Origin of the sequence: Corynebacterium ureicelerivorans, from assembly GCF_000747315.1 — a bacterium.
In the GTDB taxonomy this organism is placed as follows: domain Bacteria; phylum Actinomycetota; class Actinomycetes; order Mycobacteriales; family Mycobacteriaceae; genus Corynebacterium; species Corynebacterium mucifaciens.
In genome coordinates, this window is the sequence record NZ_CP009215.1 from 1752343 (window position 1) to 1865076 (window position 112734).

Here is a 112734-nt window from a genome sequence, read left to right on the forward strand (position 1 = left end):
TGCGCCCGCCCGGCACGTACACCAGGTAGCGGCCCGCCAGCGAGATCTGCGTGGTCAGTCGGGCGCCCTTGTGCCCCACCGGGTCCTTCGTCACCTGCACCAGCACCTGGTCGCCGGACTTCAGCGCCTGCTCGATGCGGCGCGAGCGACCACCCAGCCCAGCGGCCTTCCAGTCCACCTCACCGGCGTACAGCACGCCGTTGCGCCCCTGCCCGATGTCGATGAACGCCGCTTCCATGCTGGACAGCACGTTCTGCACGCGCCCCAGGTAGATGTTGCCGATCATCGAGGACTGGCTCTCCGCAGTGACGAAGTGCTCCACCAGCAGGCTATCTTCGAGCACGCCCACCTGGGTGATCTTTCCGTGGCCATCGTGGCGGTCGCGTTCCCGGACCACCATGTGGCGCTCCACCGACTCCCGGCGCGCCAAAAACTCTGCCTGGCTCACAATACGCGAGCGCTTGCGCTGCTCCTCGCGCTTCTCGCTGCGGCGCCGACGCTGCGCCTCCAGGCGCGAGGACCCCTTGATCGCCTTCGGCTCCTCAATGAGCTCGGGCTCCTGCGTCTCGACGTCCTCCGGCGAAGCCACGTCGTCAGACTGCGGCTCGGCCCGGGCCTCGTCCTGGGGCTCTTCTTGCGTGGGCGCTGCGGCCCGTGTCGCCCGACGGCGCTTGCGCTCGGGCGCCTTGAACAGCGGCGCACGGTTCGCGGCGTCCTCCGGGACCGGGGTCACCTCCGGCTCGACATCGGTGAGCGGGTCGCCCTCGGCGCTGTCGCGAAGGTCGGCCTCCACCTTTTCCTCGATCTGGTGGATCTCGTTTTCCACGTCCTTGCGCACGCGCTCGCGGATCTTCTTGTCCGCGCCGTCGTCGGCGGCCGCAGCGTCGTCGGTGTCCGCGCCATCGGCGGTGGGGTTCGCCAGCGCGTCGAGAAGCTGCTCGCTCTCGGCGCGGGTCAGCGTGGATTGGGCGACTTTGACCACCCCGAGTTCGGACAGCGCCACCACGAGCTCCTTCGACGGAACGCCGAGGGCCTTGGCCAGCGCGAACACGCGCGTTTTGGGGCCCAGCTGGGACCGGTCAAACGCGGCGTACGGGTTGTCTGCGTGCTTCTCTGTCTTCTTCGCCGCGCGCTTACGCGCCGGTTGTGTCGGCTCCTCGTGACCAGCCACTGTGGCATTCTCCAATTTTGCTCAGCCGCATCGCGCTGGGGCGGGCCGGGCGCCGGCAACATCGTGCCGAAGCGGCCGCACGGCGGGCCCCACGGTGCGGTACATGTAAACGTTTCTCAGCGCCGGGTTGCCGGCGCTTGCGCTACCATTGTGGCACAGCCACAGTCACCGCGCGGTCAGGGTTTATTTCTCGGCCAGTCGCAGAAGGTCCGCCACCGCCGCGATCGGCGCGTTGTGGTGCTGCTCCGTCAGCGCGGTGCCCACCGCGATCTGCAGCACGCGCGCGGAGTTCAACTGCTCGACGCCGCCGCGCCGCAGCATCTCCCCGATCATCTGTTTGAGCTCCTGGAGTGCCCGCTTCACGGTCGCCCCGACCTCGTTCGGTTCGCGTTGCGCCTCGACAAACGCGGTGATGATCGTGCCGGCGCGCTCGGGCTGGCCGCACGCCACGACATCCACGGCGCACTCGGCCAGGCACACCGGGTCGGTGAGATCCGTCTCCCCCGACGTTGCACGGGCGAACGCGGCACGACGCTGCTGCACCAAGTGGTCGAAGCAGGTGGCCACCAGCTTGTCACGGGTGGAGTAGTAGTAGCCGATTGATCCCACCGGCACTGTCGCCGCCGCGGCCACCTGGCGGTGCGTCACACCCTTCATGCCTTCCGTCAGCAGCAGGCGGATTGCCGCATCCAGGATTGCGGAGCGCTTCTCCACCGCCCGCGCCTGCTCCCCGCGAGATGCCACCGCCGCCTCCCTTTCTGCCTGCCGGCCTACATGCAACTTCATTAATACATCATGCCCGCGCGGGGACCGAGCAACCCCAACGTCAGACGAGAAAACACCGCAGCCCTCAGGCTGCGGTGTTTGTGTGGCGGACCTAGCGGTTGGGGAACCAGATGCCGATTTCGCGCTCTGCGGACTCCGGGGAGTCAGAGCCGTGCACGACGTTTTCCGCAACGGAGAGTGCGAAGTCGCCGCGGATGGTGCCCGGGGTGGCCTTGGACACCGGGTCGGTGCCGCCGGCCAGCTGGCGCCACGCCTCGATGGCGCGCTCGCCTTCGACGATGCCGGCAACCAGCGGCGCGGAGGTGATGAAGTCCACCAGTTCGCCGAAGAACGGCTTGTCCTTGTGCTCCGCGTAGTGCTGCTCAGCGGTCTCGCGGTCAGCGGTGCGCAGGTCCAGCTCCACGAGCTTGAGGCCCTTGCGCTCAATGCGGGCGATGATGTCGCCGACGTGGCCGTTTGCAACGCCATCGGGCTTGATCAGGATCAGAGTGCGTTCAGTCATAGCCCGAAATAGTACCTAAGCCTCACGCACGATGCGCGCCGCATCCTCGGGCGTGGCGACGCGGAACCACAGCTGCACCTGTTGCACGGCGAGCTGGACATTGCCCTCCGCTTTCATCCGCTGCACCGTCTCGCGTTGTTCGGAGTTGAGCTCGGGGATCTCCTCCTCCCGCGCCTTGTACTGCTCGTAGAACCCGAGGGCCAAAAACAGGCCCGCCGCCACAATCGCCGCCGTCCCCGCCCACCCGGGCAGGGATGTGTACACGGCCGCCACCGCGATCAGCGAGAACACGGCTGCCAGGGCAAAGCTCACGATGCGCATGAGCAATACCGTAGCCTTGTTGGCCATGGTGCACAGCAGCCCGCTGCCGGCGATCGCACTGCCCGGCACAACCATCGACCGCATGGTCGCCTCCCGGTCGACGTCGCCTGCTATGACGGAGGTCGACACCGGACGCACCGTCACCTACGCCGAACTCAACGCACTCGCCGACGCCGCAGCCGGCCGCCTGCGTACCCGCGGCGTCGCCAGCGGCAGTGTGGTGGAGGTGCGGCTGGCCAACTCCATCGATTTCGCGGTCGCGCTGCTCGCCGTCGCCCGCACGGGCGCCGCCGCGGCGCTCATCGGGCCTTCGCTTCTCGACGCCGAAGCGTCGCGCCTTTCCGCCCTCGCCAGCACCACCCACCGCGTCGAACCCGCCGACCTCGTACCGGGTTCCGCACAGGCGTGGACCGCCTCCGACCCGGACTTGGTGGCGGTGATCCCGTTTTCCTCAGGCACGACCGGCATGCCCAAGGGCGTGGAGCTCACCCACCGATCAATCACCGCGAACGCGGCGCAGTTCAACGCCGCACTGGCCGCCAGTAGCATCGGCGAGGGCACCCGGGTGGCCGCTCCCCTGCCGTTTTCCCACATCTACGGGCTGAACACCCTGCTGCTTTCCTCGCTGGCCGCCGGGCGCCACGTCTTCACCGCCGCCCGCTTTAACCTCGCCGAGTTCGCCCGCGCGCACCGCGACTACGCCATTGAGCTGAGCTACATCGCCCCGCCCATTGCGCTCGCGCTGGCCAACTCGCCCGATGTGGACCCGGCAGACTTCGCCTCCACCGCCCACATGGTCTGCGGGGCTGCGCCGCTGAGCGAATCCTTGGCGCGGCGCGTTGAAGACCGCCTGGGCGTAATCATGCTGCAGGGGTACGGCACCACGGAATCGTCGCCGGTCACGCACGTGGGCATCGCCGGGCGCACCAACCCGGGCACCATTGGCGCCGCCCTGCCCAACACCCAGTTCCGCGTCGTAAACTTGGACACCGGCAGGGAGATGCCGGACGGGCAACCCGGCGAGCTGCAGGTGCGCGGCCCCCAGGTCATGCGCGGCTACCTACGGGACCCGGGCGCCACCCGTACCGCGATTACCGACGGCTGGCTGCGCACCGGCGACATCGCCCGGGTCAACCCGGATGAGACTGTCACCGTCGTTGACCGGGCGAAAGACGTGTTCAAGTACCGGGGGTTCCAGATCGCACCCGCCGAGCTGGAGGCGCTGCTGCTCACACACCCGCAGATCAGCGACGTGGCTGTGGCCGAGCGCGCCGGGGTGCCGAAGGCGTTCGTCGTGAAGCAGGGGCGCCTAGAGGAGGCCGACGTGATTGCGTGGGTGGCAGCGCGCGTGACCGCCTATAAAAAAGTGCGCGCGGTGGCGTTCGTGGACGCCATCCCGCGCAACGCGGCAGGAAAGATCCTGCGCAAAGACCTCTAAGCGCCCAGGTGCTGGGTGATGAGGTAGCCGCCGCGCATGCGCTGCACGATCTCAGATCGCATGCGGATGACGAAGTACCAGACAACGCCGAAGATGATGCCGACGGCCGTGACCGACCAGTGGATGAAAAAGCCGAAGATCAGCGGGATCTGCAGTGCGAGGTCGATCCACAGCGCGGCGGGCTTCTTCTGGAAAAACGCCATCACCACGTGCGCCAGGCCGATGACCGTGACGTAGACCCAGTTGAAGGTGGTCCAGTGCGCACCGTCGTCGACTTTCAGGATCACGGTGAGGATGAGCAGGACCGTGATCGCCTCCATGATCAGCGTGCCTGCGAGCACCCCGGTCAAGCCCGACATCGGGTCCTTGACGGGCTGCTGGCCGGGCCCGAGCGGGCCCATCTCCTGGGTACGGCGTTTCATTGCGGATCCTTTCCAAACATAGCGCGCGCCTCTCCTGCGGTGACCACGGAGCCGGTGATCAACACACCCGAGCCGGACTGCACGCCCACCTCGGCGAGCGCCTCCTCCGCCAGCTCCACGGCGAGCTGGTACGCGGACGGGAGGTGCTCTTCCACGTGCACCCGCTCGTCGCCGAAGACCTCGCGCGCGGTCTCTGCGAGTTCGTAGGCGTCCGTCGCGCGCGGGGAGCTGTTTTGGGTGATCACCACCTCGGTGAGTGCCGGCTCAAGCGCCTCCATGATCCCGCGCGCGTCCTTGTCGCCCAACACACCCAAGACGCCGATGAGGCGGGTGAAGTCGAAGTCGCGCTCCAGCGCAGCGGCCAAAGCCTGCGCCCCGTGGGGGTTGTGGGTGGCGTCGATGAACGTGGTGGGCGTTGCCCGCACGCGCTCCAGCCGCCCCGGCGACGTGGCTGCGGCGAACCCTTCGCGCACGGTGTCGGCGTCGAGCGTGCGCTCCGACGACGCGCCCAGGAACGCTTCCACCGCCGCGAGCGCGACGGCGGCGTTGTGCGCCTGGTGCGGCCCGGACAAAGGGATAAAGATGTCCGCATACCCGCCGGACAGGCCCTTGATGGTGAGCGTCTGGCCACCCACGGCCACCTCGGAGGCGGCGACGCCGAACTCCTGGCCAAAGCGGGCCACCGGTGTGCCGATTTCCACGGCACGCTCCAGGATCACCCGCATGGCGTCAGGGTCCTGCTGGCCGATCACGGCCACGGCGTCGGCGCTGCGGATAATACCCGCCTTCTCACCGGCGATCTCCGCGATGGTGTCGCCCAAGTAGTCGGTGTGGTCTAGCCCCACGGGCATGATCACGTCCACATCGGCGTCGACCACGTTGGTCGCGTCCCAGCGCCCGCCCATGCCGACCTCCACGACAGCGACATCCACCGGTGCGTCCGCGAACGCCGCGAACGCGAGGCCCACCATGACCTCGAAATAGCTCATGGGCACCCCGGTGCGCTCGTCCACCATCTGGATGTACGGCTCGATTTCGCGGTAGATGCGCACGAAATCCGCCGGGTGGATCGGCTCGCCGTCAATGCCGATGCGCTCGGTAATGGATTGCAGGTGCGGGCTCGTCGTGCGGCCCACGCGGTTGCCGAAGGAGCGCAGGAGCGACTCCACCATCCGCACCGTGGACGTCTTGCCGTTGGTGCCGGCAACGTGGATCACCTTGTAGGACTTCTGCGGCTCGCCCAGAAAGTCCATGAGCAGCTCGATGCGCTCCAGGCTCGGGTCGATGGCCGTCTCCGGCCAGCGGGCGTTGAGCTCGGCCTCCACCTGGGCGAGCGCGGCAAGATCCTCGTCGCTCACGCCGCGCGGCGCGAGCTCGTCGGCCTCTCGGCCCTCCCCCGGCGCGCCGAGGTTGAGGGTGAGGCCGGCGTCGGTCTGCTGGATGTCGTACTGTTCGGCGAGCTCCGGGAGCTCGAAATTCTCGTCTGCCATTTACGCCTCCGGGAGCTGGTCCAGGCGGGCGGTGACGCGCTCGAATTCCTCTTGCGCGACCTGCTGGCGGACCTTGATCTTGTCCACCACGGCCTCGGGCGCGTTGGCCAGGAACTGCTCGTTGGACAGCTTGGCGCCGGTGGTGTCCAGCTCCTTCTGCGCCGCCGCGAGCTCCTTTTCCAGGCGCTTGCGCTCTGCGGCGACATCCACCGTTCCGGAGGTGTCCAGCGCGACGTCGAGGTTCGCCTTGCTCAGGCGCATCTCAATGCTTGCCGACGCACTAAAGTCCTCCCCCGGCCGCTCAACCCTGGCAATCTGGCGGACCAGATCCTCCAGTTCGGCCAGGTCGGCGGAGGCGAAGTCCACGCGCGCGGGGACCTTCTGCGAGGGCTTGACCCCCTGGTCCGCGCGGAAGCGGCGCAGCTCGGTGATGAGCTTGATGGCGTCTTCCACGCGGGCGCGGGCCTGCTCGTCGGTCGCGGCGCCGCCGTTGGTGTCCTCCGCGGTCGGCCACGGCGCGAGGGTGACGGTCTCTGCACCGGTGAGCGCCTTCCACAGCACCTCGGTGATAAACGGCATGGTGGGGTGCAACAGGCGCAGCACCACGTCCAGGACGCGGCCAAGGACAACCTTGGTGTTCTCTCCCTCTTCGCTCTCACCGTCTCGCGGGATCTGCGTCTTGGCGATCTCGAGGTACCAGTCACACAGCTCGTCCCACGCGAAGTGGTAGAGCAGCTCGTTGGCCTTGGCAAACTGGTAGTCGTCCAGGTAGGCGTCCACTGTGGCGCGGACCTCTTCGGCGCGGTCCAGGATCCACCGGTCCGCGTCGGTCAGCGCGGCGCGGTCCGGCAGCGCGTCCACCCGCGCGCCGTTCATGAGCGCGAACTTGGTGGCGTTGAACAGCTTGGTGGCGAAGTTGCGGGCGGCCGTGGCGTTGTCCTCGCCGATGGGTAGGTCAACGCCCGGGTTCGCACCGCGGGCGAGTGCGAAACGCAGCGCGTCCGCGCCGTAGCGCTCGACCCAGTCCATCGGGTCGATGCCGTTGCCCAGCGACTTCGACATCTTGCGGCCCTTTTCGTCGCGCACCAGGCCGTGCAAGTAGAGGTTGTGGAACGGAATCTGGGGCCGCCCCTCCTGCCCTGCCCCCAGGATTTCCGGGGTGGTCTGTCCTGCGAAAGTGCCGAACATCATCATGCGCGCAACCCAGAAGAACAAGATGTCGTAGGCGGTGACGAGCACGGTGGTCGGGTAGAACTTCTCCAGCTCCGGGGTTGTTTCCGGCCAGCCCAGGGTGGAAAAGGGCCACAGTGCCGACGAGAACCAGGTGTCCAGCACGTCCGGGTCCTGCTCGTAGCCGGCCGGCGGCTCTTCGTCCGGGCCGACGCAGACCACGTCGCGCTCGCCGTTGCTGTCCTCCGGCCCGTACCAAATCGGGATGCGGTGGCCCCACCACAGCTGGCGCGAAATCGTCCAGTCGTGCATGTTGTCCACCCAGTCGAAGTACCGCTTCTCCATCGCCTGCGGGTGGATGACCGTGTCGCCTTCGCGCACGGCGTCGCCAGCCATCCGCGCCAGCTCGTCCACCTTGACAAACCACTGCAGGGACAGCCGCGGCTCTATCGGCTCGCCGGAGCGCTCCGAGTGGCCCACGGAGTGCACGTAGGGGCGCACCTCCTTGACAATGCGCCCTTGCGCCGCGAGCGCCTCGCGCACGGCGACGCGGGCGTCCTCGCGGGTCATGCCGTCAAACTCGGTGCCGGTGTCGGCGATGCAGCCCTTCTCGTCCATCACGATCGGCATGTCCAGGTCGTGGCGCAGGCCCATCTCGTAGTCGTTGGGGTCGTGCGCCGGGGTGATCTTCACCGCGCCGGTACCCAGCTCCATGTCCACGTAGTCGTCGGCAATGACCTTGACCTGCATGCCGTCGCGCAGCGGGTGCTCGAAGACCTCGCCGATCAGGTGCGCGTAGCGCTCGTCGTCCGGGTGGACGGCGATAGCGACGTCGCCAAGCATGGTTTCCACGCGCGTGGTGGCCACGACCAAGTGCGGCTCGTCGTCGTTCAGCGAGCCGTAGCGGATGGAGACGAATTCGCCCTCGACGTCCTTGTACACCACCTCGATGTCGGACACGGCCGTCTCCAGCACCGGCGACCAGTTCACCAGGCGGTAATCGCGGTACACCATGCCGCGGTCGTAGAGCTGCTTGAAGATGGTCTGCACCGCGCGCGACAGGCCCTCGTCGAGGGTGAAGCGCTCGCGGGACCAGTCCACGGAATCGCCGATCGCGCGCATCTGCGTGGTGATCGTCCCGCCGTACTGCTCCTTCCACTCCCAGACGCGGTCGATGAACTCGTCGCGCCCGTAGTCGTAGCGGTCTTTGCCCTCCTCCGCCTTGAGCTTGGCCTCCACCTTGGTTTGGGTGGCAATGCCCGCGTGGTCCATGCCCGGCAGCCACAGCACCTCGTAGCCCTGCATTCGCTTGCGGCGCACCAGGGAATCCATCAGCGTGTGGTCGAGCGCGTGACCCATGTGCAGCTGGCCGGTCACGTTCGGCGGCGGCAGCATGATCGAGTACGCGGGTTTGTCCGAGGCCGGATCCGCCGTGAAGTAACCGGCGTCCACCCAGCCTTCGTACAGGTCGCGTTCGTGGGCGCTGGGCTCCCACGACTTGGGCAGTTCGTTCGCGCGGTTCAGATCAGTCTCAGTCACGCGGACTATCTTAGCCAGCGGCCTAAAACAGCTTGTCGGCGATCGCTGCTTCCGCGCGCAGGGCCTCGACGTTGGCGGTGATGCGCGCCCTTTGGTCGTCGTCAAGCTCAAGCCCCTCGACGACGCGCCACTGCCCGTCGCCGGTAGCGGGGAAACCGAAGACCAAGCCCTCGTCCACGCCATACTCGCCTGACGACGGCAACGCTACCGTCGCCCACCGCCCGGACGTGCCCTGCACCCAATCACGCATGTGGTCGACGGCCGCCGACGCGGCAGACGCCGCGGAGGACTTGCCGCGCACGTCGATGATTTCTGCGCCGCGTTTTGCCACCCGCGGTATGAACTCGCCGGTGTACCACTCGCGGTCCACCTCCACCGGGGCGCCGTCCGTCGTGGCGTAGGTGATATCCGGAAACTGGGTGTCAGAGTGGTTGCCCCACACCACGAGGCGCTCGATGCTTGCTGGCGCCACCCCGAGGTGGCCCGCCAACATGGACTGCGCGCGGTTGTGGTCCAGGCGCATCAGCGCGTTGAAGCGGTCCTTCGGCACGTCCGGCGCAGCCTTGGAGGCGATGTAGGCGTTGGTGTTGGCCGGGTTGCCAACCACGAGCACGCGGACGCCATCGGCCGCCCCGGCGTTGATGGCTTCGCCCTGGGCGATGAAAATGCGGCCGTTCGCGGCGAGCATGTCGGCGCGGGACTCGCCCTTGCCGCGGGGCTTTGCGCCGACGAGGAAGGCGGCCTCCGCGCCGTCGAACGCCTTTTTCGCGTCGTCGGTCACGTCGATGCTGCGCACCAACGGCAACGCGGAATCCGCCAGCTCCATGGCGGTGCCCTCAGCTGCGCGCATGGCATCCGGAATCTCCAGCAGCGTCAGCTCCACCGGCTCGTCGCCGAACACGTCGCCTGCGGCGATACGCCACAGCAGGGAGTACGCGATGTTGCCGGCCGCGCCGGTTACAACGATCTTGGCCATAGGTCATCTCCTGTGCATTACGGTGCTGTCCCCCGCCAACCTACCCCCGCCCGGGGCAGAAATGCTGCCGTTTGCACCGAGAACAAGCACTTAGTGCACGATTAAGGGGGAATTCGAGTGAAAGGGACAGGACGTGGCCGACGCTGTTTCCAACGCACCATCCCCCGACTCGGTTGTCCGCGCGGCGGTGACCGCCTTCGCCCGCGACGGCTACGCCAGCGTTACCGTTGAGACGCTGGCCAAACAGACCGGGATGACCAAGCGCATGATCCACTACCACTTCGGCGACAAACGCGGCCTCTACGTGGCAGCGCTACGCCACGCCCTGGGCCAGCTCGCACCGCCGGAGAATGTGCTGAACCGCTCCTTCGCGGTACCGGTCGAGGGCATGCGCAGGTTTGTAGACGCGCTCTACCACACCTGCCTGGACAACCCCGACGCCGTGCGCCTCGTGCTGCGCGAGAACCTGGATCCCGCCGTCGAGGCGGATGACGCTGCGTTACTCACCGACGCACGCGAGGTAGCCCTGCACGCCGAGCGGTTGCTGCTGGCGGGCCAGGACGCGGGCGCGTTCCGCCCCGGCATCACCGCCGTGGACCTCCTCGCGCTGATCTTGTCGCTGTGCTTCTTCCGCGTAGGCAACGGCGTCACGGCGCAGCACCTGTCCCGGGTGGATCTGGAAAGCCGCCGCAACGTCGACGGGATGCGGCGCATGGTCATCGACACCGTGTTGGCGTTTTTGACTTCCAACATCTCCTACTCCGGCTACGAGTCCTACTTAGAACCCGCCCCCTCGCCCGCAGAGGCCGCCGAGCCGGACGAGCTCTTCGACATTTACGGCGAGGACGGCCGGATCGTGTGACGCCGAAGGAGCGTCGCTAAGCGGAGCGCTTCTCCTCCGCTTCGAGGAACGTCGGCTCGCCCTCGCCGCGCGCGACCGCGTCGTCGACGATGACCTCCGCGACGTTCTCACGGTCCGGCAAGTCGTACATGATGGGCACGAGCAGCTCCTCCATGATCGCGCGCAGACCGCGGGCGCCCGTCTTGCGCTCGGCGGCCTTGTCCGCGATCACGCCGAGCGCGCCATCCGTGACGGTCAGTTCCGCGCCATCCATGGCGAACAGGCGCTGGTACTGCTTCACCAGCGAGTTTTTGGGCTCCGTGAGCACGCGCTTCATCGAATCGCGGTCAAGGTCGTTCACGTGCGCAATGATGGGCAGGCGACCGATGAACTCGGGGATGAGGCCGAACTTGACCAGGTCACCCGGCTGCACCTGCGCTAGCAGGTCCGCCTCCTGGCGCTGCTCCTTCGAGTCGATCTCCGCGCCGAAGCCGATACCTTTCTTGCCCACGCGCTCCGCGACAACCTTGTCCAGGCCCGCGAACGCGCCCGCGACGATGAACAGGATGTTCGTGGTGTCCACCTGGATGAACTCCTGGTTCGGGTGCTTGCGCCCGCCCTGCGGCGGCACCGACGCGGTGGTGCCCTCCAGGATCTTCAATAGCGCCTGCTGCACGCCCTCGCCGGAGACGTCGCGGGTGATCGAGGGGTTCTCGGACTTGCGCGAGATCTTGTCCACCTCGTCGACGTAGATGATGCCGTGCTGCGCGCGGTTGACGTCGAAGTCCGCCGCCTGCAGCAGCTTCAGCAAAATGTTTTCCACGTCTTCGCCCACGTAGCCCGCCTCGGTGAGGCTCGTCGCGTCCGCGATGGCGAACGGGACGTTGAGCATCCGCGCAAGCGTCTGCGCGAGGTAGGTTTTGCCGGAGCCGGTGGGGCCGAGCAGCAAGATGTTGGACTTGGCGATCTCCACGTCCTCGTCCCGCTTGCGGCTGGCCACGTTCGACGACTCCGCCTTGATGCGCTTGTAGTGGTTGTACACCGCGACCGCGAGGGTCTTCTTCGCGGTGTCTTGGCCGATGACGTATTCGTCCAAAAACGCCGTGATCTCGCTCGGGCGCGGCAGGCGATCCGGATCGGACGTCTCTCCCGCCGCTTGTGCTCCCGCGAGCTCTTCCTCGATGATCTCGTTGCAAAGCTCGATGCACTCGTCGCAGATGTAGACGCCGCCGCCGGCGATGAGCTTGCGCACCTGTTGTTGGCTCTTCCCGCAGAAAGAACACTTGAGCAGGTTCGCGCTGTCGTGCGTGGTTGCCATATGCGCCTATCTACTCCCGTCTTAGATAAATCCCAACCGAGTGTAATGGTTGCGTCAAACCGTGCTGCGCACCACTTCGATGACGACAACAACGACATCGACGCGCGGGCCAGGGAGCCAGGGGCGGCGGCTGGGTGTCGGTCGACCCGGCCGGCACGGGTGGCGCCGGCGGAGCGTCGTGAAGCGCAACGCGCCCGGGACGAACCCGGGCGCGTTTCCTCTACCTGCTAGCCGTTGAGCTTGCGGTAGTCGAAGACCTGGTCGATGATCCCGTACTCCACTGCGTCGGCGGCGGTGAGGATCTTGTCACGGTCGGTGTCGATGCGGACCTGCTCGGCGGTGCGGCCGGTGTGGCGCGCCAGCGTCTCCTCCATGAGACGGCGCATGCGCTCGATCTCCGCCGCCTGGATCTCCAAATCCGACACCTGGCCCTGCGTACCCTGCGTAGCCGGCTGGTGGATCAGCACGCGGGAGTTCGGCAACGCCGCACGCTTGCCCGGGGCGCCAGCGGCCAGGATCACCGCGGCGGCGGAAGCAGCCTGGCCCAGGCAGACAGTCTGCACGTCGGGACGGACGTACTGCATGGTGTCGTAGATGGCCATCAACGCCGTGAACGAGCCACCCGGGGAGTTGATGTACATGGTGATGTCGCGGTCCGGGTCCTGTGACTCCAGCACCAGCAGCTGCGCCATGATGTCGTTTGCCGACGTGTCATCCACCTGAGTGCCCAGGAAGACGATGCGCTCCTCGAAGAGCTTGCCGTACGGGTCGATCTGCTTCGTGCCAAAGCTGGTCTCCTCCAGGAACTGCGGCAGCACGTAGCGGGAGTTGGGCATTTGGAAAGTCATGGTCTGTGTCTCCTTAATCCTCGTGTGCCTTAGTTCTCGCCGATCGAGTACTCGCCAGCCTGGGCGGCGTTCTCGATGACGTGGTCCACGATGCCGTACTCCTTCGCCTCCATGGCGGTAAACCAGCGGTCGCGGTCGGAGTCCTTGGTGATCTGCTCGAAAGACTGGCCGGTGTGCTCAGCGATGAGCTCGGCCATCTCGCGCTTTGTCGACGCGAACTGCTCCGCCTGGATAGCGATGTCGGCAGCGGTGCCGCCGACGCCTGCAGACGGCTGGTGCATCATGATGCGCGCGTGCGGCAGGGCGTACCGCTTGCCCTTCGTACCGCCCGAGAGGAGGAACTGGCCCATGGATGCGGCCAGGCCCATGCCGTAGGTGGCGATGTCGCACGGGGAGTACTTCATCGTGTCGTAAATAGCCATGCCGGCCGTCACCGAGCCACCGGGCGAGTTGATGTAGAGGTTAATGTCGCGCGTCGGGTCCTCCGCCGACAGCAGCAGGATCTGGGCGCAGAGTTTGTTGGCGATCTCGTCGTCCACCTGCTGGCCCAGGAAAATAATGCGCTCCCGCAGGAGGCGCTCGTAAACGGAGTCTCCCAGGTTCATGCCTTGGGTCGGGGAAGTCATAACAGACGCTCCTTTGCTAGTTCATCCGGTAACGCCACCACCCTACTCGGGTGGTTGTTGAAGTCCGAGCCTGTTCGCTACCGGCGTACGGTGCGGCATTTGCGGTGCCGGAGCGGCCGGCCGAGCGGATTTGTTCACGCGCGGGCTGTGCGGACTTCCTGTGAACCATCGGTCGTCGGGATCGGAGTTCGAGGATGAGTTATCCGCCGGAGGTACGGCAGCGTGCCGTTGAGCTTTCGGGGCAGGGGCTTGCTGCTTCGCAGGTTCGTGCGCAGTTGATTCGGGAGGAATGTAGGTCTGTTCCTTCTACCGCTTCAATTTCGGGATGGGCACGCAACGCCCGTCATGGCAGCGGGGTCGATAAAGGTTGGCGTTCTGCCGAGTTGATTGCTGAGGTCGTCCGGGCGAATGTGACAACGTCGGCATCCACCCGCGAGATTGGATGGCGTTTTCGGGTCGCTGCGAGTTCCGTGGCGGCGTGGACGCACAAGTTCGCTCCGGATGCGGGTTCGCGGCGTGGGATGACACCGCAGAAGATAGAACAGGCGACACTGGCGCGTGTGAAAGAACACCACGAAGCCCAAAAACGCAAGCGCAAGAAGGCCGAAACACAACGTCAATCACAACGCGCCCCGCGCGGTGAGAGTGCACATTCACGCAACCATGAGCAGCCAACAGCTCCGTTTGATGAGGCAGCGTTGCCGGATGACGTTGAGACCCTCAAAGACCTGTTGCGTCAAGAGCGGTTTATGCGTCTGGCGGATAAAGCGCTGTTTGAGGCGGTGATGGAATCTGAGGGAAAAGCGCAAACCCGGAGACGCTCGATAGCGTGGTCGTCGCTACGGCTGTCAGACGACTCCGGGACGTCGGATACCAAGTAACGCGTTGCTGCGCCTACTACGGATTGAAATACAACACCTACAAGTCGGCATGCAGGCGGTTAAAACACCCTCTAGTCGACCGAAAAGGCCAGGCCAAGGCAATGGTTACCGCCGCCTGTGAGGGCAACCGCATGGTCTACGGCTACCGCCGCGTGAGTGAAGTGTGCAAAGCGAACGGTCTGTCGCTGGGGGAAAAATCGATTCGTACGATCATGCGCGAAGAACACCTGCAGCCGAAGATGAAACGCACGAAGCGCTACAGCTCGTACAAGGGCGAAACTGCGCATCGCCCAGCAAATCGATGTCTGGTTGGAGACATCGACACTGTCACCAAAAATGGCACCCACGTTTCGCAAAGATATCGTTCGCAGGCGGATCGTCGCAGGCAGGCGGGCAGGAAGGATCTGGTACACGATTTCTATGCCGATGCGCCAAACCAAAGACTCGGCACCGACATCACCGAGTTTCAATGCGCTGACGGCAAAGTCTTTTTTAGCCCGCTGATCGACTTCCACGACAACATGCCCATCGCGTATACCTGCGCAACGCGACCAGCGGCGTTGCTGACCAACACGATGCTTGAAGCTGGGCTCGAGCAAATACAACCAGGCCAACGCCCCGAACTGCACACCGACCGTGGCTGGCACTACCGCCACATCGATTGGGTTGACCGACTGACTGATATCAGTCACGACAAGCAACAATGCACACATTGCACAGACGAGAACCCGTGCGATAACGCCTGGTTGATGGTGCCGTCCCTATCCCGGCTCGGCAACAGCGGCGACAACGCCCGAGTAGAAGGGTTCTTCGGCACCATCAAGCGCGAACTTCACGCCAGTGGAATTCGCCCCGAAAAGCACACAACCGAGGAGTTTATGAAGTATCTTGACGATTATCTGGACTGGTTCGTCTTTGACAGACTCACCACCGGACCAGACGGGCAATACACAACCCTGGCTAAACAACGAAACATAGCCAAAACCACCTAGCCAACAACACAACGGCCACCAGTGTGGTTCACAGGAAGTCCGCAGACCCCGCGGATGAACACATTCCCGACCATCGCGCCACGAGCTGGGGGAAATGAACACATTGCCCGTCTCTGGGCACTTGTGTTCACCCGCGGGGTGCGGAAGAGTGAACGAATTTCCTTCGGCCCCGGAATACGCAAAAGCGACCGGGGCATCAACGCCGCGGCCGCTCATTCGCGGACGAAAAGTTACTTCTCGTCGGCCTCGGTGGTCTCGGTGGCCTCCACGTCAGCTGCCTCGGTGTCGGCGGCGTTCTCCTCGACCTCGCCGAAGTACTCGTTCGGGTCGACCGTGTTGCCGGCCTCGTCGGCAACCTGCGTGCGGGAGATGGCGATAGCCAGGGCCTTGCCACGGCGCACGTCGGAGAAGAGGTTGGCAATCTGGCCGGACTGCTGCAGCTGGGCCACGAACTGGTTCGGGTCCATGCCGTAGGACTGCGCGGTGAACAGAATGTGGTCGGTCAGCTCCTGCTGGGAAACCTCCGGCTGCTCCTGGTCAGCGACCGCGTCGAGGAACAGCTGCGTGCGCACGGACTCCTCCGCCTGCTCGCGAGACTGCGCGTCGAACTCTTCGCGGGTGGTGCCCTGCGCCTCGAGCAGCTGGGCGAGCGCGTTCTCGTCGTGCGCCATCTGGCCGAGCAGCTGGTGGAGCTGGTTGTGCACCTGCTCGTCCACCACGGACTCTGGCAGTGCGAACTCGGTCTGCGTCAGGGCAGCCTTGAGCACCTCGTCGCGGATGTCGGCGGCCTGCTGCGCCTTGGCGTTCTCTTCCACCTGCTCGCGGGTGGAGTTGCGCAGCTCCTCGACGGTGTCGAACTCGGATGCCAGCTGGGCGAAGTCGTCGTCGAGCTCCGGCAGCTTGCGCTCCTTGGTCTGCTGCACGGTGACCTTCACGGTGGCTTCTTCGCCCTTGTGGTCGCCGTACTGGATCTCGGAGGTGAACTCTGCCTCCTCGCCGGTCTTCAGGCCCTTGATGGCCTTGTCCAGGCCGTCCATCAGGTCGTCGGCGCCCACGCGGTAGGTCAAGCCCTCGGTGGATGCGTCCTCGAGCTTCTCGCCGTTGATGGTGGCCTCGAGGTCGATGATGGCGAAGTCGTCTTTCTTCAGCTTGCGCTTGGTGTCCTTCAGCTCGCCGAAGCGCTCACGGAGGGTGTCCAGCTCAGCATCCACTGCGGCGTCGTCGACCTTGAGCTCCGGCACCGTGACGGAGATCTGGGAGAAGTCCGGCACCTCGATCTCGGGGCGCACGTCGATCTCCGCGGTGAACTCGACAACGTCGTTGTCTTCGATCTTGGTGACGTCGATGTCCGGCTGCCCCAGCGGGTTGAGGTCGTTTTCCGCCAGCGCCTGCTCGTAGCGGGTCGGCAGCATGTCGTTGACAACCTGCTCCAGGATCGGGCCGCGGCCGAAGCGAGCGTCGATAAGCTGGCGCGGAGCCTTGCCACGACGGAAGCCCGGGATGTTGACCTGCTGGGCGATGGCCTTGTAGGCCTGGTCGATTTCCTTGCCCAGCTCGTCGAACGGCACGGTGACGTTGAGCTTCACGCGGGTGTCGCTGAGCTTGTCGACGGAAGTCTTCACGGATTTCTCCTGTACTAGATCGAAACAACGATTGTCGGATGTTCATGTGTGGCGGGCCCGCACTCGACGGGCCCGCCTTTGTCGGGGCGACAGGATTTGAACCTGCGACCCCCTGCTCCCAAAGCAGGTGCGCTACCAAACTGCGCCACGCCCCGTAGCGGCAAAACCGCACGGTACGAACCACATCCGCTGCACGGCTGGGGTTCAGGAATGTCATTGTAGCGGGGCCGAAAACACCGCCCGCATTAAGGGCACAAAAACACCGGCCCCGCAAGCGGAACCGGTGATTGAAGTGGAGGGAATGACGGGAATCGAACCCGCGTCTTCAGCTTGGAAGGCTGAGGTATTAGCCACTATACGACATTCCCGTACGCCAAAACGCACTGTTCGGAAATGTTAGCGCAGCCGGTACCGTTGAACCAAACACGTGACCAGATGCGCAAAGGAGCCCCGGTGTTCGGCCTACTATTCCTCCTCTTCCTCTTCGCCCCCCTGTTGTTCCTGCCCATGATGGGTGGCCAGCGCCAGGTGCAGCCCTCGCGCCGCCAGGTGGCGCAGCAACAGCAGCTGTCGTTCGACGACGCGTACGCCGACGCCAAGCGTTGGACCGATCGGCTCGGATCGCAGGTGCTCAACCTTTCCGGCAACGACGCCGCCTCGAAGCAGGCGATGGCGGATGCGTCCGAGCGTTTCAACGCGGCGTCCGCCGGGCTGAGCGAGGCGCGCTCCGTCAAGCAGGCCACGTTGGCGCGCGAGTCCGCGTTGGAGGGCTTGCACTACGTCAACGCCGCCCGGGAGATCATGGGCTTGCCGGCCGGCCCTCAGCTGCCGGAGCTGGAGGGCCAGCGCCAGGCGGGCCGCGTGACGGAGCAGCGCACCGTCACCCAGCAGGACGGCACCCAGGTCACGGCATCCCCGTACGCGACGGAGCAGACGCCGCACTACTACCCCGGCGGCGCCGTGGCGGGCCGCCCGGTGCCGGCTGGCTGGTACTCCACCGCCTGGTGGGCGCCGGCAATGATGACCGGCGTGTGGGCCGCAAGCTCGATGATGTTCTATTCCACCATGTTCGCGGGCATGTCCGGTGTCGCGTCGGCGCAGGCGTTCGAGGCCGGCGGCCTCGGTGACGGTGCGGGCGACATGGGCGATGGCTTCGACGGCGCGGGCGATATGGGCGACGCAGGCGATATGGGCGGCGACTTTGGGGACTTCGGCGGCGGATTCGACGACGGGGGCGGGTTTGACTTCGGCGGATTCGACTTTTAGCCGTGCGTTAGACTGCACTGCGATTGCGAACCAGATACACCACCCAATACATGACAAGGAGTGGCCGTGCGCATTGCTGTGCTACTGAAAGAAGTGCCGGACACCTACAGTGACCGCGAGATGAACCTGGAGACGGGTTTGACGGACCGTTCCGGCGACGTCGTGGCCGACGAGGTCAGCGAGCGCGCTGTCGAGGCCGCCCTGCGCATCGCCGAGGCAGCGGGCGACTCCGCGCAGGTCGAGGTGGAAATCTTGAGCGTCGGCCCGGAATCCTCCGCGGACTCGGTGCGCCGCGGCATTGCCATGGGCGCGAGCGAGGCGTATGTCGTCTCCGACGACGCGCTCGTCGGCGCGGACGTGACGCTGACGGCGCAGGTGCTGGCGAAGCTCGTCGAGAAGCAGGGCTACGACCTCGTTGTCGCCGGCGGCATGTCCTCCGACGGCGCCGCCGGGGTCGTCGCGCCGTTCGTGGCAGAGCTCCTGGGGTGGCCTGTGCTGACGAATCTCACTGAGCTGTCTATCGACGGCGATTCCGTGCGCGCCACCCAGGCCTCCGAGACGGCCACGGCGGAGCTGTCCGCGCAGCTGCCAGCCGTGGTGTCCGTGGCCGACGGATTCGCGGACCCCCGCTACCCCAACTTCAAAGGCCTGATGGCCGCGAAGAAGAAGGAACTCAACACCGTTTCCCTCGCCGAGCTTGGCGTGGACCCGGAGGATTTCACGCACCCGCGCGCCATCATGGTGGACATCGAACGCCGTCCGGAGCGCGAGCGGGGCGAGATCATCGACGGCAACTCCACCGCCGCTACCCGCTTGGTGGACTTCCTGGAATCGAAGAACCTCATTTAAGGAGCACCCATGACTGAAGTACTTGTAGTCCCGGACCGCTCCCCCGACGGTTCGGTGGAGCCCAGCGTGGAAGAGCTGATTGGCGCGGCCTCCGCAATCGGCACCCCCGTGGTGCTCGCACCGGAGCGCGCGCACGCCGACGAGCTCGGGCGCCTCGGCGCGAAGACGGTGCTGGTCTCCGACGCCCCGCTCGTGGACGCCATCGACGCAGCTTTCGACGAGCTCTACCCCGCCGCGGTGCTGTTCGCGCACACCGTCCGTGGCCGGGAGGCCGCAGGGCGCTTCGCGGCGCGCAAGGGCAAGGCGGTGCTTACCGACGCCGTGTCCGTCCGCCGCGACGACCAGGGCATTGTCACCGACCACCAAAACTACGGCGGCGTGTACTCCGCCGTCGCTGCCGCCACCCACTCCGCGCCGGTGATCACCCTGCGCCCAGGTGCTGTGGAGACGCGCGCCGAGGCCGCGTCGCCCGAGGTGCGGGAGCTCGAGGTGGAGCCGTCAGGGCGCCGAGAGGCAGACGTGATCTCTGTGACCCCCGTGGAGCGCACGTCCAACCGCCCAGAGCTGCTGACCGCGGACAAGGTTGTCGCGGGCGGTGTCTCCCTGGGCGACGAGGACACGTTCGAAGAGCTCGTCGGCGGCCTCGCTGATACGCTCGGCGCCGCCGTGGGTGCAACCCGCTCCGCCGTCGACGAGGGCCAGGTTCCGTACGAGGCCCAGATCGGCCAAACCGGCGTCATGGTGAGCCCGAAGCTCTACGTCGGCGTGGGCATCTCCGGCGCCGTGCAGCACCTGGTGGGCATGCAGACCGCGGACACGATCGTGGCGATCAACAGCGACGAAGACGCGCCCATCTTCGACATCGCCGACTTCGGCATCGTCGGCGACCTGTTCGACCTGGTGCCGGACATCATCTCCGAGATTGAGGCGCGCAAGTAATGCAGGTTCAACTCCGCCGAGGCCTCCCCCGCGTCGCAGGCGGGCAGCCGTGGCCGCCCGCAGGCACCGTGGAGATCGAGGACGCGCCAGCGGCTGCTGCGGCGCCTACAGCGCCCCCAGCGACCGAGACCGTTGAAACGCCCCTGCGCCGGGGCCTGCCCCGCGTCCCCGGCGGTGAGCCGTGGCCGCCGGCGGGCACCGTGCATGTCGCGGCGCCCGTTGCCGCGCCCGCCGACACCCCGGAAACGGCCGCGCCGGCCGAAAACGATGTGGACACGGTCGAGGTTCCGCTGCGCCAAGGTCTGCCCCGCGTGCCGGGTGGTGAGCCGTGGCCGCCGACCGGAACCGTGCGCGTAGTGGCGCCGCCCGCCGCAGAGCGCGCACCCGAGGCTGCACCCGAAGCGGCCGGCAGCGAACCCGCCCCCGCACCGAAGCCGTCGCCGGTACCTGCGCCTGCGCAGGTGGCTGCGGAGGAGGAACCGGAGGGCGTCGGCAAGCGGTGGTTCCCGTGGACGCTGGGCACGCTGCTGCTGCTCGCCGCTGCGGTCATCGGGTCGCGTTGGTACGTGGGCACGGCTTCCGGCGCGGAGTTCATCGCCCGCTACGACGGGATCCAGCCGCTGCCGGACGACGCCCCCGTCGGCCTCCCGGCGTGGCTGAACTGGGCCCACTTCTTCAACATGTTCCTCATGGCGCTGATCGTGAAAACGGGCTTGGACGTGCGGCGCGAAAAGCGGCCCGCCGCGTACTGGCAGCCGAAACAAGGCGGCAAGAAGATCTCGGTGACGCTGTGGCTGCACCAGGTGCTCGACATTGCGTGGGTCGCGCTGGGGCTTGTGTTCTACGTGCTGCTGTTCGCCACCGGGCAGTGGATGCGCATCGTGCCCACGAGCTGGGACGTCTTCCCCAACGCGGTATCGGCGGGCCTGCAGTTCCTCGCGCTGGACTGGCCGGAGGAGCACGGCTGGGTGTTCTACAACGCCCTGCAGGAACTCGCGTACTTCGCCACCGTGTTCATCGCGGCACCGCTATCAATCGCGTCCGGGTTCCGCATGAGCGGGATGTGGCCGTCATCGTGGAAGGCCGTTCCGGTGTCGTGGGCGCGCGCGGTGCACTTCCCCACCATGATTTACTTCGTGGCGTTCGTGGCCATCCACGTGTTCCTCGTCCTCACCACCGGTGCGCGCGGCAACCTTAACGCAATGTTCGCCGCGCGTGACGATGCCTCCGGATGGCTCGGCCTCATCCTCTTCCTTCTCGCCGTCGCGGTGACTGCCGCCGGCTGGTGGGCGGCCCGACCCTCTGTGGTCACGCCGGTGGCGCAGGCCACGGGCAAGGTGACGCGCCGCTAGGCCGGCACACCTTTTCGGGGTAGCCAGCCTAGCCTAACTTAGGTAAGACTTGCCTGAATCCCGCGCGGCGGTTTAGCGTGAGTCCATGTTCCTCGCCGCATTCCTGGTCGGCCTGCGCGAAGGTCTCGAGGCCTCGTTGATCGTCGGCATCCTGCTCGCCGGCCTGGACCGGCGCGATGCCGCCGGCGCCCGCCGCAGCCTATGGTGGGGTGTCGGGCTCGCGGTGGTCATCTGCGTTGTCCTCGGCGCCCTGTTCACCTTCGGCCGCTACGGCTTAAGCTTCCGCGCCCAGGAGGCTATCGGCGGCACACTGTCGCTGGTTGCGGTGGCCATGATCACCGGCATGGTGCTGTCCATGTCCAACAAAGACGGCATGGTGCGCAAAGTCCTCGGCGCCAAGACGGGCGACGCCGTCGCAGCCGGCGCGAGGGCGATGTTCTGGCTCGCGTTCATCACCGTCGCGCGCGAGGGTCTCGAGCTGACGCTGCTCATGTGGGGGTGGGTGGTGCAGCCGGCGGCGGTCATCGGGGCGTTCCTCGGTATCGGCGTGGCGCTGGTGATGGGCTACGCCATCTACAAGGGTGCGCTGCAGATGAACATGCGCACGTTCATGCAAGTGTCCTCGGCGTTGCTCATCGTCGTGGCCGCGGGCATCCTCGCCTACGCCATCCACGACCTTCAAGAGGCGCAGTTCTTGCCGGGGCCGTTCTCCGGCGCGCCGATCGCCCCGACACACCCGCGCACCGGGGAGGTGCTCGTGGGGTTTGCGACGTACCCGTTCTGGATGGCGTCGTTCCCCTTCGGTTGGGCATTCGATTTCGAGCACGCCATCGACCCCACGGGGCCGATCGCCACCTTGGTCAACGCGCTCACCGGGTTCGAGCCGAAGATGAGTTGGCTGCAGGTCATCGGCTGGGCCATCTACATCGCCGTCATTGTCCCAATTTTTGTCAACCACGTTCGTCGAGATCGGGGGGTGGGGCGGCCGGAGGTCGTCGATACGCACCCTGCTCTCGTAGGAAAGGAAGTCTAATGTCACACCGCCGAACCCTCGCCGCCGTGGCCGCGCTGCCGCTGGCACTGGCGCTCACGTCGTGCGTGGAAAACGCCGCCAACGCCGACAGCATCGAGGTCACCTCCGACGCCGACACCTGCGCCGTGAGCACCGACAGCACCGAATCCGGCGCGCGCACGTTCAAGATCAACAACACCGGCAACCAGGTGACGGAGTTTTACCTGCTCGCCAACGACGGCCTGCGCGTCATCGCCGAGCGCGAGAACATCGCCCCCGGCGAAACGGCCGACCTGACGGTCTCGCTCATGCCGGGCGACTACTTCACCGCCTGCAAGCCGGGCCTGCGCGGGCCGAACGTCGGCCAAAGCGCGTTCACGGTTACCGGCGAGGCCGTGGCCGTCGGCGAGTCGGACCAGCAGCGTTTCGACGACGCCGTCGCCTCCTACGTCAACTTTGCTAAGAACGAAGTGGCCGAGTTCGTCCCCCTCGCCGAGGAGTTCGCCGCCGCCTACGCCTCCGGTGACGACGAGAAGGCGCGCGAGCTCTACCCCACCTCGCGCGTGCACTACGAGCGCATCGAGCCGATCGCGGAGGCGCTGGGCATCCTCGACCCGAAGATTGACTACCGCGAGGTGGACTACATCGCAGAAGCCGACGAGCTGAAGGCCGAAGACCCCGCCTTCGACCAGTGGCGCGGCTTCCACCGCATGGAAAAGGATCTGTGGGTGCCAGAAAAGGACGCCAAGAATGCCGACGGCGCCGACGCCTGGCAGGACTGGGAGCCCTCCACCCCGGCCCAGCGCACACAGGTCGCGGAGCTGTTCGTGGCCGACGTCAACCAGCTGCTTGACACGGTCAACGACCCGAACTTCGCCGAGGACCAACAGCTGACCATCGACTCGGTGTCCAACGGCGCGATCTCGCTTCTGGAGGAGGTGGCCACCACCAAGGTCACCGGCGAGGAAGACTGGTGGAGCCACACCGACCTCTACGACTTCGCGGCGAACATCCAGGGCTCGCGCATCGCGTTCGACTTGGTCTCCCCTATCGCCGCGGACCGCGGGGAAACCGGCGCCGCGCTGGTCCAGGACATTAACGACCGCTACGACGACGTCGAGGAGCTGCTCAAGGAGTACGGCTCGCTGGAGACCGGGTTCGTCTCCTACGACACCGTCGACGCGGCCGCGCAGGCGCAGCTGACCCGGGCGCTCGACGCGCTGCGCGAGCCGCTGTCCCAGCTCACCGGCACCGTACTGGGGCTGGGCTAATGGTCAACCGGCGACAGCTTCTTACCCTCGGCGGCCTGGGCACCCTGGGCGCGGCCAGCGCGGCCGCCCTCGCTGGGTGCGCGAACGAGGACGGGGCGAAGAAAAATGATGGAGCGGGTGGGGCCGGGGGTTCGTCGATAAGCGAAGAGCTCATTGTGGACTTTGCTGGCGAGCACCAAGCCGGAATTATCACGCCCATGCAGAATAACCTGCACTTCGCGGCGTTCGACATTTCAGAGAAGGCGGATCGGGAGGACGTGATCGACCTGCTCGAGCGCTGGACCGCGGCGGCGCGCCGGCTCACGCTCGGCGGCGACGTCTCGGCCAAGGGCGCGTTCGGCACCGGCGACAGCTTCCCGCCGGACGACTCGGGCGAGGCGGTCGACCACGGCCCCTCCGGGCTCACGCTCACCTTTGGCTTCGGCCGCTCCTTCTTCCGCGAGCAGCTGGGCACCGCCGGCAAACTCCCCGCCGAGTTCACCGAGATGCCCACGATGACGAACGACTTTTTGCGCCCCGAGTTCTCCGAGGGCGACATCTGCATCCAGGCGTGCGCGAACGACCCGCAGGTGACAAGCCACGCGATTCGCAACCTCACCCGCCTCGCCGTGCCCACCGCGACGCTGCGCTGGACCCAGCTCGGCTTCGGGCGCGCGGGCGCAACCGGCACGGAACAGCCGACGCCGCGCAACCTGTTCGGCCAAAAGGACGGCACCGCCAACATCCGCGCGGACGAGGACGCGGAGTTGGCGGAGCACGTGTGGATTCCCGCCGACAGCTCGCAGCCGTGGGCCGCGGGCGGGACGTACATGACGGTGCGCCGCATCGCCATGAACATCGAGGTGTGGGACACACTGCAGCTGCGCGAGCAGGAGCGCGTGACCGGCCGCGATAAGCCGGCCGGCGCTCCGCTGTCCGGCGGCGACGAGTTCACCGAGCCCGATTTCGAGGCGGTCAACGAGCGCGGCAACCCGAAGATCGACCGCGCGTCCCACCTGTTCAACGTGCACCCGGCGCAAAACGACGGCATCCGCATGCTGCGCCGCCCCTTCAACTACGTCGACGGTACGAACGAGCAGGGCCGCATGAACGCGGGTCTGTTCTTCATCGCGTTCACGCAGACGCCGGAGCGTTTCGCGCGCGTGCACAAGTCGATGTCACGGGACGAAATGTTCACCGAGTACCTGAAAACCACCAACACCGGCACCTACCTCATCGTGCCGGGCGTGGGGGACGAGGGCTACATCGGCGAAGGCATGTTTGCTTAACGACCACTACAGCGGGCGGCCCATGTCGGTGCGCGAAATCTCCACGGCCTTGCGGATCACCTCCGCCAGCGCGCCTTCCACGCGTGCCCGCGAATCGTCGGCCTCGAGGAGGTCCTTGCGCACCTCGAACATCACGGCCAGCACGGAGGTGTTCTTGTCATAATCCACCGGTACGTACGCCCCTGCAAACGGGGTGTTGCGTTCCACGGAAAAGCCGGCGCGGTAAATGCGCGGTCCGCTTCGTCGGCAAGCACGGCGGGCGTGTGCACGGAGTGGGTGCCGATGCAGACGTCCGGCAGCAGCTTGCCCGGGTGGATGCGGTACTCCTCCGGCTGGTTGTTGTAGGAGTGCACGTCCACGATCACCGCGCAGCCGCAGTCCTGGATACGCCCGCGCACGAGCTTGGACACAGCGTCGGCGTACGGGAAGTAGTACTGCGCCTTCAGGTCCGCGACGTCCATGTCCAACGGACGCAGCGGGTTGCCGTCGCCGAGTTTGAGAAAGATCGCGCCACGGCCGGTGACGTCCATGGAGTCGCGCTCGTTGGAAAACCGCCCAGGGTCCGCCACGAGGCGCGAGAGGTTATTCACAATCATCCACGGCGCGCACCCGGATTGCTCAGCGGCGGCCACGGCGAGCGTGTCGGTGTAGTCGTCGGTGACGCGGTCGAGCTCCTGCGCGATCTGCTCGTCGGTGGCGATGAAATCGGCCGCCACCTCCGCCGGGATCTCACGCGAGGCGTGCGGCACGTGGACGATGACGGGGCAGTCGTTACTCCCCTCGTGGACGGTGAAGTTCATAGTCCCGCAGGATATAGCGCTCGGGAGCATCCTGCTTGACGACGCCACCTTCGGCCTCAAACGCCTCGAGCCAGCCCTCCATCGGGAACTGCCCCCACTTAGCGTGGAACCGGTTGGCGTTGGCGACGATGTCTTCGATGTGCTCCCACGGCGGCGACGACACCGGGTGCCACTGGTGAAAGGCGTGGGCGCCGCCGACCCACACCAGCGGGATGTGGTGGCGTTCCAGCTCGCGAGCGAAGTCGGTGTCCTCCCCGCCGTAGCCCTCGTAGGCGGAGTCGAAGCCGCCGAACTCGCGCTCGATGCGTCCCCAGGTCCCGGCGGTGAGCGCAAACGACAGCGACCAGAACAGGGCGTAGTTCTCGGCGTCCACGAGCTTGCCCGGGGCCGGGTTTGGCCGCGCCGGGTGCGGGTCGGGGTCAGTGACGCGCATTTCGCCTTCCGACAGGTACGTCACCGGCCCGGCGACGACCGCGTCGGGGTGCTGCTTGAGCGCCGAGACGTAGCGCGGCACCAACGCGTCGGAGGCGAGGCAGTCCGCGTCCAAGAACACCAGCACTTCCGCGCCGCGCTCGATGGCGGTGCGGGCCCCGAGGTTGCGCGCGGCTGCCAGGTTGGCTGGCCCCGCCACCACGTGGCTCTTCGGCACGGCCTTGGTCAGCACGTCGGCGTCCGCGAGCGCCACGGTGACGTGATCCACCCCCATCGGCATGAGGTTGACCTGGTGGGTGAGATGGTCCCTGCGGTTCGCGTCGGCGAGGGTGACCACGCAGATCGCGGGCTGGCCTGGGTGTTCCGCCACGCCCGCGATGACCTCGGCGGCCCGGCGCGCCGCGCCCTCGGTCTGCCACCGGGCCCAGTCTGTGTCGCGGCGGCGCAGCAGCTCGGGCCACTCTTCTGGTGCGGGGAAGGCGTTTCGCACCGTCGCGAGGCCGTCGAGCACCTTCGCCCCGAGCTTTTGCTCAGCGAACGGTCGTGGCTGCGGCAGGATCACCGCGGGGGTGTTCGTGGCTGCCAGGTCCGCCACCGAGTTCTGCCCACCCGCCGTCACCGCGATGCCGGCGGACTGCAAGAGCTCCGTCGGGTCGTCGACGTGGTTGTCGCCGCCGAGGAAGGTGAACCGGTACTCGGGGCATGCGGCCTCAACCGCCGCCCAATCTTCCGGCGCCCAGGTCGAGCCGCCCAGCCCGGCCATCACCACAACGTGGTGCGGGTCGCGCCGCACTCCCTCGCGCGGTGTCAGCCGCGAGATCCCGCCCACCGCGTGCAGCCGGTCGGCGTGCGCGCGCAGGTGCTCGGGCACCGGCACCCAGTCCGGCCAGGCGGCGACGATCGCGTCGGCCTGCGCGTATGCGAGCTGGTGCGGGGCGTCCCCGCGCGCGCCAGGCATGGCGTGCACCACCACCGGGATACCCATCAACCGCACGAAGACGGCAACCTCGTCGGACACGTCCACGTAGAACGCCTCCGGCTGGTTGTCCGCTACCCACTTGGCAATCTGCGCGAACCGAGACGCGATCTGCGGCGACCCGTAGGGCGCGTAGTGCAGCGTGCCGCCGGCGGTCATGGCGCGGCCGCTGCGCAGTTCCCGGGGGGCGTCGCTGGCGTCGTCGACAAGCGGCACGTCCCCGCCGGCAGTGGAGAGAATCTCGCACTCGTAGCCCATCGCGCGCAGCTCGCGCTGGATCGCGCGGCAGCGGTGCATGTGGCCCGAGCCGTGGTGGTGGGCGTAAATCCCGATCATTGTCCTACCTTCGAAAACGCCGCCACCTGGCGGAAGATGTCGGTATAGCGCCTGGCCGTCTGGGTCAGCGAGTGGTTGTGCACCACCCACTGCCGCACAGCTCGCCGGTCCAGCTCAAGCGCGCTTTGTATCTGCGCCGCCAGCCCCGCCACGTCGTCGGCGGGGGCCAGGCATGCCGGCGAGTCCCGCAACAGCTCGCCCATGCCCCCGCGACGGAAACCGGCGACTGGGGTGCCGCACGCCATCGCCTCGAAGGCGACGAGCCCGAACGGCTCCTCCCAGCGCGGCGTGACCACCGCCACCGCGCACCCGGCAACGAGGCCGCGCAGCTCAGCGTGGGACAGCTCGCCGATCCACTCCACCCCGTCGCCGAGGCGCGGCTCGATCTCCTCGCGGAAGTACCGGTGATCGCCGTTGCGCCCAGCCAGCACGAGCGGGATGCCGGCGGCCCGGCAGGCGTCGATGGCCAAGTGCGCGCCCTTTTCCGGCACGAGCCGGCCGAACCACACAGCCGTCTCGCCGCCCGGGCCCGGCTGCCACAGGTTCACGTTCACGCCGTTGGGGATGATCACCGGCTCGGACGGCAGACGCCAATCCCGCGCCGTGGTGCGGCTGACGGCGGCGAAGCGCCCGGCGCGCAGCCCGGCGGCGGTGATCGCGTCCTGGATCTCCTCCACCATCGGCGTGTGCAGCGTAGTCAGCATCGGCAGCGGCTCCGGCGAGGCCTGCGAGGGGAAGATGTACGGGTTCAGGCTGTTGTTATGCACCACGTCGTAGCCCCGGGCGACCAGAAGCTGGCGCAGCTGCAGAAACGCCGCGTTTTCGCGCTCGCGCCCGCCTTCCGGGTAGGTGGTGTCGGTGGCGTCCTCCGCGTGCGCACCCCAGTCGACGCCGGGCAGCTCGAAGTCCTTGACGTTGCCGTCGGAGCCCTCGGCGGCGAAAAAGTCCACGTCGTGGCCCAGCTCCCGAAGCGCCGACACCATGGTGTGGCAAAACGCCTCGAGCCCGCCGGCGTACGGCTCGCGCACTGGGTAGCGCGCAGGGCCGATAAGCGCAATGCGCAGTTTCTGCGTGCGCCGGGCCCTTGCGGCCGGTTGCGCTGCCACCGTCACTCGCTTACCACCTTCTTGTACGTCTCCTCGTGTGCCCGTCGCACCTGGGCACGTTGTTGTTCTCTGTCACCGGTGTAGGGCACCGGCCCGCGGGCGAGTAGCCGCGCCGCCGCCTGGCCGGCCGCGCGTCCGTCGCCCGCCGGGTAGACCTCGACGGCCGCAGGCGTGTCCGCCTGGCCCGCGTAGCAGCCGGTATCGGGCGCGACGACAGGCACGCCGAGGTCGCGGCACATCTCCAGCCACCCTGAATGCGTTCCCCGAGTGTACGGCAGAATGCACACCCCGGCGTGCCCCACGGCGGCGAAGAGCTCGTCGTCGCTCATCGGCTCGTGCACCACCACGTTCGCGTTGCTTATCGACGCCAGCTCCGCCCCCTCATGCACATACACGTCCAACGGCACCTCCGCGGCGATGTCGGCGTAGAACTGCGCGTCCGCGACCACGTTTGAGCGCAGCGACTTGAGAAACACCGCTGCCCGGCCACTCGAGTGCACCTGCGCGGGAGTGTCGGTGATGCGCGGGTGCGGAATCACCTGCACGTTGCTCGCGCCGTAGTCGCGGGCCAGGATCTCGGCGGCCTGGTCGGTGAGGGTGATGGTGGCGGACGCTGCGTCGACAAGCAGCTGCAGCCGCTCGTGGTGGGGTGCCTGGTCTTCTAGATGGGGGTTGTCCAGGTCGTGCACCGTGAGCACCAGCGGGACCGGCAGGGCGGCGCACAACTCGGCGATTTGCGCAGGCGTGCGGTGCTCGAAGCCGAAGTGGATGTGCACGGCGTCCACGTCTCGCGGCTGGTTCCAATACTCGGCTTCAAGCGCCGGGTGCGGCCACCAGTGGCCGTCGATGTCCGGGTCCGGGAGAAACTCCACGCCCACCGGCTGGATCGCCTGCGTATACGGGTGTTCAGCGGGGATGGAGAGAACGCGCATTCCCCTAATATAAACCTTCTCGAATACTGTGAAGACATGTCTTTGCTCGTTGTAGTCGGCAACTGCCAGGCGGAGTCCACCCGCAAGCTGCTCATGTCCACCGGCCACTTCACCGGCGAGCGCATCGCGCCAGTCCACGAACTTGAAGCGGGCGACATGGGGTGGTTTTTAGACCTCGTGCGCCGCGCCGACGTGCTGGTGACCCAGCCCATCCGCGACGGCTACCGCGGGCTCCCCGTAGGCACGCGCGAGCTGCGCGAGTTGTTGGCGCCATCGGCGCGCCACGTGGTGGTGCCGGTGCTGCGCTTCGACGGGCTCATGCCGTACCAGGCGATCATCCGCGACCCCGCGGATCCCTCGCTGAACCCCCCGGTGGTGCCGTACCACGACCTGCGCACGCTCGTGTCAGCCGCCGGCTACGGTGCGGCCCCGCAGCCGGACCCCAGCGCGTTGCGGCGCGCGGCCGCCATGTCGGTGGAGCAGATCCGGGTGCGCGAGCAGGCGCACGGCGCGGTGCGCGTGTCCGACTACCTGGAGACGAACCCGGTGTGGCACACCGTCAACCACCCCGACAACGCCACGCTCGCGTTCATGGCGTCGCGCGTGCTGGAGGCGCTGGGGCTCGACGGCGAGCCCGTCCCGCCTGATTACGAGATGCTCGGCGGCCTGGACGCCCCCGTGGAGGCCGCGGCGGCCGAGGCGCTCGGGGTTGCCGTAGACGGCCGCGGCGCGTGGCGCGACCGCGCGGGCGGGGTCATCGACGCCGAGGAGATCCGCCAGGCCCAGCTGGAGTTCTACCGGCAGCGCCCCGCACTGGTGGAGCACGGACTGCAACGCCACGCTGAGCGCATTGAGAATCTAGGGTTGCTCGCATGAACCATCTCATCGTCGGGCCCGACGGCCACGGGGTGACGGAATACGCGCTGGGGCTAGCCCGCGCCACTGGTGCCGCGAGCGTGATCCGGGAGGAGACGTTCGGGTCCGCTCCCCTGCCGGAGGGGCCCATCCACGTCACCTTCACCGACCACCTCTTCGGCGATACCGCCGAGACCCTCCTTGCGCGCCTGGGCGACCGGCCGTTTTCCGTGAGCCTGCACGACATCCCCCAGCCGGAGGAGGGCGAGGGCCGCTACGCCCGCCGCGCTGAGATCTACCGCACGCTCGCCAGCGCCGCCGACGTGGCCGTAGTGAACTCCGAGCACGAGGCACGGTTCTTTCCGGCCGACGCGCCAGCACCCGCCGTGATCCGGCTGCCCATTCCGGCGATCCACTCCCCCTTCGCCCCCGAGGACGGCACCGTCGGGGTGCTCGGCTTCCTCTACCCCGGCAAGGGCCACGAGGACCTCGTCGCCGCACTGCCGGAGGCGACGCTGCGTTTCCTCGGTGCGGTCTCTGCAGGCCACGAGGAGTGGGCTGACCGCCTCGTCGCTTCCGCGCGCAACGTCGAGCTCACCGGCTGGCTCACGGACGACGAGCTCGCCCGCGAGATCGGCCGCATCGCCGTGCCGGTGTGCCCGCACCGCCACTTCTCCGCCTCCGGGTCGCTGATGACCTGGCTTGGCGCGGGCCGGAAGGTACTGGTGACGGATTCCGACTACGCCCGCGAGATCGACGCCTGGCTCCCCGGCCGCGTGACGTTGGTGGAAGAAGGTGGGTGGCGCGACGCCGTCGAGAAGCATGTGCCCGAGCAGCTTGCCCCGCCGCGCTACGGCTGGGCTGAGGTGGCCGATTTATGGGAGGAAGCATGGTATTCCGCTGGCCTGAAGTAAGCGTGGTCATCCCGCACTACAACGACGAGGTGTCGCTGGCCCGCGTTGTGGACGCGGTGCGCGCGCAGGACTATGCGGGCGCGGTGGAGATCATCGTCGCCGACGATGGCTCCGAGACGCCGCCCGCGGTCGACGGCGTGCGCGTGGTGCGCCAGGAGGACCTGGGCTTTCGCGCCGCCGCCGCCCGCAACCTGGGCGCGGACGCGGCGCGCGGCGAGGTGCTCGCGTTCCTTGACGCCGACACCGTCCCCGAGCGAGGCTACCTATCCGCAGTGGTGCCGCACGTGGTGGGCGACCACCGGGCCGTTGTTGTTGGCTCGCGTCGCACCGGCGCGCAGGACCAGGAGCCGCAGTGGCTGACCGACGCCTGGGCTGCCACCGCAAACCTCCGCGACGCCGACCACACCTCCTGGCGCTACATCATCTCCGCGGTGCTGACGTGCTCCCGCGAGTTCTTCAGCGAGATCGGCGGCTTCGACGGCACGCTCGTCGGCTACGGCGGTGAAGACTGGGAGTTCGGCTTCCGCGCCTGGAACGCGGGGGCGACGTTCGTGCACGAGCCAGCGGCGATTGCGCACCACGAGGACGAGGATTTCGGCTCGCGCTACGACGACCCGGCGGCCGCAACCGCCGTGAAGAACGCGGAAACCCTCGCGCTGGCCCGGCGCGTCACACACCCGCTGGCGCGCCCGGAGGGGATCATCTTCGACACCTTCGACATGCAGGTGGAAGTGCCGGAGCTCGAGGGCGAGGGCGTGCGCGACTTCGTCATCGCGGAATGGCTCAAGGCCGGCGCGTACGTGCGGGTCACCGACGTGCCCGAGCTGTTCGGGGCCGACCCGCGGGTGGGCACAGAGGAAAAGCCCGCGCGGGTAAACATCGCCGTCGGGGCGGGCTGGGCGCCGCAGGACCTCGACGCCCTGCTAGCCGTGGAATACGTGCTCTGCCCCGACGGCACCGTCGTGCGCACCGCGCGCGCCGCGGCACTAGGGATGGAGCCCGCGACGGCGAGCCCGGAGGACATCGGCTTGACGCCGGTGCAGGGCCCGCTGCAGCTGGAGCGCTACTTCGCGGGCTGGTAGCGCTCGCTGACGCTCCCGCTACCAGGGAAGGCTCCGAGTAGCTACAGCTCCGGCGCAACCCCAGTGCGCTCGTACTCCGCCAGGATGTCGATGCGGCGCTGGTGGCGTTCCTCGTCGCTCCACGGCTGGGACACGAAGGCGTCGACAATCGCCAGCGCCTCCTCCTCGGTGTGCATCCGTCCGCCGATGCCGATGAGCTGGGCGTTGTTGTGCTCGCGTGCGAGCTTCGCGGTCTCGACGGACCACGCCAGGGCGCAGCGCGCGCCCTTGACCTTGTTTGCGGCGATCTGCTCGCCGTTGCCGGAGCCGCCGAGCACGATGCCCAGCGAGCCCGGGTCCGCCACCACGGCCTCGGCGGCGGCGATGCAGAACGCGGGGTAATCGTCCGCCGCGTCGTATTCGTGGGCGCCGCAGTCAGTCACCTCGTGGCCCTGGGCCTCGAGGTGGGCCTTGATCTGGTTCTTGCGCTCGAATCCGGCGTGGTCTGCTCCAAGGTAAATACGCATGCCGTTTAGCGTACCTGCCTAAACTTGGGGCATCTCCGTGCGAGTGCGCTTGAGTTCGAAGAAGTACGGGAACTCCGCCAGCCCAACCGCGTGGTCGAACAGCTCGCCTGCCTCCTCACCCTTGGGCACGCGGGTGATCACGGGGCCGAAGAACGCGTTGTCGCCGAGCTTCACCACCGGGGTGCCCACCTCGTCGCCCACGGCTTCCATGGCGGTGGCGTGGTAGCCGCGCAGCAGGTCGTCCTCGTCGCTCGTGTTCGCGACGTCGGCGAAGTGCTCCGGCAGACCGACCTCTGCCAGCCCTTTCTTAATCACCTCGTCGTAGGCGCCGTAGCCCTGCTTCATGCTCTCCCCGCCCGGGTGCACGAGCGTGCCCATCGCGGTGTACAGCTCATCCACCTTCTCCGGCTGCTCCTGCTTCACCTTTGCAAACACGCGCGCCGGGCCCCAGTTCGCTTCCATCATTGCCGCGTAGTCCTCGGGGATGTCGCGGCCGTCGTTGAGCACGGCGAGCGACATGGGCACCCATTCGATCTCGATGTCGCGGACCTTTTCCACTTCCTTCATCCAGCGGGAGGTCTGCCACGCGAAGGGGCAGGATACGTCGAACCAGAACGTCACTTTCTCAGTCATGGGGCCCACGATAGCGCGATACCGCCTATGTAAGCCCTATGTAAGCTACGACACATGAAGACCAATCTGACACGCAAGGACGCGCAGGAGCGCGCGCAACTGATCTCCAACATCCACTACGACATCGCCGTGGACATCACCGGCGCCGACGAGTTCACTACCGTGAGCACCGTGACCTTCGAGTCCAAGGCGGGCACCACCCACTTCGACCTGGTCGCGGCCGGATTCGAGGCCACGCTCGACGGCGAGGCCACGGGGCGCGAGCTTTCGCTTCACGACGGCGCGCACACCCTGGTGGTCACCTCCCACGACGCGTACAACCGCACCGGCGAGGGCCTGCACAAGTTCACCGACCCGGTGGACGGCAAGGACTACCTGTACACCCAGTTCGAGCCGGCGATGGCGATGAAGGTGTTCGCCGGCTTCGACCAGCCGGATTTGAAGGCCACCTACAGGGTCAGCGTGACAGCGCCGGAGCGCTACACCGTGATTCTCAACGAGGCCGTCACCCGCGAGGACAACGGCGACGGCACCTCCACCTGGACCACCGTGATCGACTACCCGCTGTCCACCTACCTCATCTGCATCTGCGCGGGCGAGTTCGAGCGCGTGTCGGATGTTTACCGTTGCACTGACGAAGGAGGTGCAACGCGCGTCATCGAGCTCGGCCTCTACGCCCGCGCTAGCCTGATCCCCCACATGGACGCGGAGCGTATCTTCCGCCAAACCAAGGAGGGCTTCGACTTCTACCACGCCAACTTCGGGCGGACGTACCCGTTCGGCGACAAGTACGACCAGGTGTTCTGCCCGGAATACAACATGGGCGCGATGGAACACGTCGGCTGCGTGACCTACCGCGACGAGTACATCTTCACCTCCGAGCCGACCCCCTACCGCCTGGAGCGCCGCAACGACACCATCCTGCACGAGATGGCGCACATGTGGTTCGGCGACCTGGTCACCATGCAGTGGTGGGACGACCTGTGGCTCAACGAGTCCTTCGCCACGTGGTCCGCGGCCACCGCACAGACCGCCATCGGCGAGTACGCCGACGCGTGGACCACGTTCGCGTCTGTGGAAAAGGCGTGGGCGTACCAGCAGGACCAGCTGCCGTCCACGCACCCGATCGCCGCGGATGCGCCGGACATCGAGACTGCGGAGCAGAACTTCGACGGCATCACCTACGCCAAGGGCGCGTCCGTGCTGAAGCAGCTGCAGGCGTACGTGGGCTATGAAGAGTTCTTCGCGGGCGTGCGCAAACACTTTGACAACCACGCGTACGCCAACGCCACCTTCGCGGACCTGCTCGGCGCGCTCGAGGATGCCTCCGGCCGCGACCTCTCCGACTGGGCTGAGCAGTGGCTGCGCACCACCGGCGTCTCCGTCCTCCGCCCGGAAATCGGCGAGACCTTCGCGGTGCTCCAGGAGGAGCCGCGCCCCCACCGCGTGCGCGTGGGGCTGTACACGCTCGAGGGTGACGCGGTCCGGAGGATCAAGCAGGTTGAGACGGACATCGACGGCGAGCGCACCGAGATCCCCGAACTCGCCGGCATCGAGCACGACCTGGCCATTGTCAACGACGATGACCTCACCTACGCCAAGATGCGCCTGACTCCGGAGCACCAGCGGTTCGCGCTCGAGCATATCGGCGAGATCGAGGATTCCCTGGCCCGCACCGTCATTTGGTCGTCGCTGTGGGAGTCTGTGCGCGACGGCGAGCTCCCCGCCCGCGAGTTTGTCCGTTTGGTGGCACGCGAAGCGAGCCGCGAGACGCACCCCTCCGTGCAGGAGCGTCTGCTAGCCCAGGCCACCCAGGCCGTGCGCCAGTACGTGGACCCCGCCTGGGAGGGCGAGGGCATGGACCTGCTCAACACCGCCTTCCGCGGCGCCGAGCCGGCCGCGGTCTTCGACCGTGCGTTGGCGCGCCTGACCCCCACCGAGGAGACCATCTCGTACTTCAAGGAGCTGCTGGAGCGCTCCGACAACCAGGAGGTGCGCTGGCTGGCGCTGACCAGCCTCATCGCCGCCGGCGCCCTGCCGCTGTCCGCTGCGGACGAGGAGCAGGACAACACGTCGGAGGGCACCATTTCCAGGCTGAGGGCGAAAGCTGTCGTCGATAAGCGGTGGGCGTGGGACACACTCGTCGAAGACGACCTGACCAACCTCGAAGCCCGCTACCTCATGGACGGCCTCACCTTCACCTACGACGGGCTGGAGGGGCTCACCGACGAGTACTTCCGCCAAGCCCCCGCGCTGTGGGAGCGGCTGACCAACGAGATGGCGCAGCGCACCCTCGAGGGCATGTACCCGCGCTGGGACGTCACCACGGCGGCTGTGGACAAGGCCAACGAGCTGTTGCTGAGCGACGACGCACCGTCCGGCCTCAAGCGCGTCATCGCTGAGGGCCAGGACCGCATCGCCCGCGCGGTGCGCAACCGCGAGGTCGACGCTACAAGCGCGTAAGCGCCTGCTCGAGGTCGGCGATCAAGTCGGCCTCGTCCTCGATGCCCACGGATAGGCGCACGAGCTCGCCCGGGACCTCGAGCGCGGACCCGGCAACGGACACATGCGTCATGGTGGCGGGGTGCTCCACCAGGCTCTCCACGCCGCCGAGCGATTCGGCGAGGCAGAACAGCTTGGTGGCCTTGCAAAACGCCTTGGCCTGCTCGGTGGTCTGGAACAGCAGTGAGACCATGCCGCCGAAGCGCGTCATCTGCTTCTTCGCCACCTCGTGGCCGGGGTAGGACGCAAGGCCCGGGTAGTACACGCGCGCGACCTGCGGCTGGGCTTCCAGGAACGTCGCCACGGCTTCGGCGTTGTCGCAGTGCTTCTCCATGCGCACCGCGAGCGTTTTCAGGCCGCGGCCGGTGAGGTAGGTGTCAAACGGCGAGGGGTTCGCGCCCACCCAGCCGAAGAAGAAGCGCAGCTGCTCGTGGAAGCCGGGCACACGCGAGTCGTCCCCGCAGACGATGCCGCCCACCACGTCGGAGTGCCCGCCGATGTACTTCGTGGTGGAGTGCACCACCACGTCCGCGCCCAGGTCGAAGGGCTTCTGCAAGTACGGCGAGGCGAAGGTGTTATCCACCACGAGGGCCGCGTGCTGTTTCACGGCCGCGATCGCCTCGATGTCCGCGATGCCCAGCATCGGGTTCGTGGGCGTTTCCACCCAAATCACCTTGGTGTTGTCCTGCACCGCAGCGGCGACGGCCTCCGGGTCGGTCATGTCCACCACCGTGTTGTCCACGCCCCACTGGGTGAACACCTGCTGGATCAGGCGGTAGGTACCGCCGTAGGCGTCGTTGGAGACCACGATGTGGTCGCCGGGTTTGAGCAGGACGCGCAGGACGACGTCGATAGCCGCCATGCCCGAGGAGTACGCGACGGCGTACTCGGCGCCCTCAAGCGCGGCGACCGCGTTTTCCAACGCGGTGACGGTGGGGTTGCCCACGCGGGTGTACTCGTAGCCGCCGCGCAGCTGCGCGAGCCCGTCCTGGGCGAACGTGGTGGAGGCGTAGATAGGCGTGTTGATCGGCCCGTACAGGCTGTCGGGTTCGTATCCGGCGTGGATGGCGTCGGTTGCAAATCCAGTCATGCCCACCGACAGTAGACCAAGCGGTTCATTACGGAGCCATTTTTATGCACTAGACTCGTGCCACGATGAACGCACAATCCGAGACGGCCGAAAAGGTCGACGAAGCAGTCACCGGCGTCACCAGCTGGTGGAACGACCCCGAAACGCAAGACATCCTGATCCAGCGCCCCTTGAAGATCCTGCTGATCATCGTTGTGGCGCTCGTGCTGAACTGGCTCGCCCGCAGCATCATTCACCGGGCAACACGCCGCGGCATCGAGCGCACCCCGCTGCTCGCATCCGAGGCGGAGGACACGCCGCAGTACCGCGCGCAGGAAGCCCGACGCCAACAGCGCATGCGGACCCTGGGCAACGTCGGCCGCTCCGTCGCCGTCATTGTGATCTGGACGTGGGCCGCGCTGGCGGTGCTGGACCAGCTCGGCGTGAACGTGGCGCCGCTGATCGCCTCCGCCGGCGTGGTGGGTGTGGCCATCGGTTTCGGCGCGCAATCGCTGGTGAAGGACTTCTTCTCCGGCATGTTCATTCTCATTGAGAACCAGTTCGGTGTCGGCGACACCATCCAGGTCGGCGACATCGTGGGCGAGGTGGAGATGATGACGCTGCGCATCACCACCATCCGCGACATGGACGGCGCGCTGTGGCACGTGCGCAACGGCGACATCGACCAGGTGGGCAACCACTCCGCACGCTTCTCCACAGCGCGCCTGCAAATTCCGGTCTCGCTCATGGCCGACCCGGACAAGGTCTCTCGCGTCATCGAGGACACAGCCATCGCCGCCTGCCGCGACCCGGAGATCCGCGACGTCGTCATGGGCACCCCCGCCATGCTCGGGCCCAGCGAATTCAACCCCACGTACGTCTCGTTCCGCCTGACGGTGCAGACTATGCCGGGCCAGCAGTGGGCGGTGGCACGCCACCTCAACCACCGCGTCCTCGCCGCCCTGCACCAGGAAGACGTGGTGCTCACGGCGATGGATTCCGTACTCGTAGAAATGAAGGAGAACCGTGGAGATCAGTCCTAAGCAGGAGCACACGCTCTACGAAGCCGTCGGCGGCGAGGAGTTTTTCCACCGGCTCGTTGAGGGCTTCTACAACCAAGTCAAAGAAGACGACATCATCGGCCCGATGTACCCGGATGACGACTGGGAGGGCGCCCAAAACCGGCTGCGCTGGTTCCTCGCCCAGTACTGGGGCGGGCCCCGCACCTACCAGGAGCAGCGCGGCAACCCGATGCTGCGCCGACGCCACTTCCCCTTCGCCATCGGCGAGGCAGAGGCCGAGCGGTGGCTGCAGCTCATGGGCAACTCCATGGAGCAGTTTTCTGACGACGAGCTCCCGCAGCCCTACCGCGCGGAAATGTGGAACCACATGCAGCGCGTGGCCTACATGATGATCAACCAGGGGCCCCGCGCGTACTAGAACAACAGGTTCGGGCGCGCGCTGCGGTACACCGAGCCGAACGGCGCGTCGAGCCGCACCCAGCTACCGGCGGTGGCCACCCGCAAGTGGCGGGGAATCTCGGCGGGGGCTTCAAAGCCTGGGATCAAGCCAAGCGCGGTGCAGGCGAAGATCATGCGCATCGGTATCTCCACCGGGTGCGCGCTCTCCGCATCGGCGGTGAGCACGACCCCGTCCAGCAGCGAGCGCGGCGGGCCCGCAGGCCCCGAGAACTGGCGGGCCAGATTACGCCCCTCGTCCGCCAAACGGCGTGCCACCCCGACGGGCACCTCTTCGCGGGCGACGAACCCGCCCGTAGGCGGCAGCGCACCGAGCCACGCCGCGTCGCGGGCAGGGCCTACCTGGTCAGTTCCTTCGCGCAGCGCGTCGAGGAGCGCTTTCGCGCTGACGGCGGCGCCGGGGTGGGTGGTGGAGCCGAAGGTGCGTCGAGAAGCGATGGCATCAAAGGGGGTGGTGACAAACACGTCGAGCTGGCCCTCGCCCACCTCCTGGACGCGCGCGACCGCCTGCGCATCGAGTGCCAGCGCGCGTGTGAGCAGTGCGATGAGCCCGCGCGCGCCCTGATCGATGTGAACCGCGACCACTTACGCCCCAGCGGTCTGGGAGAGGATGCCGATCTCTTTTTGCGTGATCTCGCGCGGCGACGTAGTCGTGGTGTCCACCGTGACCTGCACGCAATCGATCACGCAGCAGACCTTGCCCTGCGCGTCCTTGATCTCCTGGCGGGTGGTGAACGACGTGTTGCCAACGTGGGCCACGTGCGTCTCCACCGTCACCTCGGTTGTGCTGGGCAGAATCGGGCGGACGTAGTCCACCTCGAGGCGGCGCACGAACACCACAAATTCGTGGCCCTGCGAGAAGAAGAACTCCTGCGCGAACGCCAGGCGCGCCTCCTGCGCCAGCTCGATGTAGGCGGAGTTGGTCACGTGCCCGTAGCGGTCGAAATCGCCCCAGCGCACCGGGATGGTGTGGATGTGGACGTTGCTCTCAGCCATGATGGGCTCCTATCGAGTGAGCTTGCGGTGGGTGACGCGGGACGGCTTCGCGGCTTCTTCGCCGAGGCGCTCGACCTTGTTGGCCTCGTAATCGCCGAAGTTGCCCTCGAACCAGAACCACTTGCCCTCTTCCACGTTGCCTTCCCAGGCAAGGATGTGGGTGCAGGTGCGGTCCAGGAACCAGCGGTCGTGCGAAATCACCACAGCGCAGCCCGGGAAGTTCTGCAGCGCGTTTTCCAGCGAGCCCAGCGTTTCCACGTCGAGGTCGTTGGTGGGCTCGTCCAGCAGGATCAGGTTGCCGCCCTGTTTCAGCGTCAGTGCCAGGTTGAGGCGGTTGCGCTCACCGCCGGAGAGCACCTTGGACGGCTTCTGCTGGTCCGGGCCCTTGAAGCCAAACGCGGACAGGTAGGCGCGCGAGGGCATCTCGTTCTGTCCCACGTGGATGTAGTCCAGACCGTCGGAGACAACCTCCCACACCGTCTGCTCCGGGTCGATGTTCTCGCGGTTCTGGTCCACATACGAGATTTTGACGGTCTCGCCGACCTCCACGGAGCCGTCGTCCGGCTCCTCCAGGCCCACGATGGTCTTGAACAGCGTGGACTTGCCTACGCCGTTGGGGCCGATCACGCCGACGATGCCGTTGCGCGGCAGGGTGAAGGACAGGTCGTCGATGAGCACGCGGCCGTCGAAGCCCTTGTCCAGCTCGTTGACCTCCACGACCTTGTTGCCCAGGCGCGGCGGCGTCGGGATCTGGATCTCCTCGAAGTCGAGCTTGCGGTACTGCTCGGCCTCCGCCGCCATCTCCTCGTAGCGCTCAAGGCGGGCCTTGTTCTTCGCCTGGCGGGCCTTCGGGGAGGAGCGGACCCAGTCCAGCTCCTTCTTCAGGCGCTTCTGCAGCTTCTGGTCCTTCCTGCCGGCGACCTCGAGGCGCTCCGCCTTCTTCTCCAAGTAGGTGGAGTAGTTGCCCTCGTACGGGTAGAGCTTGCCGCGGTCCACCTCGCAGATCCACTCGGCGACGTTGTCCAGGAAGTACCGGTCGTGGGTGACCGCCAGCACGGCACCCGGGTAGGACTGCAGGTGCTTCTCCAACCACAGCACGCTCTCGGCGTCCAGGTGGTTGGTCGGCTCGTCGAGCAACAGCAGATCCGGCTCAGAGAGCAGGAGCTTGGCCAGCGCGACTCGGCGGCGCTCACCACCGGAGAGGTTGGTCACCGGCGCGTCCGACGGCGGGCAACGCAGCGCCTCCATCGCCTGCTCGATCTTTGAGTCAATCTCCCACGCATCAGCCGCGTCAAGCTGCTCCTGGAGCTTGCCCATCTCCTCCATCAGCTCGTCGGAGTAGTTGGTCGCCATCTCCTCGGCGATCTCCTCAAACCGCTGCTTCTTCTCAAACAGCTCGCCGAGACCCTCCTCGACGTTGCCGCGCACGGTCTTCTCCTCGTTCAGCGGCGGCTCCTGCAGCAGGATGCCCACTGTTGCGCCGGGCTGGAGGAACGCCTCGCCGTTGTTGGGCTGGTCGATGCCGGCCATGATCTTGAGCAGCGACGACTTACCGGCGCCGTTCGGGCCCACGACGCCGATCTTCGCGCCGGGGTAAAACGCCATGGTGACGTTGTCCAGGATGACCTTGTCGCCGATGGCCCTGCGGACGTTTTTCATCGTGTAGATGAACTCAGCCACTACGAATCCCCTTTTGGTGAGTACGGAGGTAAATGCCGCACTCAGCGTACATCACGCGAGCTGCGTCCCACCCACGCCGAGCACGTGCTCGGCGGTGGCGGGGCGCGGGCGTTAGAACGGGGGATTACCGGTCCGCGCGCCGGCGGCGGCGAGGCTCTCCTCCCCAGCAGCGTCCGCGGTCCCCGCAGCGTTGGCAGTGTCGTCAGTGTCGTCGAAGTGGAGGTCCTCGGCGCTCACCCGACGCTCCTGCACTGCTGGGTCCTCCGGCAGGCCGCTCCAGCCGCCCTGGGTCCCGACATCCTCCCTGCCGACATTCTGGTTGGCGTCGTCGCCGTTGAGCTTCCGGTCGATCGCAGCGGCGTCCATGGCCGTGGGCGGCTCGTGGCCGTCGAGCGTGTTGCCGGATGCTGTCGCGCGCACCGAGTTGACCTGGTAGCGCGCGAGGTCGAAGCCGATGTAGCGCGCCTTCATTTTCACGCGCGAACGCATGTTCGTGGTCCCGTCCGCCGCCTTTTCCTCCCAGTACTCGTGCACGAGCTTGCCCACGACGATGACGGGGAAGCCCTTGCGCAACGACGCGCCAGCGTTGACCGCCAGCTGGCCCCAGCACTCAACGTCCACGTAGAACTGGTTGAAGTCTTCCCACCCGTCCTTGCCGTTGTCGTCCGTGACTTTCTTTGCGTCCGAGGTGGCCACGCGGAAGCGCAGCACTGTGCTGCCCGAGTCGAAGCGCCGGAAATATGGCTTGGCGGTGAGGTTGCCGATGACGGTGTAATCGAGGTTGGCCATGTGAGTCGGCCCCTTTCTGTGTGTGCGGATGGTGTGCGGTGAAGGGGCGAAGCGAGTCGTCGATAAGCAATTGCCCCCTGCACCAGCAGACTTCCACGAAACAAACGCAGAGAAAAGGGGTTAGGCGAAATGTGGATAACTTAACCTGTGAATTTCACACTTCGCAGCTAGCGGCCATTATATTTAGCGAGCATCTCGTTGTACTGGCGCCATTCTTCGTCCCCAGTTTCGTCCGCACGGCGGTCCGACGCGACCGTTTCCGCCCTGTCCTCGCGCCACCAGCGCCTGAACAGCTCCCCAAACACAATCAGCAGCGGGAACGAACCGGACGCCCAGGCGATGCCGCCGCCGGCCTTCTGCACAGCAAGCAGATCCGGGTTCCACGGCAACTCGAGGGAGCGGTAGAACTCCTCCCCCATCACCGAGCCCAGCTGCATGAGGTAGACACCCATGAACAGGTGGAACGGCATGGACACCCACAGCCACAGCAGGCGCACCTTCGCACTCGGGCGACCGTCAATCTCATCGGCCCCGATGAGCTCCCAGAAGTAGAAGTACCCGGAGAGCAAGAACACCGCGTTCATGATCACGTGGCCGGCGTGCTCCGAGATCATGAGCTCGTAGAAGGGCTCGATGACGTACATGGCGTAGAAGAACACCAGAAACTGGATGGTGGACACCGGCGAGTACGTCACCACCCGCACGAACTTCGAGCGCTGGAAGCTTTCCGCCCACAAGCGCGGATTGAATTCGCCCGCCGGATATGCAGCACGCACCAACGTCAGTGGCGCTCCCAGCACCAGAAACACTGGCACACCCATGGACAGGATCATGTGCACCGTCATGTGCGCGGAATAGGACGCGGGCATATGCATGCCGAGCCCGGAGCTCAGCGTGATCACGGTTATTGCGCAGCCCAGCAACCACCACACGGTCCTGCCCACGGGCCAGCCCTCCACCCGGCGCGCCAGGTGCAGGTAATAGACGGCCAACAGCACCGCGATCACGCTGAACAGTAGCTCTGGGCGCCACTCGGTGATCCAGTTTGTCCAGGTGAGCGGCTCTTCCAGGTTGTAGCCCATCTGGATCTGCATGCGCGTGAGGTTCGGGTCCTGCGGCGGCGGAGGCGGCGTCCGCCCGAGCGTGACGGCGAGGCCAGAGATAGCGGCCATGACGACCACCTCGCCCGCAGCAAGGCGGGTGAACGCGCGCGGCCGGGAACCCAGCTGCGGGATGGTGCGCTCGCGGTGGACGTAGCCAATGAGGCCGAGCACGATAATGCCCGCGGTTTTGATAATCAGGACCCAGCCGTAGGCGTACTGCGTCAGATCCTCCAGACGCACGCGCACCAGCGCGTTGACCACGCCGGAGACGGCCATGGCCAGGATGGCGAACAGTGCGATGCGGGAATAGCGGCTGGCAGCGCCGGCGAGGCCCGGTCCGCGCCGATACGCGTGCGCCACCAGCGCCATGAGCCCGCCGACCCACAGCAGCATGGCCACCAGGTGCCAGATCAGGGAGTTCGTGCCGAAGTCGTGCGCGCCGCCGGTAGCTGAGTGGCCGGTCAGCGCAATGGGCATGACAACCAGGATCGAGCCAACGAATAGCGCGACCTGGGACCACCAGCTTGTGGCGGTGTATCCGCCCACCGCAACGACGGCCGCAAACGCGGCGACGATGAGCCACACCCGCGCGTCCGCCACTTGGTCCAGGGCCGTTGACCAGGCGGCGGCCTCGAACAGCACCGTCTTCAGCGGCTGGCCGGAGACGTCTGAAAGCACCAGCGGGATCATCACCAGGCCGATCAACGCCACACCCGCGCTCGCGTGGGCGCCGGTGCGTGACGCGATGTGCCCGTCCACAGTCAGACGCGCACCGTTGAGGTCCTCGCCCTGCTGGCTCGGCGGGACAAGGAAGGCCGCCAGCATGAACGAGCCAGTCGCCAGCGCCATGAGCAACCACGCCACACCCCGCAGCGCCGGCAACCCGAACGTCGTTGCCACACCCGGGTCCGGGATGCCAAGCTCCGCCAGCGACCCTCCGGAAAACCCCTGCCCCACCGCACCCGCGATGACGGCTGCAACGGCCAGCACGGCCAGGTACAGCGGCCAAGCGGGAGCGACAGTGCGGGTGCGCGCAGGTGCAGTCATGCCGCTTACCCTACTTTCGCCACGGGCAGAGTCATAACTACAATGTGCAGGCATTGCCTCCATAGCTCAGTGGATTAGAGCATCCGGTTTCTACCCGGCTGGTCGCGGGTTCGAATCCTGCTGGGGGCGCCACTGCCGCAAGCCGCGGGTCGCCGTTCGGCGCTAGAGTCGTTGGGGCACCTACCTCGAATGCGAAGGAGGCCAGACATGGCTGAAGCAAAGAACTCCCCGGTCGACGAAGACAGCATTAACAACCTGTCCGACCCCGACGCCGATTCCTCCGTTCAGGAGACCGGCGAGGACAACGACTTTGAAAGGGACGGCAAGAACTAATGGCCGACATCAACGCTTCCGGCAGCACCGAGTCCGAGCTGGACAAGCTTATCGACGCCGGCACTGCCCGCATCGGCAACGCCCCGACCAACTTCAGCTCGGTGGACGACTTTGAAAACGCCGAGGACGAGACGGCCGAGACCGGCTCCGGCCACAAGGACGAGCACCCGAACACCGAAGAGCGCACCGACCAGGTCGAGCGCACCGTCCGCGACGGTGACGTTTCCGGCGAGTAGCCACGGTTGAGACAGCTGGCTTCAGCCGGCTCCCGGCCCTCCGATGCTTTACGGAGGGCCGTTTCTGTTGCCCCGACGTTGCAAAAGTTGACATCGTCGATCGCTAATGCAGCGGTGACCTGGCGGTTTAAAGCTGGACGACGGTCACGGTTGTCAAAAGTTGCAGCGCGCCCACGTGCCAAATCCCGCTTACACCCCGATGTGGAACCGTTGTTCCACCATGTGGTACGGTTTCGCCACTACATGAGACAGCAATTCCGCTACATGGAATGGAAGGATGGGCGATGTCAACAAGCGTCGAGCACCCCACACCCACACAGGCGGCACCCGCCGCGATCAGGGAGACCACCCCGGAGGAACGCCGACGCGTCCGCCTAGCCTCCACCATCGGCACCACGATCGAGTTCTACGACTTCTACGTTTACGCCACCGCCGCCGTGGCCGTCTTCCCGTTCCTCTTCTTCCCCAAATCCGAGTCCAGCACCGTCGCGCTGCTGTCCTCATTCGCTACGTTCGGCCTCGCATTCATCGCTCGGCCGCTCGGATCAGTAGTCTTCGGCCACTTCGGCGACAAGGTGGGGCGCAAAGCGACCCTGGTCGGCGCGCTGCTGACCATGGGCATCGCCACATTCATCATCGGCCTACTCCCTACGTACGCAACCGCCGGCATCTGGGCCCCGGCGCTGCTGGCGCTCATGCGCTTCTGCCAGGGACTGGGTCTAGGCGGCGAGTGGTCCGGCGCGGCGCTCCTTTCCACCGAGACTGCCGCGAAGGGCCGGCGCGCCTGGGCCGGAATGTGGCCGCAGCTCGGCGCACCGTTCGGTTTCTTGCTGGCTAACGGCCTGTTCCTCATCCTGGTCACCACCCTCGGCCACACCACCGGCGACTTCGAGGGCGCGTTCATGCGTTGGGGTTGGCGCATCCCCTTCTTGCTGTCCGCCGTCATGGTCATCATCGGCCTGTGGGTGCGCCTGCAGGTGGAAGAGACGCCGGTGTTCCAGCACGTGGAGCAGAACGATCAGAAAGCGGCGTCCCCGCTGGCCGAGGTGTTTAAGACGGCCTGGAAGCCCCTGATCCAGGGTACGTTCATCATGGTCGGCTGCTACACGCTGTTTTACCTGGTCACCACCTGGTTCCTCTCCTACGGCATCGGCTCCGCGGAAGAGGGCGTCGGCCTGGGAATCGCCTACCCCACCTTCCTGAAGCTGCAGCTCGTCTGCATTTTCGGCTTCATGCTCGGCATCCCGGTCTCTGCGCACCTGGCGGACACCTACGGCCGCCGCCCGACGCTGGGCCTGACCTCCGCCGCGATCATCGTCTACGGCCTGTGCTTCAAGTGGCTGCTCAACCCCGAGACGTACACCATGATTTCGCTCGGGATCTTTCTGTTTATCGGCATGATCCTGATGGGCTTCATCTTCGGCCCAATGTCCGCCATCCTGCCCGAGCTGTTCCCCTCCCGCGTGCGCTACACCGGCTCCGGCATCGCGTACAACGTCGCCTCTATCCTGGGCGCCGCCATTGCGCCGTTTATTGCGACGGCCCTGAGTACGAAATACGGGCCGCAAGCGGTGGGCTTCTACCTGGTTGTCGTCACTGCCATCTCCCTGGCGGCCATCATCTCCGCGCCGGAGACGAAGGACCAGGAGATGCACGAGATCTAAGGGGCGGCGCGCGCACGATTTCACATTAGCTAAAAGCAATACATCTCCTACCTGCGGGTTTATAGCTGAACGCCCGTCCGAAATGTCAAGTCGTGCGCGCCCCCTTGCTTTCCACACCGGAAAGTGTCACACTTGTCTACATGGCAAGCAACTCGATCTCCCAGGAAGAGGCCCGCGCCGCCCTCGAGCAGATCGACGGGATAGAGCAAGACGCGCGCAAACCACCCACACCGACGTGGGTCTACGCCGTCTTCGGCACCAGCCTCGGCGTCACGGTCGGCGGCACGATCATCGGATGGACCTACTGGTGGGTGCTGTTCGTGCTCATCTTCATCGCCAGCATCGCTTACGCTGTCTGGGACAACAACCGCAACGTGCGGCCGAGCATGAAGCAGCCGATCCAGGAAGACCCCAAAACGAACTGGGCCGCCGCTCTCGCCCCCGCACTCGTCATGCCGCTCATCTGGTTCGTCCCAGAAGGAAGCGTGGTCGGCGGGGTGATCGCCGGCGTGGTCACGGCGATCCTGTTTACGGCCGTCATGGTCTACGAAAGCAAGCGCCGATGAGCGGCATCGACCCCGTCATTCACCCCCTGGCCAGGTTGAAAATCTGTGCGGCGTTGTATCACGCTGGCGCCGTCGAGAAGCAAACGTCCCGGCATGAGATGCGTTTCGGAGCCCTGAAGGACAAGGTGGACCTGTCGGATTCCGCGCTGTCGAAGCAGCTGGCCACGCTCGAGGAGCACGGTTACGTCACGCGCTTCCGGGAGTACGGCTCGACGCGAGCGAGGGACACCGTGTGGGTCACGCTCACCGCGGCCGGCGCGCGGGCCTTTGAAAACCACACGGCAGCGCTGCGCGAGATCGCCGGCGGGTAGATTCGAGCCCATGAGTTTTCCCGCACCCGCACCCGGCGCGTTCGCGCTGATCACCGGCGCGAGCCAAGGCATCGGCGAAGCGATCGCGCGCGAACTTGCCGCCGAGGGGCACAACCTCATCCTCGTCGCCAGGCGCCAAGAAGTACTGCAGAAGCTTGGCGACGAGCTCTCGCTCACCCACGGCATCGATGTCGAAATCTTCGCTGGGGATCTGTCCACGCAGCGCGATGTAGATGCCCTGACCCGGCACATCAACAACCGTACGATCAGTATTTGCGTGAACTCGGCAGGCATCGCCAGCTTCGGGCCGTTTATGGCCCAGGACTGGGAGTACGAGACAAACCAGTTCAACCTGAACGCCACGGCCGTATTCCGCATCACCAAGGCCGTGCTAGACCAGATGGCCCCGCGCGGTGAAGGCGCGCTGTGCAACGTCGGCTCGGCAGCGGGCAACCTGCCCATCCCGAACAACGCCACCTACGTGTTCACCAAAGCCGGCGTCAACCAGTTCACCGAGGCGCTGCACTACGAGCTGAAAGACTCTGGGGTGCACGTGACGCTGCTCGCCCCCGGCCCGGTGCGCGAGGCGCACATCCCGGAAGAAGACCAGTCCATCGTGGACAGGGTCGTGCCGGATTTCCTGTGGACCACCTACGAGTCCTGCGCCGCCGACACAATCAGCGCCATGCGGGAAAACCGCCGCCGCATCGTGCCCGGCCCCCTGGCGAAGACCATGGACGTGGTGTCCAACTACGCCCCGCGCGGGTGGCTGCCGCCGATCATGGGCAAGTTCTACGCACAGATGGGAGAGGAATAGATGGATATTGCCGCGAAGGACAACCGCATCGTCTGGGTCGACTTGGAAATGACGGGGCTCGACCCCGCCCGCCACGTCATCGTGGAGGTAGCGGCTCTTGTCACCGACGCTGAGCTGAACATCATCGATGAGGGCGTGGACCTGGTCGTGCACGCCACCGACGCGGAGCTCGCGGAGATGGACGATGTTGTCACCAGCATGCACTCCGAAAACGGTTTGCTGGACGAGATCAAGGCGTCGCCGGTCAGTCTCGCGGAGGCGGAGGATGCGGTGCTCGCGCTCGTCGAGAAGCACTGCGACCCAGCACACCCCGCACCGCTGGCGGGGAATTCGATTGCCACAGACCGCACGTTCATCCGGGCGCAGATGCCGCGTCTCGACGCTGCGTTGCACTACCGCATGATCGACGTCTCCACGGTCAAGGAATTGTCCCGCCGCTGGTTCCCCAGGGCCTACTACAACCAGCCGCAGAAGGGCATGGCGCACCGGGCACTCGCGGACATCGTGGAGTCCATCCGGGAGCTGGACTACTACCGCCGCGCCGTCTTCGTGCCCGCCCCCGGGCCGAATTCTCAGACCGCTGCCGACGCCGCCGCAGGCGCAACCGACGCTTACCAGCCGTTTTTGTGAAACCACGGCGAGGGGCTAAGGTAGATCCCGCTGCAAAGCAGCGATGGTGGCTGTAGTTCAGCTGGTAGAGCACCAGGTTGTGATCCTGGGTGTCGCGGGTTCGAGTCCCGTCAGCCACCCCAAAGGTACCCCGTAACCTGCACGAACAGGTTGCGGGGTAATTTTTATCCGCAACACTTCCCCGGGTTAAGGGCCAAAAAGTGTGTCTGGTCCGGCGTGCCGCGGGGCAGAATGGGCAGGATGTGTCAAGGGCCTTCTATTTTCATGGCAGTAAAGCTGACGATAGCCTAGCTTCATGGAACCCCGGCGAATTTTCCTCCGGCCAGAATTTGGCCACCCAAGTTCCTTGTGGGCTTCTAAAGAACTAGCAGTCAACGGTTCCGAAGGAAGGGCCTACTATCTTCCCGAGGATTTAGGTATAAAACCTGCCTTGGGAAACGAGATCCTTGAGTGGACGAGAGAATTTAGTTTAAATTTCATCGATAAACTCGACAGCTTTCGCGAGCGACCCCAGTGGAAAGAGGGATTCGATCGGTTTCGGTGGTATGACAAGGGCTGGGACATCACCTGTAAGTTGAGGGAGGAGTTCCCAGCGGTGCAGATCGTTCCTCAGTTTTCTCAATTCGTGTTCTCCATCAATGAAAGACGAGAAAATCTCGGGAAAAGTCCCATCTGTTTTCCGGGAGAAAATCTTACAGGTCACGTATCCATAAGGGACATTGGGAAAAATAGCTAACCCCCTCCCTCATGCGTCGCCCGTTCACTGGCGCCATAGATCTAGTTGCGACGAACCGAAGAGCGAACCAGCCATACCCCGCTTGCTTGTATCTCAGCCTCATAAAGCACGCCACGCGGAGTTAGCGGTATCGGGGCGTCTTATGGTGATGGAGGCGCCGCAAGTTTTACACCGCCACCGGGTGCGGTTGGCAGAGGTCGTTCCGTTGCGTTTCATCTCACCGCCGCACACCTGACAGCATGGCCGGTTCTTCGGCATTGATCAAGCCAACATCGGCTCTTACCACACGCTGCTGTCACGCCCCGGTTTTTAGCCGCCATGGGGCGGATATCAGCCCCAGGAGCATTTACTTTCCGGATTAACCCTGATCATCCCAAACAAATCGACGAATCCGGACACACATTTTGTTGCTTAACCCTTCGAGGTACGCACGGGCACGGAATAGCCGTTACTGTGCACGTGTTGTGGAGCGCATGTCCTCACTCTTTGATTCCCTCGAAATGGGTCGCTTGACCCTGCCAAACCGCATCGTCATGGCTCCACTCACGCGCTCGCGCGCGGGCCGCGACGGCATTCCCACCTCGTTGCACGAGACGTACTACACACAGCGCGCCTCGTTCGGCCTCATTGTCACCGAAGGCGTCTTCCCTACGGTTACCCGCCGGGCCTTCCCCGGTCAGACGGGCATCGACGCCCCGGAGCAGATGGCCGGGTGGCGGGGCGTCGCCGACGCCGTCCACGAGGCCGGCGGGCGCATCTTCATGCAGATGATGAACGCCGGGCGCCTGTCCCACACCAGCCTGCAGGAGGGGACGCAGCCGGTCGCGCCGTCCGCGGTGGCTTCGGGCACGGCGGTGCGCGACTTCGAATCACGGAAAGACTGCCCAGTGCCGCGCGCCCTGGACACCGATGAGCTGCCAGACATTATCGAGGAGTTCCGCCGCGCCGCCCGAAACGCCATCGACGCCGGGATGGATGGCGTGGAAATCCACGGCGCGAACGGCTACCTGCTGCACCAGTTCCTCTCGCCGAACTCGAACCTGCGAGAGGACGCCTACGGCGGATCCCCGGAGAACCGGTTCCGGCTCGTCGAAGAGATCCTGCGCGCAGTGTCGGATGAAATCGGGGCGGACCGGGTGGCTATCCGCTTGTCGCCGCAGAACAACATTCAAGGCATCGAGGAGGTAGATGACTCCGACGTGCTGGCCACCTACGGCGGGCTGCTGGACGCCACGGCGGACCTCGGCCTCGCCTACGTCTCGTTCATGCACGCAGAGCCCGCGGGGGACGTGATGACCGATCTGATCGGCCGCGCCCGCGCGAACGGCCGCACCCGCGTCTTCCTCAACTCCGGGTTCGGTCAGCTGACCGACCATGACGTGGCCGAGCGCCTGGTGCAGTACGGGGACGCCGCCGTGGTGGGCCGGCTGGCCATTTCCAACCCGGACTTAGTGCGCCGCTGGAAGGAAGGGCTGCCAGTGGCCGCACCGGACGAGTCAACCTTCTACGCCGGCGGGGAGAAGGGCTACACCGACTACCCGTTTTATACGCGCTAGCCCAAACCGCCCCTACGGGTAGAGCGGCTCGCCCGAGCCGCCGGAGCGCTGCTCCCAATCGAGGTTCCAGTACCCCAGGCCGTCGTAAGGCGTGAGTGTTGCCCCAGCCGTATTCTTCACGACCACCGGGTCGCCTCGCTTGACGTAGTCCTGGAACCACTTGGCGTTGTCGTAGGACGCGTTGATGCAGCCGTGGGACTGGTTGTAGCTGCCCAGCGCGCCACTCGCCCACGGTGCGGAGTGGACGTAGATGCCGGAGTAGGACAGCTGCGTGGCGTAGTCCACGGGCGTGACGTAGCCGCCGGCGTCCAGCGCCAAGCCGTACGTGCGCGAATCCATGGTCAGCTTCTCGTGCTCGTCGCCGACAACGTACGTGCCGTTGGGGGTGTCGTATGTGCCGTCAGTGCCCAGGGAGACGGGAAACTCTTTGACCAGTTCGTCGTTGGCGTAGACACGCAGCATTTTGTCGTCGTTGTCCACCACGGCTTCCACCTTGTCGCCGATAGTGAAGTGGGTCTCGGAGTCCTGCGCCCCATAGAGCCCCTCGCCCATCTCGTGGCCATAGATGTTGGCCTTCACGCTGACCTCGGTGCCCGGCTCCCAGTATTCCTTGGGCCGCCAGCGCACCTCGTACGGGTCGAGCCAGAAGAAGGCGCCGTCGGTGCCGTTGGAGGTCTCTACGTCGATGAGGTCCTCGACAGCCTTGGTGTCCTGAATGGCGGTATCGAAGCGGATAGTCACGGCCTGCGCCACGCCGACCGTTGCGCCGTCGAGCGGCCCGAGGTAGGCGTGCACCGTCGCGTCCGGCGAGAGCGTGGTGAACGAGGAGACCAATTTCTGCCCGTCCGTGTCGCGCGCCTCCACCGTGTACGTGCGGCCGTAGCCAAGCGGCTCCGTGGTAGTCCACTCGGATTTGTCGTCGTTGAACTCGGCCTCGACCTCTTTGCCGCTTTCGTTGGTCATGCTCACCGAGTCCAGCCCGGCGGCTGCTGTGACCTTGATGGGCTCCCCGGGCTCCACGCCTGTTTCGCCATTCTCCACGTTGATCTCCGGCGGCTGCGGCGAGCTCTGCTGCGTCGTTTCCGGTGCATCAACGACTGATTGGGCCCGGCCAGAATCGCCGATCGTGCACGAGGACAGCGACGCCGCCGCCACTACCAACGCGAGACCGCGCACCACTCGACGGTGACCCACTGCCTACCCCTCACATGACGTTGTTTCCGGATTCTCAATAGCCTATCCCCTTAGCCCAGAAATCCCATTATCCCCACATGCGCGTTTCCTGCGCCGTGCTTATCGACGTTTTCTGCCCGTAACCAGGCGATTTCACGCATAGCAGTCTCGGTGATAGAGTTTCTCTCCGTTGCCGAGAGCAACGGAAACAACAAAATACGCGCCATTAGCTCAATTGGCAGAGCAACTGACTCTTAATCAGTGGGTTCGGGGTTCGATTCCCTGATGGCGCACCACACACGGCAAGGCCAGCGGAAAATTCCACCCGCTGGCCTTGTTTGTTGTGACGTAAACCGCGGCAACGCCACCCCACACATGCGTATCCTGATCCCCATGAAGACAGCACTGCTCATTGTGGACGTACAAAACGACTTCTGCCCCGGCGGTGCGCTGGCCACCGCCCGTGGCGACGAGGTCGCCACCCGGATTGCCGAACTGATTGCAGACCCGGACGGCCAAGACCGCGAATACCAGTGCGTCGTGGCAACCCAAGACTGGCACATCGATCCAGGGGCCCACTTCTCGGAGGCCCCGGACTTCGTGGATTCCTGGCCCAAGCACTGCGTAGCCGACAGTGAAGGCGCGCAGATCCGCCGCCCGGTGCCGACCGACCAGATCGACCAGTTCTTTAAGAAGGGCCACTACACAGCCGCGTACTCGGGCTTCGAAGGCGTCAACGACGCCGATCAGGGGCTGGCCGACTGGTTGCGCGAGCAGGAGATCACACACCTCGAGGTGTGCGGCATTGCTACCGACCACTGCGTGCGAGCCACCGTCCTTGACGCGCTCAAGGAGGGCTTCGAGGTGCGCGTACTGCAGGACATGTGCTCGCCTGTCGACGACGCACGCGGCGCCGACGCCCTCCGAGAAATGCAGAACGCCGGCGCGGCGCTGGCTTAGACCGAAGACAACAAAACCGCCCATCCACGGGAACGGATGGGCGGAAACTCGCTTGGTGCGCCGAACTTAACGGTTGGCCAGCAGCTTCTGCAGCTCCTTGAGCTCGCTCTTGCGCTTGCGACCGTTGTACGCCTTGATGCCGATCAGTGCGGCAATGCCGGCGACGATACCGCCGAGCACCTTCTGCACGGTCGAGTCCTGCAGCCAGCCAGCCGCCTCGTTCTTCGCGTTGCCGGCCAGCGTCTTCGGGCTGGTGCGGTCCGCGAGCTCGTCGAGGGTGTTGGCGAGCTGCCCGCGGGTGCGCTCAAGGTCGCGCTCGATGTCGTGAATGTCTCGTGCCACTTTGGAAAACTCCTACGTCTACGTTGACTTTTTCAGACTCACGTCTTTTCGTCTCCACAGTAGTGTAAAACGGGAAACCATGAGTGAGCCGATCAGACTGGAAAAGGGCGACACCGCCCCCGCCTTCACCCTCAAAAATGACCGCGGGGAAGAAGTGTCGCTTGCCGATTTCGCAGGCCAGCGAGTCATCGTTTACTTCTACCCCAAGGCAAATACCCCGGGTTGCACCACGGAGGCATGCGACTTCACCGACAGCATGGAGCAGTTCCGAGACGCGTCCGTAACCGTCTTGGGCGTGAGCCCCGACCCCGTGGACAAGCTGGCCAAATTCCGGGCCGACCACAGCTTGGGCATCGAGCTGCTTTCCGACGAGCCAAAGGCCACCCTCACCGAGTACGGCGCCTTCGGCGAGAAGAAGAACTACGGCAAGGTGGTCCAGGGCGTCATCCGCTCAACGTTCTTGGTCTCGGTCAACGACGCAGGCGTTGGAACCATCGGGCAGGCCCAGTACAACGTGAAGGCCACCGGTCACGTGGGCCGCATTCTGCGCGACTGGGATATTTAAACCCCTCGAAATTAATGGTGCGCCCGGAGAGACTTGAACTCTCACGCCATAAGGCACTGGAACCTAAATCCAGCGCGTCTGCCAATTCCGCCACGGGCGCGTCGTCGATGGATGTTACACGTCGCGCCGCCGCGACTGCTAACCGCGGCGCCGGTGACACACCGCATCAAACTTTCGTTTGGTCTTTCCAGGTCGGCGGGTAGACTGACGCCTTGTGAGCGACGAATCGAAGGATGTTGAGGGTACCCAACCGGTGCGCCAACGAGAGCGCGTTCGCGTGCGGTGGTGGCACATCGTCTTGCTCATCACCGCAGCAGTGACCTGCCTCCTGCTTGCGCGCTGGCAGTGGGAGCGCTACCAGTCTGGCTCCGGCACCTTCCAAAACCTCGGTTACGCACTGCAGTGGCCGTGCTTCGCCGCATTTTTCGTTTACGCCTACCGCGCAGGCATACGGATGGAAAACGACAAGATCGACGCCGAGAATGCGGGCTTAACCATGGACGACCTATACGAGGCCGACGTGGCGAAGTACGGCGTCGACAACGGCCCGACCGAGATCGACGAGAACTTTCTGCCCTCCCGCCCGGACATGGACGTGGAGGAATACAACGCACTCGTCGCCCCTCGCCGCGAGAGGCGCAATGGATATGAAGGAGAACGAGCATGACACAGCCCGCACGGATCCACCCGGAACGTCAACGTCGCGTCAAGCAGGCGCTGCAGCTGTTCTCCATCACCGCGTGGGTGACCGGTGTACTCCTGCTCCTGCTGGTCGCCCGCATGATCATGCAGTACGGCCTGGGCATGAACGTGGATTATCTTTCATGGGTTGCCCGAGTGCACGGTTTCGCATTCGTGGCGTTCCTGATGGCCTCGCTCAACCTGGGGTCGAAGGCACGCTGGTCCGGCGGCACGTGGATCGCCACGGCGCTCTCCGGCGTCGTGCCGTTCATGTCGTTCGTCATTGAAGACAGGCGGCGCAAGGAAGTCAAAGAAGCGTTCCAGCTCTCCTAACTGCACAAAGAATGAAGGCCCGGCAGGATTGTCCTGCCGGGCCTTCGCTCGTTGCCTACTCTTCGCCGGTCTTGGTCAGCACCATCACGCCAACTTTCTCCGCCTGACCGTTTTGCGGGCTCAGCGTCAGGGTGTCGCCGTTGCGCTCCGCCTCGTACTTGAGGTCCTGGTGGGTCAGCGGGTCCTCGAGCTTGAACTCTTTATCGTCGCGCAGGCAGTTCGCCTCGTTGGTCTCGCCGTCGGTCTCGGTCATCTGCCATTCACAGTCGCCGCCGTCGATCGAGATGGTGGCGCTGCCGCCGCCGGAGCCCTCCTGGGTAGCGGTGATGTCGCCGCTCCACTCGCCGTCAAAATCGCCCGATTGGCCGCAGCCGGCAAGCAGGGCGCCGGAAGCCAGAACAGTTCCTACAAGTGCAATCGTTTTCTTCATTCCTCCACTGTAACCAATTACCTCACGCCAACGCTGCGATGTGCGGGGCCAAGGCGCGAAGCGCTTTGCCACGGTGGGAACGCGCGTTCTTTTCCTCGGCTGTCAGTTCCGCGGAGGAGCGGCCGTCCGCATCGGCGGGCTGAAACAGCGGGTCGTAGCCGAAGCCGTTCTTACCGCGCGGCTCGCGCAGCAACTCACCCTCCCACCGGCCTTCGGCCGTGTGTTCCTCCCCCGCCGGTGTGGCCAGTGCGCAGCAGGAGACGAATGCTGCGGCACGCTCGTTGATGTCCGCCATCTGCGCGAGCAGCAGGTCGTTGTTTGCTTGGTCGTCGCCGTGAGTGCCGGACCAGCGCGCGGAGAGGATGCCGGGCATGCCGTTCAGCGCCTCCACTGTCAGACCGGAATCATCTGCCACGCACGCCAGCCCGGTGGCCTTTGCCCCGGCGCGGGCCTTCAGCAGCGCATTTTCCGCGAACGAGAGGCCGTCCTCGACGGGGTCCGGGTATGCCGGCGCCTCGTTGAGCGAGACCAGCTCCACACCGTCGATGTTCAGCTCGCGGAGCACCTGCTCCAGCTCGCGGACCTTGCCCTGGTTCCGAGACGCAACGAGGACCTTTACCATCCCAGCGCCGCCTTCTGCGCCGCAATGAGCTCCTCGCAGCCCTGAGCGGCCACGTCGAGCATCTCGCCGAGCTGCTCGCGGCCGAACAGGCCGTGCTCGCCGGTGCCCTGGATCTCCACGAAGTTGCCGCCCTCCTGCATGACCACGTTGAGGTCCACCTCGGCGCGGGAATCCTCCTCGTAGGGCAGGTCCAGGCACACGCGGCCGTCGATAATGCCTGCGGAAACAGCGGCCACTGGCTTGAGCAGCGGTTCACCCGGGACCACCCCGCGCTCTTTAAGCACCGCGACAGCGTCGGCGAGCGCGACGTATGCGCCGGTGATGGAGGCGGTACGCGTGCCGCCGTCTGCCTGCAGTACGTCGCAGTCCAGCTGGATGGTGTTCTCGCCGAGCTGGCTCAGATCCACCGCGGCCCGCAGCGAGCGCCCGACTAGGCGGGAGATCTCGTGCGTGCGGCCCTTCACCTCGCCCTTCATGGACTCGCGCGGCATGCGCTCGTGGGTGGCGGAAGGCAGCATGGCGTACTCGGCGGTGAGCCAGCCCTCGCCGGAGTCCTTCTTAAAACGGGGCACGCCTTCTTCCACCGAGGCTGTGCACATGACGCGTGTGCTGCCGAACTCCACGAGCACGCTGCCCGCCGGGTTTGAGGTGAAGCCGCGGGTGATGCGCACCGGGCGCAGTTCGTCGAAAGCGCGGCCGTCGAGGCGCGAAAATTCAGTCATGCGCCCAAGGGTAACGCAGCCGGCTAGACGTCGAACGTGGCACCGGCGACGCCGAGGACGATCTCGCCGTCGAACTCGGCGCGGGCCGCCGCGAGCACCTCCTGCGGGTTCGCCCAGGGCTGGATGTGCACGAGCACCAGGGTCTTCACACCAGCTTGCTGGGCGATGCGCCCGGCTTCCCGGCCCGAGAGGTGCATGCTCTCGGTCTTGCCCTCAGAGGTGGCACCCCAGGCGGCCTCGCAGAGGAAGAGGTCGGCGGCCCGCGCTGCGTCGATAAGCGTCGGCGTCCACCCGGAGTCGCCGGAGAACGTGATCACCTTGCCGGCAGCGTCCTCGATGCGCAGCGCGTGCGACTCCTGTGCTGGGTGGACGACGTCGAACGGGGTGATGGTTAGGCCGCTGACGTGTTCCGGTTGCCCGGCGCGCCAGGCGGTGAAGTCGAAGGTGTCGGAAATATCGTCCAACTCCCCCGGCCCGTCGGCGCTCATGCGGCCGAAGTGCTCCGGCGCGTATGACGGCCCGATGAGACGGTGCCGCTCGGTGGCCGGCGCCGTCGGATGGTAGCGGCGCCACACCAGCAGCGAGGGAAAGTCGGAGCAGTGGTCGGCGTGGAGGTGGCTGAACACGACGTGCGCCGCAGCAGGGTCGAACCGCTCCTGCATCGCGGCCAGGGCCCCCGGGCCGAAGTCCATCACCACGTCGGTTTCGCCCGGCACCGAGATAACGTAGGAGGAAGCTGGGTTGCCGGGCGCGCCCAGGCTCCCGGAACACCCGAGGATGGTCAACTGCATGGATTCACTCTGCCACGAACGGCCGCGAAATTCCTACTAAAAACGCGAACGTCTCATCCACGGCCCACGGCACGCACCGGCGGGGCCAGGAAGCGGCGTGCCAGCGCGTCGAAGGTGTCGGGGTCGCCGGTGGATTCGAAGATGTGGGTGGGGGCGGAATCCTCGCTGTGCAGCATTTCGCGTTCGGTGAGGACACGCAGGACGTCCTTCGACGTCTCCTCCGCCGAGGAGACGAGCGTGACCTCATCCCCCACCGCAATTTGGATCACGCCGGAGAGCAGCGGGTAGTGGGTGCAGCCCAGCACGAGGGTGTCTACGCCCGCTTCGCGCAGCGGCGCCACGTAGCCGCGGGCCACCTCGAGGACGTCTGTGCCGGACGTCTTGCCCTGCTCCACAAAGGGCACGAACTGCGGGCAGGCGGCGGCGGTGATCTCCAGCCCCGGGTGCACCGAGAACAGGTCCTGGTAGGCGCCGGAATTGATGGTGCCCTGGGTGCCGATGACGCCGATCTTGTGGTTGCGCGTCGTGGCGATGGCGCGGCGCACCGCGGGCTGGATGACCTCGATCACGGGAATGTCGTAGCGTTCCCTGGCGTCGTGCAAAAACGCGGCGCTCGCCGTGTTGCACGCGATGACCAGCATTTTGCAGCCGCGTTCCACCAGCTCGTCGGCAATGCGCTGCGAGTGTGCGCGCACATTCGCAATGGGCTGCGGGCCGTACGGCCCGTTGGCGGTGTCGCCAATGTAGATCAGGGACTCGCCCGGCAACTGGTCCATCACCGCGCGGGCGACGGTGAGACCGCCCACCCCAGAGTCGAAGAGCCCGATAGGTGCGTTGTTGCCGGCGAAAGATTCCACGCCGGACATCCTATCCCCGCCTACGCGCCTGCTTTTCAAGCGCTTTCGCCTGCTTCTTTGCCGCCAGTGCGGGCGGGTCGTCGGAGGTGATCCCCATGCCGGCAACGAACCCGCCGACTGCGCCGAACAGGTGCGCCTGCCAGCTCACTCCCTCGGTGCCCGGCAGCACCCCGTAGATCAGACCGGAGTAGAAAAAGCCCAGGACGAGGCCGGTGAGGATTTGGCTGAGCGAGCGGTTGAAAAAGCCGCGGACGATAAGGTACGTCAGCCAGCCGTACACCAGGCCGGACGCGCCAATGTGGTTGGTGCCAACGCCGCCGAGCAGCCAGGTGCCAAGGCCGCCGATGAGCACCACCAAGCCGGTGACCTCCCAAAACACCCGCTTGCCGGAGTAGCCCACCAGGTACGCGAACAGCGCCCCGGGCAGCGAGTTGGAGACGATGTGCTCCAGGTTCGCGTGCAGCAGCGGGGCGGTGACAATGTAAGGCAGCCCGTAGGGGTCCAGCGGGTGAATGCCAAACCCTTGCAGCCACGGGAAAAGGATCTGGAGGATAAACACCCCCCAGATCACCGCGAGGAAGCCCGCCGCGAAACGCAGGCCCGTCTTCCGCCGCGCTTTTCTTGTCGACGGCCTCCGGTTGCGAGGCAGATTCTGCCCCGGTGCCGCGTACGGGTTATACGGGAGCTGTCCTGCTTGGCCGACTTGGCCCGCCTGGCCGTAGCCCCACCCCTGCGGGGCGCTGTTCTGGTTACTCATCGAGGTTGGAGTGTAGCCGGTCACCCAGGCCCCGGGCAGTGTTTACCGTCGGCTTACCGCTGGCTTACCGCTCGACGAGGTCGCGCCACGCAGTGACCCCGAATGCGCTATCGGCGCCGACAACGGCACTCACAATCGCCGCCTGCACCGCCCCCGCGGCGGCTTCGCCGAGCACCGCGAGCACCTCGACGTCGCGCACCGGTGCTTCCTCGACGGCGGTGGATACCGCGAACAGCGTGTCCCCGTCCAGGGGCGAATGGGCTGGGCGTACCGCGCGGGCGATGCCGTCGTGGCCCGTCATGGCGATGCGTTTGAGCTGCGCTTTGGTCAGCGGCGCGTCGGTGGCGATTACCCCGATGGTGGTGTTGAGCTTCGGTGCCGGCCGCTCGAGCCGGCGAAACCGCTCCAGGTCCACGGCGGGCTGGGAGGGATCGCCGTAAAGCAGTCCCGTCGCCGGGTCAATGACGGAGCCCACCGGGTTGGCAACGACGCACGCCGCGACCGTGTACCCCGCCGCCGTGGCGGACGCGTGGCCCACGCCCCCGCGCAGCACCCCGGCGGTGGCGCCGCAGCCCGCGCCGACGGAGCCGGACGTCAGGTCAGATCGCTCGGTATCGAGCGCCGTCGCGACCGCGGCGGCGCCGTCGGCCGCACCCGGCCGGTGCGACGCCTCGCCGACGACCAGATCGAAAATCACGGCTGCCGGGACAATCGGAACACGCGGTCCGGGCGCGCCCTCCCCGAATACGGGGAAGCCCCGGCCGCGCCGCTCCAGCTCGGCCATGGCGCCGTCGGCCGCGGCGAGCCCGAACGCGGAACCGCCGCACAGCATGATGGCGTGGACGCGCTCGACGGTGTTGTGCGGCTCCAGAAGGTCGGTCTCGCGCGTGCCTGGTCCGCCGCCGCGCACGTCCACCGCGGCCACCATCCCGGCCGGGTCCGCCGCCACGAGGGCGGTGACCCCCGTGTCGCCGAGGGAGGTGTGCGCGGTGAGGACCGAAGGGGCGTTGAGAAGCATTAGCCCATCAGGGCTTCCAGCAGGGAGTCCTGGCAGAACGCGAGCCAGTCGATCAAACGCTGGCGGTCTTCGCGCGCGGCCTCGCTGCCGGAATCGTCCGCGGAGGCGTAGAGGCGCATGTCGTTCAGCGCGGCGATGAATTGGTGGGCCTCAGCCTCTTCAATCGTCACCTCGACGCCGCCGGTGGGACCAAGCGCGGCATTCACCACCTGCAGGTTGGTCAGCTTCGCGCGGATGATGTCGTTTTCGTGCAGGCTGCGCAGCAGCCCGTTGTCGCCGTCGAACTCCTCGTCGCCCTCGCGTTCGAAGTCCGGGAGCAGACGGGCCAGCCGCGGATCCGCCGGCGCCTCGGTGTGGCCGGTGGCAACGCCGAGCATCTCCGCGAAGTCGTCCTTCGGCGCGGACTGGGCGCGCGCAATGAGCGCCTCCGAGACGGTGGCGGTGAGGTCGCCGATCACCTCGCGCTCCAGCGGGTCGAAGACGGTGGAGTACTTCGGTGTGGTGCGCATCAGGCCCTTTTTCCTACGCCACGGCTGCATAGTCGCCCCTACCCTGCCTGCTGCATTGTCGCCCACAGGCCGGCGGTGTGCAGCTTCTTGACGTCGGTTTCCACCTTGTCCTTCTCCCCGGAGGAGACCACGGCTTTGCCCTCGGTGTGCACCTGCATCATCAGCTCGGTGGCGCGCTTCTTGTCGTACCCCAGCACGGTTTGGAAGACGTAGGTGACGTAGCTCATGAGGTTCACCGGGTCGTCCCAGACGATGCACAGCCACGGCAGGTTCTCGCTCGGGGCCACATCGACATCCACGGATTCATCTAATTCCGGGGTTGCGAGCGGCGAGCCCATACGCGCGGCACGATGCGCCGCAGGGAAATCGGCTGAGGAAAACATGTGAACCACCCTACCGTCTCGGACCGGCAAGGTAGTCTGGCTCACCATGAACGAGACTCCCACCCACTCCACCGGCACGCGGGGCTCAACCGCTTTCTTTACAGACATGTACGAGCTGACCATGCTCGATGCCGCGTTGAAGGACGGCACCGCGCAGCGGGAATGCATTTTCGAGGTGTTCGGCCGCCGGTTGCCCAACGAGCGGCGGTACGGCGTCGTCGCGGGCACTGAGCGGGTGCTCGACGCCATCACGAAGTTCCGCTTCACCCAGGACCAGCTGGACTCTGCAGACTTTCTCTCGCCGCAAGCGCGGGAGTACCTGGCCAACTACAAGTTCTCCGGCCAGATCGACGGCTACCGCGAGGGAGACCTGTACTTCCCCTACTCCCCCATCATGACGGTGCGTGGCACGTTCGCGGAGTGCGTGATCTTGGAGACGGTCATTTTGTCCATCCTCAACTCGGATTCCGCCGTGGCTTCGGCGGCCTCGCGCATGGTCTCCGCGGCTGATGGGCGGCCGATCATCGAGATGGGCTCGCGCCGCACCAACGAGCAAAACGCTGTGTCCGCGGCCCGCGCCACCTACATCGCCGGCTTCAACGCCACCTCCAACATGGAGGCCTCGCTGCGCTACGGCATCCCCGCCTCCGGCACCTCGGCCCACTCGTGGACCCTGCTGCACGTTGACGAGGACGGCCGCCCGGACGAGAAGGCGGCGTTCCAGGGGCAGATCGATTCGCTCGGCGTGGACACCACGCTGCTGGTGGACACCTTCGACATCACCAAGGGCGTGGAGAACGCCCTCGCGGTCGCGGGGACCGAGCTGGGCGGGGTGCGCATCGACTCGGGCGATCTCGGCATCGTGTCGCGCCGCGTGCGCAAACAGCTGGATGAGGCGGGCGCCTTCAACACCCGCATCATCGTCTCTTCTGACCTGGACGAATTTGCCATCGCCGGCTTGCGTGGCGACCCGGTGGACGGCTTCGGCGTGGGCACCTCCGTGGTAACCGGTTCGAGCGCCCCGACCGCCGGCCTGGTGTACAAACTCGTTGAGGTTGAGGGCCACCCGGTAGCCAAGCGGTCCTCCGGCAAAATCACCCACGGTGGCGGAAAAACCGCGCTCCGCGCCTACCGCTCCTCCGGTGTGGCCGTGGCCGAGGTGGTCCTTCCGCTCGGCACCGAGGTGGCGCACAAGCCCAACCTGGAGTACCGGGAGATGACCGTGCCGCTCATCCGCGACGGCGAAATCGTGGACGGCCAGCCCAGCATCGACGAGATCCGCGAGCTGCATGCCGCAGCCCGCAAGACGCTGCCGTGGGAAGGCCTCGCCCTCTCCCGGGGCGAGGTTGCCATCCCCACCAAGTTCATCGGCTTCCCGGAACCGACCGAGTAGGCCGTGGCACAAGAAGAACCGCTGAACCAGTCCACCACCGACTTGCTGGCGGCAGCCGTCGAATCCCTCGGCGGGGCGCGCCGGCCAGGCCAGGTCAAGATGGCCGAGGCCGTAACCAACGCGTTGGAATCCGAACGTCACCTTGCGGTGCAGGCCGGCACGGGCACCGGCAAGTCGCTGGCGTACCTCGTCCCCGCCATCCGCCACGCCCAGACGCACGACACCACCGTGGTGGTCTCCACCGCAACGATCGCGCTGCAGCGTCAGCTCGTCGATAGGGATCTGCCCCGCCTCGCCGACGCGCTAGAGCCGCTGCTGCCCGAACGCCCCACATTCGTCATTCAAAAAGGCCGCAACAACTACGTCTGCCTGCATAAGCTCTCGCTTGACGACGCACCTTCGGACTCCCTCATCGAGGAAGAGGACCTGTCCTGGCTGGGCAAACACGTCAAGCGCGTGGCCGAGTGGGCGCAGGATACCGAGACCGGCGACCGCGACGACTTGGTCCCCGGCGTGCCGGACATGGCGTGGCGGCAAGTGTCCGTGACCTCTAACGAATGCCTGGGGGCCTCCCGCTGCCCGCACGGCGAGGAGTGTTTCGCGGAAATCGCCCGCGAGCGCACCAAGGATGTCGACGTGGTGGTGACCAACCACGCGCTGCTGGCGATCGACGCGCTGGCCGATGTCGCGGTGCTGCCTGAACACGACGCGGTGATCATCGACGAGGCCCACGAGCTCGACGGCCGCATCACCTCCGTGGCCACCGCCGAGATTTCGGCTCGCGCGCTGACGATGGCCGCACGCCGCGCCAGCAAGCTGGGCGCGTCCCGCGACACCCTCGAGGACGTGATCGACGACTTCACCGCCGCCATCGACGTGGAGGCACCCGGCCGCTGGGAGACCATCTCCGACCCGGCCCGCGGCGCCTTTGCGGCGCTGCGGGACGCCCTGTGGAAGACCCGCACCGGCATTTCGGATGCCCCACCGGGTGAATCCGAGAACGACCCGGAGCGGTTCGCCGAACGCGCCAACCTGAAAAACCACCTGGAGGACCTGCACGACGCTGTCGTGCGCATCCTCGAGGTCTTCGACGAGCCTGACCCCGCCAAGCACCTGGACGTGGTGTGGCTGACCCGCTCAGAACGCTACGGCGATTCCGTGTCGGTGGCGCCGCTGTCCGTCGCGGGGTTGCTGCACGAGAAGTTGTTCGGCGAGCACACCGTTGTGCTCACATCCGCCACGCTGACAGTCGGCGGCAATTTCAACGCGATGGCCGCCTCGTGGGGCCTACCTAAGGGCACCTGGGACGCGCTGGACGCGGGCACGCCGTTCGACCCGGCCAAGTCCGGCATCCTCTACACCGCCACGCATCTACCCACCCCGGGCCGGGACGGCCTGACGGCGGCAACCCTCGACGAAATTGCCGAGCTGATCACCGCCGCGGGCGGGCGCACCCTGGGCCTGTTCTCCTCCCGCCGCGCGGCTGAGCAGGCTGCGGAGGCGATGCGCGCGCGCCTACCCTTCGACATCCTGCTCCAAGGCGAGGATTCGACAGGTGCGCTCGTGGACGCGTTTGCCAAGAACGAAAACTCCTGCCTCTTCGGCACCCTCACCCTGTGGCAGGGCGTGGACGTGCCGGGCAGCGCGTGCTCGCTGGTCATCATCGACCGCATCCCGTTCCCCCGCCCCGACGACCCCCTCCTACAAGCGCGCTCCAACGCCGCGGACGCTGCGGGCCGCTCCGGCTTCATGGAAGTCTCCGCCACCCACGCGTCGCTGCTCATGGCGCAGGGCGCCGGCCGTCTGCTTCGCTCTGTCACCGACCGTGGTGTGGTTGCCGTCTTGGATAACAGGCTGGCCACGAAGCGCTACGGCTCATTTATCAGGCGCAGCCTCCCCGCGTTCTGGGACACCACGGACCCGAACGTTGTGCGCGGCGCGCTGCGAAGGCTCGTGGCTAAGCAATAGCGACAACGGTGGTCGACCCAGGCGCGACCTCCGTAAACCCGGCGTCTCGCACCGGTACCGACCCCTGGTGGGAGCACAGCCGCCTAAACTCCGCGGCGTCAACCTCTCGCACGTTCAGCGGAAAACCCGCCTCCGCCCACCGCCACACCCACGCGGTATCGCGCGCGGCCGCGAGCAACATCGACGCGTGGCCGACCTGGGCCGCAGCCTTGCCTGCCGACATCCCCAGCGAGGCGTCCACGGCGATGAGCGGCGCGGTGTCGTCGAGGGGCAGCTCTTCACCCGGCTCCAGCTCGGTGCCCTTGATTTGGAGCTTGGCAATCTCGTGCGGCACGTCCGTCACCGCAGACGGCACAAAAGCCCGCACCGAACCCACCGTGACGCCCGGAAGCGCCTGCACGTCGTCCCACGGCTTGTTACGCGCACGGCGCGCCACCTTGCGGATGCGGTGCGAATACCAGGCATCCAGCCCAGTACGCCAAAAGCCCTCCTCACCAGCGCGCGGGTCCAGGCACACCGACACCGCAGCCCGGGCGGCATCGTTGAGCACCGCGTTGCGCGTCGGCGGGTCCTGCTTGGGAAGGTTGATCACCAACTGCATCGCCTGGACGGTCTGCGGATCGTCCGGATCCTCCGAGCGGGCCTTGTAGTCCCCGGAGACACGTTGCTGGAGCAGCTGGTGGGCCGCGGTGAAATTCGGATCAATCACCCCGGCCAGGGTACTCCCCCGCCCACGACCCCGGACACGGCAAAACCCCCGCCGAAGCGGGGGTTCGTTCAGGAGGCCGGTACGAGAGTGCTAGCCCGTGGTGCGGGCGTTGCCCTCGCTGGCGGCGAACTCGTGGGTGCCGCTCTTGCCGGATTCGCTGTGGCCTACGTGCGCCTCGCGGCGCAGGGTCTCCACCATGTGCGGGTAGTGCAGCTCGAACGCGGGGCGCTCGGAGCGGATACGCGGCAGGGCGGTGAAGTTGTGGCGCGGCGGCGGGCAGGAGGTTGCCCACTCCAGGGAGTTGCCGTAGCCCCACGGATCGTCGACGGTGACGATCTCGCCGTAGCGCCAGGACTTGAACACGTTCCAGATGAACGGCAGGAAGCCGATACCCAGGATAAACGCGCCGATGGTGGACACCTGGTTCAGCAGCGTGAAGCCGTCGGTGTCCAGGTAGTCAGCGTAACGGCGCGGCATGCCCATGTTGCCCAGCCAGTGCTGGACCAGGAAGGTCATGTTGAAGCCGACGACGGTGAACCAGAAGTGGATCTTGCCCAGCTTCTCGTCCAGCATGCGGCCGGTCATCTTCGGGAACCAGAAGTACACGCCGGCAGTGGAAGCGAACACCACGGTGCCGAAGAGGGTGTAGTGGAAGTGCGCAACAACGAAGTAGGAGTCGTGCAGGTGGAAGTCCAGCGGCGGGGAGGCCAGCATGATGCCGGTCAGGCCGCCGAACAGGAAGGTGAACAGGAAGCCTGTTGCCCACAGCATCGGCGTCTCAAAGGTGAGGTGGCCGTTCCACATGGTGCCCAGCCAGTTAAAGAACTTCACACCGGTCGGAACCGCGATGAGGAAGGTCATGAAGGAGAAGAACGGCAGCAGAATGGCGCCGGTGGCGAACATGTGGTGCGCCCACACAGCCATGGACAGGCCACCGATGGCCAGGGTCGCAAAGACCAGGCCGATGTAGCCGAACATGGGCTTGCGGGAAAAGACCGGAACGATCTCAGAGATCACACCGAAGAACGGAAGCGCCAGCACGTACACCTCGGGGTGGCCGAAGAACCAGAAGAGGTGCTGCCACAGGATGGTGCCGCCGTTAGCGGTGTCGTAGATGTGGCCGCCCAGTAGACGGTCATACAGCACGCCCATTGCCGCAGCGGTCAGCAGCGGGAAGATCATCAGCGCGAGGATCGAGGTGACCAGGATCGTCCACACGAACGGCGACAGACGGAACATGGTCATGCCCGGCGCGCGCATGGTCAGCACGGTGGTGAGCATGTTCACGGCGGATGCGATGGTGCCCACACCGGTTGCGCCGACGCCGACGACCCAGAGGTTCGCGGAGACGGACGGGGTGTGGACGGCGTCTGCGAGCGGCATGTACATGGTCCAGCCGAAGTCTGCCGCGCCGCCCGGGGTGATGAAGCCCAAGAGCATGCACACGACACCAACGGTGGTAACCCAGAAGCCGAACGCGTTCAGCCGCGGGAACGCCACGTCCGGCGCGCCGATCTGCAGCGGCAGCACGTAGTTGGCAAAGCCCCAGACGATCGGGGTACCGAACGCGAGGAGCATCACGGTGCCGTGCATGGTGAACAGCTGGTTGAACTGCTCGTTGGACAGGAACTGCAGGCCCGGGCTGAACAGCTCAGCGCGGATGAGCAGCGCCATCAGACCGGCCACAAAGAACCAGACGAAGGACATGATGATGTACATGATGCCCAGTTCTTTGTGGTCGGTCGTGGTGAGCTGCTTGTAAAACTTCGAACCCTTACGGGCGTTGCCCGTGGGTTCGGGGCGTGTCGGCGGGACGTAATTGTCCAGCCGCGGTGCCACAGCGGTCATTTGATCCTCCTGACTACAGCAGCCGCCCCTCCCCGAAACCAGGCCGGATCGGGCACAACTGCCACGAGTGATACCGGATCAGCATAACGTTCCGCACATTGTTTTTCCAGCCTCCCACAACGGTGCCCCCGTGCGGGGTAAACGCACCGGGAGGTGAAACGCACGGGGCGCGTGACAACGCATGTGGCTATCCCCCGCAGCAAACGCGGAAGCCCCGGCTCGCTGGGGGCGAACCGGGGCGTGTGTCTCCGAAGGGACGTCGAGAAGCAGCTGCCTAGAAGTCCCAATCGTCGTCTTGGGTGTCCTCGGCACGGCCGATGACGTAGGACGAACCGGAGCCGGAAAAGAAGTCGTGGTTCTCGTCCGCGTTCGGCGACAGGGAGGCGAGGATGGCCGGCGAGACCTTGGTCTCATCCGCCGGGAAGAGCCCCTCGTAGCCGAGGTTGTTCAGTGCCTTGTTGGCGTTGTAGCGCAGGAAGCGCTTGACGTCCTCGGTCCACCCGAGCGAGTCGTAGATGTCTTCGGTGTACTGGTTTTCGTTCTCGTACAGGTCGTAGAGCAGCTCGAACGCGTAGTCCTTCAGCTCCTCCTTGCGCTCCTCGCTCTCCCCGCGCAGCGCAACTTGGTACTTGTAGCCGATGTAGTAGCCGTGCACCGCCTCGTCGCGGATGATCAGGCGGATGATGTCGGCAGTGTTGGTCAGCTTGGAGTGCACGGACCAGTTCAGCGGCAGGTAAAAGCCGGAGTAGAAGAGGAAGGACTCGAGCATCACGGAGGCGATCTTGCGCTTCAGCGGGTCATCGCCCCGGTAGTAGCTCATAATGATCTTCGCTTTGCGCTGCAGGTACTCGTTTTCCTCGGACCAGCGGAACGCGTCGTTGATCGCGGGCGTATCCGCCAGCGTCATGAAGATGTTGGAGTACGACTTCGCGTGCACGGACTCCATGAACGCGATGTTGGTCAGCACTGCCTCCTCGTGCAGCGAGGTTGCGTCCGGCAGCAGTGAGACCGCGCCAACGGTGCCCTGGATGGTGTCTAACAGCGTCAGGCCGGTGAACACGCGCATGGTGGCCTGTTTTTCCTCGTCGGTGAGGGTGTTCCAGCTCGGGATGTCGTTGGACACCGGGATCTTTTCCGGCAGCCAGAAGTTGCCGGTCAGGCGGTCCCACACCTCGAGGTCCTTGTCGTCCGGGACGCTATTCCAGTTGATAGCCTTCACCGGTGTGTCGTGCGATTCCAAGAAACGCGCGTAATCCTCAGTCATGGCGACCATCCTACTTCCGTGTCAATCTCGCGTCGGAGCATGCCTTAGACTACTGCGGTACGAGCCAGAACGTCGTCCATACAAGGAGGTGGCGCCCATGGCCGAACGCGGCCGTCGGTCCTCTCAACCCCTGCTTTCGTCGATCTTGGACACCCTCGGCGAGGAAATTGTCTCGGGCAAGCAACCCGAGGGCCACACGTTCACGCTGCACGACTTGTCGGAGCGGTTCGACATCTCCCGCACCGTGGCCCGCGAGGCGATGCGCGCGCTGGAGCAGCTCGGCCTCGTGTCGTCGTCGCGCCGCGTGGGCCTGAAGGTCCTGCCGCAAAGCGAGTGGAACGTCTTCGACCACGCGGTCATTTCTTGGCGGCTGCGCAGCGACGAGCAGCGCCCGGCGCAGCTCGCGTCACTGCGTGAGCTCCGGGATTCCGTCGAACCCGGCGCGGCCCGCCTTGCGGCCACAAACGCGACACGGGAGCAGGCGCGCCGCTTGCGCGAGCTGGCGGAGCAGATCGTGGAGCTCGCCGGCCAAGACGCGGGAAACTCCGAGGCTTTCCAGGAGGCGGACCTGGAATTCCACGCGCTGATGCTGGAGGCATCCCGCAACGAGATGTTCATCGCGCTCACACAGCCCATCATGGGCATCATGAGCGGCCGCGCGCTCTACGGCATCATGCCGGACGACCCGCACGTGGACACCATGCAGATCCACGTGGAACTCGCCGCGGCGATCTCCCGCGGCGACGCTGACGCGGCGGAGGATGCCTCCCGGCGACTCCTCCGGGGCGTCAACGACTTCATGGAAATGTAGCGCTACACGCTACAGCATGCAGGAGACGCAGCCGTCGATCTCGGTGCCCTCCAGCGCCATCTGGCGCAGGCGGATGTAGTACAAGGTCTTGATCCCCTTGCGCCACGCGTAGATCTGCGCGCGGTTGATGTCGCGCGTGGTCACGGTGTCCTTGAAGAACAAGGTCAGCGACAGCCCCTGGTCAACGTACTTCGTGGCCACTGCGTAGGTGTCGATGATCTTTTCAAAGCCGATCTCGTACGCGTCCTTGAAGTACTCGATGTTCTCGTTGTCCATGTGCGGCGCCGGGTAATACACGCGGCCGATCTTGCCTTCCTTGCGGATCTCAATCTTGGAGGCGATCGGGTGGATCGAGGACGTGGAGTTGTTGATGTAGGAGATCGAGCCGGTCGGCGGAACCGCCTGCAGGTAGCGGTTGTAGATGCCGTCGCGGGCGATGTCCGCCTTCAGCTGCGCCCACTCCTGCGCCGTCGGCACCGAGATATCCGACTTTGCAAACAGCTCCTTGACCTTCTCGGTTGTGGGCTGGAAGTCTGCCGGGTCGTAGCGGTCGAAGAACTCGCCGGTGGCGTACTCGGACTGAGCAAAGTCCGCGAACGCGGTGCCCTTTTCCACGGCGATTGTGTGGGAGGCGCGGAGGCACTGGTACATCACGGCGGCGAAGTAGGCGTTGGTGAAGTCCAGGCCTTCCTCGGAGCCGTACTCGATGTGCTCGCGCCCCAGGTAGCCGTGCAGGTTCATCTGCCCCAGGCCGATCGCGTGCGAGGCGTCGTTGCCGTCGCGCACCGGCGGCACAGAATCAATGGACGTCTTGTCCGCGACGGCGGTGAGCGCGCGGATGGCGGATTCTACCGTGCGGGCGAAGTTGTCGGAGTCCATGGCCATCGCGATGTTCAGCGAACCCAGGTTGCAGGAGATGTCGTGGCCGGTCTCCGCGTAGGTCAGGTCGTCGTTCAACACCGACGGGGAGTTGACCTGCAGGATCTCCGAGCACAGGTTGGACATGTTGATGCGTCCGGTCTTCACCGGGTTCGCTCGGTTCGCGGTGTCCTCGAACATGATGTACGGGTAGCCGGACTCGAACTGGATCTCGGCGATGGTCTGGAAGAACGAGCGCGCGTTGATCTTGGACTTGCGGATGCGCGGGTCCTCCACCATTTCCTCGTACTTCTCGGTCACGGAGATGTCCGCGAACGGTACGCCGTAGACGCGCTCGACATCGTACGGGGAGAACAGGTACATGTCGTCGTTGCGCTTGGCCAGCTCGAAGGTGATATCCGGGATGACAACGCCGAGCGAAAGGGTCTTAATGCGCACCTTTTCATCCGCATTCTCGCGCTTCGTGTCCAAGAAACGCATGATGTCCGGGTGGTGGGCGTTGAGGTACACCGCGCCCGCGCCCTGCCGCGCGCCGAGCTGGTTGGCGTAGGAGAAGGAGTCCTCCAGAAGCTTCATCACCGGGATGACGCCGGACGACTGGTTCTCAATGTGCTTAATCGGCGCGCCGGACTCGCGGATGTTGCTCAGCAGCAGCGCCACGCCGCCGCCGCGCTTAGACAGCTGCAGCGAGGAGTTAATGGCGCGGCCGATCGATTCCATGTTGTCCTCGATGCGCAGGAGGAAGCAGGACACCAGCTCGCCGCGCTGGGCCTTGCCCGCGTTGAGGAAGGTCGGCGTCGCCGGCTGGAACCGGCCGGTCATAATCTCGTCGACCAGCGCGGTGGCCAGCTCCTCGTTGCCGTCGGCGAGGAACAGCGCCGTCATGGACACGCGGTCCTCGAACCGCTCGAGGTAGCGCCGGCCGTCGAAGGTCTTCAGCGTGTACGAGGTGTAGTACTTGTACGCGCCCAGGAAGGACTTGAAGCGGAACTTGTAGGAGTACGCGCGCTTAAACGTGTCCTTAATAAAGGACCAGTCGTACTTCTCAATCGTTTCCGGCTCGTAGTACTTGTTGGTGAGCAGGTAATCGATCTTTTCTTCCAGGTCGTGGAAGTAGACCGTGTTCTGGTTGACGTGCTGGAGGAAGAACTGGTTCGCCGCCTCGCGGTCTTTGTCGAACTGGATCTGCCCGTTCTCGTCGTAGAGGTTCAGCAGCGCGTTCAGCGCGTGGTAGTCCAGCTGGCCGTGCTCGTTGACTGGCTCCGGGACATTCTTACCCAGGGTCTGGCTCGTCACTTCTCGTCCTTCACGTTTGTTCGTTTGTATTTGCCGGCGTACTTCTCGCGCAGCCGCGCCAGCCGCTCGGATTCATCCGGGGCGTTTTGCTTATCGACGGCCTCCGGTCCCCCACGCAGCCCCAACCTCCCAGCGTTCTGGGCCAGTTGGCTACGCACATGCGCGACGTCCTCGGCCGAGCCCATGAGCTCGAACCGGTACAAATACGGGACCTTACACTTGTCGGCGATAACCCTCCCGGCAAGGCAGAAATCCGCCCCGAAGTTCGAGTTGCCGCCGGCGATGACACCTCGGATCAGGGCTCGGTTGCCTTCGTGGTTGAGAAACCGGACCACTTGCCCCGGCACGGGCCGTGAGTTGCCACCGCTCACGCTCGCCCCGCCGCCGTACGTGGGGCAAATGAGCACGTACGGCTCGTCGACAACAAATTGCGGGTCCGTCCTGCGCAACGGGATGCGTTTGGACGGGAGGCCGAGCTTCTCCACAAACCGCTTGGTGTTTTCCGTTGCGGAAGAGAAGTAGACCACCAGCATGGCCGACGCCTTTCTTCGTGTGCGGTTACCGTTTGCCTGTCACAACCCCGCCCCACACGTAAATCCAGCTACTAGGTTCCAGCTATTCGCCGTTTTTGGCGGGTTAGCTGGGTCGTACTAGCTGGATCTGTGGTGGTTCGGAGCGGGGGGACACGGCCTACGCGGCCGCGGCAAGGCCCTTGATGCGGTCCGGGCGGAAGCCGGACCAGTGTTCGCCGTTCGCCTCCACAACCGGAGCCTGCACGTAGCCGAGCGCCATCACGTAGTCGCGGGCCTCGTCGTCGAGGGAGATGTCCACCGTGGTGAATTCCAGGCCAGCCTTGGTCAGGGCCTTCTCAGTCGCCTTGCACTGCATGCAGGCCGGCTTGCTGTAAACGGTGATCGACATGATTTCCTGGCTCTTTCTCTCCGACGATTTCGCATGTCCCGGGATCCCGGGGCGACACCAAGAAACACTATACCTTGGGGCAAACTTCGGCAACCGCTACTATATATAGTAGTTACACCGGTGGTATTCCCAGGATAGCGCCGGGAAATCACCTACATGTAGTTACTCTGTTGACGAGGCGGGGTTTGGGGCGAAGCTGACGTCGTAAAGCAAAAAGCCCCGCCACCATAAGGTGACGGGGCAGGATGCGCGCTTAGCCCTGGCGAGCCTTGAAGCGGGGATCCTTCTTGTTGATCACGTAAACCTTGCCGTTGCGGCGCACAACCTGGGCGCCCGGCTTGTTCTTCAGCGACCGAAGCGACTTGCGGACCTTCATCGGGCGCTCCTTTCTGCTCGGATTACCTGCAAATAGCGACGCACGGCGGGGTGCCGTGTCGCAACACGGGGGTAAATGTTACACACCAGACGCCGTGAATCAAAACCCCCTACCATGAGCGCCATGCAATCTGACATCATCGCGGCCCTCGGCGTGGCCCCCAGCATCGACCCGGAGGCGGAACGCAACCGCCGCGTGCAGTTCCTGGTGGACTACCTGGCCGCAACCGGCGCGAAAGGGTACGTGCTGGGCATTTCGGGCGGGCAGGACTCCACTCTCGCGGGTCGGCTGGCCCAACTCGCGGTGGAGCAGCGCCGCGCGGGGGGCGAGGACGCCACCTTCGTGGCCGTGCGCCTGCCCCACGGCGTGCAGTCGGACGAAGACGATGCGCAGCTCGCGCTGCAGTTCATCCAGCCCGACGAGACGGTCACCGTGGACATTGCGCCCGCCACCGCGGCCATGTCCAACGCGGTCGCGGATGCGTTGGGGGGAGGCGGCCTGGGCGACTTTAACAAGGGCAACGTCAAGGCGCGCATGCGCATGATCGCGCAGTACGCGATCGCCGGCGAGCGGGGCCTTCTCGTGATCGGCACGGACCACGCCGCGGAGAACATCACCGGGTTCTTCACCAAACACGGCGACGGCGCCGCGGATCTTGTACCCCTCGCCGGGCTGAACAAGCGCCAGGGCGCCGCGGTGCTGGAGCACCTGGGTGCGGAGCCACGCCTCTGGGAGAAGGTGCCGACCGCGGACCTCGAGGAGGACCGGCCCGCCCTCCCCGACGAGGAGGCGCTCGGCGTGACTTACGCCCACATCGACGACTACCTTGAGGGCAAACAGATCCCGCGCGAGGCCGCAGAGCGCCTCGAGCACCTGTGGCGGCTGGGACAGCACAAGCGTCACCTGCCCCCTGGCCCGGGCGACACCTGGTGGCGCTAGCCCACCACGCGCAGGGTCTCCTCCGCCGCCCGCACTAGCGCCTGGCCATACGACGGCCCGTGCGTCCACGCGTGCACCGCCAGCGGGTGCAGCTGGTGCACGGCGATGCGGCGCTGCCAATCGGCGCCCAACTCTCCCCCGGCGTCGAGGTACCCGTCCACGATCGCGCTGAAGTGCGGCGCGCCGAAGAGCTCCAGCATGGCGATGTCGGTCAGCGGGTGGCCGCCATGCGCCGCAGGGTCGATGAACCGCGGCCCCTCCGGCCCGAACAGGAGGTTGCCAGCCCACAGGTCGCCGTGGAGGCGCGCCACGGGGGCGTCCTCGTCCTCCACGAGCAACGCGTCGCACGCTTGCTTTACGATGTCCAAGTCTCCCCCGCCCAGGTTGCCTGCCTCGGCCGCCTTGTGCGCGAACGGGAGCACCCGCTGCTCCACGTAGAAGGTGGCCCAGCGTTCGGTGGGCTCGCACGTCTGCCGTCGCGTGCCGATGAAGTTCGGCCCGTCCCACCCGTCTGCGGGCGCGCCGAACGCGGCCGCGCCCATGGCGTGGATGGCAGCCAGCTCCCGGCCGGCCTCGCGCGCGGCATCCACCGTCGGCCGGACGGAATCCACGCGCTCGATGGTCACCGTGTTGGCGGTCTCATCCAGCTCCAGCACCTCGACCACCGCCGTGGAGCCCTCGCGCAGCCAGCGCAAGTAGGCCGCCTCCGCGGCGGCAGCTCCCGGCGCGCTTCCGTGCTTCACAAATACATCAGACATCGATGCCCTCCATTCGCAGTAGAACACGCTTGGCTTCTACCCCGCCACGGTAACCGCCAAGCTGGCCGTCGCTGCGCAGCACCCGGTGGCACGGGATGAACAGCGGCAGCGGGTTCGTGGCGCACGCGCTGCCCACCGCGCGGACCGCCCGCGGGTTGCCCACCGCGCGGGCTAGTTCCGCGTAGGTGGTGGTCTCGCCGTACGGCACTGTCATCAGCTCGCGCAGCACCGCCTCGCGGAAGGCGGTCACTCCCCGTAGGTCCAGCGGCACTGTGAACTCCCGGCGGGTGCCGGCGAAGTATTCAGCCAGTTCCTGGGTGGCGAGGGGTGCGGCCGGAGGTGCGTCGATAGGCAGGGGCTCCCCCTCGAAGCACACCCTGGACACGCCGCGCGCCGTGGCGGCCAGACGCAGCGCGCCGATCGGTGAATCCATGTACCCAGAGTACGAAAAACCGCCCGGCTGAAACAGCAGGGCGGTTCATGGTGGAGCTAACGGGATTCGAACCCGTGACCCCCACACTGCCAGTGTGGTGCGCTACCAGCTGCGCCATAGCCCCGTTGCGGCGGCTGGGCCACCACAGCGAATATGGAGTTGTGGAGTGGAGCTAACGGGATTCGAACCCGTGACCCCCACACTGCCAGTGTGGTGCGCTACCAGCTGCGCCATAGCCCCTTGGATAACTCACGTAAATATACAGCCGGGCGAGCGGGCCTCCAAATCCCCAGCGGGAAAGCGAAACCGCCCCACCCCAGGGCCGGAGTGAGGCGGCGAAAAGCCAGGCGATTAGAGCTCGGACAGGGTTTGCGGCCAGTCGTTGCGGTCGCCCTGGATGTCCTCGATGTCCTTGCCGTCCACCAGCACGCGCGGCGTCCACGCCTCGCCGGTCTTATCTTCCTGGTACGCACGGTTTGCGTCGCCCATGCGCTTGGCGGTGTCGATGTACTTGCCGTCGCGGATGTCCCGGACGGCGTCGTCGGACGCGCCGTAATCGCGCGCCAGGTCTGCGAAGCCGTCGTTGTCGTACTTGTTGTACGCGGACTGCTGGTTCGTGAACAGGTAGTCGCGCAGCGTGAACGCCTGGTTCACGTCGCCGTGGGCGAACAGCGCGAGCTCAGCGGCGAGCGCCTCGGTGGAGTGGCCGATCTGGCCGTTGTCCAGCGCGGTCATCGGGCGCAGGTCCACGTTGATCTCGCCGGCCTTGAGCTTGTCCAGCATCGCCTCGTCAGATACGGCGTGCAGGTCGGCGCAGTGGGAGCAGGAGAAGTCCTCGAACAGCTCGGCGGTCTTGGCGTCCTTGTTGCTGCCGGTGAGGTGGATGATGTCCTCGTCCTCGTTCCAGGCGACATTAATGCCGGTGGCGTCGATCATCTCTTCCTGCATCGCGGCGTTGCGGTTTTCGCGGCCGTTGTACACGATTAGGCCGATGACCAAAAGGGCGATAGCCAACACGGCGAGCACGGCCCAGATGAACGCGGCGTTGCCCTTCTTGTTCGGGTTCTCCACTTTGCGTGTGGTCACAGTCTTCTCCTGTTGTGCGGGCCCGGAGGCGTTGCGGCTACTGCTTACCCGGCCAAGTTTAGGGGTAGATGGCGAACTTCTTAAACGGGCGCCACATCATAAACGCGGTGATGGCGATGTAGGCCACGTCGCGCGCCACGGTGACGAGCAGGTTGGTCTCCCCCTCCCCCGCGGCGGAGGGGTCGAAGCAGCCGCAGTCGATGACCAGGCCGCGCTGCCACGCAGAGAGCATCCCGATGATGAACAGCGTCAGCACGATGATGGAAACCTTGCCGGACCAGCGCAGGAAAATACCCAGCAGGAGCATCAACCCGCCGGCCAGCTCCAGCGGGCCGATGATGTGCGCCAGCAGGTAGGACCAGTCGGGTGTGAAGATCTCGTAGCCCTCGATGGTCTTGGACACGTCGAGCGGGACGCCGATCTTGGAAATGCCCGCGTCAATCCACACGTACGCCATGTAGAACCGGGCAAGTGCGGACAAAATGTCCAGCACCAGGGTCTTTGTGTCGCGCGATGGCGCCGGGGTCGTCGTAGTACTCACCCTTGGAACACTAGCCCACTACTGCCCCAGCACGTCCGCGACGAGCGCTGTGGCCTCCTTTTGCACCTGCTTCACGTGGTCCTCGCCCTTGAAGGATTCGGCGTAGATCTTGTATTTGTCCTCGGTTCCGGACGGCCGCGCCGCAAACCACGCGTTCTCGGTGACCACCTTCAGTCCGCCAATTGCCGCGCCGTTGCCGGGAGCCTCCGTCAGCTTTGCGACGATCGCTTCGCCCGCCAGCGTATCCGCCGTGACCTGCTCCGCGGACAGAGATTTCAGCTTGGCCTTCTCTTCACGCCCGGCAGGCGCGTCGATGCGCGCGTAGGCCGGCGCGCCGAATCGCTGCTCCAGCTCTGCGTAGCGCGCCGACGGCGACGTGCCGGTCACCGCGGTGATCTCCGCGGCCAACAGATCCATGATCAGCCCGTCCTTGTCGGTGGACCACACGGTGCCGTCCTTGCGCAGGAAGGACGCGCCGGCGGATTCTTCGCCGCCGAACCCGATAGCGCCGTCGATAAGCCCCGGCACGAACCATTTGAACCCCACGGGCACCTCCACCAGCTCGCGGCCGAGAGAGGCGACGACGCGGTCGACCATGGACGAGGACACCAGGGTCTTTCCCACGGCGGTGCCCCCGTCCCAGCCCTCGCGGTGGCTGAACAGGTACTCGATGGCCACGGCTAGGTAGTGGTTCGGGTTCATCAGCCCTGCGTCCGGGGTGACAATGCCGTGGCGGTCCGCGTCCGCGTCGTTGCCGGTAGCCAGGTCGAAGCGCCCGCGGCTGTGCACCAGCGAGGCCATGGAATCCGGGCTGGAGCAATCCATGCGGATCTTGCCGTCGGTGTCGAGGGTCATAAACCGCCAGGTGGCGTCGACGTCCGGGTTCACCACCTCCAGGTTCAACCCGTAGCGCTCGCCGATCGCGCCCCAGTAGTCCACGCTCGCGCCGCCCATGGGGTCCGCGCCGATGTGCAGGCCCGACGCTTTGATCGCGTCCAAGTCGACCACGCTGCCCAGGTCGGACACGTAGTGGTCCAGGAAGTCGAAGCGCCCCGCCCGTTCGTCCAGCACGCCGGTAACCGACGCGCGCTCCACGCCCTTCAGCCCGGCCTTGATGTACTCGTTCGCGCGGGCGGCGATCCAATCCGTCGCCTCCGCCGGGGCAGGGCCGCCGGTGGGTGGGTTGTACTTGAATCCCCCGTCACGCGGCGGGTTGTGGGAGGGGGTGACCACGATGCCGTCGGCCTTATCCCCTTTGTGTGTCAAGATCGCGTGGGAGACGGCCGGGGTGGGCGTGTAGCGCCCGGAGGCGTCGACACGCACCGGCACCCCGTTGCCGATGAGCACCTCCAGTGCGGAGACCATCGCCGGCTCCGACAACGCGTGCGTGTCGCGGCCGATGTACACCGGCCCGTCGATGCCCTGGCCGCGGCGGTAATCCACGATCGCTTGGGTGGTGGCGAGGATGTGCGCCTCGTTAAAGGCGTTGTCCAGCGAAGAGCCGCGGTGGCCCGATGTGCCGAAGACAACCTGCTGGTCTGGGTCGTCCGGGTCGATGTCGCGGGTGTAGTAGGCGGTGACTACCTCGGCGATGTCGATAAGGTCCTCGCTGCGGGCAGGCTGCCCGGCACGCTCGTGTGCCATGGTCGTGCTCCTCGTTGGGGTTGTGATTGCGGTGAAGCTGGTACGCACACCATCATCGCCCGTGAATGTATTTCTCGCCACCTTAATAGTATTCGTCTAACCGTATGTTTTACTGCTGGCTATGCTCGACACCTTGAACGACGTCCTCAGTGCCGTCTCCTCCTTCGTCTGGGGTCCGTTCGTGCTCATCCCCCTCTTGTTGGGCACCGGCCTGTTCTTGACCATCCGGCTGCGGGGCATCCAGTTCCGCACACTCGGGCGCGCCACCCGCCACGCGTTCGTGGACAAGTCTGAGGACGGCGCCGGCGACATTTCCAACTACCAGGCACTTACCACCGCCCTTGCGGCTACCGTCGGCACCGGCAACATCGTCGGCGTGGCCACCGCCATCTCCATCGGCGGGCCCGGCGCGCTGTTTTGGATCTGGGTCACCGGCATCGTGGGCATGGCATCCAAGTACAGCGAGGCATACCTGGGCGTGCGGTTCCGCACGACGGATACGAAGGGCAAGCAACAGGGTGGCCCGCACGAGTACCTCAAACGCGGCGTCGGCGGTCGCCTGGGCAAGCTCCTCGCCGCCGCGTTCACCCTCTTCACCATCTTCGCATCTTTCGGCATCGGCAACCTCGCTCAGGGCAACTCCATCGCCGCTGGCATGAACGACGCCTTCGGCGTCAGCCCCAACGTCGCCGGCGTGATCATCTTCTTTGCTGTCGGCGCTGCGGTGCTCGGTGGCATCGAGGGCATCGGCAAAATCACCGCGGCGTTCGTGCCGCTGATGATCGTCATCTACGTCGGCGGCGGCATCACCGCCCTGGTGCTCATGGCGGACCGGGTGCCCGAGGCGATTGCCACCATCTTCACCGACGCGTTCACCGGCACCGCCGCCACCGGCGGGTTCGTCGGCTCCGGCATCATGCTGGCCATCCAGTTCGGTGTGGCCCGCGGCATTTTCTCCAACGAATCCGGCATGGGCTCCGCTGCCATCGCCGCCGCGGCCGCGAAGACGCAGCACCCGGCGCGCCAGGCGCTGGTGTCCATGACCCAGACGTTCATCGACACCATCCTCGTTGTCACCATCACCGGCCTGGTCATCGTCACCGCCGGCACCTGGGACATGGGCCGCGAGGAAGCCGCCATCATGACGGCCACCGCCTTTGAGACGGCACTTCCCGGCGAGTGGGGCAGCCTGATCGTCTCCGTCGCCCTGATCTTCTTCGCGTTTTCCACCATCCTGGGCTGGTCCTACTACGGCGAGCGCGCGATCGTGGCGCTGTTCGGTGACTGGGCGTCCATCCCCTACCGCATGTTCTTCACCGCACTGTCGTTTGTGGGCGCAGTGGCGTCGCTGGAGCTGGCGTGGACGTTCTCCGACCTGTCCAACGGGCTGATGGCCATCCCGAACCTGATCGGCCTGCTGCTGCTATCTGGCCTGGTGGTGCGTGAGACCCGCGAGTACCTCGCCTGGGACCCGTACCTGAAGAAGACGCCGGAAGAGGTCGCGGAGTTCGTGGAACGCCAGCAGATGGACTGGCGTTAGACTCCCCCACGTGGACACATTCCGAACTGCGCTTTCTATCGGCCTCGGGGCGGGCCTTGGGGCCGTGCTCAGGCACCTTGTTGTGTACCTTGGCGCCGCACCCGGCACCACCGCGGCACTCGCGCTGACCTTCGCCGTGAACATCGCCGGCTGCTTCGCCATGGGCGCGTGGAAACCGGGCCCGGTGTGGGGCACCGGGTTTTTGGGTGGTTTTACCACCTTCTCCGCCGTCTCTCTCGCGGCGTACCAGTCGCATGCGCTCACCGCGCTGGTCATTATGGTGCTCAGCTTTGCGACGTCTATAGTTTCATACCTTCTCGGCCACACCCTCCGGGAGCGACGCCATGGCTAAATGGCTCGGATTGGCACTCACCTTGGCCGTCGTGTTCGCAGGCGGCGTGCTCGGCGGCATGGCCCGCTTCGGCCTGACCCGGCTGATCGAAAACGCCCGCGCCGCCACCTTCGCCGCCAACACCGTGGCCTGCACCATCGCCGGATTCGCCGCCACCGCCCCAATCGCGTGGCAGATCGGGCTTGGCGCCGGGCTCGCAGGGGCGCTTTCCACCTGGTCCACGCTGGCGCGCGAGCTCGGCGACCTGATCACCGCCCGGCAGTACCGGCCGGCCCTGCGCTACGCGCTGCGCACCGCTGTCATCGGCATCATCGCAGCCTGGTTCGGCATGCGCTGGGGCCTTCGCGCCTTCGCCGGTTAGGGCGATAAGGTGGACAAATGTGCAGTTCGATGACCTCCAAACCGGCCTTACAGTAGCCCTCGGCGCAGGGTGCGGAGCTGTCGCACGCTTCCTCGTGCTCATCTGGGTCAACCCCACCACGCCCGAAGCGCTCGCGCTAACCGTGACCTCCGCGGTCAACCTCGTCGCCTGCTTCGCCATGGGCCTGTTCCAACCCGGCCCGTTCTGGGGCGTGGGCTTCCTCGGCGGGTTCTCCACCCTCTCCGCGGTCTCCCTGACCGCGGTGTCGGATTCTCCGCTGTGGGCCGGTTTCATCATCGCGCTCAGCCTCACCACCGCCACCCTGGCCTGGATGGCGGGCGACGCCACCCGGGGGCGCCACCATGCCTGACGTGCTGCCGCTTGCCGTGGGGGTTTTCGCCGTGTTCGTCGGCGGCATGCTGGGCGGGTTTGTCCGCTGGCTGCTTATGCGCCAGATCCCCAGCCCACTGGTATCCACGTTCGCGGCGAACGTCTCGGCGGCCGCAGTCATCGGGTTCGCGGTCGCGGCGCCCGGCACGTGGCGCACCGCCATCGGCGTCGGCTTCGCAGGTGCCCTGTCCACCCTGTCCATGCTGGCCCGCCAGCTCGGGGAGATGGCCAAGGCCGGCGAGTTCGTCCTAGCCGCGAAGTACGGCGTGGGCACCGCCCTGGCCGCCATCGCGGCCTCCGCCATCGGCGTATACGGGTTCGGGCTCGGGTAGGCCCCCTACTCCGCGATAGCGTCCAGCGGCGGGGTCTTCGCGGCCCGGCCGGCCGGCCACACCGCGGCAAGCAGGCCAACCAGGAACGACCCTGCGAGGACGGTGAGGATGAGCGGCCACGGAACCGCAATCGTCGTCAGACCTTTCGCTTCAAGCACCGTGAGAAATGCCCACCCCAGACCCAGCCCCAGCACCACACCTAAGAGCGCACCGTACACCGTCATTTGCACAGATTCGAGCGTGATCATCGTGCGAATCTGCGGGCGCTGGGTGCCAACCGCGCGCAGCATGCCGATCTCTTGCCGCCGCTCAATCACCGACAGGGTCAGCGTGTTCACGATGCCAAGGACGGCGATGACCACTGCCAAAGAGAGCAGCGCGTAGAGGATAAACAGCATTTGATCGATCAGGGCGGAGACCTCCCCGGTCATGTCTTCGGTGGAGCGGACCTGGACGACGATATCGTGGCGGACCGCATCTTCCAGGTTCGCCCGCAGTTGCGCTTGGTCGACCGTGCCGTCGTTGTTCACCCCGATCATGAGGACACGGCCCGAGCCCCGAGCACCCGTGGCCGCGGCCGCCTCGTCCGACACGACGAACGACTGCAGGATGTTGGACCCCTGGAACAGCCCGCCGAGGGTTGCCTCAACCGCCTCACCCGTGGGCCCTGCCACAGCCAACGTGTCGCCGACCTCCCATCCCCGTTCGCGCGCGATTGCCGCCGGGGCGATCACGGTGAAGCCGTCCAAGCTGGAGCTCCCCTCCACGACATCCAGGGCGATGAGGTCCGCCGGGTCGCCGCGCAGCACGTCGGTCACGCCCACCGGCCCGAGACGGTAGCCGAATTCGCCATCCACCGTGACAGGCACCTGCGTGTAGCTGACAGTCTCGCCAGCGCCGTCGATGTCTCTGAGACGCTCTGGTAGGTCCGCCGGTAGCGAAAACGCCGCGTTTTGTGGCCCGGAGAGCACGAAATCCGCGCTCACTTCTGTGGTGGCCACATTGTCCACGGAACGTTTCATCGAGGCCCCGAGCATGCCGATCACGGTGACCAGCGCGATACCGAGCATGAGCGCGAACGCTGTCGTTGCCGTGCGCCTGGGATTGCGCCGCGTGTTGGTGGATGCGAGCTTGCCCACTGCACCGGACGGCGCACCGATGGCCCGGCCGAGGGGCGGCACCACGGGCAGGCTCAGCGCCGGCCCTGCCAAGAACAGACCCGTGATCGCGGCCAGAGCCGCCACACCGACCAGCGCCGCCCGCCGGCCCGTTGAGCCGTAAGACCAGGACATCGCGTACCCGGCAGCCGCGACGCCAACGGCTACGAGGATGAGCCCGGCAATCGTGCGCCACCGCAGTGGTTGCGGCGTGGCGGCTTCGCTCGAGCGCATAGCCTCTACCGGCTTGACCTGCCCCGCGCGCAGTGCAGGCGCAAGCGCGGAGAGCACCGTCACCAGCGTCCCCACCGCCAGCGGCACGACCACCGCGCGCGTTGTGAGCAGCGTCCCCGAATCTGGCAGCGACATCCCGTACGCACCCATGGCTGCCCGGATCAGCGCCACCAGCCCCACGCCCCCGGCCACGCCAAGCGCCGAGCCGACAACCCCAACGAGGGCTGATTCCAGCGCCACCGACCGGGTAATCTGCCCCCGCGACGCGCCCAACGCCCGCAGCAGCGCAAACTCGCGGGTGCGCTGAGCCACGATCATGGAGAACGTGTTGGCGATCAGGAACGTCCCCACCAGCAGACCGACCAGGCCAAACGCGATCAGAAAGTAGCTGACAAAGCTCAGGGCATCACGAATCTGCTTCGATAGCTCCTCGGCAACCTCGGTACCCGAACGCACATCCAAGTCGGGGAACTGGGCTTTCAGCCTATCGACGACCTCCGGTCCCCCATCCACCGTGAGCGCCGGCACCGACTCGCCGTCCGTGAACGCCTCGCGGTACGCGTTCTCGCCGACGCGCAGCACCAGCGACGTCTCCTGCGCCAGCGGGTCGTCGTACAGCCCCGTCAGCGTGAACTCGTGGCGCCCATCCTCGCCCACCACAATGAGCGGTTCACCGATGTCGAGGCCGTAGTATCTCGCACCATTGTCGTTAAGCGCGACGTCGCGAAGGGACGTCGGAGCCGAGCCGCTGACAAGCAAGGGCGCATCGCCTACCGCATCATCGCCACCGTAGTACGGCAGAAGGCGCGAGGTGCCGAGCTGCGTTTGAATCGCAACCTCATCCTGCCTTGCGACGACCACAGGTTCATCCGCGAACACGTTGACCCGCGATACCCCCTCGTCCGCCCTGATCGCCTCGAACGTAGACAATGCAATACCGCTATCGCCCTCACCGGGGCGCACCACAGCATCCACGTCGTCAAGCGCTGTACCCACCGCTGAGTCGAACGTCGACGACAACATGCTGGTAAACATCAGCGCACCCGACAGGAACGCCGTTCCGAGCACCACGGCCACGAGGGTCAGCGCGAGCCGCAGCTTGTGGGCAGCGACATTGCGTAGGGACACTTTGCCCAGCGTGCTTACCATCACCCCTCCATGCCCGCCATGACGCGCAGGATGGAGTCCATATCAGGGTCCCGCATCTCATCGACAATGTTGCCGTCGCGCAGGAAAATCACCCGGTCCGCATACGAAGCCGCTCGGGCGTCATGGGTAACAATCACGACCGTCTGCCCGTCTTGGTCAACCGCCGTGCGGAGAATCTCCAAGACTTCGCGCGAGGCATTCGAGTCCAGATTGCCCGTCGGCTCATCACCGAAGATCAACTCCGGCCGCGACACGAGAGCGCGGGCACACGCCACACGCTGCTGCTGCCCACCCGAGAGCTCCGCGGGGCGATGGCTGAGTCGCTCCGTGAGCCCAAGGCGCCGGGTTACCTCCTCAAACCATTCAGGATCGACCTTCCCTCCCGCGATGTTGGTGGGCAGCGAAATATTCTCAGCCGCAGTAAGCGTGGGCACGAGGTTGAACGACTGGAAAATAAACCCCAGTCGATCTCGGCGAAGCGACGTCAGCTCCTTGTCGCTCAACTGCGAAAGATCGGTCTCGCCGATGTAGGCGGAGCCCCCAGACGCCCCGTCCAAACCCGCCATCACGTGCATCAACGTCGACTTCCCCGAACCAGACGGTCCCATGATTGCAGTGAACTCATGACGAGCAAATTCGACGTCCACGCCGTCCAGCGCGCGCACCTCTGTATCGCCTCTACCGTACGTCTTCACCAGACCAACCGCCCGGGCTGCTGCTTCGACCATCCGTACACACCCTCCAAGAAGCGCGCTTTATATCCCCACCGGACTATACGCAACGGTCCAGATATTCCGACCCCTGGTGTAGAAGTTGACGATAAGACGCGTCCGGCGCGGTATCCGCCTAGGCCAGTATCGCGCGGTGTCAACCCTTACACCCCCCGCACACGCGAAAGCACCCGCCACCACACCAACCCCGAAACGGGGCCATCACGGTGTGGTGGCGGGTGCCACAACATATCAAGTTTTTAAGCGTCGGCGGTAACCTACTCTCCCACTCCCTCCCGGGAGCAGTACCATCAGCGCGGGCGGGCTTAGCTTCCGGGTTCGGAAAGGGACCGGGCGTTTCCCCGCCGCCATCAACCACCGACACACCCACAGGGGCATGCACGACACTGACACGCAGCGAACATATGCACTTCACACTGTCAGCCAACCCACCACCACAAGCGGTGGGTGGTGTGCTGTGTCAGCGACTGCACAGTGGACGCGAGAACATTTCATCGTGTTTTACGCGGTGTTACCTACCAACACGTCGTGTGTTGGTGTTTATCGGCTCATTAGTACCAGTCACCTCCACGCATTACTACGCTTCCAGATCCGGCCTATCAACCCAGTCGTCTCCTGGGAACCTCAAACGAAACCTCATCTCAAAACAGGCTTCCCGCTTAGATGCTTTCAGCGGTTATCCCTCCCGTACGTAGCCAACCAGCCATGCCCCTGGCGGAACAACTGGCACACTAGAGGTACGTCCGTCCCGGTCCTCTCGTACTAGGGACAGCCTTCTTCAAGTTTCAACGCGCGCGGCGGATAGAGACCGAACTGTCTCACGACGTTCTGAACCCAGCTCGCGTGCCGCTTTAATGGGCGAACAGCCCAACCCTTGGGACCTACTCCAGCCCCAGGATGCGACGAGCCGACATCGAGGTGCCAAACCATCCCGTCGATATGGACTCTTGGGGAAGATCAGCCTGTTATCCCCGGGGTACCTTTTATCCGTTGAGCGACACCACATCCACAAGTAGGTGCCGGATCACTAGTCCCGACTTTCGTCCCTGCTCGACACGTACGTCTCGCAGTCAAGCTCCCTTGTGCACTTACACTCTACCCACCTGATTGCCAACCAGGCTGAGGGAACCTTTGGGCGCCTCCGTTACATTTTGGGAGGCAACCGCCCCAGTTAAACTACCCACCAGGCACTGTCCCCAACCCAGATCATGGGCCAAGGTTAGATATCCACTACGGTCAGAGTGGTATTTCAACAACGACTCCACACACACTAGCGTGCAYGCTTCWAAGTCTCCCACCTATCCTACACAAACCGCACCGAATGCCAATACCAAGCTATAGTGAAGGTCCCGGGGTCTTTTCGTCCTGCCGCGCGAAACGAGCATCTTTACTCGTACTGCAATTTCACCGGGCCTGTGGTTGAGACAGCAGGGGAGTCGTTACGCCATTCGTGCAGGTCGGAACTTACCCGACAAGGAATTTCGCTACCTTAGGATGGTTATAGTTACCACCGCCGTTTACTGGGGCTTAAATTCTCCGCTTCGGACCAAAAAGCCCTAACAGGTCCTCTTAACCTTCCAGCACCGGGCAGGCGTCAGTCCGTATACATCAACTTAACCGTCTTCGCACGGACCTGTGTTTTTGATAAACAGTCGCTCCCCTCTCTTCTCTGCGACCCACACCAGCTACCACACGAAACATGCTTGACCAGCATGGGTCCCCCTTCTCCCGAAGTTACGGGGGCATTTTGCCGAGTTCCTTAACCACAGTTCACCCGCTCGCCTTAGTATTTTCTACCTGACCACCTGTGTCGGTTATGGGTACGGGCCGTACACACACATCGCTAGAGGCTTTTCTCGGCAGTACAGGATCACCAACATCACCCACMMAAGGGCTACGCATCACGCCTCACACAMAWGACAACCGGATTTGACCAATGTTGTCGTGCCACACGCTTGCACCGCAATCCAATAAGCGGCTCGGCTACCTCACTGCGTCACCCCATCACTGACCTACAACGGATCAGGCCCCACGCATCACCACCAACCAACCACTCAAAGAGTGATCAACGTCAGCAGATCAGGGTGGTTAGTATCACCGCTTCGATACTGGGCGCGCATATACGGGTACGGGAATATCAACCCGTTAACCATCGACTACGCCTGTCGGCCTCGCCTTAGGACCCGACTCACCCTGGGAAGACGAACTTGACCCAGGAACCCTTAGTCATCCGGCGGGCAAGATTCTCACTTGCCATTCGTTACTCATGCCTGCATTCTCACTCGCATGCAGTCCACCGCTCCTTACAGTACGGCTTCACCCCACACACGACGCTCCCCTACCCAAGCCAAAAAGGCTTGCCGCGGCTTCGGCGGTGTGCTTGAGCCCCACTACATTGTCGGCGCGAAACCACTCGACCAGTGAGCTATTACGCACTCTTTCAAGGATGGCTGCTTCTAAGCCAACCTCCTGGCTGTCTTCGCGATCCCACATCCTTTTCCACTTAGCACACCCTTAGGGGCCTTAACCGGCGATCTGGGCTGTTTCCCTCTCGACTATGAAGCTTATCCCCCACAGTCTCACTGCAATGCACCACTTCACCGGCATTCGGAGTTTGGCTGACGTCGCTAAGATGATAGTCCCGCTCAACCAACCAGTAGCTCTACCTCCGGCAAGCTCACATCACGCTGCACCTAAATGCATTTCGGGGAGAACCAGCTATCACGGAGTTTGATTGGCCTTTCACCCCTACCCACAGCTCATCCCCTCAGTTTTCAACCTAAGTGGGTTCGCGCCTCCACAACCTCTTACAGCTGCTTCACACTGGCCATGGGTAGATCACCCCGCTTCGGGTCCAGGACATGCCACTAAAAACACCCTATTCGGATTCGCTTTCGCTACGACTACCCCACAAACGGGTTAACCTCGCGACATGCCGCTGACTCGCAGGCTCATTCTTCAAAAGGCACGCCATCACACACWWAACGGTGCTCTGACGGATTGTAAGCGCATGGTTTCAGGAACTCTTTCACTCCCCTCCCGGGGTACTTTTCACCATTCCCTCACGGTACTTAAATCCACTATCGGTCACACTGAGTATTTAGGCTTACCGGGTGGTCCCGGCAGATTCACAGCAGATTCCACGAGCCCGCTGCTACTCGGGGACATGCACCACACAACCACACATGCCTTCACGTACGGGACTCATCACCCTCTCCGGCGCACCATCCCAGATGCTTCCACTGACACGCGCGAATCATGCCTGCAGGTGGCAGCCTGCACACGCACACACCCCACAACACCGCACACGCAACCCCTGCCAGGTCTYACACGCACACGGTTTAGCCTCATCCGCTATCGCTCGCCACTACACACGGAATCACAAATTGTTTTCTTCTCCTACGGGTACTGAGATGTTTCACTTCCCCGCGTCAACCCCCACACAGACTATGAATTCACCTGCGGGTAACACCACACAACCGGTGCTGGGTTTCCCCATTCGGACATCCTCGGATCAACGCTTTGTTGGCAACTCCCCGAGGCATAACGCAGCCTCACACGTCCTTCATCGGCTCAGCATGCCAAGGCATCCACCATACGCCCGTAACAAAACACACGGACACACAAACAATCAAGGTAAATAACACCAAAACACAAAAAAGAAAGATACTCGCGTCCACTATACAGTTCTCACACAACACAACCCCCACACAAACCAGCAAACAACCGCCGCCRGCYCACRMMARGGGCCCAACAAGGACACACAAACCTGTGCTGCCCCAGACACCCAACAGTGCACCAATGCTTACAAACCTTCTGTCACGCAACAGGTGCGCATCACCCACCCACAGCACCACACAGCAMACAACCCACCARTAAGCAGTACGCCACCTGACCATCCAGATCAAGCAACCAACCACCACTAGGTGTGCGTCCACCCGGCACAACATATTTCATGGCAGTCGCACACTCGGCGACATCAACCACACAAAAAAGCCCACAACTGTGAGCCASAAAAAAACTCCTTAGAAAGGAGGTGATCCAGCCGCACCTTCCGGTACGGCTACCTTGTTACGACTTCGTCCCAATCGCCGATCCCACCTTCGACAGCTCCCATGACAGGCCACTGGCTTCGGGTGTTACCAACTTTCATGACGTGACGGGCGGTGTGTACAAGGCCCGGGAACGTATTCACCGCAGCGTTGCTGATCTGCGATTACTAGCGACTCCGACTTCATGGGGTCGAGTTGCAGACCCCAATCCGAACTACGACCGGCTTTACAGCGATTCGCTCACCCTCACAGGCTCGCATGCGCGTTGTACCGACCATTGTAGCATGTGTGAAGCCCTGGACATAAGGGGCATGATGATTTGACGTCATCCCCACCTTCCTCCGAGTTAACCCCGGCAGTCTCTCACGAGTCCCCACCATAACGTGCTGGCAACATAAGACAAGGGTTGCGCTCGTTGCGGGACTTAACCCAACATCTCACGACACGAGCTGACGACAACCATGCACCACCTGTACACCAACCACAAAGGGAAACCGTATCTCTACGACGATCTGGTGTATGTCAAGCCCAGGTAAGGTTCTTCGCGTTGCATCGAATTAATCCACATGCTCCGCCGCTTGTGCGGGCCCCCGTCAATTCCTTTGAGTTTTAGCCTTGCGGCCGTACTCCCCAGGCGGGGCGCTTAATGCGTTAGCTACGGCACGAACCCCGTGGAAGGGACTCACACCTAGCGCCCACCGTTTACGGCATGGACTACCAGGGTATCTAATCCTGTTCGCTACCCATGCTTTCGCTCCTCAGCGTCAGTTACTGCCCAGAGACCTGCCTTCGCCATCGGTGTTCCTCCTGATATCTGCGCATTCCACCGCTACACCAGGAATTCCAGTCTCCCCTACAGCACTCAAGTTATGCCCGTATCGCCTGCAGTCCCGCAGTTAAGCTGCGGGCTTACACAAACGACGCGACAAACCACCTACGAGCTCTTTACGCCCAGTAATTCCGGACAACGCTCGCACCCTACGTATTACCGCGGCTGCTGGCACGTAGTTAGCCGGTGCTTCTTCTCCAGGTACCGTCACAAAAACGCTTCGTCCCTAGCGAAAGGAGTTTACAACCCGAAGGCCGTCATCCCCCACGCGGCGTCGCTGCATCAGGCTTGCGCCCATTGTGCAATATTCCCCACTGCTGCCTCCCGTAGGAGTCTGGGCCGTATCTCAGTCCCAATGTGGCCGTACACCCTCTCAGGCCGGCTACCCGTCGACGCCTTGGTAGGCCATTACCCCACCAACAAGCTGATAGGCCGCGAGCTCATCCCACACCGAAAAAACTTTCCACCACAACATCCAAGAAGTGGTCCTATCCAGTATTAGACCCAGTTTCCCAGGCTTATCCCGAAGTGCAGGGCAGATCACCCACGTGTTACTCACCCGTTCGCCACTCGAGTACCCAAGCAAGCTTGGGCCTTTCCGTTCGACTTGCATGTGTTAAGCACGCCGCCAGCGTTCATCCTGAGCCAGGATCAAACTCTCCACAAAAGTTTCAGCAAGAAACAAGGCCGTGAAAAGCCCGAAACCCAACCAAAAACAAACCACCCAACACCACCACACCAAAAAGGCAGTGATGCTGAACTGGCACAAAAATTCCAAAAATTACAAGGTTCAAAAAACAACCGACCCCAACCCGACGGGGCAAAACAGGGCCGATCACAAATACGCGAGTAAAAAGCATGTCAACCACACCCCAACACGCACTGAACCAAAAAAGATGACGCGATTAGTTATTGGAATTCAACCACGCCACCACCGGCACACACCCAACAAGCAGGCATCCACCACACAGTGCACAAAGGGCGGGTGACACACACCCACGCAACAAAAGTACATTGGTACACTATCGAGTTCTCAAACAACACCAGCACACCCAACACCAACCCACACAACATGAGCCAGCATCCAAGTGACTGAAGGAATCCACCAGCGATTGTTTTCCTGCCCGCCACCCAAACCGGAGCACCTTCTCGGCCTCTCCAGCGGGGCGTTGTCGGTCTCGCTGACTTGGTATAAGCTACACACACCCCAGCAACAACACAAATCCCCAGCTAGAAACGCATTTTAGATGCGTTCTACATGCGCCCCAAGCGCGTTGAGTTGCTCCACAAACGCCGGGTAGCCGCGGTCGATGTGGTGTACCCCGTGCACCGTGGTCTCACCTTCCGCCACCAAGCCGGCAAGCACCAGGCCAGCGCCGGCGCGGATGTCGGATGACCAGACATCGGTGGAAGAGAGCGTGTCCACGCCGCGCAGCATCACGTGGTGGCCGTCAACCGTCGCGTCCGCGCCGAGGCGAAGCATCTCGTCCACAAAGCGGAACCGCGCCTCGAAGACGTTCTCGGTAATGACCGAAACGCCGTCGGCGACGGTGGACAGCGCGATTGCCATCGGCTGTAGGTCTGTGGGGAATCCGGGGTACGGCAGGGTTTGGTAGTCCACGGCGCGGGGGCGCTGGTCCATGCGTACACGGAAGCCGTTGTCATAGGTCTCGACGTCTGCGCCCGCCAGTTTGAGCTTGGACAGCGCGAGGTGAAGGTGGCCGGGGGCCGCGCCGGTAACCGTGATATCGCCCTGGGTCATGGCCGCCGCATACGCCCACGTGCCGGCGACGATGCGGTCGCCCACCACCGTGTGCTCTGTGGGGGACAACGCATCGACCCCGTCGACCGTGATCTGGGAGGTACCCGCGCCCTCGATCCGCGCTCCCATGGCGTTGAGCATCGAGCACAGGTCGACGATCTCGGGCTCGCGCGCAGCGTTATCCAACACCGTCCGGCCATCGGCGAGGACCGCCGCGGTGACAATGTTTTCCGTGGCGCCGACGGACGGGAAGTCCAGTTTGATCGACGCGCCGGTGAGCTTCGCAGCCCGGGCGACCACGGCCCCGTGCTCGATGTGGGTGGTCGCGCCCAGTTTCTCCAGGCCAGACTGGTGCATGTCGAGGGGACGTGACCCGATGGCGTCGCCACCCGGTAGGGCCACGTATGCCTCCGTGCACCGCGCTACCAAGGGGCCGAGGACCGCCACCGAGGCGCGGAACTGGCGCACAGCGTCAAAGTCCGCATGCGGGGAAACCACCGCGGGGGTGTGAATCCGGACGACATCACCCTCGATCTCCACCTCGCACCCCAGGCCGACCAGAACGTCGCGCATGAGGGGGACATCCAAGATCTGGGGGCAATTGCGCAGTGTGGTAGTGCCTTCGGCCAACAGTGACGCCGCCATGAGCTTGAGCACGCTGTTCTTAGCGCCGTCGACTCGAACTTCGCCCGCCAGCCGGGCGCCGCCAGTTACCAAAAACCGTTCTTTCACGTCCGCCACAGTACAGAACCGTGAGGGACGTCGATAAGCAACTGCTTACGGCAGCGCGCCGATGCGGCGGGCCGCGTTGACCGCCTCGTAGCGGGTGTGCGCACCGAGCTTTCGCATGACGCTGCGCAGGTAGGACTTGACGGTCTCGGCGCCAATGCCCATCTCGGCGGCGGCCTCGACGTTGGTGTGGCCGAGCGCCACGCACGCGAGGACGTCGAGCTCGCGTGCGGAGAGCTTGGTGGTCTGCTTCACCGTGACCGGGGACACCAGCTGCTCGCACAGCTGCTCCAGTTCCTTGCGCAGCGCCTCGTCCTCCACGCGGTTGGTCAGCATGCGCAGCTTCGAGTGCGTCGCACGCACCTGTTCCCACTCGGCGCCGTTCATCGAGCGGCCAGCCTTCGCCCCCGCGCCTTCTGGGCCGTCAGAGGAGCGGAGCGCCATGTTGACCGCAAGCTCCTGCTCGAGGGTGCGCGCTGTCATGGCCACCTCTTCGATGACCTTGTCACCCAGCCGCACCGGGGAATGCACGCCCACGTAGAGCACGCCCCGGATCTCGCGCTGCACGATCACCGGTACGGCGACGATGGAGTGCAATCCCTCGTCTTGAATCTGCTGGTCGTACTCGTGGGAAATCACGGACGCCCGTGTGTAATCGGCGATGCCCACCGCCCGGCGCGTGGACACGACGCGCCCGCCCACGCCGGCGCCCTCCGCGATCGTCAGGTTCTGCAGCGCCGGGGTGCGGAGGCCGATCCACTGCGTGATCTGGATCCGGTTGTCCGCCAAGAGGGTGCCGTACATGGCGACCGGAATACCGGTTGCGGTCTTCAACGCGGTCAGTGCCGCACGAATCGCGTCATCGTCGTCCTTGATGCGCTGCGCATCCATCGTCATACGTGCCGCCTTCCACCGTTTTCGGGTGCACCCGTTGGGGGCACACAAGGAGCCGAACAGGACTCGGAAACAGGACAAGCATATCGCGCGAACGGGGGTAGCCAAACTTAACCCCGCTGCGCAGACACAGCTCGAGACGATGAGCAGCCCCGGCACCACCACCCTCATGAACTACCCGGTACGGCATAAGTGAACCACCTAGTCTAGTAGGCTATGTATGCTTTGGCTTGGAAACGACAAAATCCACGAAACCCCAGGAGGGGATCACAATGGCAAAGATTGCAAGCAACGTCTTGGACCTCATCGGCGGCACTCCGCTGGTAGAGCTGACGGACATTGCCGAGGCGCACGGCGCGAAGGCCCGCGTGCTGGCAAAGCTGGAGTTTTACAACCCGGCCAACTCCGTGAAGGATCGCATTGGTAAGGCCATCGTCGAGGCCGCAGAGGCCTCCGGCGAACTGAAGCCCGGCGGCACCATCATCGAGGCGACCTCCGGCAACACCGGCATCGCCCTCGCCCTCGCGGGCGCAGCCAAGGGCTACAAGGTCATCCTCACCATGCCGGAGACCATGTCCAACGAGCGCCGCGTGCTGCTGCGCGCCTACGGTGCAGAAATCGTGCTCACCCCGGGTGCGGCTGGCATGAAGGGCGCCGTAGAGAAGGCCAACGAGCTGGTTGAGCAGAACGAGGGCGCGATCCTGGCCCGCCAGTTTGAGAACGAGGCCAACCCGAAGATCCACTACGCCACCACCGGCCCGGAGATCTGGAACGACACCGACGGCCAGGTCGACATTCTGGTGGCCGGCGTGGGCACCGGTGGCACCATCTCCGGCGCGGGCAAGTACCTCAAGGAGCAAAACCCCGACTTCAAGGCCATCGCCGTTGAGCCGGCGGCGTCCCCGATGCTGTCCAAGGGCGAGGCTGGCCCGCACAAGATCCAGGGCCTGGGCGCGAACTTCGTGCCGGGCACCCTCGACCGCAACATCGTGGACGAGATCATCACCGTGACCAACGAGGACGCGATCGCAACCTCCCGCGAGCTCGCGGTCAAGGACGCGATCCTCGGCGGCATCTCCACCGGCGCGAACATCAAGGCGGCCCTGGAGGTCGCGGCCCGTCCCGAGAACGAGGGCAAGACCATCGTCACCATCGCGTGCGACTTCGGTGAGCGCTACGTTTCCACCGTGCTCTACGAGGACATCCGCGACTAGCGGCTGCTAATCGACGAGCTGACGCTCCCCCACGCCCCGGCAAACGCCGGACGCGTGGGGGAATGTTTATCCCCGCCCAGAATGGGCATCTAGGTACACTTCGCCCCATGCTTTCCCTGGCTACAAAGGTTATCTCCACCGTGCGCGAGGACCTAGAAAACGCGCGCGAGCACGATCCGGCCGCTCGCGGCGACGTAGAGAATGCCATCGTGTATTCGGGCTTGCACGCCATCTGGGTGCACCGCATCTGCCACGCCATGTGGAAGCGCGATATTAAGGGACCCGCGCGCATGCTGGCGCAGTTCAACCGCTTCCTCACCGGCATTGAAATCCACCCGGGGGCGACGATCGGCCGCCGCTTCTTTATCGACCACGGCATGGGCATCGTCATCGGTGAGACCGCAGAGATCGGCGACGGCGTGATGCTCTACCACGGGGTCACCCTCGGCGGCCAGGTGCTCACGCAGACCAAACGCCACCCCACCATCGGGGACAACGTCACTATCGGCGCGGGCGCGAAGGTGCTAGGGCCGGTGACTATCGGTGCCGGCTCCGCCGTCGGCGCGAACGCGGTGGTGACCAAGGACGTGCCGGAAAACTCCATCGCGGTTGGTATTCCCGCAAAGTTCCGCCCCCGCAAGACGGACGAGCACGTTCGGTTGGTGGACCCGGACTGCTACGTGGATACGGGCAGCTACATCATTTAGGCCAGAAGATCCTGATAGGACGGGTTCTGGTCGATGAAGCGCTCCACCGCAGGGCACGTCGGGGTGACCTTGAGGCCGTCCGCGCGCGCATCGTCGAGCGCCGCCTGGATCAGCGGCTTGGACAGCCCCTGGCCACGGAATTTCGGGTCTACCACGGTGTGGGGCAGGTCGCGCACGCCGTCCGCGTCGGCGTAGGTGGCGAAGCCAGCAACCTCGTTGTCGACGAGGATCTCGTACTGTCCGGCTGCTTCGTTTTTTTGCACGGAAAATTCAGGCTGTACAGACATGCGGACGACTATATGCGAAACCCCTTCCGCTTTGGTGCGGAAGGGGTTTCGCAGGTGTGTGGCCAGAGCCAGGATCGAACTGGCGACCCCACACTTTTCAGGCGTGTGCTCTACCGACTGAGCTATCTGGCCAGAACTACTCGTTTTCCAAGCAATTCAGCGACCCTGACGGGACTTGAACCCGCGACCTCCGCCGTGACAGGGCGGCGCGCTAACCAACTGCGCCACAGGGCCATATTCTCTTGTTTCGTGCCCGCTCCAGCGCGTTTCACACTGTCGCTTGCACGAGTTGATACATTACACAGACCCGTCACGCTGCTACAAATCTGCTGCACAGGTGGTCTTTTCTACGTTGCTGAGCGTGCTGGTTTGCGCTGGCCGCTCACCGTCAGCACCACGGCCGACAGACCCAAGAGCATTCCAAACATTTGCCCGACACCCACGGAGTGCCCGAACATGAGCCACGTCCGCAGCGACGTCACCGGCGGGGTGAGAAAGAGCAGCACGCTCGTGTTCGTGGGGCCAATGACACGCAAACATGCCGTGTAGGCGGCATACCCTCCAATGCCAGAAAGGAAGATTAGCCAGAGCATCGCGCACACAAAATCCGCGTTGACATGGACCCCCATCTGTCCAGTGAACGACGCCACGGCAGTAAACACCACGGCTCCTGTGGCAGTCTGTATCGCCAGCGCCTGGACAATACTGGCCTGCGGATTCCACGCGCGTTCGAGAAGCGCACTGGCGGATAGGCCAAGCAACGCCGCCGGCGGAAGAAGGAGACCCACAAGCGCGGTCGTTGAAAAATCGATAGCGCCGGCAGCCAATCCCACCGCCACAAGGCCCAGGCCAAGTCCGGCCGCCATCCGGCCGTTGAATGTGTCGCCCCACAACCGTGCGCTCAAGGCCGCGACAATCAGGGGCTGCAATGCGCAGACCAGCGAGGTGACGCCCGGGTCTATACCCACGTCTGATGCTCCGAACACCGCACCGAGGAAGATCGCGTGAGAGAGCACGCCGATGACAATCTGGTGCGCAACATCGGTACGGGTCAACCGCGGCACATGCGACCGCGCTGATCCGCCCGCCACACGCAGGCCGGCGACCACCACCCACAACAGCGCCGCGGTAGCGAGGTAGCGCCACGCCAACAGGCCCGCGGGAGACGCGCTATCTCCAGCGAGTAGCGAACCGACGAACCCCGAACTCCAGCAGATGACGAATGCGATTGCGATAAGAATCTTCTTCACCGCTCCGAGGTAAGTATACCGGTCAGTATACTGTCAATGTACTTCGTTGAAAGGACGGACATTGGCCACGCTGGCAGACCTCACCCCCGTTCAGCCGCCCACCACCACTCCAGGCGGGCAGCGCATCCTTGAAGCTGCGTCCGAGCTGTTCTACCTCCACGGAATCACCACGACGGGGCTCGATCTGGTAGTTGAGCGCGCGGGGGTGACAAAACGCACCCTGTACCAACGCTTCGGCTCAAAGGACGGGCTCATCCGGGCCTATCTTGCTGCTCGTGCGCACAAGTGGCAGTCGCTGGTGCTCGCACGCGTCAGGGCTGCGATCGATAAGCAAGCCGATCCGGTGGAAGCGGTATTCGACCTCACATACGAATGGGTTTCGGACAATCCCCGTGGGTGCGGCTTCGTCAACGCCTGGGCCGAACTCGGAGACAACGCCGGCCCGGAAACACAATTAGCCATTCGGCAAGAAAAGCTGTGGATGCGGGCGCTATTCGAGTCCCTCGCGGGCAGCTCGCCCGGTGAATCGGTCCATGAGCTCTACGAAGGAGCCCTGGTCTGCGCGGCAATCCTGGGGGACGCGGAGACTATTATGCGGGCGAAATCGGCTGCCCGGCAGCTCGCTCACGCAGACTCGTAGAGAGGTATCGCCCGGTTTCGGGCCCGGTGCGTTCATGCCTATCGACGAGCTGGCGCACCGTCCCCGCATCAACCACCTGCCCACCGGCGGAGCCTGCCCATGGGCCTAGGTCGATGACGTAGTCGGCGCGCGACACCAACGCGAGGTTGTGCTCGACGACGATGACGGTAGCGCCGCCGTCCACCAGCCGGTCTGACAGGTCTACCAGGCGCGCGGTGTCGGTGAGGTGCAGACCGGTAGTCGGTTCGTCCAGCACGTAGGCGGGCGCCGGCTTCTTCAGGCTCGCCGCAAGCTTGAGGCGCTGGCGCTCACCGCCGGACAGGGTGGTCAGCGGCTGGCCGAGCGTGACGTAGCCGAGCCCCACGTCCACCAAGTGCCCGCAGATCTTCGCTGCAGCATTGACCTTGTTTTCCTTCAGGCACGGCTGTGCTTCCTCGGCGGGCATAGCAAGCACGTCTGCGATGTTCTTGCCACCGAGGGTGTGCACCAGCACCGCGTCGTCGAAACGTTTGCCCTCGCAGACCTCGCATGGGACGTCGACACCCTGCATCATCCCCAGATCCACGTAGACCACGCCTGCGCTATTGCAATGTTGGCAGGCGCCGTCGGAGTTCGGGGAGAACATAGAGGCCGGCTCGCCCGACGCTTTGGCAAACGCCTTGCGGATCGGGTCCAGCGCGCCGGTGTAGATGGCCGGGTTGGAGCGCCGCGATCCGGAGATGGGGGCTTGATCCACCCACACTGCGTCCTCCAGCAGCGCGGACGCCTCGAGGGCACGCACGAGGGACGACTTGCCGGAGCCTGCTACCCCGGTAACGGCGGTGAGCACCCCGGTTGGGATGTCCACGTCGATGCCGACCAGGTTGTTCTCGCTCGCGCCGCGCACCTTCAACCAACCGGAAGGCTCCCGCGGGTCGGCCTTGACATCGACGCCCAGCTTCAGGCTCTCTCCCGTGCGTGTGCCGGCCTCGCGCAGCTGGTCGACGGTGCCTTCGAAGACGATCTCGCCGCCATCCGTGCCGGCGCCGGGGCCGAGCTCCACCACGAGCACGGTGTTGCCCTTGTCGCGAAGTGCGGTGAGCAGCCCGTTGAGGCGGTCATTGTCGGCGGCGTGCAGGCCCGCGGTGGGCTCGTCGAAGACGTACGTGACGTCGGAAAGTGCCGAGCCCAAGTGGCGGATCATCTTCACGCGTTGCGCCTCGCCGCCGGAGAGCGTCGAGCTCGGGCGGTCCAGCGTGATGTAGCCAAGCCCAATGGCAGTGAAGTTCGCCAGCGCCGCGCGTATGGACGCCACGAGCGAGGCGACGCCCGGCGCGTCCACACCCTCGAACCATTCCGCGAGGTCTGCCACTTCATCGCGCACAGCTCGGCGATGTTCTTGCCGTCGATCTTTGATTCCAGCGCGTACTGCGCCAGCCGGGTGCCGCCGCAATCGGGGCAATCCACCCGTGCCACGGCACGGTCCACGAATTCGCGCGCGGCCTTCTGCAGCCCCTCCTTCTCCTTGCTCAGCAGCGACGCCTCCAAACGCGGGATCAGGCCCTGGTACGTGGTGTTGCATTCCAAGTACTGCACCCTGTTGCGCGGTCGTATCTAGTAACACCGTGGTGAGTATCGAGTAACGCATTGGTGAGCATCCAGTAACAGTCCGGGGGAGGATTCTGGTGACCGCGTGACTTCAGGGCACGCGGCGTTACCAGAGGAGTCTGATTGTGACTGACTACCGGGCGGTAATGGATCAAGTGCTCAAAGGCTGGTCTGTCCGTCAAATCTGTTCGAGTTCGCGGTGCTCGCACACCACCGTGCAAAAGGCTCGCGATGCGCTGGTGGAACACAACATCACAACCCGTGAGCAACTTCGTGGGGTTGCGGATCATGAGCTGGCGGACTGGTTCGTCGACGGGCGCAGCCATGCTCAGGGGGATTTCGTCCCGATCGATTTCGACGCTGTCGCCAAGGCGCGCACCGGGCGCAACAAGGTGACCCTGCAGGTGCTGTGGGGCCGCTACACCGCACAGCCTGCGGGCACAGGCCAGCGGTACTACAGCTACGAGCGGTTTCGCCAACTTGTGGCTCAACACGTCGATGCAGCCGGGCTGACCGCCAGAATCACCCATCTCCCAGGCCATACGATGCAGGTGGACTGGGCAGGCACGAAGATGCGGTTGTTTGACCCCACCGGCGGGCAAGGCTTGAAGGTCAGTATCTTTGTCGCCTCGCTGCCGTATTCAGGGATGGTGTTCGCCTGCGCGTGCGCGGATGAGCGCCAGGACGCGTGGCTTGCAGCTCATATCCGCGCGTTCGAGTACTTCGGCGGGGTTGCCGAGGTCATCGTGCCGGATAATGCCTCAACGGCTTCGAATGCGATCAGTGCCGCGGACAGGAATCGCCGGGTCAACTCCACCTACGAGGAGTTTTTGGAGCACTACAACACCGCCGCGTTGCCGGCTCGGGCGAAACGTCCCAAGGATAAGGCCAGCGTTGAAGCTGCAGTCAAGATTGTCACCCAGAACGTTATCCACGCACTCGATGGCCACCAGTGCGCCGGAATAGACGAGCTCAACGCAAAAATCACCGTCCTAGTCGATGGGATCAACGCTGCCGAACCGTTTCGCGGCAATGCGACGAGCAGGCGCGCATTGTTTGATCAGTTCGAACGCGACGTGCTCACCGCGCTGCCTGAAACGCCGTGGCAGCGTACCGAATGGAAACGCGCCAAAGTCGCGCCGAACTTCCACATCAGAGTGCACAACGCGCATTACTCGGTGCCCAACCAGCTGGTGGGCCGCACCGTGGATGTGCGTATCACCGGTGACAGTCTCGCCGTCTTCGACGCCGGGCAGCGTGTGGCCACCCACCAACTCGCACGTGCCCGCGGGGTGTATGTCACCGACACCGACCACATCCCGGCGAACATGGGTGACACCCGTGGGTTGTGGACAAGCGAGTACTTCCTGCGCGAAGCCGCCAAGATCGGGCCGGCCACCCGCCAGGTGATTGCCGAGCTCATCGAAGCCAAAGCGATCCCTGCCCAGGCGTACCAAGCGTGCCGCAACGTGCTCAGCATGGGCAAACACACCAACAAGCCAATCCTCGAAGAAGCCTGCAGGCGGTTGGTGTCCACCGACGGTGCTAGGCGTGCTGTGTCGTATACCGCGGTGAAAAACATGATGGCCGCCGTGCGCAAAGACACCTCCACACGGCCTACAGGCACTGACCTGCCAACCGATCAACCAACCGGCAGACCCGCTGACGGCGCGCCTGCGCCGACAGCGCGTGACACCCGCGGCGCCTACCTCGGTGGTGCTGCCCAGTTCAGCCTCGAAAACCTCACCAAGAAGGGATCTGCATAACCCATGCCCCACCCACAGCCAGCATCAGCATCTGCCCGCTTCCTCGATGAATCAGTCCTGCCGGTCTTTACCGACCTGCGCATGACCGCCTTCGGACAAAGCGTCATCGACATCGCCGCCGATCCCGCCTTCGACGATTGGAGCTTTTCCGACAAGGTGCTCTACGCACTCGACAAAGAGGTAGCGGCCAAGCGTGAGAGGCGAGTCAACAAACTGCTCAAAGCATCCCGATCGCCAAATCCCGATGCTTGTATCGAAGACATCACCTACACGCCCGGCCGCACCATCAACAAAGAGCAAATCACCCGACTCGCTCACTGCCAATGGTGCCAAAGCGCACAAAACATTGTCATCCTGGGCAAATCCTCCGTCGGCAAAACCTACCTCGCCCAAGCACTACTCACCGCGGCGTGCCGAAACGACTACTCCGCACGCTTCTTCCGCACCGACACACTTGCCAACCACCTCGCCGTGCTCAAACACGACGACCCAGCCCGCATCACATTCCTCGAAGACCTCCACCACACAGACGTGTTAGTCCTCGACGACTTCCTGACCACCCCAATCGATGCCGTCACCGCACACCAACTGCTCAACATCCTCGCAGAGCGCGAACCCCGCGGATCCACCATCGTGACATCCCAGTTCACACCCGACGAGTGGTACAAATCCATCCCCGATGCCGTCATCGCCGAATCCATCCTCAACCGACTCGTCGCCGGCGCCGAAATCATCACACTCGAAGGCACCAACATGCGACTGGCCCCATAACCCCGCCGAAACCCCAAAACGCCCGGGTGTTACTCGATACTCACCCGGGCGTTACCCGATACTCACCACACCGTTACTAAACACGTGGTCTAAACACTGCACCCTCTCCTGCTCGCCGTACAGCAGGGCGTGGCGCTGCTCCGGAGTAAACTCCCCCACCGGCACCTCGGCGGGGAACTTACCTGCCTCGGCGCATGCGCAGAACTGCCAGGATCCGGGCTTGTAGCCCGGCGCGAGGATGGCGCCGTCGTCGAGGGACAGCGATTCGTCCACCACCTACGCCTCGTCGAACCTGCTTGCACGCCCGGTGCCCGCGCACGTCGGGCACATCCCGCCGGTGCGCGAGAAGTGCTTCACCACTTTCTTCTTGCCGGTCACGCTCGGAACGTTGAAGGATGACGCCCCGGGGCCACCCGCGTTCGGTTCCGCGATCCGGGAGTACAACACCCGCAGCATCGGAGTGACATCCGTGGCCGCGCCATCGACGGCATGAAACCCTGCACGAAGGACGAGTACGTCTCGTTGATCAGCCGCTGCGATTCCCCCGCGATGGTACCGAAGACCAGCGAGGACTTCCCTGATCCGGAGACGCCGGCGACGGTGAAGCGGCGTTTCGGAATGCTGACGGAGACGTTGCGCAGGTTGTTCTCGCTCGCGCCCGTGACGACGATGGCATCGTGGGCATCGTGGGCATCGTGGGCAACGTGCGCGCCAGGCGTTGTTGGATTCGGTTGTTCTGAAAAAAGGGCTGCTCCCCCATCAGCAGGCAACTAACGGGGGAGCAGTGCAGAGAACGTAGATTAACAGTCTTAAACGGTAGATTGTCCGGGAAGTTCAGGCCGGATCACTTTGCCCATCGGGTTGCGCGGGAAATCGGCCACAAAGAATACATCTCTCGGTGCATGAGCATCTGAGAGACCAGCCGTCACGATTCGTCGCACTTCCACGTCGTCGAGTTCGTTTGCGGTTACCCCGTCCTCACGAATTACGTAGGCTCGCAGAGCTTGCCCATAGTGAGGATCTGAGACACCATGAACATGGACATCGTCAATCCTTTCGTCCCGAACGAGGAGATCCTCAATCTCCGAAGGGAAGATTTTCTCGCCATACTGTGTGATTACAAGGTCATCTGCTCGACCTTTAACGTAAAGCCGATTACCGCGTCGATAGCCGCGATCACCCATTCGCAGAAGATTGTTGTTGGTCTTGATCTCGATTGAAGGGTCAGTGTAGCCAACAAACATATCGTATGCGCCGGCGAAAATTTCGCCGATTTCACCGTCCGGTAGAAGAGTGCCGTCGTCATCACGAATTTCGATAACTGAACCGGGGTGAATAGTGCCTGTGAGTGTCGGATCTGCGGCTAGCTCATCAGCATCGGAGATGGCTAACCCTGAGGTCTCGGTTGACCCGTAGCAGTTGTGGAAAACTTTTCCGAACTTCTCATTTACTTTCTCGACCTCGTATGAGGTTAGCGGGCTACCGGAAGAAGTGATGAATTCTAGACCGTCTACTCGGTCGATTGCGTTCCGGTCGAGGTGAGCGATCATCTCTCGTAAACGAGAGGCTGAACTGATCCAAGCATTGATGTCGTACTTTTCGAACTGTTCAAGAGCCTTAGAAGAATCGAAGTTCCGCTGCGTAACGATTGTTGAACCGGTGAAGATGCACAGGAGCATATTGCCCCACCCGTAAAAGTGGAACAGCACCCCGGTTAATAGAACGGACATACCTCTCCGCCACGGGACGGTTCCAAGCACGGGTCCGATCCCTTGGGGCGACTTCAGCTGCCTTCGGACTACACCCTTAGGCATGCCCGTCGTTCCTGATGTCATTACCACATGCTGTGACCTAGTAGGTTTTTCAGGTAGAAGATCGAGATCTGTGGAACCGCTCTCGATGACCTGGTCCATTGTAAGGGCATCTGCTGGAAGCATTCCGGGGTCGTCGATATGCCCGATGATGACGGTGCAGTTCTCTTTGGTCTTGTCGGTGAGCCGGTCGTAGAAACTCTGATCGACAATGAGGGTTTCCACCTCGTGGAATTCTAGAACCCGTTCGATCTGGGGTCCAGAACTATTAGCGTTGATCATGAAGATGTGATAGCCGACGAACTGGCGGGCGCACAGTGGGAAAATGGAAGCACGACCATTCAAAGCCAAGACGGCTAGGTTACCTCCATCGCGGACCCCATTTTGCATCAAACCAGTAGCCAGCCGTACCACACGGTCATAGAACTCGTAGTAGGTCAGCTCTCCGTCGTCATCTACAAGCCCCAGGCGTTCTGGATGACGCCGAGCGGTGTTGGCAAGGCCGCCGCTTTCAAGCGAGCCAAAACGCTTAATGGTTCTAGCATCTGCTTTGACATCGGCGACAGAGCCGAGCTCGAAGATGTTGTTCTTTCGGATGACGTTCAAGAAGTAGAAAAATTGACGTATGACTTCCTTTTTTGGTACCCCGTGGTCGGTATCGGGGTGAAGAGTGTATTTAGACATGTGCGCTTCCTTTCAGTAGCGGGGTGTGCTCGATTAGGTGAATGCCTCTGTTACATAAGTAAAGAGTTCCTGCTCCATATTTCTGACTTCTGCAGCAGCCTGTTGCTCATTGAAGCCTCGGTGCTCCGAGATTATCTTTGCGAAAGTCTTACGAACCGCTGGGGCCATCCGCTTGGCATCTCCGCAAACGAGGGTCTTCGCTCCTTTCTCGAGAAGAYTGAACACATCATTGCGATCCGAATAGAGGCGGTCCTGAACATACTTAATGTCCGTACCGCTTTCGCTTCGACTGTGGTGACGTGAGAACGCGGTGCGAACATCGATTACRCCATCCTTCTCCCACTCATGGAGTTCCTCGCTATATAGGAAGTCGGATTCGGGGCCGTGGCAGCCATAGAAAAACAAAGATTTAGCTGGTGTGATGCCTTCATTCTGGCAACGTGTTGCACGTTCCTCGATGAATGCACGGAGGGGAGCGATCCCAGTACCAGCGCCGATGAGAATCATTGGTATGGATGGATCTGGCTCCACTTGGAAATGTYTATTTCCGGGCACTACCGAAACCAAGATCTTAGAACCGGCCTGCTGTTTCGCTAAATAATTGGAAGAAACGCCAGTGAAGGTTCCACGGCCTGACCATGCAGGAGATTCGATGCGGGAGAAGGTCAAAGAAGGCTTTGTCGGTTCACCGAGAGCAGACGACGAGATTGAGTAGCGACGAGCTCGGAGCGGCTCAAGCATTGAAATGAACTGGCCGAAGGTGAAGTCTACAGATCGGAAAGTTTCGAGGAAATCTAGGAGCGAGGTCCGCTTCTCGAGCAGCTCGTTGAAAGTTTCGGTTTCAGCGAGTTGCGATAGTTGAGCTTTTTCGGGTGGGCATTGACACTGTGCAACTGCTAGATCCAGGTGCCGCTTGCTCAACGGTGTTGCAAGCTCAACGTAGTTTTCAAGTAGATCATTAATTGTCAATACTTGGTCTATGGGCAGGAACGTGGAGCAACCGGAAAGCTTTATGCGATCTTCCCCTGCTAGTTGGAAATGGTCCAACACGCGGTTGACACCGGATGACGAGTTCTTCGGGAGTACCTCTAAGTAATCGCCTGTCGAGTATGAAACCCCTTCAGGAAGTTCAAGAACAGCCTTGAATTTCTCGTTCATGGCCCCATCAACGTCTGTGGATAGCTTTTGAACGCTGGTGACTACTGCTTCGACGAATGGGCCGTCTGTCTCGGCTACCAACATATTCTGACGCCCAGCATCAACTACTGTGACCTCGACGAAGTCTGACTTGCTGTGATCATCGAACGAAAGATCGAGATCGGCTGCGAGTTTTGACCAAAGTCGTTTTGACCAAGATTCGAAGTCGGCGAAATAGTCTCCCTTCATGTCAATTACACCGCGATCAATCAATCGTATGGCTCCGCGAGATTCCATGGCCTCGTCGATCTCGGCTGGAACGCGTTGGAACGTCTCTGCCCAGTCTGAGTTACCGCTGCCAAGCACAGCAAATTTCACACCTGTTAGTGACGGTGCTTCCTTGCCTGTTATCCAATTGAAGAAACGCTTTGCATTATCCGGGGGGAAACCTTCATATGAGCTGGTAGCTACGATTGCAATGTCGCCCGCCTGCAAAGAATTGACGGCATCATCGAGATCAGACATGTCGACTTCGAAGCCTTGTGTTTTGGCAAARGCCGCTAATTCTTCAGCGTGACTACGAGAGGTTCCGGCRTTAGARCCTACGAGCAGGCGCAGCTTATACCCGTTCGGAGGAGCATCGACCTTTGTGATTGGTGTCTCTTCTGTCGTGGGAGCGTCAGCGTGAGGCTCGTCGTAGCGCTTGGGTCCGAGGTACGGATATTCTTCCCTCGGTTGGATAGTGACGAACAGGTCTTTCGGTTTCGAAGTTAGGCCGTCAAGCATTTCCAGTTCATAGCTTGGATTTGCGAAGTTGAAATCCAAGTGTTGAACAATCAACGCAAGCATCATKGTGGCTTCTTGGAGCGCGAAGAAGCGGCCGAGACACGATCGTTGCCCATTTCCAAATGGTTTCCACGCATTATGAGGTATWAATTTGGCATTCTCAGGATCGAACCGTTCCGGTCTGAACTCTTCGGGATTATCCCATACGGCCGGATCACGATGCATGTGTCCGAGGAGAACCAACAGCGTGTCTCCAGGGTTAACAGTTACAGGGGTTCCTCCTGTGCCACCGTTCTCACCAATCGTCGTAGTTTCAAAAGGTGTTACTGCATATGCCGGAGCAGTGGGGTAYTTCCTTAGACCTTCACGAAGTACTTGATCAATGTAGTTTAGATCTTTGAGATCTTCATATTGAGGGAATCTACCGTTGAGGACCGAATCGGTGTTTTCGCGTGCCTTGGCTAAGACTCGGGGATTACGCATCAATTCGTAGAGAACGAAACTGAGCAGCCCAGAAGTTGTCTCGTGGCCTGCAATTAGAAACGTAATCAACTGATAGCGTAGGTTTTCGTCGGTCAGACGCCCCCCAGTCTCAGGATCGGTTGCATTCATCATGACATCGAGAACGTCTTCATAGCCCTCTGGGCTAGGATTCCTTCGTCGTTCCCTAATCAAACTATCGACGGTGTCCTGCATGACCGAGACATCGTTCTTGAACTGGTGATTGCCAATAAGACCAAGAGTCTTCTGAATCTTCAAAGCATGGGCTCGCTTGCCGGCATGATTCAAGCCACGACCCATTGCGTCGATAAAGGGGTGAAAGCCTTCCGTATAGAATGAATTGAAGCGAAATGTAAATGAGCAGAGCGCAATGGTGTCGAGCGTCAATCTAGTGAAGTCACCAGCGACATCAATTTCTTCATCGGCTCGTGCTCTCGACCACTTAAGCATAAGCTGGTCTGCGATGTCTGCCATGCGGTGGTACATTCCGCGCAGAGCAACTGGGCTGAAAGCGGGCATAAGAATCCGATGTGCTTTACCCCACTCCGGATCGTCGAACTCGGCGGTAAAAAGGCCGTTACCAGAGAATCCGCTTACTTCTTGGAGGGCGGGGTGGACGACCTTATGAAAACGGGTTTCATCTGAGAGCTCATCGACCAAGGCGAAAGAGGTCACCACGTAGAACGGTGCAGAGCCGGGTATCTCTTGTCGATAAAAACGCCCGTGTTTTTCAGCTAATCGCGTTCCGGACTGAACGATGTTGCGTGGATCGAGTGAATAGGCGGTTCCGATTAGCGGGTACGATTTCGGCCCGGGGATAGCGGTGTCAGGGTTAACGCTCGATGAGCCCAGCCCAGGGCGTTCGGAGCTTTTGGACGTCATGATGATTCCTTAGACCGTTAGAAAGTCGCTAATGGATTCTAGAATTTAGGTAGAGCGTTAACGGCTACCTGAAATGAAAGTTCTAAAGATTGCTTAACGCTTGGCCAGGCGTTAAGAGTTCTCCCCCAAAAATTTTCGATGGTTGGAAAACCGGTGAGGTGTATCAGTGGAGTGGTCAACGGATACTCCCTGATAAGCATAAGGGCGAATTCGGGTGTCATGTGTATCAACCTTTCTGTATCTAGCTGCCTACGCAGAGGGGGATGGACTGGTTAACTGAAGTATGTTTCAGTAATGCGCTTAGCGTAGTAGACGTGTCCGGCATCGGTTAGGTGGCCTGCGAGCTTGTGCGAGGCATCGTCTGCAATGGAAGCGCCGTAACGGCCCGGATCGTTCGAGCAACCATTCTTTCCGCTTTCTACGGAAATTTCGGCAACCATGTCAAGAAACTCGCTATTCGTATCAGCGGCAGCTCGTCGCTGCTGCTCGCGAATTTCGTCTTGGTAGTAGGCTACCAACGGAAAGTACCAGTGACTGGTAACGTTTAAAAGATTAGATCCACAGGTGTGGTTGAAACCATCTGTCTCATCGGGAATCCCGAGGATGATCACCTTGGCGCTAGGCGCGGTTTCCTTGATGCGATTAATTGCTCCCACCATCGCCTCGTTGAAGCGTTTCATCCGTTGTTCCTGGGTGGTTATTGAAGGGAAGTTACTGGGCTGGTAGGTGTCGTTCACGCCAGCGCTGATGGTGACCAGCCGGGTATTGGAATCAAGACTGCCATCCTTGATGGCTCGTTCAACTTGCTGACGAACTGTGTCATGTGGAATCGAATCATTTTCCGTAGGTTCTACATAAGCAGTGGCACCGGGGCACGAGTAGTCTTCTAGGCGCAGACCGGTGCTTCGCGCGGCCTGAGCTGCAAAATTGTTGGGGTCCTGCGCACAAAAACCTTCTCGGATCGTCGGCCATTGTATCGAGGGGTTTTTCAGCTTCGCTCGGTAGACGGTGACATCCAAGGCGGTCGGATTCGCACCTACTGAGTCGCCAAAGTTGACGTAGCTTTCCTTGACGTGGCTATTGACTGGTGGGGCCGGCTCTAATTCTTCAAGCTGGGGAACGTTAGGCGCAGGAAGCGAAGGAACTTGAGGAAGGTTAGGGACTTGGGGAAGGTTAGGCGCGGGAAGGTTAGGCGCGGGAAGGTTAGGCGCGGGAAGGTTAGGCGCGGGAAGGTTAGGCGCGGGAAGGTTGGGCGCGGGAAGGTTGGGCGCGGGAAGGTTAGGCGCGGGAAGGTTAGGGACTTGGGGAAGGTTAGGAGCGACGGGTGCCGAGAGTTCAGGCAGATTAGGCGCAGCATCGGCAACTGGGAGCATAGCGCCACAGGCCAATGCGGTCAGGAGAGTAGCACCAAATTTATAAAACCTCATGTGTTCCTTTCCGGCGATATTCGCGTCGCCTAGTTATACTTAAGCCCTCCAAAGGGTTTCCGAAAATAGTAGCTCATCCAGATTCGGCCAGCATCTTTTTGCAACTTTAGTTATATCTGGCCAATTGCAACTTTAGTTATATCTGGCCAACAGGTGACGTACAGAGTTTTACTATCTTTGAAGGGAATCTCGTCTTAAAATTCAACAGATGGAACAGGTGGAACGAAGGGAGCTAGCATGACTTCGCCATTGCGCATCTTCAGAATCTTCCTCCGCCTCGGCTGCACCTCGTTCGGCGGGCCGACGACGCACCCGGGGTATTTCCGCGACGAATTCGTGGAGAAGCGGAAGTGGTTTTCGGACAAGCAGTACGCCGACCTGGTGGCGCTGTGCCAATTCCTGCCCGGGCCGGCGTCGAGCCAGGTGGGCATGGCGATCGGCCTGCAGCGCGCCGGGTGCCTGGGCATGTTCCTGGCGTGGGTGGGCTTCACGCTGCCGTTGGTGCTGCTCATGGTGGCGTTCGCGCTGGGCGTCGCGCAGTTGGGCGATATCAGCGAGGCAGGCTGGCTGCTCGGTCTGAAGGCTGCGGCTGTCGCTGTCGTGGCGCAGGCTGTGTACGGCATGACGAAGAACCTGGTCACCGGCAAGATTCACGCCGCGATCGCCGTGGCTGCGCTGGTGCTCGTTCTGCTCGTGCCGCACCCGCTCATCCAGGTCGGGGCGATCGTGCTCGGCATTGTTGCTGGTCTGGCGTTCCTGCGCGTCAAGAAGGAGGCGGACGACCAGCCCCAGGCTGAGAGCGGGTCGCGCACCTTCGGCATCGTCTGCCTGGTGCTGTTCTTCGCGTTGCTGTTTGTGCTTCCGCTGGTGGCGAGGCTGATCGGCACGACCGGCGCGGATATTTTCGACACCTTCTACCGCGCGGGCGCCCTCGTCTTCGGCGGCGGCCACGTGGTGCTGCCGCTGCTGGAGACCGTCACGGTCGGCCCCGGGCTGTACCACAAGAGCTTGGAGATCCAGCGCCAGAACGTGCGCAATTGGGACGCCGCCGTGGCCGACTGGGCCGCCCGCGAGGGTGTTGCAGGGACCCCGGCCGCCTTCAAACCCTTCGCCGAATCGCTCTGGCTCGACCTGCACGAGGACCCCGATGCGCCCGCTTCAGGCGGCAGCTTCGGCTACCGGCTCGGCCGCAACACCCTGGTCCAGCTACTGCGCTCCCAGCGCGAGGTGGGGATCAGCCACGTCATGGTCAATTTCCGCTCCAGCAAGCGCTCCGCCGAGGAGCAGATCGACGAGCTGATCGAGTACGTCATCCCAGCTCTCGAGGACTAGTGGATCTAGATTCAACCCGGCCGCGGCCTTGGACCTAAAACCCCAGGTCAGATTTGGTTTCCGCGGCAACCACGCAATCTAGATCCACCACCCCCGGCTACACCCGGCCCGGCTAGACCCGGTCCAGCGCCTCCGCGAATCGCGCGGCGGTGCCGTCGACATCGGCCCACTTGTCCAGGCCGAACAGGCCGATGCGGAAGGCGGAGAAGTTCTCGGGTTCGCCAATCTGCAGCGGGACGGCGCCGGCGATCTGGATGCCCGCCTGTTTGAAGGCGGAGCCGTTGGCCTGCTCGGGTGCGGTGGCGTGCATGACCACGAAGGAGTATTCACGGTAGGCAACCGTAGCGCCGTCGCAAAGCAAAAAACTCGAGGCGAACCTCGAGCGAAGAGCGACCCTGACGGGACTTGAACCCGCGACCTCCGCCGTGACAGGGCGGCGCGCTAACCAACTGCGCCACAGGGCCGTACCCCCAACGGGATTCGAACCCGTGTTGCCGCCGTGAAAGGGCGGAGTCCTAGGCCTCTAGACGATGGGGGCGCTGCATGACAGCTTGCTCAGCATACGACAGGGCTGCTGTAGCGACCAAATGAGCACTACAGGGGCCATTGTCGTTGCGCGCGGAGGCATTATCCCGGGAGGATGAGCAGGCTGACCGCCATGACGGCCATGCCAGCGATGAGGCCGTACACGGAGGTGTGGTGCTTGCCGGTCTGCATCGCCGTAGGCAGTAGCTTGTCCAGGCTGACGTACACCATGATGCCGGCGATGGCCGCATAGGCGACGCCGAGCGTTGCGGGGCCCAGGAACGGACGCAGCAGGAGGAAGCCGATGAGAGCGCCCAGCGGCTCGGCGAGACCCGACAGGGTTGCCCAGCCGGCCGCCTTCCACTTGGAACCGGTTGCCTCCCGCAACGGCACCGCCACCGCCACGCCTTCCGGAATGTTGTGGATTGCGATGGCGATCGCGATGGGCAGGCCGAGCGTCGGGTCTTCGAGCGCCGAGATGAATGACGCGAACCCCTCCGGGAAGTTGTGCACGGCGATGGCCAGGCCGGTGACCACACCGATGTTGCCCATGGCATTCGCGCCCGAGTGGTCCTCGTGCGGGTTGATGTTTTCCGGCACGAAACGGTCAATCAAGGCGATGACCGCGATGCCGGCGAAAAAGGCGACGGTCCCCCACAGTTGGCCGCGCATCCCATCGTCGGTGAGCGTGTCGCTGCCCTGAGGCAGGAGCTCCACCATCGAGATATACACCATCACGCCGGCCGAAAAACCCAGGGAGGCGGCGAGGAATCTGTCACTGGGATTGCGCTTCAGGGCTACCAAAAGGCCCCCTAGACCCGTAGCCAAACCCGCAAACATCGATAGGCCAAACGCCACCGCAACAGCTGAGAAACCCAGCGCTTCCATTTCCATGTAAGGCAATCTAATCTCCCGCCGCGCGAGCTCGGCCCAGAGGGGCGTATATTCCCCAGCATGGCTCCGATACTTCCCGCAGTGCGTGCGTACTTCCGCGGGTTCTCTCAAATCTTCCTCGCGCAGAACGCGCTGAGCGGGTTGCTGGTCATCTGTGCGATGGCACTGAGCAGCTGGCAGCTAGCAGCGCTCGCGATGCTCGGCAGCGCCGTGCAGCTGGCATTTGCCGCAGCACTGCATGTCGACGGCGCCTCCCGTGGCCTCATGGGATACAACGGCGCCCTCGTTGGGGCTGCAGCCGCCGCCTCCGGCGCGCCGCTGCACATTGCGGCCACCCTCACCGTAGCGGGCGCTGCCGCGGTGATTCCGCTGCAGCAAGTCTTTGACCGCGTCCCTCGCATTCCCGCCGTCACAGCCCCCTTTTGCATTGTTGCGGGGCTCCTTTTCGGCCCGCTGGGTAATCTGTGGGAAACGACCCCTCCGGTCTCATCATCACAGCTGAGTACCGGTCTCACTAGCGGCCTTTTCGACGGTTTTTCGGAGGTGGTCCTGGCAGACGGAATTGTGCCCGGGCTGATCATCCTCGCCGCCCTATGCGTCGCGTCCGTGCAGGTCGGCGGGTTCGCGTTGGTAGGCAGCGCGCTCGGTTTGGCACTCGCGTGGGCGGTGCACGCAGACGTGGAAACCGTCTCCACCGGCATGTTCAATTACTCGGCGGTTTTGACAGCCATTGCGGTGGGGACGGTGCTTTGGCCGCGCGCCGGCTGGGCGGCGCGTCTTGCTGGAGCTGCAGCGGGCGTGGTGCTCACCCTGTGTATCCAATGGGCGATGTCGGGCCTGCCCGTCCCCACGTACACGTGGCCGTTTGTCATCACCGCGTGGATTTTCGCGCTGCTTCCTACCCCCGCCGAGGCCAAGCGGGGATAGCGCGCACCCGGCTTACTGCTGTGTAGCGGGCGGGCGGCCGATTGCGGCGGAGACCGGCTTGCCCCACTTCACCAGATCCTGGGTCATGTCGTCGTGGGGGATCTGGGCCTCGATCAGCACCGGGCGGCGGGTGCTCGCGCGTGCGACGCGGAGCGCGTCGCGAAGCTCGCCCGCGGTGGTGGCGGTGATCCCTATACCCTCGCCGTCCTCGGCGTTGAACGCCTTGATCAGGGCCGCGTAGTCCCAGTTCTTGTAGTAGTTGTACGGCCCCTCGTGGAGAGCAGACTCGATGACGTAGCCCGTGTTGTTCACCACAATGACGGTGATGTTGTCCTCGTAGCGGATCATGTTGCACACCTCTTGCGCGGTGAGCTGGAAGGAACCGTCGCCGACCATGAGGATGGTGTGGTGGTCCTGACCCTTGGCCACTGCGTAGCCGTGCGAGGACGGCACGGACCAGCCGATGGCACCCCACTGCATCTCAATTTCAAAACCGGCGTCGGCGGGCAGCTGCATGTGCAGGCCGTTGAACCAGGAGTCGCCGGTCTCGGCGAACAGGGTGGAGTTGCCGTCGATCAACTCGTTGATCTGGTGCACCATCTCAGCACGGGTGAGCTGCGCCGAGTCATCGGCAGGGGTGTATTCGGCCTGCTGCCCGGTGACGTCGTCGCGGTTGTACTGGTCGATCGTTGCGGTGTTGCGCTCCACCTTGCCGGCGAGCGCCTCAAGCACCGCCGCGATGGGCAGGCCGGTGTACGTGGCCTCGGGCGTGGTCACACCGTTTTCGGCGATCGCGATATAGCCGCTCTCCGACGGCACGGTGGTGGTCCACCCCACCGTGGAGTAGTCGGTGAACATCGGGCCCGCCGCGAGCACGCAGTCAGCGAGGTCCACCACGGCCTCAACGCCCGGCGCGGACGATGTGCCCAAGTAGTGCCCGATGTACTGCGGGTGGTCTTCGGGGAAGAAGCTCTTCGCGTTCGGCTGCACAGCCACGGCGCATCCGATTGCCTCCGCCACCCGCCGAAACGCCTCGACGGCACCGTACGGGCGCAGATGCGGTCCGGCCAGCAGGAGCGGCTTCTCCGCAGCGTTGAGCT

At 64.3% G+C, this 112734-nt stretch carries 106 protein-coding genes, 12 tRNA genes, 3 rRNA genes and 5 pseudogenes (2 of these 126 cut by a window edge); 51 read left to right on the top strand and 75 right to left on the bottom strand.

Going from position 1 to position 112734, the window contains the following annotated elements; genetic code table 11:
- The 4 genes from CUREI_RS08630 to CUREI_RS08645 form a co-directional block, all read right to left on the bottom strand.
- On the bottom strand, window positions 1-1069 hold the 5' end (the start) of the coding sequence (locus CUREI_RS08630; protein ID WP_236627282.1) for a translation initiation factor IF-2 N-terminal domain-containing protein. 1601 nt of this gene lie to the left of the window's left edge; only the first 1069 of its 2670 coding nucleotides appear in the window; its start codon is at window positions 1067-1069; its stop codon lies off the left edge, out of view.
- A gap of 285 nt (window positions 1070-1354) precedes the next feature.
- Entirely contained in the window at window positions 1355-1957 is a 603-nt protein-coding gene (locus CUREI_RS11665; protein ID WP_084768276.1) for a TetR/AcrR family transcriptional regulator, read from the bottom strand.
- A gap of 91 nt (window positions 1958-2048) precedes the next feature.
- Window positions 2049-2459, bottom strand: coding sequence for a nucleoside-diphosphate kinase (gene ndk / locus CUREI_RS08640; RefSeq protein WP_038612771.1), 411 nt, complete (start codon window positions 2457-2459; stop codon window positions 2049-2051).
- 15 nt (window positions 2460-2474) lie between these two features.
- Window positions 2475-2780, bottom strand: coding sequence for a hypothetical protein (locus tag CUREI_RS08645; protein WP_038612773.1), 306 nt, complete (start codon window positions 2778-2780; stop codon window positions 2475-2477).
- 25 nt (window positions 2781-2805) lie between these two features.
- On the opposite strand from CUREI_RS08645, the gene CUREI_RS08650 reads away from it, so the two are divergent.
- A complete protein-coding gene (locus tag CUREI_RS08650; RefSeq protein WP_038612775.1) occupies window positions 2806-4218 on the top strand; it encodes an AMP-binding protein in 1413 nt (470 codons plus the stop codon).
- On the opposite strand, the gene CUREI_RS08655 is transcribed toward CUREI_RS08650, so the two are convergent.
- From CUREI_RS08655 to CUREI_RS12555, 4 genes are read right to left on the bottom strand one after another with little or no spacing between them, the layout of a single operon-like run.
- Window positions 4215-4640: a DUF4233 domain-containing protein gene (locus CUREI_RS08655; RefSeq protein WP_038612777.1), complete on the bottom strand. Its 426-nt coding sequence runs from the start codon at window positions 4638-4640 to the stop codon at window positions 4215-4217. The two genes, CUREI_RS08650 and CUREI_RS08655, sit on opposite strands and share 4 nt — an antisense overlap.
- Window positions 4637-6130, bottom strand: a complete 1494-nt coding sequence (folC, locus tag CUREI_RS08660; protein ID WP_038612779.1) for a bifunctional tetrahydrofolate synthase/dihydrofolate synthase — start codon at window positions 6128-6130, stop codon at window positions 4637-4639. The genes CUREI_RS08655 and folC overlap by 4 nt, the downstream gene beginning before the upstream one ends.
- Window positions 6131-8839, bottom strand: coding sequence for a valine--tRNA ligase (locus tag CUREI_RS08665; RefSeq protein ID WP_038612781.1), 2709 nt, complete (start codon window positions 8837-8839; stop codon window positions 6131-6133).
- Between the two features lie 22 nt (window positions 8840-8861).
- The gene (locus tag CUREI_RS12555) at window positions 8862-9815 is read right to left on the bottom strand and encodes a malate dehydrogenase (protein ID WP_038612783.1); all 954 of its coding nucleotides are present in this window, start codon (window positions 9813-9815) and stop codon (window positions 8862-8864) included.
- 133 nt (window positions 9816-9948) lie between these two features.
- On the opposite strand from CUREI_RS12555, the gene CUREI_RS08675 reads away from it, so the two are divergent.
- Window positions 9949-10677, top strand: coding sequence for a TetR/AcrR family transcriptional regulator (locus CUREI_RS08675; protein ID WP_051952305.1), 729 nt, complete (start codon window positions 9949-9951; stop codon window positions 10675-10677).
- Window positions 10678-10693: 16 nt separating this feature from the next.
- Here the strand turns inward: CUREI_RS08675 and clpX are convergent, their stop codons facing one another.
- From clpX to CUREI_RS08690, 3 genes are all read right to left on the bottom strand, one after another.
- Window positions 10694-11974, bottom strand: coding sequence for an ATP-dependent Clp protease ATP-binding subunit ClpX (clpX, locus tag CUREI_RS08680; protein ID WP_038612785.1), 1281 nt, complete (start codon window positions 11972-11974; stop codon window positions 10694-10696).
- 227 nt (window positions 11975-12201) lie between these two features.
- Window positions 12202-12822, bottom strand: coding sequence for an ATP-dependent Clp protease proteolytic subunit (locus tag CUREI_RS08685; protein WP_038612787.1), 621 nt, complete (start codon window positions 12820-12822; stop codon window positions 12202-12204).
- 29 nt (window positions 12823-12851) lie between these two features.
- Window positions 12852-13448, bottom strand: coding sequence for an ATP-dependent Clp protease proteolytic subunit (locus CUREI_RS08690; RefSeq protein WP_038612789.1), 597 nt, complete (start codon window positions 13446-13448; stop codon window positions 12852-12854).
- 194 nt (window positions 13449-13642) lie between these two features.
- On the opposite strand from CUREI_RS08690, the gene CUREI_RS12300 reads away from it, so the two are divergent.
- Window positions 13643-14329 carry a hypothetical protein gene (locus tag CUREI_RS12300; protein ID WP_144242372.1) on the top strand — a complete coding sequence of 229 codons (687 nt, stop codon included), beginning with the start codon at window positions 13643-13645 and terminating at the stop codon, window positions 14327-14329.
- 101 nt (window positions 14330-14430) lie between these two features.
- Complete coding sequence (locus CUREI_RS11670; protein WP_051952091.1) at window positions 14431-15321, top strand: DDE-type integrase/transposase/recombinase; 891 nt, start codon at window positions 14431-14433, stop codon at window positions 15319-15321.
- A gap of 230 nt (window positions 15322-15551) precedes the next feature.
- Here the strand turns inward: CUREI_RS11670 and tig are convergent, their stop codons facing one another.
- From tig to CUREI_RS08715, 3 genes are all read right to left on the bottom strand, one after another.
- The gene (gene tig / locus CUREI_RS08705; RefSeq protein WP_038612791.1) at window positions 15552-16943 is read right to left on the bottom strand and encodes a trigger factor; all 1392 of its coding nucleotides are present in this window, start codon (window positions 16941-16943) and stop codon (window positions 15552-15554) included.
- A gap of 81 nt (window positions 16944-17024) precedes the next feature.
- Window positions 17025-17098, bottom strand: a tRNA-Pro gene (locus CUREI_RS08710).
- A gap of 138 nt (window positions 17099-17236) precedes the next feature.
- Window positions 17237-17311 (bottom strand) — tRNA-Gly (locus CUREI_RS08715).
- A 67-nt stretch (window positions 17312-17378) separates the two neighbouring features.
- Between CUREI_RS08715 and CUREI_RS08720 the strand changes: the two genes are divergently transcribed.
- The 7 genes from CUREI_RS08720 (at window position 17379) to CUREI_RS08750 (ending at window position 24900) form a co-directional block, all read left to right on the top strand.
- A complete protein-coding gene (locus tag CUREI_RS08720) occupies window positions 17379-18209 on the top strand; it encodes a DUF1542 domain-containing protein (protein WP_407919145.1) in 831 nt (276 codons plus the stop codon).
- 66 nt (window positions 18210-18275) lie between these two features.
- Window positions 18276-19058 carry an electron transfer flavoprotein subunit beta/FixA family protein gene (locus tag CUREI_RS08725; RefSeq protein WP_038612793.1) on the top strand — a complete coding sequence of 261 codons (783 nt, stop codon included), beginning with the start codon at window positions 18276-18278 and terminating at the stop codon, window positions 19056-19058.
- Between the two features lie 9 nt (window positions 19059-19067).
- Window positions 19068-19997 carry an electron transfer flavoprotein subunit alpha/FixB family protein gene (locus CUREI_RS08730; protein ID WP_038612794.1) on the top strand — a complete coding sequence of 310 codons (930 nt, stop codon included), beginning with the start codon at window positions 19068-19070 and terminating at the stop codon, window positions 19995-19997.
- Entirely contained in the window at window positions 19997-21349 is a 1353-nt protein-coding gene (locus CUREI_RS08735; RefSeq protein WP_038612795.1) for a cytochrome b/b6 domain-containing protein, read from the top strand. Before CUREI_RS08730 ends, CUREI_RS08735 begins: the two co-directional genes overlap by 1 nt.
- Window positions 21350-21434: 85 nt before the next feature.
- Window positions 21435-22382 carry an FTR1 family iron permease gene (locus CUREI_RS08740; RefSeq protein ID WP_051952306.1) on the top strand — a complete coding sequence of 316 codons (948 nt, stop codon included), beginning with the start codon at window positions 21435-21437 and terminating at the stop codon, window positions 22380-22382.
- On the top strand, window positions 22382-23632 hold the full coding sequence (gene efeO / locus CUREI_RS08745) for an iron uptake system protein EfeO (protein WP_038612797.1): 1251 nt from the start codon (window positions 22382-22384) through the stop codon (window positions 23630-23632). Before CUREI_RS08740 ends, efeO begins: the two co-directional genes overlap by 1 nt.
- On the top strand, window positions 23632-24900 hold the full coding sequence (locus tag CUREI_RS08750) for a Dyp-type peroxidase (RefSeq protein ID WP_038612799.1): 1269 nt from the start codon (window positions 23632-23634) through the stop codon (window positions 24898-24900). Before efeO ends, CUREI_RS08750 begins: the two co-directional genes overlap by 1 nt.
- Window positions 24901-24906: 6 nt before the next feature.
- Here CUREI_RS08750 and CUREI_RS12460 read toward each other — a convergent pair whose 3' ends face one another.
- Genes CUREI_RS12460 through CUREI_RS08775 form a run of 5 tightly spaced genes read right to left on the bottom strand, consistent with a single transcriptional unit; the run spans window position 24907 to window position 29482 of the window.
- A complete protein-coding gene (locus tag CUREI_RS12460; protein ID WP_158407459.1) occupies window positions 24907-25068 on the bottom strand; it encodes a hypothetical protein in 162 nt (53 codons plus the stop codon).
- On the bottom strand, window positions 25032-25700 hold the full coding sequence (locus tag CUREI_RS08755) for an N-formylglutamate amidohydrolase (RefSeq protein ID WP_051952307.1): 669 nt from the start codon (window positions 25698-25700) through the stop codon (window positions 25032-25034). Before CUREI_RS08755 ends, CUREI_RS12460 begins: the two co-directional genes overlap by 37 nt.
- Window positions 25672-27444 carry a glycosyltransferase gene (locus CUREI_RS12020; protein ID WP_084768289.1) on the bottom strand — a complete coding sequence of 591 codons (1773 nt, stop codon included), beginning with the start codon at window positions 27442-27444 and terminating at the stop codon, window positions 25672-25674. Before CUREI_RS12020 ends, CUREI_RS08755 begins: the two co-directional genes overlap by 29 nt.
- Window positions 27441-28550, bottom strand: a complete 1110-nt coding sequence (locus CUREI_RS08770; protein ID WP_236627177.1) for a glycosyltransferase family 4 protein — start codon at window positions 28548-28550, stop codon at window positions 27441-27443. The genes CUREI_RS12020 and CUREI_RS08770 overlap by 4 nt, the downstream gene beginning before the upstream one ends.
- Window positions 28551-28552: 2 nt before the next feature.
- Window positions 28553-29482 carry a glycosyltransferase gene (locus CUREI_RS08775; RefSeq protein WP_038612802.1) on the bottom strand — a complete coding sequence of 310 codons (930 nt, stop codon included), beginning with the start codon at window positions 29480-29482 and terminating at the stop codon, window positions 28553-28555.
- 36 nt (window positions 29483-29518) lie between these two features.
- Between CUREI_RS08775 and CUREI_RS08780 the strand changes: the two genes are divergently transcribed.
- Genes CUREI_RS08780 through CUREI_RS12310 form a run of 3 tightly spaced genes read left to right on the top strand, consistent with a single transcriptional unit; the run spans window position 29519 to window position 32333 of the window.
- Complete coding sequence (locus CUREI_RS08780; RefSeq protein ID WP_038612806.1) at window positions 29519-30358, top strand: WcbI family polysaccharide biosynthesis putative acetyltransferase; 840 nt, start codon at window positions 29519-29521, stop codon at window positions 30356-30358.
- Window positions 30355-31251: a glycosyltransferase family protein gene (locus CUREI_RS12305; RefSeq protein WP_038614318.1), complete on the top strand. Its 897-nt coding sequence runs from the start codon at window positions 30355-30357 to the stop codon at window positions 31249-31251. Before CUREI_RS08780 ends, CUREI_RS12305 begins: the two co-directional genes overlap by 4 nt.
- Window positions 31227-32333: a glycosyltransferase family 2 protein gene (locus CUREI_RS12310; protein WP_038612809.1), complete on the top strand. Its 1107-nt coding sequence runs from the start codon at window positions 31227-31229 to the stop codon at window positions 32331-32333. The genes CUREI_RS12305 and CUREI_RS12310 overlap by 25 nt, the downstream gene beginning before the upstream one ends.
- Window positions 32334-32374: 41 nt before the next feature.
- Here the strand turns inward: CUREI_RS12310 and CUREI_RS08795 are convergent, their stop codons facing one another.
- Both CUREI_RS08795 and CUREI_RS08800 read right to left on the bottom strand, forming a co-directional pair.
- Window positions 32375-32839: a ribose-5-phosphate isomerase gene (locus CUREI_RS08795; RefSeq protein WP_038612813.1), complete on the bottom strand. Its 465-nt coding sequence runs from the start codon at window positions 32837-32839 to the stop codon at window positions 32375-32377.
- An 18-nt stretch (window positions 32840-32857) separates the two neighbouring features.
- Window positions 32858-33472 carry a DsbA family protein gene (locus CUREI_RS08800; protein ID WP_038612815.1) on the bottom strand — a complete coding sequence of 205 codons (615 nt, stop codon included), beginning with the start codon at window positions 33470-33472 and terminating at the stop codon, window positions 32858-32860.
- 54 nt (window positions 33473-33526) lie between these two features.
- Between CUREI_RS08800 and pepN the strand changes: the two genes are divergently transcribed.
- The gene (gene pepN, locus CUREI_RS08805; protein ID WP_038612818.1) at window positions 33527-35935 is read left to right on the top strand and encodes an aminopeptidase N; all 2409 of its coding nucleotides are present in this window, start codon (window positions 33527-33529) and stop codon (window positions 35933-35935) included.
- Here the strand turns inward: pepN and CUREI_RS08810 are convergent.
- Window positions 35922-37064, bottom strand: coding sequence for a cystathionine gamma-synthase (locus CUREI_RS08810; protein WP_038612822.1), 1143 nt, complete (start codon window positions 37062-37064; stop codon window positions 35922-35924). The two genes, pepN and CUREI_RS08810, sit on opposite strands and share 14 nt — an antisense overlap.
- Before the next feature lie 65 nt (window positions 37065-37129).
- Between CUREI_RS08810 and CUREI_RS08815 the strand changes: the two genes are divergently transcribed.
- A complete protein-coding gene (locus tag CUREI_RS08815) occupies window positions 37130-38086 on the top strand; it encodes a mechanosensitive ion channel family protein (protein ID WP_051952309.1) in 957 nt (318 codons plus the stop codon).
- Window positions 38070-38483, top strand: coding sequence for a globin (locus tag CUREI_RS08820; protein ID WP_051952310.1), 414 nt, complete (start codon window positions 38070-38072; stop codon window positions 38481-38483). Before CUREI_RS08815 ends, CUREI_RS08820 begins: the two co-directional genes overlap by 17 nt.
- Here the strand turns inward: CUREI_RS08820 and CUREI_RS08825 are convergent.
- The 5 genes from CUREI_RS08825 to CUREI_RS08845 all read right to left on the bottom strand — a co-directional run bounded on the left by CUREI_RS08825 (window position 38480) and on the right by CUREI_RS08845 (window position 44136).
- Window positions 38480-39106, bottom strand: a complete 627-nt coding sequence (locus tag CUREI_RS08825) for a hypothetical protein (RefSeq protein WP_038612824.1) — start codon at window positions 39104-39106, stop codon at window positions 38480-38482. The two genes, CUREI_RS08820 and CUREI_RS08825, sit on opposite strands and share 4 nt — an antisense overlap.
- The gene (locus tag CUREI_RS08830; RefSeq protein WP_038612826.1) at window positions 39107-39517 is read right to left on the bottom strand and encodes an acyl-CoA thioesterase; all 411 of its coding nucleotides are present in this window, start codon (window positions 39515-39517) and stop codon (window positions 39107-39109) included.
- Window positions 39518-39526: 9 nt separating this feature from the next.
- Window positions 39527-41197 carry an energy-dependent translational throttle protein EttA gene (ettA, locus tag CUREI_RS08835; protein WP_038612828.1) on the bottom strand — a complete coding sequence of 557 codons (1671 nt, stop codon included), beginning with the start codon at window positions 41195-41197 and terminating at the stop codon, window positions 39527-39529.
- A gap of 111 nt (window positions 41198-41308) precedes the next feature.
- Window positions 41309-41986 carry a single-stranded DNA-binding protein gene (locus CUREI_RS11675; RefSeq protein ID WP_051952311.1) on the bottom strand — a complete coding sequence of 226 codons (678 nt, stop codon included), beginning with the start codon at window positions 41984-41986 and terminating at the stop codon, window positions 41309-41311.
- 167 nt (window positions 41987-42153) lie between these two features.
- Entirely contained in the window at window positions 42154-44136 is a 1983-nt protein-coding gene (locus CUREI_RS08845) for a cytochrome c oxidase assembly protein (protein ID WP_038612830.1), read from the bottom strand.
- 55 nt (window positions 44137-44191) lie between these two features.
- Here CUREI_RS08845 and CUREI_RS08850 point away from each other — a divergent pair.
- The 10 genes from CUREI_RS08850 to CUREI_RS12315 all read left to right on the top strand — a co-directional run bounded on the left by CUREI_RS08850 (window position 44192) and on the right by CUREI_RS12315 (window position 49429).
- Window positions 44192-44268: transfer RNA gene (locus CUREI_RS08850), tRNA-Arg, on the top strand.
- Between the two features lie 75 nt (window positions 44269-44343).
- Complete coding sequence (locus CUREI_RS12770; protein WP_019249495.1) at window positions 44344-44469, top strand: hypothetical protein; 126 nt, start codon at window positions 44344-44346, stop codon at window positions 44467-44469.
- Window positions 44469-44705: a hypothetical protein gene (locus CUREI_RS11680; protein ID WP_051952312.1), complete on the top strand. Its 237-nt coding sequence runs from the start codon at window positions 44469-44471 to the stop codon at window positions 44703-44705. Before CUREI_RS12770 ends, CUREI_RS11680 begins: the two co-directional genes overlap by 1 nt.
- Before the next feature lie 284 nt (window positions 44706-44989).
- Window positions 44990-46369 carry an MFS transporter gene (locus tag CUREI_RS08855; RefSeq protein WP_084768296.1) on the top strand — a complete coding sequence of 460 codons (1380 nt, stop codon included), beginning with the start codon at window positions 44990-44992 and terminating at the stop codon, window positions 46367-46369.
- Window positions 46370-46509: 140 nt separating this feature from the next.
- A complete protein-coding gene (locus tag CUREI_RS08860; protein ID WP_038612832.1) occupies window positions 46510-46935 on the top strand; it encodes a hypothetical protein in 426 nt (141 codons plus the stop codon).
- Window positions 46932-47246 (top strand): transcriptional regulator, encoded by a 315-nt coding sequence (locus CUREI_RS08865; protein WP_038612835.1) that lies wholly within the window; start codon window positions 46932-46934, stop codon window positions 47244-47246. Before CUREI_RS08860 ends, CUREI_RS08865 begins: the two co-directional genes overlap by 4 nt.
- A 10-nt stretch (window positions 47247-47256) precedes the next feature.
- The gene (gene cmrA / locus CUREI_RS08870) at window positions 47257-48063 is read left to right on the top strand and encodes a mycolate reductase (RefSeq protein ID WP_038612837.1); all 807 of its coding nucleotides are present in this window, start codon (window positions 47257-47259) and stop codon (window positions 48061-48063) included.
- Window positions 48064-48693 carry an oligoribonuclease gene (gene orn, locus CUREI_RS08875; RefSeq protein ID WP_038612839.1) on the top strand — a complete coding sequence of 210 codons (630 nt, stop codon included), beginning with the start codon at window positions 48064-48066 and terminating at the stop codon, window positions 48691-48693.
- Between the two features lie 46 nt (window positions 48694-48739).
- Window positions 48740-48815 (top strand) — tRNA-His (locus CUREI_RS08880).
- A gap of 173 nt (window positions 48816-48988) precedes the next feature.
- On the top strand, window positions 48989-49429 hold the full coding sequence (locus tag CUREI_RS12315) for a hypothetical protein (RefSeq protein ID WP_144242446.1): 441 nt from the start codon (window positions 48989-48991) through the stop codon (window positions 49427-49429).
- Between the two features lie 114 nt (window positions 49430-49543).
- Here CUREI_RS12315 and CUREI_RS12660 read toward each other — a convergent pair.
- Window positions 49544-49687: pseudogene (locus tag CUREI_RS12660) on the bottom strand (IS1/IS1595 family N-terminal zinc-binding domain-containing protein); the annotation flags it as partial.
- A gap of 215 nt (window positions 49688-49902) precedes the next feature.
- Here CUREI_RS12660 and CUREI_RS08890 point away from each other — a divergent pair.
- Entirely contained in the window at window positions 49903-50985 is a 1083-nt protein-coding gene (locus CUREI_RS08890; RefSeq protein WP_084768516.1) for an alkene reductase, read from the top strand.
- 12 nt (window positions 50986-50997) lie between these two features.
- Here the strand turns inward: CUREI_RS08890 and CUREI_RS08895 are convergent, their stop codons facing one another.
- Window positions 50998-52179 (bottom strand): L,D-transpeptidase, encoded by a 1182-nt coding sequence (locus CUREI_RS08895; protein ID WP_038612843.1) that lies wholly within the window; start codon window positions 52177-52179, stop codon window positions 50998-51000.
- 199 nt (window positions 52180-52378) lie between these two features.
- On the opposite strand from CUREI_RS08895, the gene CUREI_RS08900 reads away from it, so the two are divergent.
- Window positions 52379-52454: transfer RNA gene (locus tag CUREI_RS08900), tRNA-Lys, on the top strand.
- A 97-nt stretch (window positions 52455-52551) separates the two neighbouring features.
- Window positions 52552-53118 carry an isochorismatase family protein gene (locus tag CUREI_RS08905; protein ID WP_038614332.1) on the top strand — a complete coding sequence of 189 codons (567 nt, stop codon included), beginning with the start codon at window positions 52552-52554 and terminating at the stop codon, window positions 53116-53118.
- A gap of 66 nt (window positions 53119-53184) precedes the next feature.
- Here CUREI_RS08905 and CUREI_RS08910 read toward each other — a convergent pair whose 3' ends face one another.
- A complete protein-coding gene (locus CUREI_RS08910) occupies window positions 53185-53460 on the bottom strand; it encodes a DUF3618 domain-containing protein (protein ID WP_038612845.1) in 276 nt (91 codons plus the stop codon).
- A 79-nt stretch (window positions 53461-53539) separates the two neighbouring features.
- Here CUREI_RS08910 and bcp point away from each other — a divergent pair, with 79 nt between their 5' ends.
- Window positions 53540-54025 carry a thioredoxin-dependent thiol peroxidase gene (gene bcp / locus CUREI_RS08915; protein ID WP_038612847.1) on the top strand — a complete coding sequence of 162 codons (486 nt, stop codon included), beginning with the start codon at window positions 53540-53542 and terminating at the stop codon, window positions 54023-54025.
- Between the two features lie 15 nt (window positions 54026-54040).
- On the opposite strand, the gene CUREI_RS08920 is transcribed toward bcp, so the two are convergent.
- Window positions 54041-54125 (bottom strand) — tRNA-Leu (locus CUREI_RS08920).
- 114 nt (window positions 54126-54239) lie between these two features.
- Here CUREI_RS08920 and CUREI_RS08925 point away from each other — a divergent pair.
- Window positions 54240-54692 (top strand): hypothetical protein, encoded by a 453-nt coding sequence (locus tag CUREI_RS08925; RefSeq protein ID WP_236627178.1) that lies wholly within the window; start codon window positions 54240-54242, stop codon window positions 54690-54692.
- On the top strand, window positions 54689-55039 hold the full coding sequence (locus tag CUREI_RS08930) for a DUF3817 domain-containing protein (protein WP_038612851.1): 351 nt from the start codon (window positions 54689-54691) through the stop codon (window positions 55037-55039). The genes CUREI_RS08925 and CUREI_RS08930 overlap by 4 nt, the downstream gene beginning before the upstream one ends.
- A gap of 55 nt (window positions 55040-55094) precedes the next feature.
- On the opposite strand, the gene CUREI_RS08935 is transcribed toward CUREI_RS08930, so the two are convergent.
- The 9 genes from CUREI_RS08935 to clpS form a co-directional block, all read right to left on the bottom strand.
- Complete coding sequence (locus CUREI_RS08935; RefSeq protein WP_038612853.1) at window positions 55095-55469, bottom strand: lipoprotein; 375 nt, start codon at window positions 55467-55469, stop codon at window positions 55095-55097.
- A 22-nt stretch (window positions 55470-55491) separates the two neighbouring features.
- A complete protein-coding gene (gene rdgB / locus CUREI_RS08940) occupies window positions 55492-56091 on the bottom strand; it encodes an RdgB/HAM1 family non-canonical purine NTP pyrophosphatase (protein ID WP_038612855.1) in 600 nt (199 codons plus the stop codon).
- Window positions 56085-56813: a ribonuclease PH gene (rph, locus tag CUREI_RS08945; RefSeq protein ID WP_038612857.1), complete on the bottom strand. Its 729-nt coding sequence runs from the start codon at window positions 56811-56813 to the stop codon at window positions 56085-56087. The genes rdgB and rph overlap by 7 nt, the downstream gene beginning before the upstream one ends.
- Window positions 56814-56836: 23 nt before the next feature.
- Window positions 56837-57604: an MBL fold metallo-hydrolase gene (locus tag CUREI_RS08950; RefSeq protein WP_038612859.1), complete on the bottom strand. Its 768-nt coding sequence runs from the start codon at window positions 57602-57604 to the stop codon at window positions 56837-56839.
- Between the two features lie 53 nt (window positions 57605-57657).
- A complete protein-coding gene (gene murI, locus CUREI_RS08955; RefSeq protein ID WP_236627180.1) occupies window positions 57658-58461 on the bottom strand; it encodes a glutamate racemase in 804 nt (267 codons plus the stop codon).
- Window positions 58462-58471: 10 nt separating this feature from the next.
- Window positions 58472-59218 (bottom strand): rhomboid family intramembrane serine protease, encoded by a 747-nt coding sequence (locus tag CUREI_RS08960; protein ID WP_084768518.1) that lies wholly within the window; start codon window positions 59216-59218, stop codon window positions 58472-58474.
- A gap of 64 nt (window positions 59219-59282) precedes the next feature.
- On the bottom strand, window positions 59283-60236 hold the full coding sequence (locus tag CUREI_RS08965) for a P1 family peptidase (RefSeq protein ID WP_038612863.1): 954 nt from the start codon (window positions 60234-60236) through the stop codon (window positions 59283-59285).
- Window positions 60236-60775 (bottom strand): DUF2017 domain-containing protein, encoded by a 540-nt coding sequence (locus CUREI_RS08970; RefSeq protein WP_038612865.1) that lies wholly within the window; start codon window positions 60773-60775, stop codon window positions 60236-60238. The genes CUREI_RS08965 and CUREI_RS08970 overlap by 1 nt, the downstream gene beginning before the upstream one ends.
- A gap of 8 nt (window positions 60776-60783) precedes the next feature.
- A complete protein-coding gene (gene clpS / locus CUREI_RS08975; protein WP_038614337.1) occupies window positions 60784-61083 on the bottom strand; it encodes an ATP-dependent Clp protease adapter ClpS in 300 nt (99 codons plus the stop codon).
- A gap of 91 nt (window positions 61084-61174) precedes the next feature.
- On the opposite strand from clpS, the gene CUREI_RS08980 reads away from it, so the two are divergent.
- Together CUREI_RS08980 and CUREI_RS08985 are read left to right on the top strand one after the other, a co-directional pair.
- Complete coding sequence (locus CUREI_RS08980; protein WP_038612867.1) at window positions 61175-62521, top strand: nicotinate phosphoribosyltransferase; 1347 nt, start codon at window positions 61175-61177, stop codon at window positions 62519-62521.
- A 3-nt stretch (window positions 62522-62524) separates the two neighbouring features.
- The gene (locus CUREI_RS08985; protein WP_038612869.1) at window positions 62525-64489 is read left to right on the top strand and encodes an ATP-dependent DNA helicase; all 1965 of its coding nucleotides are present in this window, start codon (window positions 62525-62527) and stop codon (window positions 64487-64489) included.
- On the opposite strand, the gene CUREI_RS08990 is transcribed toward CUREI_RS08985, so the two are convergent.
- The 3 genes from CUREI_RS08990 to nrdF form a co-directional block, all read right to left on the bottom strand.
- Complete coding sequence (locus CUREI_RS08990) at window positions 64479-65207, bottom strand: peptidyl-tRNA hydrolase (RefSeq protein ID WP_407919158.1); 729 nt, start codon at window positions 65205-65207, stop codon at window positions 64479-64481. The genes CUREI_RS08985 and CUREI_RS08990 overlap by 11 nt on opposite strands.
- 81 nt (window positions 65208-65288) lie before the next feature.
- The gene (gene ctaD, locus CUREI_RS08995; protein ID WP_038612871.1) at window positions 65289-67046 is read right to left on the bottom strand and encodes an aa3-type cytochrome oxidase subunit I; all 1758 of its coding nucleotides are present in this window, start codon (window positions 67044-67046) and stop codon (window positions 65289-65291) included.
- 274 nt (window positions 67047-67320) lie between these two features.
- Window positions 67321-68310 carry a class 1b ribonucleoside-diphosphate reductase subunit beta gene (gene nrdF, locus CUREI_RS09000; protein WP_038614341.1) on the bottom strand — a complete coding sequence of 330 codons (990 nt, stop codon included), beginning with the start codon at window positions 68308-68310 and terminating at the stop codon, window positions 67321-67323.
- Between the two features lie 97 nt (window positions 68311-68407).
- On the opposite strand from nrdF, the gene CUREI_RS09005 reads away from it, so the two are divergent.
- Window positions 68408-69121, top strand: a complete 714-nt coding sequence (locus tag CUREI_RS09005; protein ID WP_038612873.1) for a FadR/GntR family transcriptional regulator — start codon at window positions 68408-68410, stop codon at window positions 69119-69121.
- A gap of 9 nt (window positions 69122-69130) precedes the next feature.
- Here CUREI_RS09005 and nrdE read toward each other — a convergent pair whose 3' ends face one another.
- The 4 genes and pseudogenes from nrdE to ykgO form a co-directional block, all read right to left on the bottom strand.
- Window positions 69131-71296, bottom strand: a complete 2166-nt coding sequence (gene nrdE, locus CUREI_RS09010) for a class 1b ribonucleoside-diphosphate reductase subunit alpha (RefSeq protein ID WP_038612875.1) — start codon at window positions 71294-71296, stop codon at window positions 69131-69133.
- A 116-nt stretch (window positions 71297-71412) separates the two neighbouring features.
- Window positions 71413-71829, bottom strand: a pseudogene (gene nrdI / locus CUREI_RS09015) (class Ib ribonucleoside-diphosphate reductase assembly flavoprotein NrdI); the annotation flags it as partial.
- Window positions 71830-71986: 157 nt separating this feature from the next.
- The gene (nrdH, locus tag CUREI_RS09020) at window positions 71987-72217 is read right to left on the bottom strand and encodes a glutaredoxin-like protein NrdH (protein WP_038612877.1); all 231 of its coding nucleotides are present in this window, start codon (window positions 72215-72217) and stop codon (window positions 71987-71989) included.
- 253 nt (window positions 72218-72470) lie between these two features.
- The gene (ykgO, locus tag CUREI_RS09025; protein ID WP_038612879.1) at window positions 72471-72593 is read right to left on the bottom strand and encodes a type B 50S ribosomal protein L36; all 123 of its coding nucleotides are present in this window, start codon (window positions 72591-72593) and stop codon (window positions 72471-72473) included.
- 123 nt (window positions 72594-72716) lie between these two features.
- Between ykgO and nadE the strand changes: the two genes are divergently transcribed.
- Window positions 72717-73532 (top strand): ammonia-dependent NAD(+) synthetase, encoded by an 816-nt coding sequence (gene nadE / locus CUREI_RS09030; RefSeq protein ID WP_407919146.1) that lies wholly within the window; start codon window positions 72717-72719, stop codon window positions 73530-73532.
- Here nadE and CUREI_RS09035 read toward each other — a convergent pair.
- From CUREI_RS09035 to pgm, 7 genes are all read right to left on the bottom strand, one after another.
- On the bottom strand, window positions 73529-74290 hold the full coding sequence (locus CUREI_RS09035) for a fructosamine kinase family protein (RefSeq protein ID WP_038612883.1): 762 nt from the start codon (window positions 74288-74290) through the stop codon (window positions 73529-73531). The genes nadE and CUREI_RS09035 overlap by 4 nt on opposite strands.
- On the bottom strand, window positions 74283-74723 hold the full coding sequence (locus tag CUREI_RS09040) for a methylated-DNA--[protein]-cysteine S-methyltransferase (protein WP_038612885.1): 441 nt from the start codon (window positions 74721-74723) through the stop codon (window positions 74283-74285). The genes CUREI_RS09035 and CUREI_RS09040 overlap by 8 nt, the downstream gene beginning before the upstream one ends.
- A 48-nt stretch (window positions 74724-74771) precedes the next feature.
- Window positions 74772-74847: transfer RNA gene (locus tag CUREI_RS09045), tRNA-Ala, on the bottom strand.
- A 43-nt stretch (window positions 74848-74890) separates the two neighbouring features.
- Window positions 74891-74963: transfer RNA gene (locus CUREI_RS09050), tRNA-Ala, on the bottom strand.
- A 111-nt stretch (window positions 74964-75074) separates the two neighbouring features.
- Window positions 75075-75809 carry a DsbA family protein gene (locus CUREI_RS09055; RefSeq protein WP_038612887.1) on the bottom strand — a complete coding sequence of 245 codons (735 nt, stop codon included), beginning with the start codon at window positions 75807-75809 and terminating at the stop codon, window positions 75075-75077.
- A gap of 58 nt (window positions 75810-75867) precedes the next feature.
- Window positions 75868-76350, bottom strand: coding sequence for a MauE/DoxX family redox-associated membrane protein (locus tag CUREI_RS09060; protein ID WP_269077726.1), 483 nt, complete (start codon window positions 76348-76350; stop codon window positions 75868-75870).
- Window positions 76351-76368: 18 nt separating this feature from the next.
- The gene (gene pgm / locus CUREI_RS09065) at window positions 76369-77994 is read right to left on the bottom strand and encodes a phosphoglucomutase (alpha-D-glucose-1,6-bisphosphate-dependent) (protein ID WP_038612889.1); all 1626 of its coding nucleotides are present in this window, start codon (window positions 77992-77994) and stop codon (window positions 76369-76371) included.
- Between the two features lie 121 nt (window positions 77995-78115).
- Between pgm and CUREI_RS09070 the strand changes: the two genes are divergently transcribed.
- The 5 genes from CUREI_RS09070 to CUREI_RS09090 are packed head-to-tail and all read left to right on the top strand — an operon-like array spanning window position 78116 to window position 80969.
- Window positions 78116-79534 (top strand): alanine/glycine:cation symporter family protein, encoded by a 1419-nt coding sequence (locus tag CUREI_RS09070; protein ID WP_038612891.1) that lies wholly within the window; start codon window positions 78116-78118, stop codon window positions 79532-79534.
- 10 nt (window positions 79535-79544) lie between these two features.
- Complete coding sequence (locus CUREI_RS09075) at window positions 79545-79886, top strand: fluoride efflux transporter FluC (RefSeq protein WP_038612893.1); 342 nt, start codon at window positions 79545-79547, stop codon at window positions 79884-79886.
- Window positions 79879-80247 carry a FluC/FEX family fluoride channel gene (locus CUREI_RS09080; protein ID WP_051952313.1) on the top strand — a complete coding sequence of 123 codons (369 nt, stop codon included), beginning with the start codon at window positions 79879-79881 and terminating at the stop codon, window positions 80245-80247. Before CUREI_RS09075 ends, CUREI_RS09080 begins: the two co-directional genes overlap by 8 nt.
- Before the next feature lie 19 nt (window positions 80248-80266).
- Window positions 80267-80617, top strand: a complete 351-nt coding sequence (locus tag CUREI_RS09085) for a CrcB family protein (protein WP_038612895.1) — start codon at window positions 80267-80269, stop codon at window positions 80615-80617.
- Window positions 80610-80969, top strand: coding sequence for a FluC/FEX family fluoride channel (locus CUREI_RS09090; RefSeq protein ID WP_038612897.1), 360 nt, complete (start codon window positions 80610-80612; stop codon window positions 80967-80969). Before CUREI_RS09085 ends, CUREI_RS09090 begins: the two co-directional genes overlap by 8 nt.
- 5 nt (window positions 80970-80974) lie before the next feature.
- Here CUREI_RS09090 and CUREI_RS09095 read toward each other — a convergent pair whose 3' ends face one another.
- The 5 genes from CUREI_RS09095 to CUREI_RS09115 all read right to left on the bottom strand — a co-directional run bounded on the left by CUREI_RS09095 (window position 80975) and on the right by CUREI_RS09115 (window position 89788).
- Complete coding sequence (locus CUREI_RS09095) at window positions 80975-83488, bottom strand: ABC transporter permease (RefSeq protein ID WP_330216987.1); 2514 nt, start codon at window positions 83486-83488, stop codon at window positions 80975-80977.
- A gap of 20 nt (window positions 83489-83508) precedes the next feature.
- Window positions 83509-84237 (bottom strand): ABC transporter ATP-binding protein, encoded by a 729-nt coding sequence (locus tag CUREI_RS09100; RefSeq protein ID WP_038612901.1) that lies wholly within the window; start codon window positions 84235-84237, stop codon window positions 83509-83511.
- Between the two features lie 247 nt (window positions 84238-84484).
- Window positions 84485-84602: ribosomal RNA gene (gene rrf / locus CUREI_RS09105) — 5S ribosomal RNA — on the bottom strand.
- 168 nt (window positions 84603-84770) lie between these two features.
- A 23S ribosomal RNA gene (locus CUREI_RS09110) occupies window positions 84771-87857 on the bottom strand.
- Window positions 87858-88269: 412 nt separating this feature from the next.
- A 16S ribosomal RNA gene (locus CUREI_RS09115) occupies window positions 88270-89788 on the bottom strand.
- The 16S, 23S and 5S rRNA genes sit together here, the layout of an rRNA operon.
- Window positions 89789-89810: 22 nt before the next feature.
- Between CUREI_RS09115 and CUREI_RS12325 the strand changes: the two genes are divergently transcribed.
- Window positions 89811-90110 (top strand): hypothetical protein, encoded by a 300-nt coding sequence (locus CUREI_RS12325; protein ID WP_144242448.1) that lies wholly within the window; start codon window positions 89811-89813, stop codon window positions 90108-90110.
- A gap of 254 nt (window positions 90111-90364) precedes the next feature.
- On the opposite strand, the gene murA is transcribed toward CUREI_RS12325, so the two are convergent.
- Complete coding sequence (gene murA / locus CUREI_RS09120) at window positions 90365-91615, bottom strand: UDP-N-acetylglucosamine 1-carboxyvinyltransferase (RefSeq protein ID WP_038614348.1); 1251 nt, start codon at window positions 91613-91615, stop codon at window positions 90365-90367.
- Between the two features lie 45 nt (window positions 91616-91660).
- Window positions 91661-92503 carry an acetate metabolism transcriptional regulator RamA gene (gene ramA / locus CUREI_RS09125; protein WP_038614350.1) on the bottom strand — a complete coding sequence of 281 codons (843 nt, stop codon included), beginning with the start codon at window positions 92501-92503 and terminating at the stop codon, window positions 91661-91663.
- Between the two features lie 275 nt (window positions 92504-92778).
- Here ramA and cysK point away from each other — a divergent pair, with 275 nt between their 5' ends.
- Window positions 92779-93720, top strand: coding sequence for a cysteine synthase A (gene cysK / locus CUREI_RS09130; RefSeq protein WP_038612903.1), 942 nt, complete (start codon window positions 92779-92781; stop codon window positions 93718-93720).
- A gap of 107 nt (window positions 93721-93827) precedes the next feature.
- On the top strand, window positions 93828-94427 hold the full coding sequence (epsC, locus tag CUREI_RS09135; protein WP_038612905.1) for a serine O-acetyltransferase EpsC: 600 nt from the start codon (window positions 93828-93830) through the stop codon (window positions 94425-94427).
- Here epsC and CUREI_RS09140 read toward each other — a convergent pair.
- The 4 genes from CUREI_RS09140 to CUREI_RS09155 all read right to left on the bottom strand — a co-directional run bounded on the left by CUREI_RS09140 (window position 94424) and on the right by CUREI_RS09155 (window position 95964).
- Entirely contained in the window at window positions 94424-94714 is a 291-nt protein-coding gene (locus tag CUREI_RS09140) for a GNAT family N-acetyltransferase (protein ID WP_051952314.1), read from the bottom strand. The genes epsC and CUREI_RS09140 overlap by 4 nt on opposite strands.
- Window positions 94715-94773: 59 nt before the next feature.
- Window positions 94774-94846, bottom strand: a tRNA-Phe gene (locus tag CUREI_RS09145).
- A 28-nt stretch (window positions 94847-94874) separates the two neighbouring features.
- Window positions 94875-94948: transfer RNA gene (locus CUREI_RS09150), tRNA-Asp, on the bottom strand.
- A 113-nt stretch (window positions 94949-95061) separates the two neighbouring features.
- Window positions 95062-95964 carry a DMT family transporter gene (locus CUREI_RS09155; protein WP_051952315.1) on the bottom strand — a complete coding sequence of 301 codons (903 nt, stop codon included), beginning with the start codon at window positions 95962-95964 and terminating at the stop codon, window positions 95062-95064.
- A 61-nt stretch (window positions 95965-96025) separates the two neighbouring features.
- Between CUREI_RS09155 and CUREI_RS09160 the strand changes: the two genes are divergently transcribed.
- Complete coding sequence (locus CUREI_RS09160; protein ID WP_201773330.1) at window positions 96026-96604, top strand: TetR/AcrR family transcriptional regulator; 579 nt, start codon at window positions 96026-96028, stop codon at window positions 96602-96604.
- On the opposite strand, the pseudogene CUREI_RS09165 reads toward CUREI_RS09160, so the two are convergent.
- A pseudogene (locus CUREI_RS09165) lies at window positions 96555-98167 on the bottom strand (ATP-binding cassette domain-containing protein); the annotation flags it as partial. The gene CUREI_RS09160 and the pseudogene CUREI_RS09165 sit on opposite strands and share 50 nt — an antisense overlap.
- A 149-nt stretch (window positions 98168-98316) precedes the next feature.
- Here CUREI_RS09165 and istA point away from each other — a divergent pair.
- Complete coding sequence (gene istA, locus CUREI_RS09170) at window positions 98317-99957, top strand: IS21 family transposase (protein WP_084768122.1); 1641 nt, start codon at window positions 98317-98319, stop codon at window positions 99955-99957.
- A 3-nt stretch (window positions 99958-99960) separates the two neighbouring features.
- Window positions 99961-100728 carry an ATP-binding protein gene (locus CUREI_RS09175; RefSeq protein ID WP_038610129.1) on the top strand — a complete coding sequence of 256 codons (768 nt, stop codon included), beginning with the start codon at window positions 99961-99963 and terminating at the stop codon, window positions 100726-100728.
- Between the two features lie 96 nt (window positions 100729-100824).
- Here the strand turns inward: CUREI_RS09175 and CUREI_RS12330 are convergent.
- The 4 genes and pseudogenes from CUREI_RS12330 to CUREI_RS12025 all read right to left on the bottom strand — a co-directional run.
- Window positions 100825-101399, bottom strand: a pseudogene (locus CUREI_RS12330) (excinuclease ABC subunit UvrA); the annotation flags it as partial.
- Window positions 101400-101537: 138 nt separating this feature from the next.
- Entirely contained in the window at window positions 101538-103223 is a 1686-nt protein-coding gene (locus CUREI_RS09190) for an AMP-binding protein (protein WP_038610132.1), read from the bottom strand.
- 33 nt (window positions 103224-103256) lie between these two features.
- Entirely contained in the window at window positions 103257-106529 is a 3273-nt protein-coding gene (locus CUREI_RS11830) for a bifunctional cytochrome P450/NADPH--P450 reductase (RefSeq protein WP_084768303.1), read from the bottom strand.
- 272 nt (window positions 106530-106801) lie between these two features.
- A pseudogene (locus CUREI_RS12025) lies at window positions 106802-107578 on the bottom strand (GDSL-type esterase/lipase family protein); the annotation flags it as partial.
- Window positions 107579-107674: 96 nt separating this feature from the next.
- Here CUREI_RS12025 and CUREI_RS12665 point away from each other — a divergent pair.
- Together CUREI_RS12665 and chrA are read left to right on the top strand one after the other, a co-directional pair.
- The gene (locus tag CUREI_RS12665) at window positions 107675-107989 is read left to right on the top strand and encodes a hypothetical protein (RefSeq protein ID WP_038612912.1); all 315 of its coding nucleotides are present in this window, start codon (window positions 107675-107677) and stop codon (window positions 107987-107989) included.
- 204 nt (window positions 107990-108193) lie between these two features.
- Window positions 108194-109288, top strand: coding sequence for a chromate efflux transporter (gene chrA / locus CUREI_RS09210; protein ID WP_051952317.1), 1095 nt, complete (start codon window positions 108194-108196; stop codon window positions 109286-109288).
- Window positions 109289-109400: 112 nt separating this feature from the next.
- On the opposite strand, the gene CUREI_RS09215 is transcribed toward chrA, so the two are convergent.
- From CUREI_RS09215 to zupT, 4 genes are all read right to left on the bottom strand, one after another.
- Entirely contained in the window at window positions 109401-109598 is a 198-nt protein-coding gene (locus CUREI_RS09215) for a hypothetical protein (protein WP_144242449.1), read from the bottom strand.
- 80 nt (window positions 109599-109678) lie between these two features.
- Window positions 109679-109752, bottom strand: a tRNA-Asp gene (locus CUREI_RS09220).
- A 1-nt stretch (window position 109753) separates the two neighbouring features.
- Window positions 109754-109826 (bottom strand) — tRNA-Glu (locus CUREI_RS09225).
- An 89-nt stretch (window positions 109827-109915) separates the two neighbouring features.
- Window positions 109916-110701: a zinc transporter ZupT gene (gene zupT / locus CUREI_RS09230; RefSeq protein WP_038612916.1), complete on the bottom strand. Its 786-nt coding sequence runs from the start codon at window positions 110699-110701 to the stop codon at window positions 109916-109918.
- 66 nt (window positions 110702-110767) lie between these two features.
- Between zupT and CUREI_RS09235 the strand changes: the two genes are divergently transcribed.
- Window positions 110768-111634: an urea transporter gene (locus CUREI_RS09235; protein WP_069202897.1), complete on the top strand. Its 867-nt coding sequence runs from the start codon at window positions 110768-110770 to the stop codon at window positions 111632-111634.
- Window positions 111635-111646: 12 nt separating this feature from the next.
- On the opposite strand, the gene CUREI_RS09240 is transcribed toward CUREI_RS09235, so the two are convergent.
- On the bottom strand, window positions 111647-112734 hold the 3' portion of the coding sequence (locus CUREI_RS09240; protein ID WP_038612918.1) for an alpha-keto acid decarboxylase family protein. Its footprint extends 616 nt past the window's final position; the window shows 1088 of its 1704 coding nt (coding positions 617-1704); its start codon lies beyond the right edge, outside the window; its stop codon occupies window positions 111647-111649.

Excerpts from the sequence above, each read along its gene's own strand:
- CUREI_RS08735 (WP_038612795.1), top strand. The coding sequence starts at position 19,997 with ATGCAGGTTCAACTCCGCCGAGGCCTCCCCCGCGTCGCAGGCGGGCAG.
- pgm (WP_038612889.1), bottom strand. The coding sequence starts at position 77,994 with ATGGCACACGAGCGTGCCGGGCAGCCTGCCCGCAGCGAGGACCTTATC.
- CUREI_RS12555 (WP_038612783.1), bottom strand. The coding sequence starts at position 9,815 with ATGGCCAAGATCGTTGTAACCGGCGCGGCCGGCAACATCGCGTACTCC.
- CUREI_RS08970 (WP_038612865.1), bottom strand. The coding sequence starts at position 60,775 with ATGCAGCCGTGGCGTAGGAAAAAGGGCCTGATGCGCACCACACCGAAG.
- CUREI_RS09215 (WP_144242449.1), bottom strand. The coding sequence starts at position 109,598 with ATGCACGCCACCGCACCCGAGCAGGCCAACGGCTCCGCCTTCAAACAG.
- cmrA (WP_038612837.1), top strand. The coding sequence starts at position 47,257 with ATGAGTTTTCCCGCACCCGCACCCGGCGCGTTCGCGCTGATCACCGGC.
- CUREI_RS12305 (WP_038614318.1), top strand. The coding sequence starts at position 30,355 with ATGAACCATCTCATCGTCGGGCCCGACGGCCACGGGGTGACGGAATAC.
- CUREI_RS08890 (WP_084768516.1), top strand. The coding sequence starts at position 49,903 with ATGTCCTCACTCTTTGATTCCCTCGAAATGGGTCGCTTGACCCTGCCA.
- CUREI_RS11670 (WP_051952091.1), top strand. The coding sequence starts at position 14,431 with ATGGTTACCGCCGCCTGTGAGGGCAACCGCATGGTCTACGGCTACCGC.
- CUREI_RS08935 (WP_038612853.1), bottom strand. The coding sequence starts at position 55,469 with ATGAAGAAAACGATTGCACTTGTAGGAACTGTTCTGGCTTCCGGCGCC.
- CUREI_RS08965 (WP_038612863.1), bottom strand. The coding sequence starts at position 60,236 with ATGCTTCTCAACGCCCCTTCGGTCCTCACCGCGCACACCTCCCTCGGC.
- CUREI_RS11680 (WP_051952312.1), top strand. The coding sequence starts at position 44,469 with ATGGCCGACATCAACGCTTCCGGCAGCACCGAGTCCGAGCTGGACAAG.
- CUREI_RS09090 (WP_038612897.1), top strand. The coding sequence starts at position 80,610 with ATGCCTGACGTGCTGCCGCTTGCCGTGGGGGTTTTCGCCGTGTTCGTC.
- zupT (WP_038612916.1), bottom strand. The coding sequence starts at position 110,701 with ATGGAAGCGCTGGGTTTCTCAGCTGTTGCGGTGGCGTTTGGCCTATCG.
- CUREI_RS09100 (WP_038612901.1), bottom strand. The coding sequence starts at position 84,237 with ATGGTCGAAGCAGCAGCCCGGGCGGTTGGTCTGGTGAAGACGTACGGT.
- CUREI_RS12770 (WP_019249495.1), top strand. The coding sequence starts at position 44,344 with ATGGCTGAAGCAAAGAACTCCCCGGTCGACGAAGACAGCATTAACAAC.
- CUREI_RS09140 (WP_051952314.1), bottom strand. The coding sequence starts at position 94,714 with ATGTCTGTACAGCCTGAATTTTCCGTGCAAAAAAACGAAGCAGCCGGA.
- CUREI_RS12300 (WP_144242372.1), top strand. The coding sequence starts at position 13,643 with ATGAGTTATCCGCCGGAGGTACGGCAGCGTGCCGTTGAGCTTTCGGGG.
- ramA (WP_038614350.1), bottom strand. The coding sequence starts at position 92,503 with ATGGATGCGCAGCGCATCAAGGACGACGATGACGCGATTCGTGCGGCA.
- CUREI_RS08815 (WP_051952309.1), top strand. The coding sequence starts at position 37,130 with ATGAACGCACAATCCGAGACGGCCGAAAAGGTCGACGAAGCAGTCACC.
- ndk (WP_038612771.1), bottom strand. The coding sequence starts at position 2,459 with ATGACTGAACGCACTCTGATCCTGATCAAGCCCGATGGCGTTGCAAAC.
- CUREI_RS09080 (WP_051952313.1), top strand. The coding sequence starts at position 79,879 with ATGGCTAAATGGCTCGGATTGGCACTCACCTTGGCCGTCGTGTTCGCA.
- CUREI_RS08930 (WP_038612851.1), top strand. The coding sequence starts at position 54,689 with ATGACACAGCCCGCACGGATCCACCCGGAACGTCAACGTCGCGTCAAG.
- folC (WP_038612779.1), bottom strand. The coding sequence starts at position 6,130 with ATGGCAGACGAGAATTTCGAGCTCCCGGAGCTCGCCGAACAGTACGAC.
- CUREI_RS09190 (WP_038610132.1), bottom strand. The coding sequence starts at position 103,223 with ATGTCTAAATACACTCTTCACCCCGATACCGACCACGGGGTACCAAAA.
- CUREI_RS08645 (WP_038612773.1), bottom strand. The coding sequence starts at position 2,780 with ATGCGCATCGTGAGCTTTGCCCTGGCAGCCGTGTTCTCGCTGATCGCG.
- CUREI_RS11665 (WP_084768276.1), bottom strand. The coding sequence starts at position 1,957 with ATGAAGTTGCATGTAGGCCGGCAGGCAGAAAGGGAGGCGGCGGTGGCA.
- clpS (WP_038614337.1), bottom strand. The coding sequence starts at position 61,083 with ATGGGCTCGCCGCTCGCAACCCCGGAATTAGATGAATCCGTGGATGTC.
- CUREI_RS09005 (WP_038612873.1), top strand. The coding sequence starts at position 68,408 with ATGGCCGAACGCGGCCGTCGGTCCTCTCAACCCCTGCTTTCGTCGATC.
- CUREI_RS08740 (WP_051952306.1), top strand. The coding sequence starts at position 21,435 with ATGTTCCTCGCCGCATTCCTGGTCGGCCTGCGCGAAGGTCTCGAGGCC.
- nadE (WP_407919146.1), top strand. The coding sequence starts at position 72,717 with ATGCAATCTGACATCATCGCGGCCCTCGGCGTGGCCCCCAGCATCGAC.
- CUREI_RS11675 (WP_051952311.1), bottom strand. The coding sequence starts at position 41,986 with ATGGCCAACCTCGATTACACCGTCATCGGCAACCTCACCGCCAAGCCA.
- CUREI_RS08720 (WP_407919145.1), top strand. The coding sequence starts at position 17,379 with ATGCGCAAAGGAGCCCCGGTGTTCGGCCTACTATTCCTCCTCTTCCTC.
- bcp (WP_038612847.1), top strand. The coding sequence starts at position 53,540 with ATGAGTGAGCCGATCAGACTGGAAAAGGGCGACACCGCCCCCGCCTTC.
- CUREI_RS08845 (WP_038612830.1), bottom strand. The coding sequence starts at position 44,136 with ATGACTGCACCTGCGCGCACCCGCACTGTCGCTCCCGCTTGGCCGCTG.
- CUREI_RS08905 (WP_038614332.1), top strand. The coding sequence starts at position 52,552 with ATGAAGACAGCACTGCTCATTGTGGACGTACAAAACGACTTCTGCCCC.
- CUREI_RS08685 (WP_038612787.1), bottom strand. The coding sequence starts at position 12,822 with ATGACTTTCCAAATGCCCAACTCCCGCTACGTGCTGCCGCAGTTCCTG.
- CUREI_RS09040 (WP_038612885.1), bottom strand. The coding sequence starts at position 74,723 with ATGGATTCACCGATCGGCGCGCTGCGTCTGGCCGCCACGGCGCGCGGC.
- efeO (WP_038612797.1), top strand. The coding sequence starts at position 22,382 with ATGTCACACCGCCGAACCCTCGCCGCCGTGGCCGCGCTGCCGCTGGCA.
- CUREI_RS08810 (WP_038612822.1), bottom strand. The coding sequence starts at position 37,064 with ATGACTGGATTTGCAACCGACGCCATCCACGCCGGATACGAACCCGAC.
- ykgO (WP_038612879.1), bottom strand. The coding sequence starts at position 72,593 with ATGAAGGTCCGCAAGTCGCTTCGGTCGCTGAAGAACAAGCCGGGCGCC.
- CUREI_RS08775 (WP_038612802.1), bottom strand. The coding sequence starts at position 29,482 with ATGCGCGTTCTCTCCATCCCCGCTGAACACCCGTATACGCAGGCGATC.
- CUREI_RS08755 (WP_051952307.1), bottom strand. The coding sequence starts at position 25,700 with ATGAACTTCACCGTCCACGAGGGGAGTAACGACTGCCCCGTCATCGTC.
- ctaD (WP_038612871.1), bottom strand. The coding sequence starts at position 67,046 with ATGACCGCTGTGGCACCGCGGCTGGACAATTACGTCCCGCCGACACGC.
- CUREI_RS08650 (WP_038612775.1), top strand. The coding sequence starts at position 2,806 with ATGGTGCACAGCAGCCCGCTGCCGGCGATCGCACTGCCCGGCACAACC.
- CUREI_RS08830 (WP_038612826.1), bottom strand. The coding sequence starts at position 39,517 with ATGGCTGAGAGCAACGTCCACATCCACACCATCCCGGTGCGCTGGGGC.
- CUREI_RS08950 (WP_038612859.1), bottom strand. The coding sequence starts at position 57,604 with ATGCAGTTGACCATCCTCGGGTGTTCCGGGAGCCTGGGCGCGCCCGGC.
- rph (WP_038612857.1), bottom strand. The coding sequence starts at position 56,813 with ATGACTGAATTTTCGCGCCTCGACGGCCGCGCTTTCGACGAACTGCGC.
- CUREI_RS12020 (WP_084768289.1), bottom strand. The coding sequence starts at position 27,444 with ATGATCGGGATTTACGCCCACCACCACGGCTCGGGCCACATGCACCGC.
- CUREI_RS09175 (WP_038610129.1), top strand. The coding sequence starts at position 99,961 with ATGCCCCACCCACAGCCAGCATCAGCATCTGCCCGCTTCCTCGATGAA.
- CUREI_RS08795 (WP_038612813.1), bottom strand. The coding sequence starts at position 32,839 with ATGCGTATTTACCTTGGAGCAGACCACGCCGGATTCGAGCGCAAGAAC.
- chrA (WP_051952317.1), top strand. The coding sequence starts at position 108,194 with ATGACTTCGCCATTGCGCATCTTCAGAATCTTCCTCCGCCTCGGCTGC.
- CUREI_RS12315 (WP_144242446.1), top strand. The coding sequence starts at position 48,989 with ATGGAACCCCGGCGAATTTTCCTCCGGCCAGAATTTGGCCACCCAAGT.
- cysK (WP_038612903.1), top strand. The coding sequence starts at position 92,779 with ATGGCAAAGATTGCAAGCAACGTCTTGGACCTCATCGGCGGCACTCCG.
- CUREI_RS08655 (WP_038612777.1), bottom strand. The coding sequence starts at position 4,640 with ATGAAACGCCGTACCCAGGAGATGGGCCCGCTCGGGCCCGGCCAGCAG.
- CUREI_RS08750 (WP_038612799.1), top strand. The coding sequence starts at position 23,632 with ATGGTCAACCGGCGACAGCTTCTTACCCTCGGCGGCCTGGGCACCCTG.
- CUREI_RS08690 (WP_038612789.1), bottom strand. The coding sequence starts at position 13,448 with ATGACTTCCCCGACCCAAGGCATGAACCTGGGAGACTCCGTTTACGAG.
- clpX (WP_038612785.1), bottom strand. The coding sequence starts at position 11,974 with ATGGCAACCACGCACGACAGCGCGAACCTGCTCAAGTGTTCTTTCTGC.
- CUREI_RS08780 (WP_038612806.1), top strand. The coding sequence starts at position 29,519 with ATGTCTTTGCTCGTTGTAGTCGGCAACTGCCAGGCGGAGTCCACCCGC.
- CUREI_RS08730 (WP_038612794.1), top strand. The coding sequence starts at position 19,068 with ATGACTGAAGTACTTGTAGTCCCGGACCGCTCCCCCGACGGTTCGGTG.
- CUREI_RS09070 (WP_038612891.1), top strand. The coding sequence starts at position 78,116 with ATGCTCGACACCTTGAACGACGTCCTCAGTGCCGTCTCCTCCTTCGTC.
- CUREI_RS09235 (WP_069202897.1), top strand. The coding sequence starts at position 110,768 with ATGGCTCCGATACTTCCCGCAGTGCGTGCGTACTTCCGCGGGTTCTCT.
- CUREI_RS12310 (WP_038612809.1), top strand. The coding sequence starts at position 31,227 with ATGGTATTCCGCTGGCCTGAAGTAAGCGTGGTCATCCCGCACTACAAC.
- CUREI_RS09035 (WP_038612883.1), bottom strand. The coding sequence starts at position 74,290 with ATGTCTGATGTATTTGTGAAGCACGGAAGCGCGCCGGGAGCTGCCGCC.
- CUREI_RS08860 (WP_038612832.1), top strand. The coding sequence starts at position 46,510 with ATGGCAAGCAACTCGATCTCCCAGGAAGAGGCCCGCGCCGCCCTCGAG.
- CUREI_RS08980 (WP_038612867.1), top strand. The coding sequence starts at position 61,175 with ATGAACGAGACTCCCACCCACTCCACCGGCACGCGGGGCTCAACCGCT.
- CUREI_RS08855 (WP_084768296.1), top strand. The coding sequence starts at position 44,990 with ATGTCAACAAGCGTCGAGCACCCCACACCCACACAGGCGGCACCCGCC.
- orn (WP_038612839.1), top strand. The coding sequence starts at position 48,064 with ATGGATATTGCCGCGAAGGACAACCGCATCGTCTGGGTCGACTTGGAA.
- rdgB (WP_038612855.1), bottom strand. The coding sequence starts at position 56,091 with ATGGTAAAGGTCCTCGTTGCGTCTCGGAACCAGGGCAAGGTCCGCGAG.
- CUREI_RS08865 (WP_038612835.1), top strand. The coding sequence starts at position 46,932 with ATGAGCGGCATCGACCCCGTCATTCACCCCCTGGCCAGGTTGAAAATC.
- CUREI_RS08800 (WP_038612815.1), bottom strand. The coding sequence starts at position 33,472 with ATGACTGAGAAAGTGACGTTCTGGTTCGACGTATCCTGCCCCTTCGCG.
- epsC (WP_038612905.1), top strand. The coding sequence starts at position 93,828 with ATGCTTTCCCTGGCTACAAAGGTTATCTCCACCGTGCGCGAGGACCTA.
- nrdH (WP_038612877.1), bottom strand. The coding sequence starts at position 72,217 with ATGTCGATCACCGTTTACAGCAAGCCGGCCTGCATGCAGTGCAAGGCG.
- pepN (WP_038612818.1), top strand. The coding sequence starts at position 33,527 with ATGAAGACCAATCTGACACGCAAGGACGCGCAGGAGCGCGCGCAACTG.
- CUREI_RS08960 (WP_084768518.1), bottom strand. The coding sequence starts at position 59,218 with ATGAGTAACCAGAACAGCGCCCCGCAGGGGTGGGGCTACGGCCAGGCG.
- nrdF (WP_038614341.1), bottom strand. The coding sequence starts at position 68,310 with ATGACTGAGGATTACGCGCGTTTCTTGGAATCGCACGACACACCGGTG.